This window comes from Treponema bryantii (assembly GCF_900111035.1).
GTDB lineage: Bacteria > Spirochaetota > Spirochaetia > Treponematales > Treponemataceae > Treponema_D > Treponema_D bryantii_C.
Genome location: NZ_FOFU01000007.1, coordinates 1 through 115,343 on the forward strand (window position 1 = coordinate 1; position 115,343 = coordinate 115,343).

A 115,343-nucleotide genomic window follows, 5' to 3' on the forward strand; every position below is an offset into this window, starting at 1 on the left:
TCATAATACGAAAATTTATGCATTAGAAAATAATGAAGTAATTTTTAATACTAAAGAAGATAAAATATTTGAAGTGTATTTGGAGAAATAGAAAAATGTTAAATTGGTCAAAAAGAAATTATATGTTTAATAGTGAAAAATACGGATGGCTTTTATATGCTGGTTTAAGCAATAGCTTTTTTCATTTGTCAGAAGAATTGAAAGAAAGAATAGATCTTTATCTTAAAAATGAAGCAGAATTAGATGATGATATATTACAAAAATTTCAAAAAACTGGTGTTCTGTCCCGTTATACTGATGATGAAATGGATAGAATGTCTCTGTTAAACTGGGGAAAGATGCAGGCTTATAATAAAGAATTAAGGCTGACACTTGCAACGACTTTAGCTTGTAATTTCAGATGTTCCTATTGTTATGAAAAAGAAAATTATAAAGACGTAATAATGACAGAGGAACTGGCAGATAAGATAATTGAATTTATTCTTATGAGTAAGAAAGAAAGTGTTTCCATTGAATGGTATGGAGGAGAACCTCTACTCAATATTAATATTATTAAATATATGAATAAAAAATTAAAAGAAAATAATATTAAAAATACTCAGACTATAGTAACAAATGGATATTTATTAACGAAAGAAAATATAGAAATGTTACATGAATACAATATTTCTGGCATTCAAATAACTCTTGATGGTGATAAAGATACACATAATAAACGGAGACCTCATGTAACAAATCCGGATTCTTTTAGTCGTATTTTTGATAATCTTGAGTTGCTTTATATGTATTCAAAAAGAACAGATTATAAACCTTATGTATCTATTAGAGTTAATATTGATAAAGACAATGAAAATGATTATTCAAAAGTTTTGAATTTAATAAAATCGAAATTTTATGATTTTTATGATGTCTACTTTGCCTTTGTTACAACTTCAAATTCTTGTTCTGATATTTCAGATGCTGTTTTTGGAAATAAGGAAGAAAAGGAATTTATTGACAGATTAAAAGAAAAATATTCAATTGATTATAAAGAATATTATCCAAAAAATCATGGGTGTTTTTTTTGTGCTGCTCAATTATTAGATAATTATGTAATAGATCCTGACGGATATATGTATAAATGCTGGGATGATGTTGGGGATATTAATAAAGCTGTTTATAGCTTAAAAGATAAAAAATTTAGCAATGTTAGCGTAGAAAGTGATTATATTATTAAGACATTAGCAATATTTAATGATAAATGCAAAAATTGTTTTATGCTTTATAGTTGTCAGGGTGGGTGTCCTTTCAAAGCATTAAATAAAAAAGAGCATTGTCCAGTTATAAAGGACAATATCAATGAATATCTTGAAAAACATTATGAGAACAGTAAAAAGAAAGACTTTGTTTATTAAAAAGTAAATATAATCTATAGATTATAAAATAAAAAAACTGATAAAAAACTGCGCAGTATTTATCAAAATGGAGAAAAACATGAAATACGAATTAATTGAAGAGCGGAATCTGTTCTCAACATTTGGGATTACAGATGGATTATCAGAAAACGAACTTGAGCAAGTAGGAGGTGATATTAATATTTGTTTCCGCACTACATGCTCTTGTAATGTACGAACGGACTGTACATGCAATGTTAAAACTAATAATACTGGTTACTAATACTTATTAGATAGTTTTAATGTATAAAAATAGCTGCAGTATATGTGATATTCCATGTATACTGTGGCTATTTAAAAAATTAGGGATATTATGAAATATAAAAAAATTGAGCTAATTTTAATTCTAGGTTTATTAGGATTAAATCTTTTTGCAATGGAAGACAGATCTGATCATATTGTTGGGTATCAATGGTATGAAGAACCTGAAAGAGTTGATTTAAAAAAGGATTTTACATTAAACGAATGTGTGGAAAATCTAAAAGATATTGTTTATTTGCTGGAATCCTCATATATTGGCTTCGATGAAATGGAAAAAAGAGGATTTGATAAAGAAGCTTTTATTAAAAACTCAGAATCTTTATTCTCAAATGAAAAAACTATAAAACTTGAAAAATTATCTGAGTATATATTCAACAGTCTAAAACCGTATATAAATGATGGCCATTTTTACATGAGAAGTGGAGATAATAGTTATAAGTTTTATGTTAAAAAAGTTATCTATTTATCTGATACCTATGTTATGAAATCATCATCTAGATATAAGGTTGTAGAATCAGGACAAATTTCTCCTGGAATAGAAATAGATATATCTGAAGAAAACCTGTTTAAAACTATTCATAACGGAAAAGAAGTTTTTAGATTAGGAGTTCTTGCATCAAATGGAGAACGTGATTATACAAAGTTTCTTCCAGTATCGGTAAATGGTGAAAAAATCAGATTAACATGTACTTATTTTCCTAAAACACTTAGTTCAAATGAGTTTACTGTTATTGAAACAAAAAATAGTGTGTATATAAACATACCGATTTTTGATACACATGAAGAACATTTTGAAGTTTTCAAGAAACTGGGTAAAAAATATTGGAATAAAAAAAATCTGATTATTGATTTAAGACAGAATCCCGGTGGGGAGAATTTATATTTTTATGATTTTTTATATGATTTGTATTCCGGTGAAGACGATGAATCAATTCGTACTATTTATAATGATTATTTAGGAAATAATATAAAAACAAAAAATATTAGTTCACCGCTTATAAAACAATTAATTAAGCCTTACTACGATTATTATATGAGCATTGGGGAAAAGTTATTTGCTGATGAACTTCTTAAAGTGTTGAATTCCTCTGGTATTACTTATAAAGAAAACTCTACTGTTAAAATCGAAAAGAAAACAAAATTCAAAGGTAATCTTATTTTTCTTACAAGTAAAAAATCCGCTTCCTGTTCAGAAGATATAATCATGGTTTCAAAAGAGTTATTTAATAAAGTTTATACAGTTGGAACAAATACATCTGGATCGCTTTTATTCGGAAATGTTTTCACATATGGACTAAAAAATAGCGGAATAATATTGAAAGTTTGTCAAACTCAATATTTTTATAATGATGTTTTTGAAGAAGGAAGAGGCATTATGCCAGATTATGTTGTCAGCGGAAGTTTTGAAGATACAATTAAATTTCTGACCAATGACAAAGAGATGGTAAAAAAACTAGCAATTTTGAATTAGTAAATAAGTTATGAAAGTAATTAAACAATTTGATGAATCCGATTGTGGTGCAGCTTGTATCGCAATGATTTTAAGTGAATACAAAAGTTATGTCTCTATTGAAAAAATTCGTGAACTTGCTGGAACTAATGTAAATGGCACAACCTTAGAAGGTATTGTATATGGATTCGATAAAGTTGGTTTTGCAGCAAAAGCAGTAAAAGGAGATGAAAGAGTTCTGGTAAAAGAATTTCCTGTTCCTTATATAGCTTTGATAAATTTAGACGAAGGTTATAAACATTTTGTAGTCGTAAAAAAAATAAAAGGAGATAAAATTCTTATTTATGATCCTGGATATGGAAAATATACAATATCTAAGGAAAAATTTCTAAAAAAATGGACTGGATATTTTATTATTGCAAATCCAACTCCAAACTTTGTTCAAACTAAGCATCGTAACAGTTTAAAAAAATTTATACCACTTTTTACACCTCATATAAATATAATAATGCAGATGATAGGTGTATCGCTATTGTTATCAATTATAGGAATTATAAGCGGTACATATTTTCAATTTTTTATTGATGATATTGTTGGAACTTCAGCTGAACTTAATCTTCATATTTTTAGTTTTGCATTGGTAGTTCTCACTTTGTTCACTTCCTTTTTAAATACTATTCGCTCTCAGTTTTTTAAAATATTTTTTTCAAAAACAAGTATAGCAATGAGTATGACTTATATAAAACATATTTTACATCTTCCGTTACGTTTTTTTGAAACAAGAAAAACTGGTGAAATTTTAAGTAGATTTGAAGATAGTGAAAAGGTTCGATCAACCTTAAGTGATATAGCTATAAATTCCATTTTAGATTTGTTTATTATGTTATTTGTGGGGATGTATCTTGCTCTTAAACAATTTAAACTTTTTTTAATAGTATTATGTACTGTTCCTTTAATATCAATAGTTGTTTATATAACTAATAAAGTTTTCAATAAAACCTATAGAGAACAGATGGAACAAGCTGCACAAAGAAACTCTTATCTTGTAGAAATTCTTAGTGGAATAAATGTTGTAAAAAGTATTAATGCTGAAGAATATGCAGTAGAAAAATTTGAAGAGAAATTTTGTAATGAATTAACATTAAAAAACAAGATCTGGAATATAGATAATATTAAAGATTTATTTATTGATGTGTTTTCAGGAGTTAGTGGAAATTTAATTTTTTGGATAGGTGGATATTTAATATTAAGAGATAAGTTATCTTTAGGACAACTTATTAGTTTTAATGCATTAGTTGTATATTTTACAGGACCAATAGGACGATTTTTTGGTTTACAAACCAAAATTCAAGAGGCTTTGGTTGCTGCATCCCGAATCGGAGAAATTCTTGATAAGAAAAGGGAAATACAAAAAAGTGATACTTGTGAGAATAAATTAGGGTTAATCAACGAACTTGAATTTCATAATGTAAATTTTAAGTATGGTGTTAGAAAATTACTATTTGAAGATTTGAATTTCACAATCGGTACACATAAAAAAATAGGAATAGCTGGAGCTTCAGGTTCTGGAAAATCAACTCTAATTAAATTACTGTTGAAATTTTACCCTATTGAGTCTGGAGAGATTCTGATAAATGGAAAAAATATAAATGAATATGAGTTATATGATATACGAAAAAACATAGGTTATGTCCCTCAAGAAGTATTTTTATTTTCAGGAACAATTTTTGAAAATATAGTAATGGGCAGAAACGAATATACTCTAGATGATGTAAAAAGAGCTTGTAAAATGGCCCAGGCAGATGAGTTTATCGAGGAATTACCAGGTCAATACTATAACATTATTTCAGAACGTGGAGCATCATTAAGCGGAGGAGAACGTCAACGAATAGCCTTGGCTAGAGCTTTGCTATCAACCCCTCAAGTCCTACTTTTAGATGAAGCAACAAGTGCTTTAGATACTATTTCAGAGGAAAAATTTCAGAAAGTAATTTCAGATATTAGTGAAGATATTATTACTATCACTATTGCTCATCGTCTAACTACAATTAAAGATAGTGAAATTATTTATGTAATGAATAAAGGTAAATTTATTGAACAGGGAAGTCATGAAAGTCTTTTGAAAGAAAAAGGACTTTATTATGATTTATGGTATAAGCATGGCTAAAGAGAATATTTATTATAGTGAATTAAAAGATTTTAAGAGAACCCGAATATTTTTGGAAATGACACTTCCAAATATAGTAAAATACAGTAATTGGACTATTATAACTATCTTCTTCTGTGCTTTTATATATTTATTTTTTGCCAAATATAATGTTGTTGTTAAATCTACTGGAGTTATTCGTCCTTCAGTTGATATTTCTAAAAGTATATCTCCAATGAATGGTTTTATTACTAAAAAGTGTTTTCAGGATGGTGATTATGTTCATAAAGGAGATATACTTTATATTTTTGAAAACAATACCTCTCAAACAGAATTCGATGTTTATTCACAAAAACTGGTAAATACTGAAAATGATTTAAAAGATTCTCAAAGTATTTTGGAATTTATTGAGAATGGTACTGAACCATTTATAACAACGAATTCAATAATGGTTGTAAAAAATACACTTCAAAAATTAAAATTACAATATGAACAAAATAAAAATAATTATGAAATCAGTAAAGCTCTTTCCCCCCTTTCTGTAAGTTCTGATGAATTAAAACAAAAAGAATTGGCTATGATTGAGGCCAAAATTGCTTATGAAAACTATTTAATCGAAAAAAAACTTGAAGTAACCGAAAGAATCGCTGCAGGAAAAACTTCTATTGATGAAATAAAAATGAATCTGAATAAAATTAATTCTTCATTAGACAATTGTTTTATAAAAAGTCCAGCAGATGGTTTTGTTTATCAAAGTAAAGTTATAACAGAAGGAGAATATATTACAGCAGGACAAGAAATCTTAAAAATTGTTCCTTATGAAAGTGATAAGCTTAAAATGATTATAAATATAAATCCAAGTGATATTGCAGAACTTAAAGAAAACATGAATGTGCGAATAAGTTTTCCAAAATATCCTTATTCTGAATATTCATCTGTGAATGGATACATCAGTTTTATACCAAAAGATACTATTACTTTAGAAGACGGTTCATCTTATTTTGCAGTTGAAACAACTCTTATTGATAACAACATTATTTCACGTCGTACGAAAAATGAAATTCCAATACTGCCGGGTATGATTACTAATGTAAAAATAATCACACGTACAGAGCCTTTATACTTATATTTCTACAATGAATTGTTTATGAAGCGTTAGATGAAAATTAAAAAAATAGAAAAGGATAGATGAATTATGAAAAATTTGGAAATTGAAATTAAACAAATTAATAGAATAGCAGGACGTAGAGAATCTTGTCTGTATGATGTATTAAAAACTATAGCTGCTTATTTAAATATTAGAGCAGATAATATATATATAAATGAATTTGGATTTTCATTTAATTATGAAGAATATAATAAAAGTGGATTAATAGGTAAATCAATTAAACAAAATCCTAATAGAGTTCTTGAAAACTTAAAATTACTTTATGGGTATGATTTACAGTATAGTTATTTTAAGAGTTTTGAAGAAGAACTTGTTTATATAAATAACTGTCTTGCAATAAATTTCCCGGCAATTGTACAATTTGATTCTTTTTATTTACCTTGGGATCCATTTAATAATCGGGTACATAATAATCATGTTGTTCTTATTACAGGAATCGATGAAAACAATGTAAATGTCGTAGATCCTTATTTTAATAAAAAAAATAAAATTATGAGTATTGAAAGTTTGAAGGAAGCTTCAACTTTTTATATGTATTTCAATGAGAAGAAAGCTGATTTTAGTGAAATAAATTTTAAACAATTGCTAATAGATAATTATGTTAATAAATATAAAACTCCATCTAGTAATTATTTAGATTTGGAATTTTTTAGTAGGGCTATACTAACGGATTTTTCAGTTGAAAAAGAATTTACAGAATCTGTATTTGATCAGAATGCAATTTTTAAGAATTTAAGCGATTGTGTTTTAAGAACCGGATTATTTTATGAAATTATAGATTATCATAATTCTATAGAAAAAAGTAAAACACTAATTTTAATTAAAGATGAATTAAAAAAAATAGTCAAAAATTGGAATGATATTATTACTTTAATTGCATCAAATAATTTTCAAACCAAAATTAAAAATACAAAACAAATTGCAGAGTTAATTTCTGATTTGGCAATTAAATATGAAGATATTCTTTTAAAAATCAAAACATATGTAAATGAATAAAAAAATAATTATATTTCTGGAATAACTAAAAAATAAAAAAAAAATAAAAAAAAAATAAAAAAAAAGGAGTTATTGCTTATGTCTAACGATATCGCAATTATTGGTATGTCAGTAAATCTGCCTGGAATTTCAAACTTGAAAGATTTATGGACTCTGTTGAAAAACAAAGAAACTTTAGTAAGAAAGTTTCCTGATGGACGTATTAAAGATTATGAATCTTATTTTAAGTATCTGAAACAAATTGGAATACATGAACCTGACTCTGATACTATTGAGTTTTATGATGGATGTTATTTTGACAATGTTAAAAAATTTGATTCTGATTTTTTCAGTTTCTCACCAAAAATTGCGTCTGTTACAGATCCTCAGCAAAGACTTCTGTTAAAAACTGTATATATGGCTCTAGAAGATAGTGGTTATGTAAATGATAAAATAGAAAATACTGATACTGGAGTTTTTATCGGATTTGCTGCTAACCCTGGTAATATGTACTCTGACTACTTATATCGAGTTGACTACAGTTTGTCTCAGGTTTCATTGACTGGTGTAATTCCATCAATGTTTGCAAACAGATTATCATATATTTTTAATTTACATGGTCCAAGTACAGTACTTGATTGTGCATGTTCTTCTAGTTTGGTTGCAGTTCATAATGCGAAAAATGCAATTCTTGCAGGAGAATGTTCTATGGCAATTGTGGCAGGTTCAAGAATTGTATATACTCCACTGAATTCACAAACTTCAAGTATTGGAATTGAATCTCCAGATGGATTTACAAGAACATTCGATGTAAATGCAAATGGTACAGGATATGGAGAAGGTTCTGGAGCAATTATTTTAAAACGATTGGATGAAGCTGTCAGAGATGGAGATAATATTTATGCTGTTATAAAAGGTAGTGCAGTAAATCACGATGGACATAAAGATAGTATTACTACTCCTGAATCAAAATCGCAGGCAATTCTTCTTAATCAAGCATGGAAAAATGCAGAAATAGATCCAAGAAGTGTTAAATATATTGAAGCTCATGGTACAGCAACAAGAATTGGAGATCCGATAGAAGTTGAAGGTTTAAGACAAGCATTTAAAGATTATGAAGATTATAAATGCTATGTTGGAACAATTAAAACAAATATTGGTCACTTATATGAAGGATCTGGTATTATGGCAATCATCAAATCTGCTTTGATCGCTAAGAATAGAATGATTCCTCCAATTGCGAATTTTGAACAACCAAATCCAATATTAAATATTCCAGACAGTCCTGTGATTATTCCTACAGAAAATATTCCTATACAAGAAGATAAGTTTCATCTTGGAATAAGTGCTTTTGGTTTAGGTGGTACAAACTGTCATATAGTATTGGAAAATTATGATTTTGAAGACACTAATACTAGCGATGATAGTAATTACTATTTTACAATAAGTTCTAAAACAGATACTTCATTAGTAAAATTAATACAAAGTTATAGAAACTTTATTTTGGATAACAAGGATTTGAATTTAAGAGATTTTTGTTATTCAACTAACTATTCAAGAGGATATTATGATATCAAATTTGGATTGAAAATTTCTTCTCTTTCTGAATTAGAAAGTATTCTTTCAGATATTTTAAATGAATCTTCTTATGAGAATGAATATACATATATAACAAATTCTAAATTAATAAAAAAATCTCTAAATGAATGTAATGATGCAATTCTCAATACATGGATAGAAAAAAATATCTTAAAATTGGATGATTTAAATTATTCAAAAAATGCAAGAAAGATAACATTACCAAATTATGAATTTGAAGAAAAAGAAAATTGGATTGAATTTCCAAAGGATTATCAAATTACTTGTTTAAAAAATACATATTCATTTACAAATTCAACATTAACTAATGAAATTGTTTTTGTTCCATGTGAATATTCAGATCCTAACTATTCAAAGAATAAAGCTGTAATCATAAAAGATTCAGAAAATGAATTATCATTTGCAAAAGATAAATTAAATAATATTTCAATTTATGATATTAATGTAAGTGATTTATTAAAAGATGAAGAGTCACAAATTGAAATAGTTAAGCAACTTGTAGAATTTGTAAAAGATAATTCTATTGAAAACATTATCTTTGCATTGGCTGATGAGAAAACAAAAGCAGTTTCTTATGATGAATTTAAAAAGCGTATCAGAAAGAACTTATATACACTTTTCTTATTATCTAAAGAAATTATTTTAACTGGATTAAATCTAAGTCTCTCAGTTTTAACTGAAAATTCAATAAAAGTTAAAGATTCAGATATTCCTGAGGTCCCAGAAAACGCTTCTCTTGCTGGTTTCCTGAAAGTTATTCAAAGAGAATATCCTTCCTTGAAAACAAAAATGATTGATCTTTCTGGTAGTTATAATTCTGATTCTGTTTTAGCTGAAATTTTCTCAGACAGAGAAGGGTTATATTGTATTAGAAATAATACTCTATATCATGAAGAATTTAAGGAATATACATTCAAAAATAATGCGAATGAAAGTAAAGAATATATCAAGAATAATGGTGTATATTTGATTACAGGTGGTACTGGAGGAATCGGTCTAGAAGTTTGTAAACATTTTGCTTCAATCAATAATAATATATCTCTTGTATTAGTTAATAGAACAAAACTTCCGGATATTTCAACTTGGCAGGATTATGTTAAAAACCCTGAAAATCCAAAAGTTGCTGTAAAAATACAACAACTCTTAGATTTAAAAAATACAGGAGTAAAATTATATCTATATAATTGTGATATTTCTGAAGAAGAACAAGTTAAAGCTATTATTAGTAAAGTAAATAACGAAGTTGGTAAAATCAATGGTGTTGTTCATGCTGCTGGTGTTCCTGGAAAAAGTATTATTCAGAATAAATCATTAAATGAATTTGATTCTGTCATTCGTCCAAAAATGTTAGGAAGTTATATATTGGAGAAACTTGTTCCACCTGCAGAAGTTGATTTCTATTTATATTTTTCTTCAGTAGCAACAACTTTCCCATCAGCTGGACAATCTGATTATGCAGCTGGTAATTATTATTTGGATACTATCGCAATTAATGATAGTGAGAAAAATTTGAGAAAAGTTACATGTGATTGGGTAGCTTGGAAAGAAGTTGGAATGGCTGTTGATTATAATACAAATTTTGATACTACATTCAAAGCTATTACTAATTCGGAAGGTATTCAGGTAATTGATGATATTTTAAGATCTAATAAGCCAAGAATTTTTGGCGGTAGAATATATTATGAAAGTGATATCATTCAATTTTTACGTGATTTCCAGATTAATCTGTCTGATAATATTGAAGAAAAGATTACAACTATGTTGCATACAAAAGAAGATGTGTCTGCCAAAAAATATTTAGAACACAAGAAAAAAATTGATGCTATTCAGGTTGATGTTACAAGTGGAAATGATGAATTTAAAGAATTAGTTATACTTGTAGCCAGATGTTGGTCTAATTGTCTTGGTTTTTCTGAATTCGATGCTAATGATGATTTTTTGGAGTGTGGAGGAGATTCTATTTCTGCACTTTCAATAGTATCAGATCTGTCAATTTATTTAGGTGAAGAAGTCAGCTTATCTTCATTTATGCTGCATTCTACTATTAATTCATTGGCAAAATATATTGGTGGATTAAAAAAATAAGGAAAATAGTAATGATAGATCTAACTAATAATAAAATTTTAAAATCTATTGTATTATTTACAATACCAATTTTTATTGGTGAGTTTTTACAACAATTGTACACTTTGGTTGATAGTATTTTTGTTGGACGATTCATTGATACTGCTGCACTCGCATCGATTGGTGCTGTTCAGCCAATATATGGATTAATAACTTCAATATTTCTTGGAGTTTCTATTGGATTTTCCATTTTATTGGCATATCAAAAGGGTGAAGGAAAATCAGAGGAATATTCCAAAACAATTTATACTTTATTCATTGTAACAATTGTGTTCTATTTAATATTATTTTTCCTAAAGAATATCATTACAGATGGTATTGTCTCATTTATGCATTTATCACCAGATATTTCTGAAAATGGAATTATATATTTAAATATATTGATGCAAGGGATGATTTTCTGTTTTGTTCAATTATCATTAGGTGCAATTTTACGAGCTTTTGGAGATACTAAGACACCATTGATTATGTCAATTTCAGGAAGTTTGATTAATATTGTATTAGATTATATTTTTGTAGGAAGACTGAAATGGGGTATAAAAGGAGCTGCTTATGCAACTTTGATTGCACAGTTAGCTTCTCTTGTATTGATTTTGCCAGCAGTATTTTATATCTATAAAATAAAATTTAAGCATATTATTAGCGTCAAATTCTCTTTAAGTTATTTAAAGCGTGCAGTCTTGTATGGAATCCCATTAGCTATACAGTATATATTCCTTTCAATTGGTGTAATTTTATTAGTTAAAATTATTCTTCCATTAGGGGTTACTGTTATGGGGGCCTTTACAATTATAGGAAGACTTGAACCATTTATTTCTATGCTATTTTTGAATCTTTCAAGTGGATTAACTACTTTTACTGCACAAAATTATGGTGCAGAAAAATATGATAGAATAAAAGAAGGATTAAAAAAGGTATTACTTACAGTATTTGTGCTTTCTATAATTGAGGGCGTGGGTGTCATTATTTGTTCTGGTTATATTTCAGGCATATTTACTACAGATATAAATACTAAGAAAATAGTGATTGATTACCTGGTAATAACAAGTCCATTTTTATTCTTGTATGGAATTATGGTAGTTTATCATGGTTTCTTAAATGGCTTAGGAAAAACAATTGTTCCACTTATCTGTACTATTATTTCCTTTTTGGTTGTTAGAATCCCATTATCATATTTCTTTAGAGATTGGTTTGGTTATAAAGGACTGATGTGGACTGTTGTAATAGGTTGGTTTGTTGGGTTGGTTTATACCTATATCAGCAAAGTTATAATATTCAAAAAAAAAGATTTTCAAAATAAATAAGCTGCTAGATTAAATAGAAATATAATCATAATTTCAGGTTATATTTCTATTTAATTATTTACTTAATTAAGAGAGGATGAAATGCAAAACTTATATTCAATTATTAAAGCTAATACTCCAAAATTTGGTGATAGAGTTCTTATAAAATATCGAAAAGATAATAAAGTTATAGAAAAAACATATTCTGATTTATTTAATGATTCAAATAAGTTGATTAACTATTTTACACAGGAAAATATTAAAAATAAAAAAATAGCTATTATTTCTGAAAATTCATATGAATTCTTTGTTTGCTTTATTGCAGGTATTTCTACAAATAATATTCTTATTCCATTGGATAACAGATTACCAGAAGATAAATTAGATTATCTAATTAAAACTTCAGAGACTTCTATTTTATTGTATTCGAATAATATTAAAGGTTTAGTTGATAAACTTAATACTCAAGTGCAGAAATATTGTATGCAGGATTTGTTATTAGTAGACGCATCTACAGAACTTCCAAATGTCGACTCAAATCCTGATGATGTATGTTTGATTATGTATACATCTGGATCTACCGGAGAAAGTAAAGGTGTAATGCTTTCTCAGAATAATTTTATTATCAATACAAAGGCTATTATTGAAACAGCAAACATGCCAGAGCGTTATTCAGAACTTAGTGTTCTTCCTATGTTTCACATATATGCACTTTCTTTAGATGTAATTTGGCCATTACTTTATGGAAATACAATTGTTCTTAGTAGCGGAATGAGTTCAATTTTGTCAGAATTAAAAGAATTTAACATTTATCATATTTGTGTAGTTCCAATGCTTGCTGAGTATATATGTAATGCACTTCTTCTCGAATTGAAAAAGAATCCGGCATGTTCTAGACAAGAAATAAAAAATAAAGTTGTTGGTGATGTTCTTAAACGATTTGCAATTGGTGGTGCATATATTAATACTGAATTAAGGAAAGAACTTCAGTCATTTGGAATTGATGCTTATGTAGGTTATGGAATGACAGAATGTGTTGTTGTTGCGACCGATGAAGGAGTCCGAATAAAAAAAGGGTCTGTAGGTCAAGTTTTGCCATGTAATACAATTAAAATAATTGATGACGAAATCTGTATAAAAGGTCAAAATGTGATGAAAGGATATTACAATAATCCTGAGGCAACAGCAGAAGTATTAATTGATGGTTATTTACATTCAGGAGATATTGGTTATTTAGATATTAATAACTATTTGTATATAATTGGCAAGAAAAAGAATTTGATTATTACTTCCAATGGTGAAAATGTATCTCCTGAAGAACTTGAAAAACAACTTTTGGAATTTGAAGGAATAAAGGAACTTATTGTTTATCAGAAGAACGATATAATTGCATTAGAAGTTTTTCCAGATATGAAATATTTTAATGGTAAAGATCAAAAAGAAATTCTAAAATATTTTTCTGAAAAAGTTCGATTATTAAATAATAAAAATCCTGGATATAAACATATTAAAGAAGTTTCACTCCGAGATACAGAATTTGAAAAAACATCGACTATGAAAATTAAAAGAGAAAACTATTATTATAAGTAATTATTTTTTTGTGTTTATTTATGCGATTGTCTTGCATAAATAAACACAAAAATAAAAAAATCTAGCGTTTCTTCATATCTCGTTGTAAAATATATGGTTAGATGAATTCATTTTTATTTAACCATATAAAATTTCAAATCGCATCGCTCTCAATCATGTTGATTCTTGAAGTCATCTATTTTTTACGTCCGAAAATCAAACTGCTTTCAAACAAAATCTTTTCTGTTTTGATGGTGAGTGCATTACTCTATCTGCTGTTTGATTTTGCTACAGTTTTTGCACTTGTTTATTTTGATTCATGTCCGATCTGGTTTGTTCGTTTTACGCACCAGGGCTTTATTATTTTTCTGTATATCGCTCTTTCATGTATCTATCTCTATATTGATATACTTAATCGCGATCAGAGACGTTATTCAAAGCCGGAGCTTTCGGTAATCATTGTTTCGTATGTTTTCGCTCTGGCTTCTGTTCTTTTTGCACCAATAGATTATTATATAGAAGAAGATGGAATTTATTCCTTTGGATTGATGGTAAATTGTGTTTATGCAGTTCTTATCATCTATTCTGCAATGACGGTTTTTCAGACCCTTCGACACTGGAAAAATAAGGCTCACCGTAAACAGAAAATCTGTGTACTTATGACTATGGCACTTTGGGTTGGATTCGGTGGCATTCAGATTATTGAGCCAAAGATTTTAATTTCCAGTGTTGGTATTTCTGCCATCATTCTTCTGATGTTCCTGTCGCTTGAAAATCCTTCTGAATATCTTGATAGTGAAACCCGAGCCTTTAATTACTATGCGCTTAAAACTGTTTTGCAGGAATTTATGAGCTGCAAAAAAAATTATGCGATAGTAAGCATGGAACTTGATGAAGCGTCAATCATTGAAAACTATGTAGGTACAAATGTAATTGCAGAAACTCTGGTTGAAATAAAACAATTTGTTGAAAAATCTTTTAAAACCCAGTGTTACCGCATGAACCGAATGACGCTTGCTTTTATTGTAGACAACAAGCATATTTCAAAAATCGATACCTGCCTTGAGATTCTTGCAGACAGATTCTCTCGTCCATGGGAGCTTAAAGACAGATCTGTTCGTCTGAATGCTCATGCCAATGTTCTTTTCTGTCCTGAAGATTTCCCTTTTGATGGACAGGTTGTTGAACTGCTTGACTTTGCTGAAGATACAGAAACCTACGGTCGTTCTATCGGCTTTATCAGACGAATTGATGATAAGGCCCGCGAAAAGCGAATCCGAAGCCGACAGATTCTTCATATTGTTTCTGAATCTATAAAGAATAATTCTATCGTAATGTATTATCAGCCGATTTATAGTCTTGCCGAAAAGAGATTTACAAATGCCGAGGCTCTTGTACGTCTTAAAGATGAAAATACTATCGGTTATGTTTCTCCTGAAGAGTTTATTCCGCTTGCTGAAAAGAAAGGCATGATTATGCCACTCAGTAATCTGATTTTTAATCATGTATTTGCATTCATGTCTGAAAACAATCTAAAAAAACAGCATATGAATCATATAGAGGTAAACCTCTCCGGACTGCAATCTGTAGATGCAAATCTTCCAAAACTCATGAAGTCACTTTTGATGAAGTATAATATTGCACCAGACTGTGTTAATCTTGAAATTACAGAATCTATTGCAGTAACTTCGGGCTACATGCTCAAAAAGAATATGGAAGAGCTTAAGAAGTTCGGCTGTTCATTCTCTATGGATGATTTTGGTACTGGTTATTCAAATCTTTCCAGAATAGCTAAAGCAGATTTTGAAATGATCAAAATTGATAAGAGCCTTTTATGGCCTTGTTTTAAAGAAGATGAGACTGAAGGAACTAAGAATGCAAAGATTCTTCTGGAAAATATGATTTCAATGCTCCTCAAGATGGGACGAAAGATTGTTGTTGAGGGAATTGAAACAAAAGAGCAGTTTGATTACCTTGCAAGTCTTGGCATCACTTATGCTCAGGGCTTCTATTTCAGTAAGCCGATTCCAGAAGAAGAGTTCGTTAAGTTTATTGCTGAGAAGAATTCGAAGCGTTCTTAGACGCCAGTCCTGCCATTTTATTAAATGTCTTTTCCAGATACTGTGCTTCACCCTCTGAAAGACTTGCCCGACTTAAAACACTTCTCCAGAAATTTTCCATATCTTCGCGGCCCGGCATTTTAAAGAACCCGATTTTCTGCATATCATCTGTAATTGTTTTTACGGTCTGATCTACGCGCTCCAGAGTAAGCGGTGTATAACCTCGGTATTCACCTTTTTTTTGTTTAAGGGAATAACGGAAAAGATGATAGCTCATAATCTGAACTGCATGGCTAAGATTTAAAGAGCCGAAACCATCTGAAGAAGGTATTGTAACTCCAAGATTACATTCATCAAGCTGTTCATCTGTAAGTCCGGTGCGTTCGTTTCCAAAGATAACGGCAACCTTTCCAGAATTGTTTGTGGTTGTGTCTGCCATCTCTGCAAATTCCTCTGGCAGAAGCAGTTTGCCACGTTTTTTACCCCGACGTCTTGTTGTGCCAGCGCAAATTGAACAATCGCTTGTTGCCTCTGTTATAGAATTGAAGAATCTGGCATTATCAAAAATTGCACCAGCATGAATTGCAAGTACGTGAATATGTTCAATGTCGTAGTCTGCTTTGTTGCCGACAATTCGTAAATCACTTATATCATTATTAGCCATGGCGCGGCATGCAGCACCAATATTTCTTGATTCATCCGGATGGTCTAATACAATTACAATATTTGAAAGGTTCATAAAAATCAGTATAAGAAAAAAAGCGGTTTATGGCAAATGAGTTAATTTTTGTAAAAAAAACACTTGCACAATTATTCAAATGACATTATTATTTGAATAGCTGCTCAATTGAATGTTTGTTCAAATGAACAGCAGGAGTCTCAATGAAAAAGAATGAAGAACTGTGCGAAGGCGAAGTAATTCACGAAGAGACCGTAAAAAAAGTTAGGGCAACATTTCCAGAAGATGAAATGATTTTTGACCTTGCTGATTTTTACAAGATTTTTGGTGATACAACGCGTGTAAAGATTCTTTATGCGCTTGATAAAAGTGACCTTTGCGTATGTGATATTTCGGCGCTGCTGGGAATGTCGGTTTCGGCTGTTTCTCATCAGTTGAGGACTTTACGTGAATCTGATCTGGTGCGTACAAACCGTGAGGGCAAGGTAATTTACTACAGCCTTGCAGACGATCACGTAAAGAGTATTTTAGAGTGTGGTATAGAACATATTAAGGAGAAAGAATAATGAGCGACGAACATAAACACGAACATGAACACTGCGAATGCGGACATGAACATGAACACGAACATGAACACGAACACTGCGAGTGCGGGCATGAACACGGACATCACCATGTCCATCACGAACACGATGGATGTTCATGCGGCTGCGGTCACGAACATGGACATCATCACCACGACCATGAACATGGACACGAGCATGGAGAAGAACATGAACTTACTGTAAAGCAGTTGATTTTTGCTGCAGTAATGTTTGTACTTGGACTTGTAATAGAGCATCTTCCTGTAGAAAACTGGTTTCCTGATGTAGCAAAAATTGATCTGATTCATGAAGCAGTTTGTATGGTACTGTATTTTATTGCCTTTATGATAACAGGAAAGGATATTGTAATTGGCGCTGTTTCTAACCTTATACATGGCGAACTGATGGATGAATCTTTCTTAATGTCTGTAGCAGCCATTGGTGCGATTCTTCTTGGTGAATATGAAGAAGCTGTTGCTATCATGATTCTGTATCAAGTTGGTGAAAAGTTTGAAGATTATGCAGTTGATAAATCTCGGGATTCTATCGAAGAGATTGCAAAACTTCGTCCGGATCATGCAACCGTAAAGGTTGGAGCAGAAACTCGCGAAGTAGATCCTGAAGAAGTTGAAACTGATTCTGTAATCATTGTAAAGCCTGGTGACCGTATTCCTATTGATGGTGTTGTTGTAGACGGCGACAGTTTTGTTGATACTTCAGCTCTTACTGGTGAAAGTATTCCTCAGCATGTATCTGTTGGAAGCGAAGTTCTTTCCGGCTCAATCAACAAACAGGGCGTACTTGAAATCAGAACAACACGACATGCCGGTGATTCGGCTCTTTCACGTATTCTTGAACTCGTTGAAAATGCAACAGAAAACAAGACAAAGTCTGAGCAGTTTGTAACACGCTTTGCACGTGTTTATACACCAATCGTTGTTTATTCTGCTCTGGCACTTGCAATTATTCCAAGTGTGATAATTGGCTTTAAGTCTGGCAACTGGGCATGGCAGGCAATCTGGAGTACCTGGGTATACCGTGCACTTATGTTCCTTGTAGTAAGCTGTCCTTGTGCGCTTGTTATTTCAATTCCACTTTCATTCTGTGGTGGTATTACAGCTGCTGCACGTCATGGAATCCTGATTAAAGGAAGTGTATACCTTGAAGCACTCGGCCGTACAAAAACTGCCGTATTCGACAAGACTGGAACCCTTACAAAAGGAAACTTTGTTGTTACACATATTCACGCAACAGATTCTTCTATTACAGAGACAGAACTGCTTGCTCTTGCAACACATACAGAAATGTTCTCTACACATCCGATTTCTGCTTCACTCAAAGCTGCTCATCACGACAAATGCTGCGACAATGTAAAACTTGAGAACGTAGAAGAAATTGCAGGTAAGGGTATAAAAGCTCTTGTAAACGGTAAGGAAGTTCTTGCCGGTAACACAAAGCTTATGGAACAGTTTGGTATTGATTACAGTGAATGTTCTGAACATCAGGACGGAACTGTAATTCACGTTGCAAGTGAAGGAAAGTACAGTGGCCACATTGTAATCAGCGATGAAATTAAAGATGATTCACAGGCAACTGTTGAAGGTCTTCATAAAATTGGTGTTGAAAATGTTGTAATGCTTACTGGAGATAACGAACGTGCCGCACATACAGTTGCTGCAAAGCTCGGTCTTAAAAAAGCTTTTGGTCAGCTGCTCAGTGCAGACAAACTTGCTAAGGTTGAAGAACTTCTTGCAGATCTTTCTAAGGGTGGAAAGAAACGCGGTACTCTGATTTTTGCCGGCGACGGTATAAACGACGCGCCTGTTCTTGCCCGTGCTGATGCTGGTATCGCAATGGGTAATATGGGAAGTGACGCTGCGATTGAAGCTGCAGACATCATTATTATGGAAGACAAGCCAAGTAAGATTGTAGACGGAATTAAAATAAGCCGCCGCACCCTGCGCATTGTTTATGAAAACCTCTATGGTGCTTTGGGAATTAAGGGAGCTATTTTGATTCTCAGTGCCCTCGGCATTTCGAATATGTGGATTGCGGTTTTTGGCGATGTCGGTGTAACAATCCTTGCGGTTCTTAACAGCCTACGTCTGCTGAAAACTAGTAAGAAATAAGATTACTTTTTGCCCAGGAGAGTAAAATCCTGGGCTTCATTACAGAAGATGATTCCGCTTCCAGCTTCTGCAAAACAAGGAAGGGCTGTGATAGCCTGGAGTATGGCATCCTTTTTATCAGACGGAACGAGAATCATCAGCATTTCTTTTTCCGGGACAATCTTCATTCCAAAGAAAGCTGCATCACCTTCTTTTGCAGTACCACGGGCACCGATAATTGTACCGCCACCGGCTCCTGCTTTACGGGCTGCAGCCATTGCATCTTCTGCATAGCCTTTGTTTACAATTACGTTTATCATCTGATATGTACTGGTTGCCATAGATTTGCCCCCTTTTATTTCTGATTTTTCGATTGAATCTGTATTACCTGCTTTTACAAAATTTCCTACTTCGATTGTAAAAAGCACTCCAAAATGTTTTTTTGTTTCTGATGCTGAAATTATTGCAGTACGAACAGCTTCACATTTTTCTTCTTCCAGAATGATGTAGACGATATCTTTTGAAGTATCGCCAAGTCCCAGAAGCTGTAGAACTCCGTTCGATGCAGTTCCGCGGCCCATTGCAATAGTACCACCGCCAGCTCCCGCTGATTTTGCTGCGTCCGATATTAGTTCCCCGCTGTCATGAGGAACAATACTCACAAGAAGCTTATAATTCATTTTTTGCCTCCTTGTTTGAGTTTATATATGATTCCCATAAGCTGAATTGCAAGCAGCGGCATCATGGCAACAAGAGCAATTACACCAAAAGAATCATTTCCGCCTTTTCCACTTGAGGCAGCACCAAGAGTAAATGAAAGTACAAAAGTTGAAGTGAGAGGTCCCGAAGCAACTCCGCCCGAATCAAAAGCAATTCCTGAAAAAAGAGAAGGGCAGAAAATCATAAGAGTCATAGCAATTATATAGCCTGGGATAATAACATATTTAAGATTAAAACCTGTAACAGCGCGAAGCATGGCAAGAGCAATGGCAATTGCAGTACCTACCGAAAGGAAAATAAGAAGGACCTTTCTTTTTATTGTACCGCCACTTACATTTTCTACCTGTTCACTTAAAACCCATACAGCAGGTTCTGCACAGACAATAATTGCGCCTAAAAGAAGTCCGGTGAAGATAAGGAGCACATACCAGGCACCACCATTTTCAACAGCAAGAGAGCCAAGCTTTTCTCCGAGTTCTGCGCCTGCCTGCGAAAAACCACCCTTTACTCCAATCAGAAAAATCGTAAGTCCTATAAAAGCATAAATAAAACCGATTATAATTCTGATTACCTGACGTTTCGTCATTTTCAAGAGTGAAATCTGGAAGATTATAAACAATGCAAAAAGTGGTGCAATAGAAATCAATGATTCGCGGAAGACGTGTGCAGCGATTTGGGCAAAGTTTTCTGATACTGCGTTAGATACTGCAGCACTTTCGGCTCCACTCAGTGGACCATCAACTATAGGCCCTTTCAATAATATCGCATAAATCAAAACTGCCATAACTGGTCCGATGGAACAAACTCCTGTAAGACCAAAACTGTTGTCATTATCATCGCGGACGCTGGAAACACCAATACCTAGCGCCATAATAAAAGGTACAGTCATAGGACCTGTTGTTGCTCCGCCAGAATCAAAGGCAATTCCAAAAAAGCTTTCAGGGGCAAAAATAGAAATTAAGAAAAGCACTGAGTATGCAATGAAGAAAGTCCATTTAAGTGAAAGATTCAAAACAGTGCGCAAGAGTCCCAGCATTATAAAAAGACCAACTCCGCCTGCAATTACAAAGGTGATAGCTGTTTTATTTACGACGGGAAAAATGCTCCGTACCTGGTCACCAAAAACCTGAATATCAGGTTCCGCAGCAGTTACAATAAATCCGATTATGAAAGCAACAAAAAGCAAAAGTAGAAGAGAACGTTTTTTTGTCAGTGCAGAACCAGTTCTTTCGCCCATCGGCTGAATACCAAGGTCTACACCAAGAAGAAAAATTGTAAGGCCAATAATAAGCAAAAGCCCGCCAACGACAAAGCGTGCGAGCAGATACTTATCAAGAGGAACAAAGGTTAATCCAAGAAACAGCACGATTGCCATAACCGGCAGAACCGAAACTGCTGTTTCTTTTAATTTGTTCAGAATGTTCATTTAATATTCTGTCAGTTTACCTTATGCGTCTGCAAAAACTTTTCCATCATCAAGCTTTACTTCAAGCTTTGTATATTCACAATGGAAATCATTCTTCAAACGGTCAAGATAGCGTTTGCTTTCCCACTTACACATAGGAAGATCATGGAGAAGATAATTTCCGCAGGCTTCAGGACGTGTCGCAGGAACTTCATTCTGAGTAAGAATCCATTCAAGACAGCGGATTGTAAGCTGACGCATATCTTCTACAGAGTATTTTCCAATCATGATGATATACATACCTGTGAGACAGCCCATAGGACCAACGTAAACTACGTCATCCTTTACTTCAGAATTTCTGAACCAGGTAGCCATAAGATGCTCAAGACTGTGGATTGCTCCAGGTCCCATTGCCGGTTCTTTATTAGGTTCTGTGATACGAAGATCATAAGTTGTAAAACCCTTGTCTTCGCGGGAAATATAGATACCAGGCTTCAAATGTGTATGATCAATAGTAAAACTCTGAACAACTTCCATAGCGGGGGTAACCTCCTTAAAAAAAACGATAAACGGACATGTCAAGGCTTTAAGCGAAGCGTGCCTTGACGTGGACGTATATTACTTTAATTTATATTTCTTTAATTACTTCCAGAAGGAAAGTGCTGCTAAGACGTGATGCTGTTTCTTCCGAATATGTTTCTTTTACAGTTTCGTCAGCAGTATCAGACATACATCTAATGATTACAAAAGGAACTTTGTTTGCATAGCATGCGTGTGCAATTGCACAACCTTCCATTTCAACACACTGAGGATGGAAGTTAGAAATGATAAAGTTTTTCTTTTCACCACCGGAAATAAACTGATCACCAGAAGCAATACGGCCTTTTGCTATTTTCAGCTTATTAGAAAAATCTGTATGTTCAAAAGCAGAAACTGCTGCATTTACAAGAGCTGGATCTGCAACAAAAACTTCCGGCATGCCTGGAACCTGTCCAAGTTTATAGCCAAAGAACACAGTATCAAAATCATGATAAACTGCTTCTGTTGAAACTACAAAATCATAAATATTAAGACCAGTACCAGTAGCTCCCGCAATACCAGTATTGATAATCTTTGAAACTTTAAAATTCAGTATTAAAAGCTGAGTACATAAAGCAGCGTTTACTTTTCCAATACCACATTTTACGATAACAACATCTTTGTTATATAATTTTCCTTTGTAGAAAATTAAATTGTTGATATTAACTTTTTCTTTTGCAGACATGCGGGCAAAAAGAGTTTCTACCTCGCTGTCCATTGCTCCAATAATTCCAATCATTTTTTTAATGCCTCTTTTTCTGCAGCGCGAGCGCGCTTTGAATAATGTCCAAGAACTTCATTTGAAAGTTTATCAGTAAGATTAAACTTTTCGATTACAAAGTTTGCACAAGTTTTATATATCATAAAGCCAAGGAAAAGACCACCGATAAAGCTAACGATAGTACTGAACTGGAAAACAGTGCGTGCAGTAGCTTCAGGAAGTGTAAAAACTTTGAAAATCAGGAAAGAGAAAAATACAAAAAGCAGCAGAATTACAGCGAGAGTTTCTACGATTTCAAAAATACTACCGAAAAACAGGAAAAGTCTTGAATTGCGTTTTTTAGCACGAAGTTCAAGTTCCTTTTTCTGACGTTCAAGTCTCTCCGCTTTTTCTTCATCAGTCATGTCCATGTGAATACCTCTTTTTTTATTTATTCTCAGATTCCTGAGATTTCTGTTCTTTAGATTCTTTTATATAAGTAATGATAAATGAAACAATCAGCATAATACCACAGACAACAACTGCTGCGTCTGCAACATTAAAGGTTGGCCATCGTTCAAGACCAAAAAGTCCATAGAATTTAACATCGATAAAGTCTACAACACCTTCGGCACGGAAAAAGCGGTCAATAAGATTTCCAAGACCTCCACCTACAATACCCATAATTGCCCAGCGCTGAACCTTAGTCCAGGTATTATTCTTAAAGTAAATTCCAACAACAATACCAATTACGATAAGAGGAATAAGAGAAAACAGTAAACGGCGCAAAGTATCAGACCAGGTTGCACCTACACTAAACGCAACTCCTGTATTTGCTACGTGAATGATTCTCAGAAAATCTCCAAAAAACTGTGCGCCTATTGTATAAAGCGGAATATTTTTCATTACAAGGATTTTTGTAATCTGATCAAGGATAACTACTAGAACTGCAAGTGAAATTGGCAGCAGTTTTGATTTTAATTCTTTATTCATATTAAAAATATACTTATAAATCTGTCGGCAGGTCAATAAATAACGTGCGAAGACCTAACTCCTTTTCTATTTTTTCTTTAAGCAGGGAAACTCCCATAGTTTCGGTGCCGTAATGGCCTCCGGCAATTACATTGATACCAAATTCTTCTGCAGGATGATATTGCTCATGAGCGAACTCACCGGTAATGTAACAGTCTAAACCGAGTTCAGCAGCCTGATCCACATCTTCACCGGCCCCTCCGGAAATAATTCCTACAGTTTTGATTTGTGATTTTCCGAACTGGAAGAGGCGGGCATTTGTTTTTGTGATTTTTGAAAGTGAAGAACAGAGGTCTTCTGGAGACACTGGTGTAGTGAATTCACCGCGAACTCCAATACTCATTCCACGCCAGAAACCGAACGGTTCAAGCTTTGAAAGCCCGAGGGCGGCCGCCAGTCCGTAGTTATTTCCATAAGGATTGTTTGCATCAAGAGGAATGTGGTAGCCGATTAAAGCAAGGTCGTTTTTAATAAAGGCGGCCGCACGCTTATAAAAATTACCGGTAAGTGTTTCGCAACCACCCCAGAAAAGTCCGTGGTGAACAACCAGAACATCTGCGCCAGCTTCAGCTGCAGCAAGAGCAGTTGCTTCGCATGCGTCCACCGCAAAAGCTACCGTCTTAATCTGTTTCTCCGCCGGGGCGGAATTCTGCACCTGAATACCATTCCGCGAAGGGTCTCCAGGAAAGTCTTCTTTTTTAAGGAACGCGTTCAGCCACTCGTCCAGTTCATTTAAGGTCATTAAGGGCCTCCACAGTTTTTTTAGCCAGGAGATTTGGAGTTGCAAGAGAAGAATCCCGCGAAAATCCAAGAACCATTGCTAAAAGAGGATCAGTCTGTTCAATACAGCCATATCCAGAAGTTTTATAGTTATCAATAGAAGAAAGTTTTAATATACCGGCAATTTCTTCCGGATTTTTCTTCATTAAGTCGTCAGCCGCAATATCAGCCATAAAATCAGCTATAAGGAAGAATTTCTTATTGGAACCACAATGTTCTCGAAGTAAAGGAAGCAGAACTGAATATTCCTGAGAAATGTTGAAAGAGTAGTATTCCTTTTGAGATGTAAACTTTTTCTCGTTCAGAACACTCTGAATAACCATAATCAGACGGCGGAGAATTTTTTTTTCGCCAATATTATGAAGCCACTGTCCGTCATCAGCATAAAAATCAGCAGAATAAACTGTAATTCCCTGGGATGCCAGCTGTTGAAGATAAGGCTTATAATGTTCTGTATCGCCTCGTTTGTCCGGCTCAAACAGCACTATAAGATTTTCATATTTCTGTGGGGTTGTCTCTGATATTTGATCTGGAGCAAACTCATAAAGTGTCAGAGATTTTTTTCCAACAGCACTGGCCTTTTCAAAACCGCTTCTAAAGCTTCCTTTATATAGAAACTGATTTTCCGAAACGTTGAGTTTTCTTGAATGCTGTTCTACTGGTGCAAAATAAATTGTAGCTGCAAGTGCGAGTGCAGAAAAGATGATTGTAAAAGCGGCCCAAACCCTCATTAACGGGCTGTAATGATCAATGTAAAGGCGTTCAAGATATCTGAAAATAGCATGGAAGTTTGAAAGAAGGACAAAGAGTGCAATTAAGAGTCCAAGAATTGTAAAAGCATCAATTTTCCATGCGAAAATCTGCAGAATCGCTACAATAAAGGTGAACGGAGCCAGTACAACAAGAGGATCTCGCCGCACATGATGTACAAAAAATACGCGCAGGTTGGTAATAAATAATAATGCAAAAACTAAGAGTTCACCGTAGAATTTCATAGAATAAATTATAATGGGATTTACGGAAATATGAAAGTCTAAAGGCCAAGAATGTGGGGCTGTACAGTGGAGGCATTATAAAGACGTAATGAAATTTTGGCGCGAGGAAGCAGATTTGTAGGGCAAAAAGACTTTGTTTGTGGCTGCCGCGGGAGCGGCAGTATAATAGTTTCTATACCACAAACAACGTCTAGCGCAATATTGCGCGTTTTTGTCCTGCAAATATGCGCCCGGAAGCCAATAGTACGATTAATTTGTTAATAAACAGGAACCTCTGCTACCCGCAATCTTGGCCTTTAGACTTTCCTTAACTGAAAATTCCCATTATAATTTACTATATGTCATACGAAGTAACAGCGACTCGAAGGAGACCGCAGCAGTTTGATGACCTTGTTGGTCAGGAATTTGTAGCGGAAACTCTTAAGAATTCAATAAAATCCGGAAAAATAGCTCATGCATACCTGTTTTCAGGTCCGCGTGGTTGTGGAAAAACTTCTACAGCGCGTATTCTTGCAAAAGCTTTGAACTGTCAGAACGGGCCTACAGATAATCCTTGTGGAACCTGTTCTACCTGTCAGGAAATCACAAAAGGTACTTCTCTCGACGTAATCGAAATCGATGGTGCGTCAAATACCAGTGTTGAGAATATCCGTCAGATTAAGGATGAAGTTCTTTTTCCACCAAGTAATGCAAAATACAAAATCTATATCATAGACGAAGTCCACATGCTTTCAACTTCGGCTTTCAATGCTCTTTTGAAGACTATTGAGGAGCCGCCTCCATATGTAATCTTTATTTTTGCGACAACAGAACTTCAGAAGGTTCCTGCAACAATCAAGTCTCGCTGCCAGCAGTTTAATTTCCGTCTGGTTGCAATTGATAAAGTAAAGCAGTGCCTTGCAGAAGCTGCCGCAGAATTAGGTATTCAGGCTGATGATGAAGCTCTCTTCTGGATTGCCCGCGAGTCTACAGGTTCTATGCGCGATGCTTACACTCTGTTCGATCAGGTTGTAGCTTTCAGTGACGGCCATATGACTTACGACAAAATCCGCGATAAGCTTGGTCTTGTTGGCATTGACCGCCTGAATACTGTTTTTGAAGCTTGTGCTCAGAACAATACAGAAGCAGTTATCAATCTGATTGATGAATTCCTGCAGGCTGGTGTTTCAATTGAACAGCTGATTTCCAACAGTGCAGATTATCTCCGCAGTCTTCTTCTTATTAAGAACGGTGTTAAAAAAGAGTCTCTTCTTGGAAATTCTCCGGAGCGTTACAGCAGTGTAGTTCTAGGAGCCTGGAATACAATCCAGATTGAACGGGCTCTTTCTATATACTTGCAGCTTTATCGTGATATCCGATATTCGCTTTCTCCTCGTTATGAACTTGAGCTTGCTTTCAGCCGCTTGTGCTGGATTGGCAATTTTGTTTCTAATGCTGAGGTTAAGAAGGCAATTGATGCGGCACAGAATCTGCTTGCAGGTGCTCCACAGCCTTCAGCAGCAGCTCCGCTCAATAATCAGGCTGCACCAGTAAATACTGCTCCAGTAAATGCTGCGCCACAGCCGGTTCTGCCAAAAACTGAGCAGGCTCTCGGTATCAATCCGATTCCAAACGGTCTTCCAAAACTTTCAATGCTTGATAAATTGATTGAGGAAGAAGCGAACGGAGGAGGCGGGGAGCCGCCGGATGCAGGTGGGGAGAATCCGAACCCTTTTCATGATGGCGGTCCACTGCCGCCTGAACAATCAGTGGCTGCCCCAGAGGCAGAGGTAAGTCATCCGGCAGAACTTGACGAGCGTCTTAAACTTCATATTTCTCAGGAAAATGTTACCGACGATGGTCAGGTTATGCCTGCAATGGACATTCCATTAAATGCAGACAGTTATTCAATGAATCCGGATGCAGAAGATGGAGATGACGGCTGGTCAAATATGGATGCTCCTCCAGATGATGAGTATTATCCGGATGAAGGAGAGCTTGCTGAACAGGCAGAAGAATCTTATGAAAATGCTTCAAGTCCTGCAGCAGTCAAAGCACCAGCTCAATTACAGGATACTTTTGTTACTGCCAGTGGACAGACAATTTCAATAGGTCAGCTCCGCGGCCAGGTAACTGCAGCACTTGCCATTACAGATGGATTTGCTGCTTCAAATGTAGAAAAAACTGGATTATGGGTTATAGAAGCCGACACAGTAAAGACTACTGTTGAAAGCGATTATGACTTAGGCCTTATAGAAAAGAAAAGAGATGTGATATCTGCAGAGATTTCAAATATCTGTGGACGTCAAATGCATTTCAATGTTACTTTAAAGGTACAGGAAGCACAGAAGCCTGCAGAAAAGGTAGAAATACCGCTTCAGGTTAAAATTCTTGTAAATGCTTTTAAGGGCACCATTGTTGCCGGGAGGATGTAATAATGAATCCATTTGAATTGCTTAAAAATACACAGGCAATTAAAGAACAGTCAGAAAAGCTTCAGAAGGAACTTGCAGATATCCGTGCAGAAGGCTCTTCTGGTGGCCGCATGGTAACTGTCACACTTAATGGTAAATTCGAGATGCTGGGAATCAAGCTTGATCCGATTTGTGTTGATAATCGTGATGTTCAGATGCTTGAAGATCTTATCGTTTCAGCTCATAAAAACGCTGTTGAAAATGTACAGGAACAGATTAAGGCAAAATCAAGTTCTATTCTTGGTGGACTTGACCTCAGTCAGTTTGGACTTTAGTCTATGAATGCATTTGATGAATTAGCTAATAACTTTTCCCGTCTCCCTGGAATCGGTAAAAAAAGTGCCATCCGCATGGTAAACTGGCTTTTAAAACAGGATTCTTCATATGTCCAGAAGTTTGCCCAGAATCTCGGACATCTTCAGGAACGTATAAAGCCCTGCTCAGTATGCGGTACCTGGACAGAATCAGATCCGTGTCCAATCTGTTCAAATCCGCTTCGTGATTCATCTCAGATTTGTGTTGTTGAACAGCCGCAGGACGTTTCTACAATTGAAGCCTATGGTGAATACAAGGGAAAGTACCATGTTCTTGGAGGATTGCTCCGTCCTCTCGAAGGTATCGGACCGGCACAGCTTTCAATTCAGCCACTGCTTAACCGCATAAAAGATGGCAGCGTTACAGAAATTATAATTGCTACAAATCCTACAGTAGAGGGAGATACAACTGCTCTCTATCTTAATAAGGTGATTATGGAACTTCAGCTTCCTGATTCACCAAAAGTTACCCGACTTGCAACAGGAATTCCTGTCGGCGGCGACCTTGAATACATTGATAAGCGCACTTTAGCTTTGAGTTTCCGTGGTCGCAGCGAGTTTTAACGGATTTTTTATTTTTCATATTTTAATAGACAATTCGAAATTCTTGTTTTATAATAATACATAAGGAGTAATTTAAATGGAATCAAATAATTCTATCGTTTCAGGCTTTGACAGTGACAAGGACGATTCTCTCAAGATCACTTTGCATAAGATTCCAGGAGTCCAGAACGGTTGTATGGTTGTCCTGGATGGGTATATCGACACTTACAATTCATCTTTCTTTCAGAAACAGCTTACTAAAGTAATCGGAGCAGGGTACTTTAATCTTCTGTTTAATTGTGGCGGTTTGTCATATGTGTCATCTACAGGTCTCGGTTCTTTTACAATCCTTCTTAAGATGGTAAAGGTAAAGGGCGGAGATATTATTCTTTCTGAAGTTCAGGAGAAGGTAGCTGAAGTATTCCAGATTCTTGGTTTCTCTCAGTTCTTCAATCTTAAGGATACTACAGAAGAAGCTTTGGAGTACCTTCGTCATGATGAAGGTTCTGCTCCAGGTCCAGTATTTCCTAAGATGCTTGTTTGTCCATCATGTGGAAAGAATATTCAGGCAGCACACGCAGGTCGTTTCCGCTGTACTAACTGTAAAGCAATAATTACAATCAGCGAGGCTGGAGCAATTACTCTCGGCTAATTTCTGATTTTTAATTCTTTTGTTAAATAAAAAAACCGATGCAGTTCGCATCGGTTTTTTTTATCCCGATCCTGAAACAAGTTCAGGATGACGGGATTTAGGTTAATTCTAGCGGAGCAAGCTGAGTACGTTCTGGCTAGACTGATTAGCCTGAGCGAGCATAGCTGTACCAGCCTGAGAGAGTACGTTAGAAGTTGTGAACTTAACCATCTCTTCAGCCATGTCTGTATCACGGATGCGTGATTCAGAAGCCTGGAGGTTTTCAGCACCAACATCAAGACCTGTAACAGTCTTCTCAAGGCGGTTCTGGTAAGCACCAAGGTCAGCACGCTGCTTGTTGATCTTCATCAAAGCCTCATCAAGAGTTCCGATTGCGCGGTTAGCTTCATCTGGAGTTGCAAGAGACATGATTGATTCATCACCAATGTTGCGGAGACCAAGAGCTGTAGCAGACATTGTTCCAATATATACCTGTGTTCTCTGATCCATGTTAGCACCAATATGGAACCACATAGAACCTGTAACAACATTTTCACCTGTAGGACGAGCAAAGCGACCTGTAAGCATGTTCATACCGTTGAACTGAGCACAAGAAGCGATGCGGTCAACCTCTGCGATCAAAGAAGAAACTTCTACCTGGATCTGCATGCGGTCTTCAGAAGAATAGATACCGTTTGAAGACTGAACAGCAAGTTCGCGGATACGCTGAACGATGTCTGTTGTTTCCTGGAGGTATCCTTCAGTTGTCTGAATGAAAGAAATACCATTCTGAGCGTTTGTTGAAGCCTGGTTCAAACCGCGGATCTGAGCACGCATTTTCTCAGAAACTGCAAGTCCAGAAGCGTCGTCACCGGCACGGTTAATTCTCATACCAGAAGAAAGTTTTTCCATGCTCTTCTGATTGTTAAGATCCTGAATTCCCTGGGAACGCTGAGCGAACATAGCACTCATATTGTGATTAATAACCATAATAATCTCCTTATAGTTAGGTTATAAGATAAAACACATTGGTGGGTTTAAAACCACAACGTGGTTTATCTCACGGGTTTCCACCACCCTTATACTTGATTTTCGGGTTGGTGAAAAAAAAGTTTAGGAAAAATTAAATATTTTTTTTATTTTTTTGTGTTATAATAATGCTATGGATTATTTATTAATGGGCCTTGCAGTTTGTGTAATAATCGCACTGATTGCCTGGTATATAAAATATTTTAATAGAAAAAATCAGAAAACATCCCGCCAGAAGGTGATGCAGCCGGTTAAATGTCCGCTATGTGACTCAAATTTGTACGTAGGAGAGAACATTATTTCAAAAGTTTATCGTCCTATGAATGTTCCAGATCAGCTTATGATTGTTATGGGCTGCCCTCACTGCTATCCCCGTTGTGAGCCAGGCGTAAAACGAATCTGTCCGGTGTGCCACAAGGAAGTTGCACAGGATCAAAGCCTTACAGCCCGTCTTTTCAATAAAGCTCTCGGAAAAAAGCATGTACATGTAGTTGGTTGTTCCAACTGTCATCGTCCTCGTGCTGATTAATTCTTGAATTATCCCAATTATCATTTATAATAAATTCAAATGTATAATTAACGGGAGAAGCTTTATGCAAAAAAAACTAACTGCGACTTTCTTTTCAATTCTATTTTATTCCATCCTAATTTGCGGAGCTCTGGGACTAGTTTCATGTAAATCTGATACCGCTCATGAAAGTCAGATATCTTTTTCGATTCCGAAAGAAGTTATTAGGAGAACTGCAATTCGAGCAGAGAAAGGAAAAGATGATTTAGGCGGAGATATAAAAGATTATTCAATATTTCTTTCTGTGAAACTGGTTAGTCCTGATGAAAAGATAATTCAATTTCTGGAAGAAGAAAAACTAAAATCTGAATGGGATGAATTCTTCAACAGGGAATCAGGTAATGATGGATATGAAGTTCGTTTTGAAAATGTTGTTATAGGAACAGAACTTTATGTTGATGTTGCTATATTAGAAGATTTTGCTGGTGAAAAGGATGAAACATATAGAGGAAAATCATCTCTGTTTATAATCAAAGAAGGAGAAAACTCTATTTCTGTTCAGTTGAAAGAAGTGAAATATGCTGCTGATGAAGAGGGAACAATTGATTCTGATTTAGAATATGCTCCACTTACTGTAGAAATAAATAAGGCAGAACTTTCTGTTTTTGGTGATACGATTGAACTCCAGACAAAAGATGAAGATGGCAATATTATTTCTGATGTAGATTATGAAGTTTCTCTTTTCTACAATGGAACAAAATTGGATTCTGATTACTTAAAAAGAACCGGTTCAGAAGTCAAAATTGAAGAACTTGAAGCTATTGGAAGATATAGAATTTATGTTGTTGCAATCTATATGAAAGAGGGTGTAGTTCCAGTTATTGGAACTCAGAGTTTTGATGTAGATGTAATACTTCCAACTGAGTTATATGTTAGTTCAGAAGGCAATGAGGCAAATTCTGGTTTATCTGCAGACAATACCGTTCCATCTTTAGAGTCTGCTTGTAAGCTTATTGGAAAGTACAGTTTTAAGAGTGAGGAATTAATTGATTGGACCATTAATGTGTCTGGAATATTAAATGAACATCAAATTCTTGATATGAAAAAAGCAAAAACTATTACTATACAAGGTGTTTCTAATGCGGAAATAAATGCTAATGCAAATGAAGACAATCAATATAGTACTATTGAAATTAAACCAGAATGTTGTCCTGTTATAATACGCAATATAACAATTACTGGTGGGTATTCTTATAATGGTGGGGGAATATATGCAGAATCTGATCTAACTATTGGAGATGGAGTTTTGATTACTGGAAATCATGCTACTAGTTGTGGTGGAGGTATTTATTCTAATTCAATTCTTAAAATTGCAGGTGGTGTAATTACAAATAATATCGCTGAATATGGTGGTGGAGGAGTTTATTCTGAAATAGAAATGTATATGTATGGAGATGCTGTTATTGGTGATAGAGAAGCTATAGCATCTGCTGTATACGATTTGGAATTACCAGAAAATAATTCATATGGAAATTTGTGTCTTAATTCAGAGAACAGTACATATTCTGGTGGCGGTGGAGTAAATTGTAAGCGCTTGCATTTAGGTTATTCTGGTAAAGATAATGAAGGTCATTTAATAGAAGCAGAGCTTTCTGGTGGTATATATCATAATTATGCAGTTTATAATGGTGGAGGAATATATATTAATTCATGGAATAATATGTCTATGAATAGTGGTAATATTGCATATAATTCTGCTGCTGAAAAAGGAAATGGAATTTGGTTGACATCAAGAGATGGTGCGTTAGGAGTAAGTGGTACTGCGGAAATTTCTGCAACTAATGATGTTTATTTAGATTATCAACAAAGTGGATCTGATACATATAGTGCATGTATTGTAATAGAAGGGGCTCTTTCTAAAGAATCTGTTGCAACTATAACACCAGGCACTTATACAAGTTTCCAGATTTTAAAAATTTCAGAAGAAGTGACTGATATTGAAATTAATGATGTGAAATCGAAGTTTACAATAAATGGTGATGGCGGATACTTTATTGATAATGATGGTTATTTGACTACGAATTAATGTATGGAGTGTTATCATGAAATATTTAAAAGCAATAAAATTTAGCGGACTACTTTTTAGCTTAATTTGTTTTTTTGGATGTTCAGGAATGTCTGAAAAAAAATCGGATGTACAAAATGACAATTTCATAATTCGAGGTTCAGTGTCTTTACAACAGGAATCTAAATCTGTTGGAAGGGCTGCATATCCTTCATTTGAAATTATAAATGAAATAAAATGGAGTGTAACTGCTGTTTGTGACGATGAAACTGTTGCTCCAATTGAGTCTGAATGTACGGATGAAGGTAATTTTAATATCCAGATACCACTCGAAGGTGTGTGGTCATTTTCTGCTGTTGGAAGAACTGGTGATACAATTGTAATGCAAAGTATTACACCTGTAGAAGTATATGTTGAGAAATTAGTTAGAGGTTTTGAATTAGAACCTATCTCTATTATTGTATATCCAGTATGCCTGGAAGATTATACTGGTTCAATTAAACTGCAATTTCATGATGAAACTGAAGAATTTGGACCTGTTTCAAAAATTAAGTTTTCATTTACTGATCAGGTTATAGAAAATGGAGAAATTTTATTCAATGAGAAAAAAGTTGCCAACTTCGAGATTGATGAAATTCCTGCAGGTCTTCATAATGTGATTTTTGATTTTTTCAATCAGGATAATATAAGGATTAGTTCTTATGTAGATACTATTGTTATATTTAGCGGTTTTGAAACTAATACATGGCAAAAAAGTGGTAATAATACATTTATACTGATGGATGAATTGTTTTATAACTTTGAAGAAACAGAGCTTCCTTCTGATTTCGAATATCCAATAGTTTTATGGAATAAAAAAGACAGTGCTGAAGGTGGAACAACAGGAACCTGGTCTTCTTCTGTTGGATATGCACTTTTCTCTCAGATTTCTGAAAATATAAAACTTGAAGATGGAGTTCTGTTTGGAAAGAATATCAATAATTTCTGGTTTGATGATAAAAATTTTAAAATTTACGCTTCTGAACCTGTAGGTAATGAAATTTATCTCTTTAGTTATCCAAGCTATGCAGGATATGAAGTTGGAAAATATATACCTGTAGATGTTTCTGCTTCTCCTGCTTGTATTTATGATGGAAATATCTGGTTTGTAACTGTAATTGATAATACATATAGAATTTCTAAACTAATAAATGGAAAATTGGAATCTTATTCAATCTGCAATTCAGATAATACAGAAATACAATTTTCATCTAACATTCCTGAGTCTCAGGATGTTAGAGCTTCTCTAAAACTGTGTGCTGATTCTGAATATATTTATGCTTTATATTCCTATCAGAATAAAGTTACATATAAGGATGAATGGAATAATGACTGTTCATATATTCAGGATTGTACGTTTGAACTTAAAAAATTTGCAATTTCAGATAATGATAAAAAACTGATAAAACTTGCGGAGTGTGAAGTTACGGCAGTTGAAGATTTTGAAATTACTGCAGAAGAACAAACTAGTATTTTTGATGGTGATTTTAAGATAAACGATTTTATGGTTATAAAAGAATCTGATAATGAAACGTCTCTTTATGCACTTCTTTGTGATGAGCCTGTTCGGGGAGGGATTGCAAAATTCAAAAGTACAATTACTGAAGGAAATCATACTTTAGAATTAGGAACTATTAATTCTCGTAAATTGTATGGCTGGTGGTATTCTGATACTGTTGCTGCTGATCTTGAAGAATTACGCGAAGCTGCACAGGCTGTTGATGAACTGGATAATACCCATCAATTACAATTTAGAACTCGATATAGCGTAAGTCAACTAAAGGGGCGAAATCCATTTGAACTTGCTTCATTAGGTGATGCTACCATAACTGATTATATAAGAGGGCAATGGGCTGAGAATGAACAATACTATGGACCTGTGGATGAAACGGCAATTTTAAATGCATTAGTTCCGGTTAACGAAATAATTGCAAGAATAAGAGAGACTGCATCAGCTCAAACAGTTATGTATGCGCCACAAAAGTTTATAGCTCGTAAACCTGATGAATTAATAATTGCAGAAGAAGATGGATATGGATACGATGATAATACAAATAGAGTTTATTCTTTGAACCTTAGAACATTATCTGTTACAAAAACAACCGTTAATGTTTCATTTAATGGTTACATGGAGTCTGGTTATCATAGTTTCTAGGATTCAGACGCTATTATGAAAAGAAACTCGACTCCGTTAATCTCCGTCTGCATTCCAGTGTACAATACGGAAGCATATCTTGCGCAGGGCCTTAGGTCGGTTATTGCGCAGGATTTTGCGGAGTTTGAAATTGTTGTGGTGAATGATGCCAGTTGCGGAACTGATGAACGCGGCTTTTCCTGCAAGAAAATCGTAAAGCTTGTTCAAAAAGAAAGTAATCGGATTCGAAAAAAAAAGGGGCTTTCTCCTGTTGAAATCACTTATATTGAAAATCAAACAAATTTACAGACTGTAGAAACCCGGCGAATTCTTGTAGAGGCTGCCAGGGGAAAATATATCACCATGCTGGATAGTGATGATGAATTGCTTCCTGGTGCACTTTCTGATTTATATTCTGCAGCAAAGGAATCTCAATCAGATATTGTACATGGTGCAATGAGTCTTAAAGCCTGTTCGGAGATTCCTCAAAAATCAATAGAAGAACTGCAGACAGGGGTAAATCTGCAGAGTCCTAAGCTATCTGAAAATCAGATTATCAATTGCTTTTTAAATCAGGAGCATTCCGGTTATCTTTGTGCGAAGCTTATAAATCGTGAGGTTTATCTGCGGGCTTTCAATCATATTCCATTTACAAAATGTGTTATGGCAGATGATTATCTGATTTATTTTTTTATTGCTTTGGAGGCAAAATCATATATCAGCATCAAAACGCCGGTTTATCTCTATAATATTGGGCTTGGAATTTCTTCAAATACTCAGATAACTTCTATGGCTCGGTGGGAACAGATTTGTTCTGCTGCAAATGTTTTTACGGTAATTTTTGATGAAATTGCTAATCTTCCACAGGGAGCTTTTACTGAAAATCAGCTGGATAAAATCCGTATAGCCTGCCGTCATTATATCAAAAATAATATTTCTCAGTTAGAAACTGCTGTTTCCCCAGAAATTCTTGCGCAGGCTTATGATTTACTCTGTGATTACTGGGGAGAAGACTTCGTACAAGAGTTTTCAGTCAATAAAATTTGACTTTCACCTATTATACTTTATACTTATAAGTAGGAGTGGAGTCGATAACAAACTGTTATTATTTTTTTTCTTTACATAGTGAGGCATTATTATGGAAGAGCAGATTTTAAAGACTGAAGGAAAATCCAAGAAAAAAAGGGAGAAAAAACAGAGAAAAGAATCACTCCTATTAAAATATGGTGTTATAGCTTTTTTGGAAATTCTCACATTTATTTCAGTTTTTCTTGTTTTTATTTCACGTAATATTAAGGCGCCAATTAAAAGTATTTATGATGAGTCAGTTGAATACTTTCTTGATTCTGCTATAGATAACGTAAAAACCTGGTTTGGAAATCAGGTAACGTTATTGGAGGTATTTCAGCGGGCCATTGTAGATCCTGTAGATAATCCTGAGCACATAAAGCAGAGAGTAAAAACAGTTCCTAAGCCTGATGGTTTTGAATATTGTATGGTTTTCTGGGATACAAACCATGATGCAAAGGATGGCGGACCAGAAACCTTCAATACAAAAGGTGGAACTTCTGTAGCCGGTATTTTACAGAAGGAATACTATGTAAATCATAAAAAAGACAATGTTTCTATATGGCTTGAATCTCCACGAATGGCAGCTGCTGGTGGTTATACAATGCCTCTTTTTGTAAAATCAGATTTTATTGATGAAAAAACTGGTGAAGAAATTACTGGTGGTTGTGTAGGCTTCCTTGAACTTGAACCTATTAATTCACTTGGAAAAACATTTTTTAAAACAGGACGAATTTCTGTTTATGATGATGCAAATGGGCTCCGAGCTGGAGAGGATATTCTTGGTGAATCTGATGTAGAACATCTTCAGGTATATACTAGAACCTTTGCCTTAAACAATAAGGTTTGGAAAATAATTGCTACTGTTGAAAAACGCGAATTGGAAGAGATTGCAAATTATATGCAGAATGTATCTTTGGCAGGAGGATTCTTGATTGCATTTGTCTTAATGATTCTGGAACTTCTTATTATCCGAACAATTATTGTTAAGTTCTCTTCAATCAAAAATAATATTGATGACCTTAATACAGGTGATAAAGACCTTACAAAACGTCTTACAATTTATCACAATAATGAAATCTCTCAGGTAAAGAAATCTGTTAATGTATTCTTAAATACAGTCCACGAAACTGTTACTGAAATTGGTAATGCAAACTATAACCTTAAAGAGACCTTCGGAAGTGTAAAAGTTCAGCTTGATGAAACTAAAAATCAGATGGACAACATTGCAAGTGAAATTCAGGCTGCAACAACTACTCTTGAGGCAGAGGATAAGAGCGTAACTGATACCAGTGAACTTGTTGCTCAGATTTCTTCTAACATCAGAACCCTTAATCAGATGATTGATTCTCAGGTAGAAGCTATTACTCAGGCTAGTGCTGGAATTGAGCAAATGATTGGAAATATTCAGTCTATTACTAGTTCGATTGATAAGATGGCTGGTGAGTTTACAGAGCTTAATGCTGCAACTGCTGAAGGTATTGAGAAGAACCGTATTGTAAACGAACTTCTTAATTCAGTTCTTGCACAGAGTAAGACTCTGCAGGATACAAACATGGTTATTGCCAGCATTTCTTCGCAGACAAACCTTCTTTCTATGAATGCCATGATTGAGTCTGCTCATGCGGGTGAAGCCGGTAAGGGATTCGCTGTCGTTGCTGAGGAAATCCGTAAGCTTGCTGATACTTCTGCTACCCAGTCTAAGAGTATTGGTGAAAACCTTAAACTGATTGCGGCAAATATTCAGAAGGTAGTAGAAAGTGCTGATTTGAGTAAGGCTAGTTTTGAAATTGTATCTGATAAGACAAATAATACTTCTGATCTGGTTTACTCAATTAAGAAAGCAACTGAAGAGCAGAGTGAAGGTTCTAAGAACCTGCTCGAAACCCTTACAAAGATGAATAATATTTCTGTGAGCGTTCAGCGTTCAAGTAAAAAAATTGAAGACAGAGCACTTTCTGTTCTTGATGCTATTGCAAGTCTTAAAGAGTCATCAAAGAATATGGCTCAGAACTTCAATAAGATTGTATCAACAACTGAGGTTACACAAAATACAACTCAGAACCTGCACAAGCTTACTGAAGACATGAAAAACGCTGTAGATGATATTTCAGAGCGTATTGACGAATTTAAAGTATAGTCGGATAAGAGGTGCGCTTCACAGAAACGCACCTCTTTTTTTTTATTGCAAAATCATGTAATATCTGTTTATGAATATTATCGTAGTTGGCAGTGGTGGTCGTGAGCACACTATCTGCTGGAAAATTGCTCAGAGTCCTGTTGTTGATAAAGTAGTTGTTGTTCCTGGAAACGGAGGCACTGCTTACGAGTCAAAATGTGTAAATGTAAATCCTAAAAATTGTGATTACATTAAAGAGGGTGAAAACCCTTATGTTGCAATTGCAAAACACGAAAACTGCCGTATGGCTGTAATTGGACCGGAAGATCCTCTTGCTGAAGGTCTTGCTGATGAGTTCTGGAAGGCTGACATTCCTTGTGTTGGTCCAAAGAAAGCTGCTGCTCAGCTTGAAGCAAGTAAAGACCTCTCTAAAAAATTCATGAAAGAATACGGTGTAGCTTGTCCTGCAAGTGAAACCTTCACAAATAAAGATGAAGCCTGTGAATATATTAAAAAGCACGGAGCCCCAATTGTTGTTAAGGCTGATGGCCTTGCAGCTGGTAAAGGTGTAGTTGTTGCCGCTACTGTAGAACAGGCTCTACAGGCTGTTGAAGATATGATGGGCAACGGTAAAGTAGGTGCTGCAGGTAAAAAGCTTGTAATTGAAGAGTATCTTGAAGGTGTTGAGATTTCTGTACTTGCTGCAGTATCTGTAACTCCTGAATATGCTGTAAGCGGAAATGCTACAATTGTTCCATTCCTTCCTGCACGTGACCACAAACGTCTTTTGGACGGTGCTAAAGGTCCTAATACTGGTGGAATGGGTGCTGTTTGTCCTCTTGAAGATGTAACAGATAAAACAATGAAGCAGTTTGATAAGGATATTCTTCAGCCAACATTGAAGGGACTTATTAAAGAAAAGTTTGATTACCGCGGATTTATTTTCTTTGGAGTTATGCTTACAAGCAAAGGTCCAAAGCTTCTTGAATATAATGTTCGTCTTGGAGACCCTGAAACACAGGCTGTTCTTCCACTTATGGACTTTGACTTTACTTCTATGTGTACTGCTATTTTGAATGGAACTCTTAAGGATTTCGAATTCAAATGGCTGCCAGGTTATCAGGTTGCACCAGTAATGGTTAGTGGTGGATATCCGGAAGCATACGAAAAGGGTAAGGAAATTACTTTCAACAAACCGCTCTTAAACGCAAGTACTGCAAAAGTATTTGTTGCCGGTGCTGTTGAAGGCCGTCGTGGAGATGGAGACATCCTCACAAGCGGTGGACGTGTTCTTGCCTGCAGTGCTTACGGCTCATCTTTCAAGGAAGCATGGGAAAAAGCATATCAGGGAATAAGCGCAATTAAGTTTGACGGTGCATTCTTCCGAAAGGATATTGGTCTTCCGGGAGCTGCAGAGAGCGGAAAGCTCTAATAGAGATGCTGAACCTTTCAGCATGATGTGTTACCCCGATTCTGAACTTGTTTCAAAATCGGGGTCTTTTTTTATAGATATTTGATAAGTTCTGAACGAACTGCATCAAGACGGCTGTCACTTAATCCAAAGTCCATCTGGCGATAACTCCAGGCGGCACGACCGATTCCGTGGTTGTTGAAAACTGTTGAAATCAGCTTATACCATTCAAGAGTGTCTTCTGGAGTTGCCTTTTCGATGGCTCCGTATTCACCGCAATAAAGCAGAACGTTTCTGTCTTCTGCAACCTTTACAGCTTCTGCAAAAATTGTTTCGAAGTAAGAAACATCAACAGTTGCATCAGGAGAAAAAGCTCCGAAAGCTGTTCCAATCTGACCAACCTTTTCTGAAGTCATTTTAATATAATCTGAAAATTTTGATTTAAGAGGGAATCTGAAATCAGGATTCATTTTCTGTCCAACCCAAGGTGCACCCTGATGTGTAAACAACAGCGGTTCATAGCAGTGGAAGTTATATACGATGTTTTCGTCGTATGGTTCGTCCAGGTCTTTTACAGATGCCAGAGAATTGTTCCAGTAGCTTCCTACCAGGATTTTTGTTGTTGGAGCAATCTTTCTGATTCGTTCAATACAAGTTTTTGCAATTGCATTCCACTTTTTGCAGTAAGCCTGATCAGTAACTTCATTCAAAAGTTCAAAACAGATTTCGTTATTTGATCCTGCAAAAATATCCTTAAAGCTTTCTGCAAGTGACTCCCAGAGTTTATAAAAACGTTCCTGGAGTTTTTCATCATCAAAAAAGCCTGATTCCTGATAACCGATATCAAAAGAAAATCCGCAGGTTTTATGAAGGTCCAGAATCATGTTGAGGTTATTTGTCTTACACCATTCAGCAGCTTTTCGGATTCTTTCATAGCCTTTTTCAAGTTTCTGTCCGTCAGCATTTTCTACAAGTTCATAATCAATCGGCAATCGGATATGATCAAGTCCCCAGTCAGCAATTGTCTTAAAATCTTCTTCCTTAATGAAAGTATCATAACGTTCTTCTGTATGATTACACTGAGAAAACCAGCCACCAAGATTTACGCCGTGCATAAAGCCTTTAAATTGTTTCATAAAATAAAAAACTCCTATGGAATTGATTATGTGCATAAAACACAGAATGTTTCCATAGGAGTTTAATAGGGTGATTTTCTTATTTTACTGAACGCTGTACAAAAGGTCTTCGTAGCTTGGGAATGGTTTGTATTCTTCGCCGAGGAGTGGTTCAATCTGGTCGGCGATGGCGCGAACATCTTCCATTGCTGGGATTACAACCTTTGCATAAGCGTGTGCACGCTGCATGAGGTCTGCAATTGCGCGGGTTTCTTCGTGTTTCTTTGCGAGAAGGTCTGCCTTGTTTGAAAGGTCGTTTACGAGGATATTTAATTCCTTCATAAGCTTAAGACCTGCATCGCAGAGGTTGAAAACGCGCTGCATCTTGAATTCTGTGTCTGCAAGTACATTCAGATATTTGAAAGCTGCAGGGATGATGTCTTTGTGAACCATCTCAAGCATTGTGTTTGATTCAATGTTCATTACCTGGCAGTATTTTTCGAGCTTGATATCGTAGTGGCTCTTCATTTCTTCTGGTGTATAAATACCAAGTCTTGTGAAGAGGTCGATGTTTTTCTGGTCTACGTAATGCTCGATAGCCTTAGGTGTTGTGCGGTAATTTTTAAGGCCGCGTTTTTCTGCTTCTTCAATCCATTCCTGTCCATAACCGTTTCCGTTGAAGAGGATACGCCAGTGTGCTGTAATTTCGCGCTTAATGAGTTTTTCGAGGTCTTCGTCGAAGTTCTTAGACTGTTCGAGTTCATCTGCAAAGGCGCGGAGTGTATCTGCAAGAATTGCGTTCAAAATTGTGTTTGGACCGCTGATAGAAAGTGCACTTCCTACTGAACGGAACTCAAAACGGTTTCCTGTAAAGGCAAATGGAGAAGTTCGGTTGCGGTCTGTTGAATCCTTTGGAATTGGAGGAAGTACATCTGCACCAATTGTCATTTTTCCGCCGGTCTTTCCGCTGTAGTCGGTACCGTCCTTAATTGCCTTAAGAATTGCATCGAGTTCGTCACCAACGTAAATTGACATGATTGCTGGGGGCGCTTCATTTGCTCCAAGGCGGTGATCGTTTCCGGCACTTGCAACTGAGTAGCGGAGAAGATCCTGATTATCATCTACAGCTTTAATAACAGCTGTGAGGAACAGGAGGAACTGTGCATTGTCGCGTGGAGTTTTTCCTGGTGCAAAAAGATTTTCACCGAGGTCTGTTGCAATAGACCAGTTGTTATGTTTACCGCTTCCGTTTACTCCTTTGAATGGCTTTTCGTGGAGAAGGCAGATAAGGCCGTGACGGCGTGCTACCTTTTTCATGATTTCCATTGTGAGCTGATTCTGGTCTGCGGCGAGGTTACTTGTAGTAAAAATTGGAGCCATTTCGTGCTGAGCTGGAGCGGCTTCGTTGTGTTCAGTTTTTGCGTAGATTCCAAGCTTCCAGAGTTCTTCGTTCAAATCTTCCATGTATTTGATTACACGAGGTTTGATTGCAGCGAAGTACTGGTCGTCCATTTCCTGACCTTTTACAGGGCGTGCACCAAAGAGTGTACGGCCGCACATCTTAAGGTCCTTACGTTTTTGATAGAGTTTTTCGTCTACAAGGAAGTATTCCTGTTCAGGTCCCATAGTTGTTGTAACGTGCTTTGCTTTATTTCCAAAAAGCTTAAGTACGCGAAGGCTCTGCTCGTTGATTGACTCCATTGAGCGGAGGAGTGGGGTCTTTTTATCGAGAGCCTCACCGTTATAAGAACAGAAGGCTGTCGGAATACAGAGAGTGTGATCTTTTACAAAAGGATAAGAAGTTGGGTCCCATACAGTATAACCGCGGGCTTCGAATGTAGAACGCTTTCCACCGTTAGGGAAGCTTGAAGCATCAGGTTCACCCTTAATCAGCTCTTTTCCGCTGAAACTCATTATGATTTTTCCTTCATCTGCAGGAGAGAGGAAGGAGTCGTGTTTTTCTGCAGTAATACCAGTAAGTGGCTGGAACCAGTGAGAGTAGTGTGTAGCGCCTTTAGAGATTGCCCAGTTTTTCATGGCTTCTGCAATCTGATTTGCGGCTTCAAGGTCGAGCGGAGTTCCCTCTTCCATTGTATGCTTAAGTGCCTTGTAAGTTTGTGAAGGCAGCATTTCTTTCATTACAGTCTGGTTAAATACAAGACATCCAAAAAGTTCAGGAACATTTGTGTTTGACATGAGGAACTCCAGGTCGCGCGTCGTTGCGCTTTTTAGTGGATCCTGAAACATAGGGAGCGACGGCTGAAAGCCGTCAAAATGCTCCACTGGAGCATTTTAAGCGAGTCTCCGAGCAGCTATGCTGCGAAGGGTTCAGGATTTTCTTTAATTTTACTGAATTACTGCAACAGTTTCAACTTTTTGGCTTTTAAATCCTGCTTACACTCATACATCTTTTTATCAGCATGTTCGAATAGGCGCATAAAGCCTTTTTCTTCTAAGGTTGAATAATCTGCAAAGCCGAAGGCAACAATAACACCGCCGTTTTTAAGATTATTATCAATAGTTTGATTAAATTCTATAAGAATTTTGTCACGGTTTTTATAATCATCTCCCGAAAGGAAGACAACGAATTCATCACCACCGATACGATAAACCGGGCTGTGTTTAAAACTGTTACAGATAAGTGAACAGCCTTCCTGAATGTATTTATCGCCGGCATCATGCCCAAGGGTATCGTTTGTTATTTTTAAATCATTCAAATCAAAAACAGCAAGCCCAAAATCCTGCAGGAAACCGTCTTCGATTTTCTGTTCAAAACTTCCTACATCTTCCAGATAGGCCATTTTATTTTTTACACCGGTAAGTGGATCTGAATAAGCCATCTTACGTGTTTTTCCGAGCTCAAGTTCCTGAATCTCTTCAACCTTGAGAATTGATTCCAACTGTTCACGACGTGCATCTTTTTCATCTTCAAGAACGAAAGTATGAAGCAGACAGGTTCCAAGCAGACAACCGATTGAATAGTACGGTACATATGGATCAATAGCCTGAAGAGTGATAAAGATAATCATATTCAGACAGAATATTCCGATAGCTTCATGTCTTCGTTTTATGATTCCTTCTGTTTTGATGATTACCCTAATAATATAGATTTCAAGAATTACACATAAAAATACCTGGGTTGCAAGATTTATGTTTCTGGCACAGGAAGTATGATAACTTCCGTCTTCTTCAAACCAGAATGCAATAGGAACAAACAGATTGATTATCAGAACAAGTAACTGGACTATCAGAAATATTCGACCCATCCAGAGAAAAATCTTTGAAAATAGATTGTTTTCTTTCAGATAAAGAATTACATATTGGATCCAGAATAAAACTGAGAATGCCATGATAACAAAATACAAAGTTGTTTCTATAAAGTTGATTACTTTAATATTCAGAATGTATAGAGGAGACCATAAAATATCTGCGATGTAGAAGGCTGCAACACTAATTAAAAAGCGTTTGTAAGCCCTGTGTGCGTCATCAAGTTTTTTGTATGAGGTTTTTACTAAGATTGAAAAATTGATAATAAAAAGTATCAGAATTGCAAGAATTCCGATGCTTGAATAATACATATCTGAAATCTCCCTCTTTAGATGATCGTACCTTCAATTATAAAACGTTTTACAGTTTTTTAACAGAAAAAAAAGAACTATATAGAAATAAATGAAATCAGTTTTTCAGGGGTTAAATCATAAGCCTGATCCCCGATTTTACGGGCTGCCAGCGCATGATGTTCAGCTGCGGTGATTGCTGCATCTTTTGCTGTGTATCCCTGTGCGAGAAGGGCTGTTGTAAGACCAGCAAGAATATCGCCGCTGCCACCTTTTGCAAGGCTCTGAGGACCGTCTGCGACTACAAAACACTCCTCTCCCGAAATAATAAACGTGTTCGCACTTTTAATAATCACCGTGGTTTCTGGAAAGCGTTTAATTATGATTTTTCCCAGTTCAATTTTCTTTTCCGGATTTTCAGCAAGAGAAGAAACGGAGATTTCCTCGCCGGTGAGGTTTTTAATCAGCGTTGAAAATTCTGCAAGGTGTGGTGTAAGTACGATTCTTGCTCCATGAATTTTGTTGAGTTCTTCGAGAAAGGCCGGGAACTCTGGAGCTGTTATAAATCCGGCATCGAAAACAGCTGCAGGAGATTTCTGAGTAGTGAACCACTCTTTAATCTGCTGAGCGGCATTTTCTGAGAACTCCGTAAATCCTGAACCGATTGCAATCGCAGACGCTTTCTTTGGAATTGAATCTGCAATCATCAGTGAAGGTGAAATCTTAAATTGTGAAAGATTTGAGTCTTTTACAGGAAGCAGTGAAGTTAGTCCGCTTCCAAAATTCATTGCTGTGGTTGCTGCTAAAATTGCGGCTCCTGCCTTTTCACCGCAGAAAACAACAGTATGTCCGTAAGTTCCTTTGTGGGCGGCACGGTTTTTGCGGAGTGGAAGGATGATATCAGATTCTTCGATGAGCTGACAGCAAGCTTCTGGTGTTTCGAGTTTTTCTCGGGCAATACCAATGTCTTGTACTATTATTTTTCCGCAGACTGCTTTTGCCTTGTCAGAATAAAGAGAAAGTTTTTGTTCTCCCATTGTGATTGTATAGTCAGCATTAAAATATAGACCTGAAGGAATGTCACAGGCTATTTTGACGGCATCTGCTTTGTTTGCTTCATCAAGAAGATTTTTTACAGTATCTTGGAGTTCACCGTGGAAGCCGGTGCCGTAAATACAGTCGAGGATGACTTGTGGTCGGTCACTCAACCACCGGTCGCTGTCGATTATTTCAATACCAAGACGTTTGCACATTTCATACTGGACTTTTGCTTCTTCGGCAGAAGGAGGTTCTATGCAGATAACCGAAATGTCACATTTATTTTGCAGAAGTCTTGCAGCAGCATAGCCGTCGCCACCGTTATTTCCTTTTCCACATAAAATAACAACCCGCTCAGGTGCAAAATCCAGAATAAACTCAGCAAGCGACCGTGCCGCATTTTCCATCATCAAAAACTGCGGTACGGCATATTTTTCTTTTGCGAGTTTTTCAAGCTGTGCGGGATTTGTGAATATGGGTTGCATAATCAGTCAAAGATTTCTTTGAAAGCATCTCCAATATCTTTTCCGGCTTTTTTAAGTTCTTTTCCAGCTTTCTTTGCGCCATCTTTAATTGCTTCCTTGTCTTTTTCAGCTTCTTTTTTAGCCTTAGACTTTTTCTTATCGAGCTTTTTCTTTGTACGGTCGATTTTTCTGTTAAGAGCAGCTTCGCTCATATCTGCATATTCGCCGGTACGTGTCTTCATTTTTGTAAGTTCGAGTTCAAGTGCTACGATTTCTTTTGTAAGAGCTCCATCAACTGCAAACATTGCAGGCTGAATAGTCATAAGGGCAGCAAGAACAACTGCGAGTCTTTTAGTTGATTTTTTCATAATTATTTTGTCTCCTGTTTTTTTGAAATTCTCCAGCTGATAATTGCATAAGTAACGGCAAATACCATCATCAAAATGCAAAGAATCTGACCGGTAGAAATATTTAAAAGTGATGTAGTTGTATAAATTGGGGCATTTGCATCTTTTGCAATTCTGTAGCCAAGGTCTGCATCTGGTTCACGGAAATATTCAATAAAGAAGCGGAATATTCCATAACCGCCTGAATAAATTGCTGCGAGCATACCGTCAAATTTTTTGTGTTTGCGGACAAACCAGATTATAATCCAGAGAACAATACCTTCAAAGAAAGCTTCATAAAGCTGACTTGGATGGCGCGGAAGATTTACAAGTCCACTTGCTGTAATATTCATTCCGATTTTAGCAGCAAAGTTCTGAACCCATGAAAGATTTGAAGAAAAACGTTCTGCATCAGGGAATACAATTCCCCATGGCATTGTTGTAATTCGGCCATAAAGCTCGCCGTTTAAGAAGTTGCCAAGACGTCCAAAGGTATAACCGAGCGGAATAGCGCAAACCATAGCGTCACAATATTTAAGTAAGGAACGTTTCTTGAATTTACACCAGACAACCATTCCCAAAAATCCACCGACAAAACCACCGTGGTAAGACATTCCCTGTAATCCTGTAAAGGAACCATTTGAATCAAATGGCCAGAAAATAAGCCATGGCTTATGGCGGTAGAGTCCGCTTGTATCATAAATCAGAGTCGAGAAAATGCGTGCCCCAATCAAAAGGAAAATAATTCCTGTGAAGATAAAGCTGAACAAATCATCTTCAGTAGTTTTGAATTTTGGAGTATCCAGGGCACCTTCTTTCCAGACTTTCTTCAAAAGAAAATATGCAGTTGCAAAGGCAACGGCATACATAAGCCCATACCAGCGCAAGAGTTCAAGAAATTTCACACCTGGGAAAATCTGAGGGTGAATCCATGATGGGTAATTGATGTATAAAAACATTTTTAAGTCCTTTTATAATTTAAAGCCCTGCTGAGTTGCCTTTATCAGTTTAGACTTAAGCAGATTATTTTCCTTTCGGAGTTGAGTGATTTCATATTGCTGAGTTTTAATCATTTCTGCAAGTTCACTGATGCTCAAAGAACCGCTGGAAACAATATCATCAATTCCAGAAAGACGGAAATTGAAGTCTTCATTTGCATCGTCTTCAACTTCCTGGAAATTGTCATTAAAACTATCCGGATTAAAGTCTGTGTCAAACTCGTGCGGAGGTGTAGAAATCACCTTATCAGCAATGCGGTATATTGCCTGACCCAAAAGCGACTGAGGTTTATAAACAACAACAGGCAGCTGAGAAGCAAGAGCCTTATCCTGAAGCATATCGCGGTACATAAGACCAAGATATTCAATTTCAAGACCAAGATACTGATTACATGAAGATTTGATTCTTGAAGCACGGTCTGCATCTTTAGGATCTTCAATCATATTCATTACAAGGCGAGGACGGAATTGCTGCATACGGTTAATGAATGTCTGAGTTGTCTGAGGATCATGCTGAGCGAGTCCCTGAATCAGTTGTGGAATATATAATTTCTGCATGGTTGCAGAATCTTTTTTCAGTTCATCAAGGTATGCACGTCCTGGAGTTCCTTTTTTGAAAGTTGTGTATAAAAGTCGGAATACAGCATTCTTCAGGAACAGATATCCGTTTAAAGTTGCAGTAACAGCAGGAGCTGAAACAATAATTCCCTGAGGAGAAAGAAGGAACATATCAAGAATAAACTGATGGGTTCCAGCACCGAGGTCCAGAATTACATAATCACAATCAATATTCTTAAGGTTCCGGATAAGTTTAACCTTCTGAAGATGCTTAAGAGAGGTGAGGTCTGGAATCTGGCTGTCACCGGCTATAAAACTGACATTCTGATAATCAGTCGGCTGAATTATTTCGCGAAAATCATTTTTATCTGTAAACCAGGAACCAAGGCTGGCTTTTCCAGGTCTCTGACCTATCACTAAATGAAGGTTAGACGCTCCGAGGTCCAGATCTGCTAAAACAACTTTTTTTCCCTGTTGTCCAAGGGCAATTGCTAAATTTGCAGAAAGAAGGCTTTTTCCAACACCGCCTTTTCCACTGGCTATTGGTATAATCTGTGACATACTGTGATTATAGCACAATTATCTATAAAAAGGTAGATTTTTTGGTTTTTGTGTCATAGAATAGATTATTATGAAGAAAATCATCAAGGTCTTAGCAGCAGCTATTCTGTTGTGTACATCTCAGTGTTTTGCAGAGTCGTCGGTTGAAAATGATTCAAAAATTACAAGTTTTCAGTATGTAAAGAAGCTTAATTCTGTTTTTGACTTTGTTCAGCAGAATTATGTTGATGAAATAGACCCGAAAATCCTTTATGAAGGTGCGCTTAAGGGAATGCTGGATGCCATCGGTGATCCATATACCCTGTATCTTGATGAAGCTTATATGCGCGATTTGAGTGATACAACTTCGGGAAGTTTCGGAGGCGTTGGTCTTTCAATTTCAAAAGCAGCGGAATCTACTCCGGCAAAGCCTGCTTATGTAGAAGTTGCTTCTCCGATTGAAGATACTCCGGGTGCAAAGGCTGGTATTCAGGCAGGAGATTTAATTTCTGCGATTGATGGAATGCCAACTCCAAGCATGACAATGAACGAAGTGCTTCAACATCTTCGCGGTGAAATCGGTACTCCAGTTACAGTTACAATTCTCCGCGGTACAAGCATGAAGTTTGATGTAACTCTGATTCGTGCCCTTATTGAAGTTCCAACAGTAAAATATGGAATGATTGAAGGAACAAAAATCGGTTATGCGCGTTTGATTCAGTTTACACCGGATACAGCACTGCGCCTTCAGGATGCTTTAGACAGCTTTGAAAAGAACGGCTATAACGGTCTGATTATTGACCTTCGTGATAATCCAGGCGGACTTATTACAAGTGCCGTTGATGTTGCAGATAAATTTATAGATGCCGGTCCGATTGTTTCTACAAAGAGCCGTCTTCTTTTTGAAAATTCTCAGTTCTCTGCAAATAAAGAAAAAACTACAATCAAAAAGAATATTCCTATAGTTGTTCTGATAAACAGAGGAGCAGCCAGCGCTTCAGAAATCGTTTCCGGAGCTCTTAAGGACTATCATCTTGCATATCTTGTTGGAGAAAGAACTTATGGAAAAGGTTCTGTTCAGCAGGTAATTCCGCTCAGTAATACAGACGGAATCAAAATCACAATGGCACGTTATTACACACCAAGTGATATGAATATTGATAAGATTGGTATTCCTCCTGATCAGGAAGTAAAAAATCTTTCTGAGTTTAGTGAAGAAGAAGAAAAACTTTATGTTGATATGATCAAGTCTGAAGTAATCAATAAAGCTGCAGAAAGCAAGCCGAATATGACTGAGGCTGATATTGCTCTTGCTGCAATTAAGATTGCTAAGGATTATCCGCTTGATGAAAGACTTATCCGCCGTCTTATCCGTATACAGGTGCAGAAAACTCAGCCTTCAGTGCTTTATGATTTAGATTATGATTTGCAGTTGAATGCAGCAATTAAGGCAGTACAGAATAAAGATTTTGCTGAAATGCTGAAGAATACAAAGACTCTGCGCCAGCTTCAGGAAGAGGTTGAAGAAGAAAAAGCAACCGAAGGCAGTGGTCTTACTGCAAGCCTCAGATAATAATGGTAGAAGCTTAAAATGCGTCAGCTTATCGTTGAAAAAGGGAAGGAAAAAAACGGACTCATTCAGCTGGATGGAAAGGACTACCGCTATTTAAGGCAGGTTCTTAGAGTCCATCCCGGTGATATGATCAGCGTACGACTTCCCGATGGCAGTTTAAACAATGCAACAGTAGCTCAGATTGATGAAAATGCGCGACGGGTTACACTTCAGATTTGTGCCGATACTTCGGGACATGGGGATGCTGCAAAGTCTATAACCCGCGGTGTTCAGGCAGAAGATATTGATGGTGCGGGACTTTCTGTAAACGGGGCTGAAGGCGTTGAATACTGGCTGTTTCAGTTTTTGCCGAGACCTCAGAAATTTGAACTTATTGTCCGGCAGGCTACAGAGTGTGGCGTTGCGGTGATTATTCCTGTGGTCGGTGAATATTCCGAAAAGAGCAGTGCACAGGCACTGATGGGCTCAAAACGTGAACGCCTTCAGAAAATTATCCGTGAGGCACGCCAGCAAAGCGGATCTCCGGTAGATACTAAGGTGCTTGAGCCGATGAGCCTTGAGAAGGCGATAGAGTTATGGACTTCGGATTCTTCTGTGGACGTCGCATTTGTGCTTTCGGAGCGCGGCGACTGCAGTGGAAACTTAAGGGCGGGAGTCGCTGACGCGGGCGGCTACGGAAAAATTAAGCGGGCGGCGATTGCCGTTGGCAGCGAGGGTGGCATAAGCCCGGATGAAGTGAGAACTCTGGAAGAAAAAGGACTGTTTCAGCCGATTCATTTTGCCGTAAATATATTAAGGTGTGAGACGGCGGCGCTCTATGGAATTGCCGCCGTACAGTCTGAAATAAATCAGTCGTAAAAAAGAAAATTAAAGGTGGGGTATTATATATGTCAATAAAACGTATTTCCTTAATCGGAGTTCCTGTTGATGTAATTCAGCCGGAAAATCTTGAAACAGAGATTCTGGAATTACTTGCAAAACCAGGTACAAAGCAGATTGTTTTTCTGTCTATCTGGAATCTCTTAAAGGCCCGTCACAAGGGAGTTTATTCTGAGTGTATAAAAAATGCAGACCTCATAATTCCTGTTTCAAAGAGTATTCTTAAAGGTGCGCGTTTCCTTAAAAAGGATGTGCCTGTCCGTTATAATCCCTTTGAGGCTGTAATCAGAATACTTTCAATTCTTGATGCTCATTACAAGACTCTTTATCTTTTTGGATCAAGCAAAAAAACTCTTAATAAAGCAGAAAAGAATATTAAAGATACCTTCCGTAATCTCCGTGTAATCGGACGTTACGGCGGATATTATCCAAAATCAGTTGAAGATGATATTGTTGAAGCAATCTTTAAGGCTCAGCCATCTCTGGTACTCTTAAGTGACGGAATTAAAGATAAAAACTGCTGGCCATATAAGCGCCGCAACCGTTTCTCTTCAAGCATTTTTCTTTATTACAAAGATGCCTTTGGAATTTTCTCTGAGCGCGTAAAACGTGTAAAGGAATCAACATTCAATAAAGGTCATGAAATCTTTGTTGAAGTGCTTCATAACCCGTTCAAAATCTTTTTGCTTTTGCCATACATGTGGTATATAATTGTGTTGGTTTGGTATAGGTTATTCAGAAAAAATTAAAAAATGAAGAAATGGAGGGATTGTGCCCGACGTTCCCGATTTTGTCAGATTGTCTTTAGTTACAAAACGACAGGATGTAATCAATTTCGTTGAAGCCATGTGCTCAGATGAAATGGAACTGACGATTGTTTCTGCTTTTTCTGAGCTGAATACTTCAAAAATCACACTTCTTCTTATTGATGCTTCTTTATTTAATGATTTCAATCCTGAAAGTCTGGAATATGGAAAAAAGTATTCCAGCTTTTCAATTTTTATTTTACCACCGGATCTTTCCACACATGTTCTGAATTATGTGGAAACCAACTTTAATTATTCACTTTCTTTTCCAATCAATACAGATTATTTCCGTGCTTATTGTTTTCATGTAATCAATTTAGTAGAGAGTTCTGAAAAAGATTATAATTTTGAAAAGCCCTTAAATCAGCCTGTGCCGGCTTCTTTTGACGGATTATTTGCCGGTAATTCAAATGTAATGCAGAAAATCAGAAGACAGATACTGGAAGCATCCTGTACTAAAGAACCTGTGCTGCTTCTTGGTGAAACTGGAACTGGAAAAACTACAGCAGCTGGTTTAATTCACGAATTATCTGACAGGGGCGGAAAAGAAAAAGTTGCTGTAAGTGTTTCAACAATTGTCGAATCTCTGGCAGAAAGTGCTTTCTTTGGTCATAAAAAAGGTGCTTTTACAAATGCTGATTATGATCATAAAGGGCATTTTGAAACGGCGGATAAAAACTCTTTATTTGTTGATGAACTTGGGCTTGCTTCCCTTTCTTTGCAGTCTATATTTCTGACTTTCCTGGATACGGGAAATTTTAAAAGGATTGGTGAAAATATAGAACGGCATGCAGATGTCAGAATGATTTTTGCGACAAATGCTAATCTGGGAAAAATGCTAAAAAACGGGACTTTCCTGGATGCTTTGTTTTACCGTATCTGCGATCATATAATACGTATTCCGCCCTTGCGTTCACATAAAGAAGATATACGAGAAATGGTTCGCGTATATCTGGGTGATGATATCAAAATAACAGATGAAGCAATGAATCGTCTGGAAGAATACGACTGGCCGGGAAATGTCCGTGAGCTGAATAAATGTCTGCGAGATGCTGTCAAAAACTGTAATGGCAGCCTGATAACGACAGATTCAATTGAGTTTTATGATATCAGCTTTCCTCAATAATCTGCAGTATTGAACGGCCAAACTCTTCTGCTTTCATGCGGCCAATTCCGTAAACATTCAAAAGGTCCTGTCGGTTTTTTGGTTTCTTTGCAGCAAGATCCAGAAGTGTTTTATCACCGAAAATTACGTATGGAGGAACATTCAAATCATCAGCCTTACGTTTGCGCCAGGCCTTAAGATTGTTAATGATTGCTTCAGCCTGAGTGTCATTGGCTGCAGGTTTTTCAGCGGCAACTTTTGAAACTGCTTTCTTTGTAACTCTCATTGCTTCCGGTTTCATAGGGAGCTTAAGTTCTGTTCGTGCGGCAATAAATTTTTTACCGAGTGGCGTTACTTCAAGAACATTGTACTCGCCAGTTTTCATTATATAGCCTTCATCAATAAGAAGGTCTGTCAGTTCAAGCCATTCAGATTTGTTATATTCAGTTCCGATTCCCCAGGTTGTGATTTTGTCATGTCCGTTATCAATTATTCTCTGATTATTTGAACCAAGCAGTACATCTGTAACATAACCGGCTCCAAAGCGTTCATTTGTTCTTATAATACAGCAAAGAAGTTTCTGGGCTGGAATTGTTACATCCTGTAAAGGAATATCACCGGCAGAACAGATATCACAGCAGCAGGTAGAATCTTTGACCGGCTCATAGGCTTCGCCAAAATACTGTAAAAGGGCTTTTCGTCTGCAGCCTCGCGTGGTTGCATATTTAATCATCCCCTGAAGCAGAAACTCATCCTTTTCTGGAGAAACAGATTCCTTAAAGAACCAGCGGATTTTGTGAATATCCTGTGCACTGTAAAGCAGCAGCGCACTTGAAGGAAGTCCGTCTCGACCGGCGCGGCCAATTTCCTGATAGTATTCTTCTATTGATTTTGGTAAATCATAATTGATTACATAACGTACGTTCGGCTTGTTGATTCCCATTCCAAAGGCAATTGTAGCTACGATAATCTGAACTTCATCTTTGATAAACAGTTCCTGATTTTTAGCGCGGACATCATCTGTCAGACCTGCATGGTAGGGGAGAACCGAATAACCTTTTTTATCAAGTGTAGCAGCAAGTTCATCTACCTGTTTTCGTGACGTACAATATATGATTCCACTTTCACCGGCATGCTTTCGGATGCAGTTGATTACCAGTTCTACAGCGTTGCGTTTTGGGAGTACTTCAAGATAAATATTTTCACGGTTAAAACTGGAAATAAAGATTTTAGGATTCTTCATGCCAAGATTCTGGCAGATATCCATACGAACATGTTCCGTTGCGGTTGCGGTAAGGGCCAGCATAACGGCTTTTGGAAACAACTGGCGGATAGTTTTGATTTCCAGATAATCCGGGCGGAAGTCATGACCCCATTGTGAAACGCAGTGTGCTTCATCAATTGTAATGCAGCTGATTTTGAGTGTGTCGCTTGAAAGCAGTTCCCGGATTCTTTGAGTTGCAAGTCCTTCCGGAGAAACATATACAATTTTTACTTCGCCGGATTTTATTTCGTCTGTAGCACGGCAGTAATCTTCCCAGCTGAGTGAGCTGTTAAGAAAGGCAGAATGAATTCCTGCTGTTTCGAGGGAGCTGACCTGATCCTGCATCAGTGAGATGAGTGGTGAAACAACTACAGTGAGTCCTTCTAGTATAAGGGCCGGCAGCTGATAGCACAGTGACTTTCCGCCGCCTGTCGGCATTACGGCGAGGGTGTCATGCCCCTTCAGTACATTTGTTATGATATCTTTCTGGAGCGGGCGGAAGCTGTCATAGCCGAAAACGGTTTTTAAGACTATGGCTGGATCGGCGTGCTCAAAGGCGGTTGCAACGATTTTCACATAATTATTATAGCACATTTGCACTTGATTTATCCTCATGTTTTTGATATATTTAGCAAATCACGCCGGAGTGGTGGAATGGTAGACACGACAGACTCAAAATCTGTTGCGAGCAATCGTGTAAGAGTTCAAGTCTCTTCTCCGGTATCCTCATAAGGTTCTCTGAGTTCAGAGAACCTTTTTTGTTTCCCATTCTAAATGAGCCATACGATGGTAGAACCTAAAATGGCCCGCTGTCGCAGCCCATTTTTTAACGGTTCTGCTATCGTAGGCTAGTTCAAGTCTCTTCTCCGGTATAAATCGCCGTGGAGTTGTGAGACTTCTAATCTTTTATGTCTTGCAGCAACCGTTACTCGTATTTACTCGTCGGTTACTGCGATTTCTGTATATTTTTAAGTCTCCACTCCGGTAACCGACGTCACAGTTCTGGCGGTAGGGTTGAGCATAGTTTATGGAAATCTATGGCTTCGTCCATGTGCTCTTTTGCGATGTCTTTTGCGCCGGCGATGTCGGCTATGGTTCGGGCGACTTTCAGGCAGGAGGCGATTGCTCTTGGGGAGAAGCCGTATCTTAGGGTGGCGTTGTCCAGAGATTTTCTGCCTTCGGTGTCCAGGGCGCAGAAGTCTAGGATTTCCTGCGGGGAGAGTTGGGCATTTTTTATGCCCTGACGTTTGCGCTGGGCTTTGATGGCGCGGGCTACTCCTGTTCTTATTTCTTCCGTTGTTGTGAGGCCCGGGCGTTCTTCCGGCTCGCAGTTTTCTTCAGCTTTATTTTCTACGAAAACACGAATGTCTACACGGTCCAGCAGCGGTGCAGAAAACTTTTTCCAGTACTGATCTATGGATTTCAGGCTGCACAGGCAGATTTTAGAGTGAGAACCGTAGTTTCCGCAGGGGCACGGGTTTACGGCCATTAAAAGCTGGAAGCGGGCTGGGTAAACTGTGGTACGGCCCGCACGGCTGAGAGAAATTGTACCGTTTTCAAGGGGGACGCGGAGCATCTGTAAAACAGACGAGCGGAACTCGGCGGCTTCATCGAGAAACAGCACTCCGTTATGTGCAAGCGATATTTCTCCGGGACGGCAGGTTGGGCCGCCGCCGCAGATACCTTCTATGGACGCTGTTTGATGCGGAATTCTGAAAGGTGGAATCCTGATCAGTGGTTCACTTGGTTTTATGAGGCCTGCAAGAGACCAGATTCTTGTTACTGATTGTGCTTCATCTGTTGTAAGCACAGGATTAATTGCCGGAAACTTCTGAATTGCCATTGTTTTACCACAGCCCGGTGCTCCCATAGCAATCAGATTATGTCCACCTGCTGCCGCAATCTGAAGGGCTCTTACAAGCTGCTTTTGACCTTTTAGTTCAGCAAACTCATAACCAGGTACAATTTCGGGAAAGAAAACACCGTCCTGATTTATACATCCCGGAGGAATCATATTTTCTCCATTTTCCATATTTCTTGCTACATAAAATGACGGGTCGCTCATTGCACGGAAAGCATTTTCCAGCGAATCTGCTCCATAAACCTGAACTCCTGCAATCTCTCGGGCTTCATCAGCATTCTGAACAGGAACTATACATCGCATAATGCCACTGGCCGCCGCCGTAGACACCGCGGCGTGTACACCCTTTACAGCCCGAATCCTTCCTGATAATTCCAGTTCACCCATTACAAGCAGTGGCTCATCAATAAAGCCACTAAAACCATCTTCCATTGCTTTAGCACCAAGAACTCCCAGTGCCACCGGCAAATCAAAACCTGCACCTTCTTTTTTCAAATCTGCAGGAGACAGGCTTATCAGCACCCGCTCTCCAGGATATTCAAAGCCCGAGTTTCTGATTGCTGCCTGCATTCTCTCCCGCGACTCCTTTACAGCTCCGTCCGCCAGACCTACAATATCTGTGGCTGGAATACCGCGCCGCAAATCAACTTCCACGGTAACCAGAGCCCCTTCGTAACCAAAGGGTGAAAATGAATAAATCTGCATTTATTTTTCCTCCATAATAAAATAGGAAAAGATAGAAGAATTCAGGAAATGAATTTGGCCAAAAGAAGAAAAAAGTTGTAAAAAATCTGAAAAAATGGATTTTTTTCAAAAAAACACCCTTTACCCCTTGAATATGAAGAAAAAATTTGTATAATTTTGCGAAATTTTTTATCAAATTTCAAAAAAGTGTGTTATATTATATGTAGCGGTTTTATCCACTAAATAAATTCAGACACCGCTAGCAACCGCAAAAAGTAGGAGTTCTTGTGAATAAGCATGATTTTCCAAAAATCCATTTTTACGATCAGGATTTTGTAGACATTTATAATAAGACTTGGTCTTGGGTTTCTTCATTATGGATTAACCCGGAAACCGGAGAGCAGGACTCAGAGGGCTTATTTATTTATCCAGAAAAGGATAAGTTAGTTATCAATCAGTTCGAATCTATTTTCTCAACTTTCTTTCTTGTATATTCTAATAGAAATTTTGATGCATGTAAGAACATTGATTATTTTTATGAACGTCAGGAAGCTTCTGGAGCAATCCGCTGGAAGTATGATGTAAAAACAAATGAGCCTGTTCTCGACAAAGATAATAAAGAAGGAGTTGGTCTCCCTCTCTTTGCTTTTGCTGAATATAATCTTTTCCATAAATCAGCTAACAAAAAGCGCATTAAGGATGTAATGCCGGCTCTTCAGAAATATATGTCATGGCTTGATGAAAAATTCAAGAAAGACAACGGCCTTTACTCAGTTCCTGTAAGCGCATCTTCAATGACTAACTCACCACGTGAGAAAGTTTACTATCCTGTAGATTTCAATGCATGTATGGCAATCAATGCCTCTTATATGTCGGCTCTTGGTGATATTCTTAATGATAAAGATATCAGTTTCCAGTACCGCAAGATGTACTTCTCAATCAAAACAAAAATCAATTCTTTGATGTGGGATAATGCATCTGGTTTCTACTACGATCTTGATAAGGATGAAAAGCAGGTTAAGGTAAAGACAATCGCTTCTTACTGGACAATGCTTGCTGAAATCCCTAATGCTGACAAAGCTGACCTTCTTGTTGAACACTTAAACAATCCTAAGACTTTTGGTACAGACCATCCGTTCCCAACACTCAGTGTTGATAACCCTAACTTCAGCGAAGACGGAAACGGTTACTGTGGTTCTGTAATGCCAGCCTTCAACTTTATGGTAATCAAAGGTCTTGAAAAATATGCTCAGTACGAGTTTGCCCGCGAGTGTGCAATCCGTCACCTTTACTACGTTCTCGAAGGTCTTATGCCTAATGAAAACAAGCAGCCTGGTGATCTCTTTGAAGCATATATGCCTAATAAAGAAGGCCGTGCAAAAATCAACAAAAAAGACTATGCACGTTCACGTTATCTTCTTACAGCAGGCCTTTCAACAATTGCTTTGATGATTGAAAACGTAATCGGACTTTCCATCAGCCTTCCTCGTAAGACTGTAGACTGGATTATTCCGAACCTTGAAATTATGGGTATAGAAAACCTTTCGCTTAAGCGCAACCTCATCACAATTCTGTCGAACAAGAGTTCGCGCGGCTGGGAAATCCAGATGGAAAGCGAAAAGCTCTACTACTTCACAATCAACATCCTCGATCAGAAGAAAAAGACTTTACCGATTCCAAGCGGTAAATGTTCAATGCTTATCGACAAGCTATAATAGGAGGTTTAGATGGCAGCCCCTGAATCAGTAATTGAAATAGGTTCGACAGGGGTTCGCCTCCTTGTAGCCGAATTTTTACCGGACGGAAAACAGAATATTCTGGACCGTTCGGAAAAGCCCCTCTCTCTTGGAAAAGACGTTTTTACCAGTGGCATAATCAGCCAGGAAACTCAGAATCAGCTTATTTCTATTCTCATCCGTTATCGTGAACAGCTTGCTAGCTGGGGCATTTCGCCTTCAGAATGTACCTGCATCGCTTTGAGCGCTTTCCGTGATGCAAAGAACAGTGACCCTATTATGGACCGTATTCTCGTTCAGGCCGGTTTCCATGTCCGCATTGTAGATGGCATTGAAGAAAACAAGCTGATGTATCTTGCTGTTTCTGAATGTATTAAAAACGAAACTCCTGCCTTTAAGGATTCTGATACTGTAATTCTGATGGTTGGCGGAAGTACAACTGAAATCATGCTGATGTCTAAAGGTAAGATGGCGGGTGTTCACAGTCTTCGTCTTGGAACTGTCCGTATCGATCAGCAGATGAAAAATCAGACAAGTTCTTACAATGATATTCAGCGTTATGTTTCGGAATCAATTTACAATACAAAGGGCTCTCTCGAAAGTGAATTAAACCTGAGCGAAGTAAAGCAGTTTATTGCGGTTGGCCCGGATATTACTCTTGCGGCTTTGAATGTTGGCCGTCCTATTTCAACCTTCCTTTGGGAAATTGATAAGGATGATTTTTCTGAATTTGCAAAAGAGATTCAGGGCTACAGTGTTGATGAATGTGTTGCACGCTTTAAGATTTCCTACAACGAAGCTGAAACCCTTCAGGTAAGTCTTTTGATTTACAATCTCTTTCTGCATCTTACTAAAGCAGAAAAACTTCTGGCTCCGGAAACTAATATCCGTAATGGTCTTCTTTTAAGCCAGCACTCAAGTGAGAACGAAGAACTTCAGAAAGAATTCAATATGCAGATTACGGCTTCAGCTCGAAACCTGCTTCGTAAATATCATGGTGATGAAAATCATGCGGAATGTGTTCGTATGATTGCGGTGAAATTTTACGACACTCTTAAAAATGATCTCGGTTTTAGTGAGCATGCACGAACGCTTCTGGAGACGGCGGCGATTCTTCATGATATCGGTGGTTTCATCCGTTACGACAATCACAACCTTCACAGCTCGTACATTATCCGTAATTCGGAGATTTTTGGACTTTCGCGTAAGGATAATACTATTGTTGCCGAGATTGCAAAATATCATAAAGGTAATTCTGTTCCTCAGGATGAAGACAGCTTCCTTATGCTTCCGCGAGCAGACCGCATGACTATCTTAAAACTAACGGCTATTCTTCGTATTGCAGATGCGCTGGATCGCGGACACATTCAGAAGTTCAGTGATTTTTCTATTAAGGTTCAGCAGAACTCGCTTGTAATTCATACAAAGGCTTCCAAAAATACCGTACTTGAAAAAATTGCGCTCAACGAAAAGTCGGGTATGTTTGAATCGGTTTTTGGTTATAAGGTGATTTTGCTGTAAGGAGAGCACTATGCAGGAAAGATATTTCAACCGTGAACTCAGCTGGCTTGAGTTTAATGCCCGTGTTTTATTTCAGGGGCTCAATAAGGAACTTCCTCTTTTAGAGCGTCTGCAGTTTCTCTCTATTGTAACTTCGAATTTCGATGAATTCTTTCAGGTTCGTGTTGCTTCAATTAAACGTCTGATAATGGAAAATTCTAATCAGACAGATGCTTCGGGACTTTCACCACATATGGTTTATACTTCAATTTCGGCCCGTGCTCATCAGATTATGCGAACACAGCAGGAATGTCTTATGTCAGACATTCTTCCTGCTCTTGCAGAAAAAGGGCTGATTTATGTAACTCCAATGCAGTACACGCAGCAGCAGATTGAATATTTGAGTGGTGTTTTTAATTCTGAAATTTTCCCTCTGCTTACTCCGCTTCGTACAGATGTTGAAGCTTTTCCTCATATCAAAAATCTGACAACCTATGCAGCCTTCCTGCTTGCTCCGATTAAGGGAATTAAGGTTGGTTCTGAAGCTTTGAAGGGTAGTGATGATTTACCACGAATTGCCTTTGTTGAGATTCCGGATGGCATTTCGAATATTTACTGGCTTCCTGGTGGCGATAGTAATAGCCGTCAGTTTGCTCTCTTGCAGGATATTGTTGCACAGTACGGTACAAAGCTTTTTCCTGGTTTTGATGTAGAAGAAACTCTGCTCTTTAAGGTAACCCGTGATGCTGATTTTGCTGTAGATGAAGATGCAGGAAAGAATTTTATTCATGCGATGGAAGATGTTCTGATTCAAAGAAAATCTTCGTTCCCTGTTCAAATGACCTGTAATTCTTCGAGTCAGAAAATTATCCGTTTTCTGATGGAAAAACTGGAACTTAAAGAAGATGATGTTTACCGTGTAAATCAGATTATAAATCCTGCAGATCTTATGGAACTTCGCGATGCAGATGAGGCTCCGGCTTTGAGTTTTGAAAGGTGGGAGCATTTTTATCCGGCAGGCCTTCCGGAAGAAGAACCTTACTGGGATTCGCTTAAGATGCATGACAGAATTCTTCATGTGCCGTATGAAAGCTATGACCCGGTTGTTAAGTTTCTTTCTGATGCAGCAGATGATGATGATGTCCTTGCAATTAAAATGACTTTGTATCGTACTGGCCGTGACTCTCCGATTATTGATGCTCTGGAACGCGCAGCTCAGCGTGGTAAGCAGGTTGTCGTACTTGTTGAACTTAAGGCACGTTTTGATGAAGAACGCAATATTGCCTGGGCAAATGAACTGGAACAGGCCGGTGTTACTGTAATTTACGGACTTGTAAATCTTAAAGTGCATGCAAAAATCCTGATGGTTATCCGCCGTGAAAGTGATACAATCCGCCGTTATGTTCACCTCGCTACAGGAAACTATAATACAAAGACTGCTAAACTTTATTCAGATATTTCTTTGTTTACAGCAAATCTGCAGATTGCAAATGATGCAACTCAGTTCTTTAATCTTGTAACCGGTTATTCAACATTGCAGAATATGAACTGTCTTTCTATGGCACCGGTAACAATGAAGTCTCGTATCATTGCGATGATAAATCGCGAAATTGAAAGAAGCACGGCTGAAAACCCTGGATTGATTATTGCTAAAATGAACAGCCTTACACATGAAGAAGTTATTTCTGCTTTGTATAAGGCGAGTCAGGCTGGTGTAAAGGTTCTTTTAAATATTCGTGGAATCTGTATGCTGGTACCTGGAGTTGAAGGTCTTAGTGAAAATATCCGCGTTGTTTCTATCGTAGACCGTTATCTTGAACATGCCCGTATTTTCTATTTCCAGAATGGCGGAACACCTGAGCTTTACTGTTCTTCTGCCGACTGGATGAACCGCAACCTTGACCGCCGAATTGAACTCATGTTCCCGATCTTAGATAAGGTTGCTTTTGAAGATATAAAATCAATCCTTGATACTTATTTTGCTGATAATACAACTGCAATGGAACTTCAGTCAAATGGAAGCTGGGAGCCGGTTGTTCGTGGCAAAAAAGATGAAGTAATCCGGGCACAGGAAGTTCTCTATAAAAAATACCGCCAGCTCGAGGAAAAAAAGCCTAAGAGCGAAGAAACCCGCTTTGAGGTCAGACGAAAATGAAAATTGCGGTATGCGATGATGAGAACAAAATTGTTGAAGAAATAACTTCCTTTATTAAAAAAGAATTTCCTTCAAGTGAGGTACTGCCGTATTCAGATGGGGAGACTCTGCTGTCATCTTCTGATGAGTGGCCGGAAGTTTTGCTGCTTGATATTGATATGCCTGGTATCAGCGGAATGGAAGTAGCAGCTGCTCTTACTCGGGAAAAAGCTGATACACTTATTGTTTTTGTTACGGCACATGATGAGCTTGTATACGACAGTTTTAAATATCATCCTTTTGCGTTTGTCAGAAAAAAGTTTCTGGAAAAAGAATTAAAGGCAGTCCTGTCAGATTGTGAAAAGCAGCTGGTTAGCCGTAACAAAAATTTTGTTTTTCAGAATGCCTCTAAACTTGTGACTTTAGCACAGAGTAATATTCTTTATTTTGAAGGTCAGGCAAATTATCTTGCTATACACACAATTGCAGATGAATACAAAATGCGATCAACAATGACGGCTGTGGAAAAGGAACTTGAAGACAGTGACTTTCTGCGAATCCACAAGGGCTTTCTTGTGAATCTGGAACACATAAGAGTTTTGAAAACTGAAGAACTTGAACTGGATAATGGAACTGTTCTTCCGATTGGAAAGTCTTATTCTGAAACTGCAAAGAAAAGTATTTTGCGTTACATGCGCCGATAAATCTGTGGCTGGAAAATAAAAATGTTTTGCAATAAGAAAAAAGAAATTGAAGAACTGACTCAGAAACTCCTCGAACTTGAAGCTCAGAATAAAGATTTGAAATACGAGCTTGATTCCTATAAATGGCAGATGGAAGAAATCAATAAGCAGGAAGAGGAAATCAGGCAGCTTCATCAGAATACAAGAAAGCTCAAGCACGATATGAGAAATCATCTTATGGTGATGACCTCGTACATAAACAGCGGCGATTACGAAAATGCCAGAAACTATATTTCTGAAATACTTGATAAATTGAATGCTGTACGAAGTTATGTTGAAACCGGAAATCCTTTGTTGAATCATATTCTGAATGATAAGCTTGAGATTTGTCGTCAGGAAGAAATAGACGTTAAGGCAGATATTGGAAAGGCTTCATTTGAAAAAATGAAGGGAATTGATTTCTCGGCGGTCTTTTCAAATGCAGTGGACAATGCGATTGAAGCAGAACGCAGGGAAGAGAGAAAAGAAATCAGCATTAGCGTTTATGAGAAAAAAGGCTACGATGTAATTTCTATAAAAAACCGTATTTCAAAATCTGTACTTGAGGAAAATCCTGACTTGAAGTCTACCAAGACTGACAGCGAAAAACACGGCTTTGGTGTTAATCAGATAAAAGAAATTGTAGAGTCTTATTCTGGTATGACAGACTTCTATGAAGAAGACGGCTTTTTCATTGTGAATATGTTTATCCCTAAATAAATACTGTTTATCCCAACCTACTTGTTCCATAGAGCTTCCCGGAGTATTGTAATTTCAGAGGATGACCTATGGTTATTTTTGATTATGTAAATAAGTTTGTATTACACGATATTGATATTCATATTCCCCGGGGCGTTACAGTTGGAATTATTGGTGCGTCTGGTGCAGGAAAAACAACCTTTCTTAAGCTGGTTTCAGGACTTTTAAAGCCAGAACTTGGAAGAGTTCATACCTTACGGCAAAATCCTGTTGATAATAAATCTAAAATCGCAAAACGAATTTCAGTACTGTTTTCTGATATTCCTGTCTATGAAGATAATCTTACTATTATGGACCATCTTGATGAAATCAGAATTATGTATGGAATGAATAAGGTTGAGTTTGAAACCTGTCTAATGAAGATTTCACACGAACTTAATTTTTCAGAACTTCTCCATTCAAAACCGAAGAGTCTGTCACTTGGACAAAAAAGACGTGCAGAACTTGGACTTACTTTATTGCGTGATGCAGATTTATATATTTTTGATGAACCTTGTATTGGTTTGGATCAGAATGGAAAAGCCGCTTTTTATAAATTGATTGATGACAAGAAAAAAAAGGGCAAAACAATTCTTGTAAGTTCTCATGACATGGAAGATATTTCCAGAATTGCAGATAGAGTTCTTCTGCTGGATAAGGGAGCTCTTGCATTCTATGGTTCAAAGGAAGAACTCTATAAAAGTATGGCCCCGATGGAAGAAAGTTACATCGAGTTTGAAGGAACTATTCCTGATATTTCGGATCTCGAGATAGAACGCTACATTCTGGAAAATGATAAATTAACAATCCAATATAATTCCAATCACGTTTCATCTAAGGAAGTGCTGGAACGAATCTGTTTACATTCCCGGGTAAAGTCTGTGATTGTTCGCAGAGCAAAACTGGGAGATACAATAAAACAATTGAACGGTGAGGTAAAAAAAAGTGAGCTTTATTGAAGTCCAGAATATCTCAAAAGATTTTAAGGTAAACAAAAGAAGCGCTGGTATTCCCGGAATGATTGCAAATATGTTTGTTCCGAAATATGAAATCAAGCATGCTGTAAAGGATTTAAGCTTTACGATTGAAAAGGGTGAGATGGTCGGTTTTATCGGGCCGAACGGTGCCGGTAAATCTTCTACTATCAAAATGCTTTCGGGAATCTTGTGTCCGGATTCTGGTTCAATCAGCGTAAACGGCTTTATTCCTTACAGACAGCGAAAATCCTATGTTGGAAAAATCGGCGTTGTATTTGGACAGAAGTCGCAGCTGCAGTGGGATCTTCCTGTAATCGACAGTTTCGAACTTCTTCGTGCCATTTACCGTATTCCGGAAGAGAAATACAAAGCAAACCTCGATCGCTTTACAGAAATGCTGGATATGAAGAGCTTTATAAATCAGCCGGTACGTCAGCTTTCACTTGGACAGAGAATGAGATCTGATATTGTAGCATCACTTTTACATTCACCGGAAATTGTATTTTTTGATGAGCCTACAATCGGCGTTGATATCATTGGTAAGGAGACAATCAGAAACTTTATCCGCGAGCTGAATGAGCAGGACAAAGTGACAATGATTTTTACAACACACGATATGCAGGACATCGAACAGACCTGTAAGAGAATCATAATTATTGATAAAGGTTCTCTGATGTTTGACGGTTCGATTCAGGATATCCGCGGCAAGTATGGAACAACACGCCGTCTTATTGCGGAGTTCAATGAAGAAGTTACAGTTGAACCAATCAGCAAGGTTGCCATCGAAAATCTTGGTGACAGAAAAATGAGCTTCACCTTCGATAACAATGTTGTAGATGTAAATAAACTGATGCACGAGATTCTTGGAAAATATAGTGTACATGATATAACCGTTGCAGAACCGGAAATCGAAAGTATTATTCAGAAGATGTATAACGGGGAGGTTTCTTAATGACAATTTCTCCTTATCTGGCCTTTGCAAAAAAGAGCTTTCTTCAAAAAAGTGCATACCGGCTGGATCACTGGATGGGTATTTTCAATACGCTTATCCGCCTTGTGATTTATGTTGAGATTTACAAGGCTCTGTACGGCGGGCGTGAGGCGGTTGATGGAATTACGCTGAGTATGGTAACGACAAACTTTGTTCTGTCGCTGGGACTGGAATCATTTTTTGTTGTAAATGATTATTACCTTTCTAGCAAACTTTATGATGGAAGTATTGCAACAGAGATGCTGCTGCCTGTGAGTTTTCACGGAAGAATGCTGGCAGATAATCTTGGAATTGCACTGTTCAAACTGATTTTCCACTTTATACCAGCGATGATAGTCGCTGTGATTTTTATCGGAATTGAGCGGCCGGCAAGTGCAGGTGCCTTTGGACTTTTTATTCTGAGTGCACTGCTTGGTTACGGAGTTCTCTGGAGCATCAGCTTTATGTTTCAGATGTTTTCGTTCTGGCTTATGAATGTGTGGGCAATCATGACAATCAAAAATGTTTTTATAAATGTTTTGTCCGGCTCAATGATTCCGCTTTGGTTTATGCCGGAGATTGTCAGAAAGATAATAGCCTTTACTCCTTTCGAAGGAATTTACTTTACGCCGGTTCAGATTTATCTTGGAAGCATAAATGGTAGCGAAGTTGTGGCAGGCTTTATCAAACAGTTTATCTGGATTGTCTGCCTTATGACCTGCGGATTTATTTTATGGAACAAGGGCAAAAAGAAACTTGTGGTTCAGGGAGGTTAATTATGAAATCTGATTTGTTTACTCTTTCAGCAGTGTACACGCGGATGATTTTCCGGTCCTGGTTTCAGTATAAGGTTGATGCGATTCTTCGTTCGCTTGCAGTTTTTCTGCGCGAGTCAACGGCAATCATCGTAATCTTTTTTACTCTTTTGAAGTTTGACACTTTGAACGGCTGGAATATTTATGAGGTTATTTTCTTGTCCAGTCTGCTTTATGTGACCTATGGTATTCTGATTATCTTTTTTACCGGACTTCGAGATTTCGGAAATACAGTAAGGAGCGGTGGCTTTGACAGATATATCTTAAGGCCACGTGGACTTTTGTATCAGTTGATTTTTGCAAATGCAGACTGGTTTGCGGCTGTCGGACAGGGCGGGCTTGGAATTGTTCTCTTTATTATTTCTGCTTCAAAGGTTGGAGTAGTGTGGACGCCTCTTAGAGTGTTCTATTATATTCTGACAATTACGGGAGGTGTTTTGATTCAGGGAGCAATTTTCTTATTTCTTGCAACACTGAATATTTATCTTTTGGAAACTAATGCGCTTAAGGAAGTTTTCTACTGGAACACACGAAGGTTCGCCTGCTATCCGATAAGTATTTTTCATAAGGCTATTCAGTTTTTGATGACCTTCGTTGTACCATTCGCTTTTGTAAATTATTTCCCGGCTCAGTACTTGCTGCGAAAAGAAGATATGGCTAGTTATCCGACAATCTTTATGTACATCACACCTTTTGTTGGACTTGTTATGTATCTGCTGGCATATGCCTTCTGGAGATTCAGTATTAAGTATTATAAGAGCTCAGGAAATTAAACTTTTGCGCCGGCGAAGATTAATCTACAATTCGCACTCCAAACATATCATCAATAATCACAACTTCGCCGCGGGCAACGCATTTTCCATCCTGAATAATTGCAATTGGTTTTCCTGGTAGACTGTCCAGTTGTAAAACGAATCCCTCATCAAGACGTGCGATATCTTCTTGAGAAAGATAAGTTGCACCAAGTCGTAGGGCAATATAGTGTTCTTCATCGTAACGGACAGGCTCTCCCTGCTTTACTTCGATTATTCTGACTCCAAAGTTTTCATCGACAATAACAGCCTCACCACCAAAGAGAACTTTGTTCTCAATAATAACATTCAAAGGAGTTCCGAATTTTTTATTGCTCATAAGAAGTGTGCCGGCTTCAAGTTTTACCGAATCAGAAATAAAACGGCCGAATTCTACAAGCACATTATTTTCACAAGGGCGTGCTTTTATATCAGTTAGATTTTCCAGCTGCGGATTATCTTTTCCAAAGAAACCTGCTTTACGGCAAAGACGTGATAAATAAGAATAATTCAACTGAATGTTAATCATTCCAGTGCAAACATCACTTGTAAGGGCAAGCGTAACAAGAACACACATCTCACTCAAATTCTGACCGGCAGACCACGGCAAAAGCGTATTTAAATCTTTTGTAAATGGCTTTTTAAAATCTTCCCATGGAATCGATTTATCGGTGTTTGAAAAAATCAGTTCCTGAAGCATCTGAGAGAACCTGTCTATGTAAGCAATCTTAAGGCAGTCACTGTCTGTCTGCGTTAGTTCGGGGTATTTCTTTAAATCATGCTTGAGCAGAACCTTTCCAATCTGAGGATCGATTTCAATTGCAAAACCGGAGTTGTTATAATCATAAGTATAGAAAAAAGTTCTCTGGGGAAGGCTTCGGATAAACTCCTCATTTGTAAGCTGATCCACAGCGCAAACTTTTATTCCAAGTAAATCATTTCTGTTACCTGCAAGTTCATTACGGAATTTTTCGCACAACATATCAAAGAAATTAAAGATTTTTCGAAGCTCGTACTTTCCAAATAGATCAGGACGCTTAAAATCATAGATACGAATTCGCGCTAAAGGATTTTTCAAAAGACTTGTATTATTATTCGGTTTTTCCAGAGTTCCGGCAGCTTCCATTTTTGCAATTTCAGCTTTGAGCTCTTCTTCAGTTAAAATTTTCCGTTCTTCAGCAACTTCTTTGAGTTCTCCCTTCAAAAGAGAATCTACATCTGTACCGAGAGCCTGTGCAAGGGCCGGTAAAGTTCCTACATCAGGGCACCCGTCGCCACGCTCCCATTTACTTACAGCCTTGTCACTTACATTTATAAGGTTCGCAAGCTCCTTCTGGGTTATCCCCTTTTTCGATCGCAAATAATTAATCAGTTTTCCAGTTCTCTGTGCATCCATTTTTTAATCTCCTGATGATAAGTATAGGTCAGGAATATAGCGTTGTCACTCGATTTATCGTAGGAATTAGTAGAAATCTTGATTTTTGAGTAGAATTCTACTACTACATAGTAGAGAACTTCCTGTTTTTGCGCTTTATGCGCTGTAATTATCGTGTAACTGTAGGCATTTACGGTAATTATGCAGTCATCAATTTTGACATACCAGTTTTTTCCATGGCGTGTAATTACAGAGCGGATATCCAGGATTTTTTGGCGACAGAACGCAATGACATCTTTTTCATCATTACCAAGTGAGAGATTACGACGGATACGTTCCACGCCCATTGGTGTTGTGTGGAGTTTTTCGATATTTTCTATCAAATCATTTTTCACTTTTATTTCTTAACAGGTGTATAAACTTCAATGTGATTTCCTTCTGAATCAACAAATTCTGCTACCCAGTTTTTGCTGATTTTTGTAAGGGGGAAACAAATCTCTTTGTCAGAAATCTTTCTTTTCATTTCTTCCAGAGATGCAAAACAAATGCTCGGTAAACAGTTACTTCCATAAGTGTGTGACTCACTAACCTTTTTATAAGCAAACAGATGAAATCTGAATCCATTAATATCAAAATAACCACCGAGCTCACTTTTATTGAGAATCTTCTGTTCAAAGAAATCTTCATAAAAAGCAATTGCTCTTTCCAAATCATCAACAATTATATACAAAGAATCAATATGGCAAGTCATAGCAGTACTCCTTAAATTTTATTTTCAAATTCGTCTAACAATTCATGTTTAAATACTTTTTCTCTTGTTGATTCGCGCACTATTTTCCAGAGCCTGGCAGTAGTTTTTAGTTTATTCGGAAACTGGTATGCTGCTGGATCTGCACAGAAATCCTGAACAAACTTATTCCACTGCAAAGAAACTTTGTCGTACTTTTTATAGGTCTTTTTGCCGTAGTAGATGTCTAGCAGATCACCAAGGGTAAAGGTTGTGTCATTTGTTTCTTTTACCTTACGTGCAGTTGCAACCATATCAACATTGAATCTAAAGTTTTTGATTCTAGTCTGTTCAGAAAAGAAATCTCGGAAGCGCTGGTTGAAGCAGAAACGACATTCTAACAGACTTGTTTGCAGTGTGAGGTGAGTGGTGACAACGGATTTAGTATAGTGTATTCCCCTTTCTGTAAGACGATGTGATTTTACAGATCTTACCAGATTTCCATTGAAGTATTCTTCAATAGAATGATTCAAATCTGCCTTAAAACCAGATGAATCAAGTCCAAGCTGTTTACAGATTTTTTGAAGCTCTTCACGATACCAGTAGAATTTAGAGAATTCTTCGTATGATTTTATTTCATTGAATTGAGGGCGGAGCATATAATTTCCTTATCATAACTATCAGTTTGATAAAGAAATTATACGTTATTAAATATGACAACACAGTGTCATATTTCTAGAATCCAAGTTTTCGAATTTCTTCTACGAGGTTTCGACCGTAAGTTTCTGTTCCAAGGCAGTTAGGATGCAGATTATCTAGAAAATATTCGCTTAAATGTGGAACCATCTTAAAGCCATCTATTACCTTTACGTTTTTATAACTTCCGGCAATCTTTTTTACATTTTTGCAGAAGCGTTCGAGTGTCGGAATTCCATCCATGTTGTCTCCACGCCACAAGGGAGAAATGCATAATACAGGAATATCATTACCATAAAGTGACATGAGAGTCTCGTAATACTCTTCTATATCTTTCATTGTTTCACAGCCATACTGATTTGTGCCGAGTGCAACAATGATTTTATCAGGACTATAACCTTCCATTTTTAGCAGAGATTTTTTATCGTAAACATAACCGCCGATTCCCTGATTTATAATTTCATAATTCAAAAGTCTGTTTGCAACACTAACATATGTTTGCGCAGAGCGAAGCGGTCCATAGCCTTGAGTGATAGAATCACCAAGCCATAATACTTTTTCATTTTTAGCAGGTCGTTCAGCAATTGAATCAATTGAGAAATTACGAATTAAAACAGTGGCATCTGCTGGAAGATAAATTACAATATTTTTCATACCAGAAGGAAGCGCCCATTCAAGTTTGCCTTCTTTTTTTAGATTCTTTACATATTCAATTTTTGTAATCAGTCCATCAATCATTAATTCAAAAGAATCGTCTGAGCCCTTCCAGAGAAATTTATAGTCAAAAGAAATAGCCTGTGCTTCAGTTTTCAACTCGATTGTTTTTGCATTGCTGGCCATACATCTGTCGTACCAGAAATCAAGTCCACTCTTAAAATATTCCATCTGCTCTTTTGTATATTGGAATGCCTGTAAATACCCTTCGTTAGTTTCTTCAAAACTATAAGCTCCAAAATAGAAGTTTTGTAATTCCTTGTTTGTTAAAATCATTTTAAGCCTCTGTGTTTTTTTTTGATTGATTATAACATGAGGCGGCATAGATTGAAAATTAAAACAAAGATATATTTTTATTTTTATTTTATTTTTGAGATACTAGTGTTATAATAATTTTGTGGATTTTAAATTTATCTACATTATACGGCTTGGAATTTGATCTTTCTGATTTATCAATTATGCCTGTGAGTCTTGCAAATGCTTAAGGGTGGAAATGAAAAATGTTTACAGAGGATTTTTATAGTATTATAGAGAAAGTTGAAGAATCATATAAAGGTTTTAATATCTTTAAGAATGGCTCTATTTTAGATAAAGCAATATACATTGTTTTCTGGGGGGGATATTTTTTAATCTCCTTTGTTCTATTCTATTTCAATGTACATAATGAATCTATTATTGGAAAAATTTGCTCTCTTGTTATCTTTCTTTTGTATTTTTTATTTTTTTATAACTATAGATTAAAAATTCAAAGAAGAGAAAACTTTTTTTATAAAAAAGGACAGAAGTATGAAGAAGAGTTTCTAAATCAATTTATACAAAATCTGGCAAGGAATAAAATAAAGGTTGAATCCTTTCCGCAAATAATTACTTATTTCAAAAATAAAAAGGAAAAAGAATCAAATAAGCAGGAGAATAATATTGAGAAATATTTGTCTATAGTACTATTGCCGGTTATTATATCTATCTTTTCAAAAAATGAACTTCTATCAAATTACCTTATTATTTTTTCATTTATAGGTATTTTTTTATTTCCATTATGTGTTCAGTTTTTTTCTATGAAAATTAACCGGAAGATAAATATGTATGAAAGTATTGCATATTATTTAAATCTATATCTTTTAATTTCTGAAAAACAATAAAATTGTTTGCAGAATTAAAGGGGTGTACAAATCTTATTTAATTTTTATATCAGAAAAATTATCTGCCGCAATTACGGTCGGAGATACAGAGTTTCCCTCCTGGAGATATTCGTTGAGTATTTTCAGTTTTTTCTTAAAGTGCTTGAATATCGGTTGGTTGCAATTATCAATTGATTCAAAAGTATTATTCAACGCTTCAATATCTTCTTTTTGAATCTTGCAAATGGAATTATCTCCCTGAAGCAAAGAAAAAATATTGAAGGTAGTTTGCGGCATAAAAAAAATAGCGGCTGATGTTTTTTTATTTTCAATTGCTTCTTTGAGATTTTTAAGAATTTCATTTACAGCAGTCTGTTGATTTTTATCAGTAATCAGCGGGCAAATGTTTTCTTCGATAAAGGATAATTCATCGTAAGAGTAGGCTTCGTCTTTTTGTATAATTGAGATTTTTCCGTTCATAGCTTTCTTATTTAAAATTATACTTCTACGCTGCCTTGACGCAACACTTTGACTTTACCATTTTCGAGCATGACGAGGGTAGATGGCAGGGCACCTTTTTTGTCGCCGTCATTGATAATCAGGTCAACCTCGTTCTTGAATTCACTGGAAATGGCGTCAGCTGTGTCCAGAACTGGCTGGCCGCTGCGGTTTACGCTGGTGCTGAATATTGGAGCCCCGCATTCGGTAATTATTTTTCTTAGCCATTCGTCACCAGGACAACGGAAGGCTACTGTGCCTGATTCAGGAATCGCTGTGGCAGCAAGTGGCGAGTCTTTTTTTATATGAACAATGATTGTGAGGGCGCCCGGCCATTTTGAAAGGAGTTCTGCTGGAAGGGCATCATCAGTATAAAGATGAATATCTTCTGGCTTTGCAATCAGTTGAATGAGCGGTTTTGTTTCTGCCCGCCCTTTGATAGTGCGGATTTTTGCATCGGTTTCGAAGTTTGAGGCTGCGTTTTTGAGATCAACGATTCCGCTGAAACCGTAAACTGTATCAGTTGGAATTATTACGATTCCACCGTTTTTGAGAGTGTTGGCGGTGGTCTTTATAGATTCTTGATCATTTTTATTTTTGATAAGGGTTTTCATGTACTTCATCCTCATGAGTCTTTGTCCACTTGTTGCCATCAAACTGATAAACAGCTTCTTCACAGTTTCCTTTCAAACCACTTCCCCAGAAATTATCAACACCGTGGCCTTCGAGATAACACATCATTCCTGCCAAAAGAGCTCCGTGAGCAACAATCATAATGCGTGAATCTGGCTGGCTGTTCTGAATCGGTTCGATAATAGTTTGAACAAATTTCTTTGTGCGGTCACAGACAGACTGGAAAGTTTCGCCGCCTTCTGGTGGAACATAGCTTCCCGGTTCTGTGAAAAAATATTTTCTTGGGTGGTCTGTGTTTATCCATTCATTATACGGAAGGCCTTCGAGTCCGCCAAAACTGATTTCTGTAAGAAGCTGATTTCTGATAATCGGATAAGTTTTGTGTCCACGGATAAGACATGCTGTTTCATAAGCGCGGATTAGCGGAGATGAATAAACGCAGTCAAAGTCTATACCAGAGTGGTCGAGGCGTTTTCCAAGTTCTGCTGCAAGTATGCGTCCGTTTTCGTTGAGTTCAATATCTTTTGCGCCCTGGAATTTTTTTTCTGCATTCCAGTCTGTTGTTCCGTGTCGTACTATATAGAGTTCCATATTAAATCCTAAAATCTTAATCTTCTTAAATGTGTAATTCTGCTTACCAAAAGGTTTTCAATGTCTTTTGTCGGTTCAATCTGAATACGCATAACTGCTTCGCCAGGTTGGCGGGAAATGCTGAGTGGTTTTCCGACAAGTGTGAAAAACTCTCCTTTTCCATCTGCAGCAGGAAGTCGGATTTCCATCATATCTTCTTCTTTTACTGCAGCTTCAATCAGATGTACTTTACCCGCAAAATCCATACCGTCAGCTTCTAAAATCTCCGTACGGATTGAAGCATTTTTAAGCTGTAATTCGGAAAGAATCAGTCTGCTTGAAATTCTGTGCTCGAGGCTTTCCTTCTGAGCTTTATCCATATCAAGTTTTTTAAGACTTGCCTTTAGTGCCTGAAGGATCTTTCCGGCTTCTGCAATTGAAGTTTTCTTTGATTCTGTTTTGCTGCGGGTTTCAAGAACCATTGGTTTCCGGCCCGGACGCAAAAGAGGGAAGCTTGTAAACTCTGATTTTGTTGTTGAAGTTTTTACATTGCCCATAAAATCAAGAGAACTTTCTTCAACAAATGTAGAAATGTCTGTACCGGCCGGAAGATTCAAAAGATAAATGCCGTCGGCCAGTTTTTCTTTTATGTATTTTCTGATGTTCGGATTATTTTCTGCAAATGAAATATTGTTGTCTGTCACTTTCAGAATATAACCGTAATAAAGTGTTGCAGAAGAATAGGAATTATACCATTCAGTTATATTTATTTTGAGGTTCTGAGGAATCTGATAATTAGAATAGCTTTCGAGACGTTCAAAAATACTGTCTGGTGAAAGTTCGTGATCAAAGCCTTCTGATACTGACTGTTTTGTTATTTCAAATTCAGTTACGACTCCACTTTTCTTTACGAGCATAAAATCTGTAAGAGGAAGCAACTGGCGGAGTGTAAGTCCCGGCATAAGAGTAACAGTGAAGGTTGAATCGATATTCAAAACTTTTGGTATAGAGTGATTGTTGAGCGGAGTTGAAACAACCTTTAATAATTCGTTCGAGCTTTTATAAAGTTCAACACCATCTCCAGTTTTTCCGATTTTCTGTAACAGTCCAAACTCCAGAGCGCAGTCAATCATCCGGTCTAAAAGTTCTGCATTCTGTTCTGGCTCTGCACCGGCTTCCTGTCGCGCAGCAGCAAGAATCTGACTGAATCTGCTTTTTCGTACAGATGTGGTTCCATCTTCAGTATAGGTACCGGCAAGGAATGCAAGACGTAGAATAGTTTCGAGAGTGCAGCCTGTTTCTGGTACAGAAGTAAGACAGTCAATCAATAACTGAGCTTCTTTTTTTAATCCATCTTTACTAAAGCGTGAAACAGCTGCGGCACATAAAAGTGCATACTGTTGAAGTTCCGGAAGCTCAGAAAATTTTTGAAGTCTGGAAATATCTATGACGTAGCAGGTTTCTTTTTCATCTTCATAAACCAGTGAAAGATTTACAAAGGCATTCATCAAAAGCTGAATGAGTTTTTCTTTTCCCGGGAAAATTTCAGAAAGTCGTTTCTGATCATTTTTTTTGATTGTTCCGTCTGATTTACATGAAATACCGCGGATACGGATATAAGTTATGAAAGCAGCAAGAAGATTTGGAGATAGGGTAAATACATCTTCAATTGAAGTAATTTCTGCTTTGTAATTCGGGAAAATCAAAGAAGCATCGAGATATGGAATAAGATTTTCACGAAGGAGTGGATTTATTTTTATATATTCTTTTTCTGAATATTGAGATTTTTCTTTATAGATTAAAAGACGTTCTGTAAGGTTTATGACTTCTGCATAGATTTCTGTAACTGAAGTTTCACCATGAAAAAAATCAGCAAGGCTTTCCTGTGAAGCGTTTGGAATCATTGAAATTGCAGTGAGCACTTTTATATCAAAAACATCAAGGAGAGTGAGAATACTTGTAAGATTTTCTTCTTTTCTTATAAAGCCGGCAAGCTGTTCTGTGAGTCGCTGTTTATTATATGGAGTTTTTATTTCTCCAAGATAGAGACGGACTGTATTAAAAAACTGTTTGTCTGGCAGGGAAGAAAAAGCTTCTTTCCAGCTGTTGATTTCATTTTCATTCATCTAAGTTAAGTTCTCCGTCGTATCTTACAATTTTATATTCATAGCCCTGTTCGGCAAGGAACTTCTGGCGGTTTGAACCGAATTCCTCTTCAACAGTGTTTCTGGTAATCAAAGTGAAAAAGCGCGACTTTCTTTCTTTTGGACGAAGAATACGACCGAGTCTCTGTGCTTCTTCCTGACGGCTTCCGAATGTTCCGCTTACCTGAATTGCAAGTGAAGCATCCGGCAAATCGATTGCAAAGTTTGCAACCTTAGACACAACAAGTACGCGGATTTTTCCTTCGCGGAAATCATTATATATGCGGTCACGTTCGGTGTTCGGTGTTTTTCCTGTGATTATAGGACAGCCCAGATCTTTTACAATTTCGTCCAGCTGCTGAAGGTACTGACCTATTACAAGAATTTTATCTTCAGGATGACTGTCAATAATTTTCCTAACTACCGGTAGTTTGTCAGGATTCATACTTGCGATTTTATGTTTTTCACGGACTCCTGCTACGGCATATTCAATTTCCTGAGTGGCAGGAAGGTCTATTCGAACTTCAATACATTCTGCACTTGCAATCCACTGGTCACGCTCAAGTTCTTTCCATGGAACATCATAACGTTTTGGTCCAACAAGACTGAATACATAACCTTCACAACCATCTTCACGAACAAGAGTTGCTGTAAGTCCAACACGGCGCACTGCCTGTAAATCTGCAACTACACGGAAAACCGGAGCCGGCAGCATGTGAACTTCGTCATAAATAATAAGCCCCCATGGACGTTCATGGAAAATAGAGAAGTGTGGGTAAGGACCTTCTTTGTCCGGTCTCCAGGTAAGAACCTGATAGGTTGCAACTGTTACCTGCTTAATTGTTTTTGATTCACCGGAGTATTCTGCAATCTGATCTGCAGTGAGATTTGTTTTATCAAGTAGCTCATCAATCCACTGATGAACTGCAGAAATATTAGTAGTAATTATCAGTGTTGATGTTTTGAGCATGTCCATAATTGTCATGCCTACGATAGTCTTACCGGCACCACAAGGAAGAACAATTGTTCCAAAACCTGTACCAGGGCCTTTATCTCCAACAAGGGCGTTTGCAGCTCCTTTCTGATATTCACGAATCTGAAGAGGACGACCTGCGCTTGTAGTTTCCCGTAAAGAAACATCAAGAGGCTCTCCATCAACTAATGCAACTTCATCTTTTACAGGCCAGCCAGCCTGAAGAAGCAGCTGTTTGATTGTACCGCGGTCTGTAAGTTTTAGCAGGAAGGAATGCTCAGGAGCTCCATTGTCTTCAAGTGTATTTGTGAGAAGTTTTTTTACAGAATGATTTGCACCAATCTCCTTAAAAACGGGAAGGCTGTCGGCAACAAGATATAAGAAGTGTTCAACTATTTTTTCAGCAGAACCTTCTTTTACAGGAACTTCAATATCAGGACCTGCAATAAGTTTAATCTTTCCAAAACGGCTTTCAGTTTCTTTAATCCAGGCAGTAACAGACTGAGGAACATCATAGCGTGCAAATTTCTGGAGAACTTCTACAGCGTCATCGGCAGAAAAACCCGCACTGGCAGCGTTCCAGAGAGAAAGGGGAGTAAGTCGGTATGTGTGAAGATGTTCCGGCGATTTTTCAAGCTCAGCAAATGGGATAAGTGCATTTCGGCATTCCTCAGCAAGAGGGGCATGTACATCCAGTAAAAGCGAGCGGTCGCCTTGAACAATCAACGGGTTTTCATAATTCATCGCAAACGAGAATTATATCAGAAATCGTTTTTTTATAGAATAAGAATGAAAAAAATAACTATTTCTTCACGTATTTTTCAACCAGTTTTGCCCATACTCGAACAGAGATAGAATTATTCAGATGTTTCTGAAGCCATGCAATGTAGCGTACAGAAAGCTTGTAGATTGAAACAGGCTTTCCCCGTCTTGCATCTTTGAGTGCTTTTGCGGCTACCTTGTCGGCAGTTGTGAGAAGCGGAAAGTGCACTTTTTTGCCGTTTAAGCTTTCGACAATAAGACCGGTTTTTATCCAGCCTGGGCAGACTGCAGTTACAATAATTCCTGAGTCTTTAAGTTCTTCACCGAGCGCTCGGGTATAACTGTAAACAAAAGCTTTAGTTGCAGCATAAAGGTTGATATATGGTAATGGGGAAAATGCTGATTGTGATGCAATATTTACAAGATGATTGCCTGCCTTCATATAAGGAATACAGATATTACAGATTGAAGCAATGGCAGTACAGTGACAGGTGATGCTGACATTCAGTTCTTCAGTTGAGAAATCTTTTGAAGGACCAAAACGTCCGGCACCGGCATTATTTATAAGCCAGCTGATTTCAATACCATCTGTTTCGTTTTCTGAATGCAGTTTTGAAGATAGAATATCAAAGGATTTTATGTCAGAAAGGTCCATCTGGAGCGGAATGATTTTTTCACCCTGTGAACCGTTTTCATTTTTCAGAGCTTCGAGTTTAGAAACATTGCGTCCAATAGCCCAAAGCTCATCAACCTCAGAAATAAGGCGGGAAACAAATTCTTTACCAAGACCGCCTGAAGCACCAGTAATAATTGCAATCTTTTTCATGCTTATATTGTTGCGCTTAACAGGCAGTCTGTAAAGATATTTATTAAAAGTTAGTTCAAAGCGAGATCGCCGTCTTTAATCCAGCCGATTTTGCGGAAAAGAAGTCCGAATGCCCAGCACAAAACTGCAGGAAGAACAAAGCAGATAAGTACAAGACCGAGCCAGTCAACGAAACCTGGCTGAATTGCAACTGCACCATGTCCAACAGCAACTTCACTTGGTTCGAACCAGCCTGTAATTACACCAATCTGGCCTACGAGACCACAGGTACCCATTCCAGAACTTACGGCAGCACCGTTCATTTCCATCTTAAAGAGACATGTAGCGATTGGACCTGTAATCATAGAAGTGAGGATTGGTGGAATCCATGTTTTTGGATTTTTGATGATATTAGGCATCTGGAGCATAGAAGTTCCAAGACCCTGACTCAAAATTCCACCCCAGCGGTTTTCGCGGAAGCTCAAAACTGCAAAACCAACCATCTGAGCACAGCAGCCTGCAACAGCAGCACCACCAGCAAGACCTGTGAGACCGAAAGCAGCACAAATAGCAGCAGAAGAGATTGGCAGAGTCAAAGCAATACCAACTACAGCTGATACAAGAATACCCATCCAGAACGGATGAAGTTTTGTAGTCCAAACGAGGAACTTACCAACTGAACTAGCTGCAGCACCAATGTACTTAGCAGTCAAAACTGTGAGCAAAGCACCAACAAGAATTGTAACAGCTGGAGTTACGATGATGTCCACCTTTGTCTTTTTGCTTACGAGACAGCCCATTTCTGCAGCTATGATTGCAATAAAGAGAACTGCGAGTGGGCCACCAGCACCACCAGTTACGTTAGCGGCACTTCCAACTGCTGCGAGAGAGAATAGAACGAGAGCTGGAACTCCCATTGCAAAACCAATACCGATTGCCATAGCGGCACCAACAACATGTGCGTCTGTTGCGAAGTTTCCAGCGTTTACGAGGAACTGGAAAACAGCATTCTGGTTCAGACGAAGAAGCTGCTGACCTAAAGTCTTAATAATTGTTCCAATCAACAGGGATGCAAAAAGTCCCTGAGCCATACCTGACATAGCGTCAATAAGATAACGCTTTGCGTACTTGTTCATAGCGGTTTTATCCTCCTGATAAAAACCGATAAACGGGCATGTCAAGGCTTTAAGCGTAGCGTGCCTTGACGTGACCGTATATCACGGTGATGTTAAAATAAATGAGAATTAGGTAATTGTGTGTAGTAAATTACTTGGTAGATGTGATACGCGGCGCGCCGTGGCGTCACCGGTAAAGCAGGACTCTATGGACTCTGACTATCCAGTCATCTCAAACGTAAAATCTTCGAATAAAATATCAGAAAAGTTGACGAGGTGCAATATGTGGTTTATACTAGATTTAGGCAACCGGTTGCCTAAAAACTATTTTTTCATATTTGCGGGTTCCTCCTGTATGTTGTCCTGCAGATTGAGATTTTTTGCCGACCTGGGAAAGCCGTATTCCTTTAGGTCGGCGTTTTTTTTGAGGGATTTATGGTCACTATATACGACATTGCTGAAGCTACTGGATATTCTGCACCTACTGTTTCAAAGGCCTTAAACGGGCTCGGCTCTCTAAGTGAGGAGACCAGACAGAGAATTATAAATAAGGCTAAAGAACTTGGTTATGAGCCGAATATTTCTGCCCGAACCCTTACAACCAAAAAATCCTATCTTATAGGCGTAGTTTATGATGATACAGGAATGAATAAAGGCTTTTCACATCCTTTGTTTTCTCCTGTTTTGAACCGGTTCCGAGAAAAAATAGAAGCTGCCGGTTATGATATTATATTCCTTTCACGTCATTTTAATATGACATATTTTTCACATGCAAATTTCCGTTGTATTGACGGTGTAATCATAATAAACCCTGCTACAAATAACGCTTCTGATTTTGATGATTTTATAAGAACAAATCTTCCAAGAGTTTCTACAAACACAATTTTTAAAGATATTTGTACGGTTATTACTGCAAACGAACAGGGTGGATACGCCGCTGCAGAGTATTTTATAAATCATGGACACAAAAAAATCGCATATATTTCAGCACCGGTGGATGGAATTTCTGCAGCTCCAACTGAGCGTTATGAAGGCTTTAAATCAGCTCTTAAAACCTATAATCTTTATGATGAAGAACTTTATGAATTAAGCGCAACCTGGGATAAAGAAAGTGCCTACGAAGCATTCGGCCGTCTCATAAAACGCCGAAAAGATATCACAGCCGTTTTTGTCACTAATGATCAGCTTGCTTTTGGTGTGTGTGATTATGCAAAAGATCATAATATAAAAATTCCGGAAGATATTTCAGTAATTGGTTTTGATGATGATTTTGCTGCAGAATACGCCGGCCTTACAACATTCAGACAGAGTGCAAATGAAATTGCAGAGATTTCTGCACAGATGATGCTGGATCAGATTGATGGAAAAACAGTCCCACCAATTATTCGCTGCCGTCCTGAGCTTATAGAACGTAATTCTGTAAAAACAATCAGAGGTTTCAGATTATTTTAATTGATTGATGGAGTAATTTAATTTGGCACAGAATTTGAAAATCAAAACCTTTGTGAATCAGAGAGCCTTTTCCTGTAATGTTTATGTCTGCTCAGCCGGGGAGTGCAGTTTTATTGTAGACCTCGGTTATTATGATTCTGAAATTGAAAATTACTTAAAGACAATTCCTCCTGTAAAATTTGTCCTGCAGACTCATGGACATTTTGATCACATAATGGGGGTAAATGCTTTTGCAGAAAAAAATCCTGGAGTTGAATATTACTGCTTTAATGATGAAATTGAGGTAATTACTAATTCAAGAAAGAATGGTTCAATTCTGGCTGGCACTTTCTATCAACCGAAGGTGAATTTTAAAACCCTTTCTGAAGGTAAAATAAATCTTTTTGGTTTTGATATTGATGTGATTCATACTCCAGGACATACAGCAGGAAGTTGTATGTTTTCACTTGAAAACGAAAAGGTTGTGTTTACCGGTGACACCTTAATTGAAACAAGCATAGGCCGTACCGACTTGCCAACCGGTAACGAAAATGATATTTATAATAGTCTTAAAAAAATAAAGGCGCTTACCTTTTCCGATGATACTGAATTTTATTTTGGTCATGGTGCCCCATTTAAATATGTTGAACTTATAAAATACAACAGTTTTCTCAGCTAGGAGGAGAAGCCAGTGCCATATAAACGACGTCGCGGAGACAGAAAAGACGGTAGATTGATTCGATCAATGGAGCCGATGTCCATATTTGCCTTGTATGTAATGGAAACCCGCAACGATGCAAATAATTATATTTCTGATGGTGTGGAACTGGATGCAATAGAATCCTATATTCATAAGAAACGTCAGGAAGGTTTTGACGGTTTTAATGTAATGTATGTTTTTGCTGCTGCATATGTACGAACTGTAAGTCAGAAACCAGGTATAAACCGCTTTGTTAATGGTTATCGTGTTTATGCAAGGAACAATATTGAAGTGAGCATGGCAGTAAAGAAAGCTCTTACAATGAATGCTCCTGAGACCATGATAAAGTTCTTCTTTAAGCCGGAAGATACAATCAATGATGTTTATAAACAGATGCATGATAAGATAACCGAATATCAGCAGCAGACAGATCCTGAAGATGCAAGCGACATGGATAAATTCCTTCGTTTGATTTTTAAGCTTCCACGCTGGATTTTGCGTTTAATGATGAAGTTTCTTTATCATCTTGATTATAATGGACATATTCCTCAGTCACTTCTGGATATGAGTCCTTTTCATGGTTCACTGGTAATGTCTTCTATGGGATCTCTGGGAATTCCTTCCGTATTTCATCATCTATATAATTTTGGAAATGTTCCAATGATAATTACATTCGCAACTAATCGGCATGAGAATGTAATTAAACGTGATGGAACAATTACCAAAAAGCATTTTCTGGATTATGTAATTACAACTGATGATAGAATTTGTGACGGACAGTATTATTCAGAAGCCCTGCACGAATTACACAAATATCTTAAAAATCCGGAATTACTTGAGCAGCCGCCTAAACAGGTTGTTGAGGATATTCCTTAATCCTTTGACTCCGCTAAGGAACCGTAGTCGGGCGGGTTCTCGGCGGCGGCAAGAGCCTGACTCGCGAGTGCCTGGCTTGCAAGATCAGCAATATAACTTGCCTCTGCTGCTTTTTCTTTTGTAGTGCCGGCGGCGCCGAGCGATAATCTCTGTAAATCTTTTTTCTCTTTGCGCTGGGCGTTGAGGTCACGGGCCTTAAGGAGAATGTCGGCAGCTTCAGCAGCCTTTACGTGCAGACACTGAGCAATAGCACTTTCTTCTGCTGCGGCCAGTGCTTCCAGAGTTATGAACTGGCGCTGTAGCTGCAATGCACGCTTTTCGCCAACACCCGGAAGTTCCAGGAAAATGGACTGAGTATTTTCTTTTGTTCGAAGTCTCTGGTTACGGCTTGTGGCAAAGCGGTGAGTCTCGTCTCGCACTCGCTGTAACAGGCGGAGTGCATCACTTCGTTTTGGAAGACAGATTGGCGTACTGTTTCCAGGAAGATAAATTTCTTCATCACGCTTAGCAAGACCTGCAACCGGAATATCCAGTCCAAGGGAATTTAAAATTTCTTCAACAGCATTTACCTGACCGATACCACCGTCTATAAGAATCAAATCAGGCAAATCTGTCTGTTCGTTTAAGAGTCTTGTGTAACGGCGTGAAACAGCCTCTTTCATGGAAGCAAAGTCATCTATTAAACCGTCTGTAGTCTTAAGACGGAAATAGCGGTAATTCTTTTTATCTGGATTTCCATTGTAAAAGCTTATCAGTGAAGCAACCGGCCACTTTCCGCCGATATGCGCAATATCAAAACCTTCAATACGGATTGGAAGAGTATCCAGTCCAAGTTTAAGTTTGAGTTCTTCCATTGCAGGAATATCGCCTCTGTCGCGAAGACGTCGGACAATATCTTCTTTCGCATTTTGTTTTGCCATCTGAAGGGCAGCAACATCACGTGGAAGATCATGAGAAGATACCATAATAACCTGTGAAGTAGCTTTTTTTTCTTCATGAAGCCAGCGGGCAATGTGATCAAACTCTTCGGTGGCAGGAATATAAATCTGCGGCGGAATGTTTACAGCATCATCATAGAAAACAGCCATAAACTCGGCAATTAAGTCATCATCATCGTTGAGAGATTCGGCGCGGTAGTTTTCACGACCGAGCAGTTTACCCTGGCGAATCTTAAGGACAGTAAAGCTTACAAGTTCGCCTTCACTGTGGTAAGCAATATAATCACGGTCATCCGCTTCAAAGCTTTCTACTATATTCTGATTCTGAAGAACCATGAGTGCTTTAATGCCATCACGTAAACGGGCAGCCTTTTCAAAGTCCAAAGCGGCGGCTGCAGCCTTCATTTCGGCATTCAGTGCGGCAACGGTTTCTTCACCTTTTCCCTCAAGTAGTCTTTTAATTTCACCGATGTATAAATTGTAGGACTCTTTAGAAATTTTACCACAACAGGGAGCGCGACATTGCTTCATGTGATAGTATAAACAAGGGGTATCCCGCTTACGGAGAGTTCTGCAATGACGAATCGGATACAGCTTGAAGATAGTTTCAAGAAAAGTTTCGAGAGCCGTTACATCAGGAAATGGTCCAAAATAGGTTGAGCCATCCTGGAGAATGCGGCGGGTCTTAAAAATCTTAGGATAATCCTCGTTGGTAATTCTGAGAACCGGGTACGATTTTCCGTCCTTCAGACAAATGTTGTAACGGGGATTGTATTTTTTAATAAGGTTGTTTTCCAGCAGCAGAGCTTCATACTCATTTGCTGTTGTGATGTATTCAATAGAGTTGGCGTGGGAGATTAAAAGCCTTGTTTTTACGCTCTGTTGTCCAGAAAAATAGGAAGACAGGCGGCTCTTAAGGCTCTTTGCTTTTCCCACATAAATTACGGTGTTTTCTGCGTTTCGCCACAGGTAAACACCACTAGATTGAGGAGCTTTCAGAGCTGTTTCGTGTAGAACCTCGCGGATTGTTGCGGGTTTTCCACCGGTAGTTTTGGCTGTCATGTTATGTTAGGAAATTGTATCAAAAAAAGACTTCTTATTATAGCGGTTTCGGCTGTGATGTGTGCCTGTGGCGTGGCTGAACTTTTTGCTAAGGAATATGTACTTGGTGGAAAAGGCGGCTGGCCTGTTTTTCAGCAGCAGGAAAATATTACTACTGGAAAAGGTCGTTATGGCTATGACTGTATTCAGCTCGCTTCTAACTCTTTTGTATTTGATGAATATACAGATTTACTTATAGATTTTGAAGATGCTCAGATGCCGATTTCTAACGGCGACTATACTATCAACAGAAATAATTTCCAGCTTACAAATCAGACAAAAAATGAAAAAGCTGCAGGTCTCAGTCGAAATATGGGTGGTCTCAGCATTTCCGGACAGCCGGGAAGTTTCTTTGGATCTGAAGGTTTGATGGGTTCATTCTCAATTGAATTCTGGCTTTGTCCTTCAATTGCAGAAAATGGTGAAATAGTTTTGAACTGGGAATCTTCTCGAAATGAAGACGGACGGCTTGCATTCCAGGTTATAAGCGGTACTTTTGATAAAGGTCATCTGCGCTGGGAATTGAACAATATTTTTGATTTATATGTGAATGAAGCTGGCCGTAATGAAGTTAAACTGAAAGGCTCTTCAAAAATCATACCTGATGTCTGGAGCTATCATGTACTGTCGTTTGATTGTGAGACGGGTATTCTTGAATATATAGTTAACGGAATTACAGAAGACCTTACATATATAACAACAACCCGTTCAGAAGGCGGAGATGTAAGTCTTGTTTATCTTGGAACTCCTTCTGAACTCGCAATCTGTTCGGAATATACAGGAAAGATAGATGATTTCAGAATCCTTCGTCGTCCTTATACTCCACCAGATTTCCAGTCAGCAGAAAATGCTGGAAGAGTTGGACATACACAGTATCTCCCAAGTGGCGGCCGTTTTGTAACTAAGCCTATTATGGTTTCTACAGGTTCTGTATTAAATAAGCTTGAAGCAGAAATGAATGTTCCTACTCAGACAGAAGTATGCTATTACGTGCGTTCTGGAGAAAACTTTTATGGCTGGAACGAAGAATATCCTGAATGGAAGCCTGTAGAAAGTGGAGAGGAACTTACAGGAATTACAGGCCTTTATTTCCAGGTTGCAGTTGAACTTATGCCTGATGGAAACGGTGAACAGACACCTGCAATTACAACTATTAAACTTGATTTTACAGAACTACCTGAGCCATTGCCTCCGTTTATTGTAAAGGCAGTTGCTGGTAACGGTAGTGTTACAGTTTCATGGAATTACTCTGTAGATGATACAGCCGGCGGTTATTATCTTTATTATGGAACCCGTCCCGGAGAATATCTTGGAAGAATTGCAATAGAAGGTGAATCACCAATCAATGTTGGAAATACAAGCTCGTTTACAGTTACAGGATTGGAAAACGGTAAAATATACTATTTTGCGGTGGCAGCCTGGTCAGCGCTGGATATGAGGGTAGTCGGAAATCTTTCTAAGGAAGTTTTCGCAAGACCATTGGCACGGTTAAAGTAGGGAAGGGAGAAGGTATATGGCAAACAGTTTAAATTTAGCAAAGGCACAGAATGCAATTACAGCTCATGACTGGACAACTGCAGCAAGGCTGTATAAGGAGATGCTGCGTGGAGATGAAGGAAATGTAGAATATCTTCAGCAGCTTGGAAGCATTTATGTGCGTGCCGGTCAGGATGAAAAAGCAATTCCTTATTATGAGCAGATAATTACCGTGAATCCAGAAAATACCGATGCTATGGTCAGCCTTGGAGGAATCTTCCGCCGTCTTAAGCGCTATGAGGATTCTGTAAACATTCTGCATAAAGCTCAGGAAAGTTCTGCTAATAATCCATCAGTAAATTACAGCATTGGATTTACTTACAAAGAGATGGGCGCTTATGATGATGCCATTGATGCCTTTGAATCTGTTATTTCCCGAAATCCTGATGATGTTCTTGCCCATAATCATCTTGGTGCCATTTATTTTGCCAAAAAAGATTATAATACCGCAATCGCAACATATAAGCGTGGACTTCAGGTAGATCAGAATCATCCTATTTTGAATTACAATCTTGCTCACGTTTATGAAGATATTAAAAACTTTCCTGAAGCAGTGCGCTGTTATGAAACGGCCCTTAAAACTCGTCCGGGCTGGCTCGAAGCAATCCGTGATTTTAGTGAACTTCTCATAAGATGTCAGGAAACAAAACAGGCTCAGGAACTTGTTGAGCAGTCAATTAAGCTGCATCCGGATGATGTAGATCTGCTATGTATTCTTGGACGAATCTATCTGAATCAGTTTGATTATGACAATGCAACTAAAACTTTTAAGCGTGCAGAAAGTTTAAAGAATAACGACATCAACATTCTGCTGGGACTTTCTAAATCTCTCGAAAAGGGAATGAAGATTGAACCTGCAATGGAAAAGATTGTAGATGCAGTTGGTATTGAGCCGGAAAATCTTGATGTTTGTAAGCAGTATTCTCATGTGCTGCTTTCTGCACAGCGCTATGACAAAGCTCTTGATGTAATTAAAAAGATTGATGAAAAGAGCGACGGAAAAGACCTTCAGATTCTCGATCTTTACGGTCAGTATTTTGTTTGTCGTGGAGATGAAGAAGCTGCTGAAACATATTTCAATAAAATCAGAAAAATCAATCACCACTATAAGGATTATATGATTAACGCTGCCGACCGTTATATTCAGACTGGCAATTATGAAAAGGCAGAAGAAATGGCTAATAAGTTTGTTGAAAGTCGTCCGAATATGCCGGAAGGTTATAATCTACTTGGAACTATCAGTACAGCCCGCGGTGAATTGAATAAAGCAAAAGCTGAATATGAAAAAGGCCTGTCTTTAAAGAATCCGAATATATATGCAGTTAAGCAGCTTGAAAAGATTCATTCAGAAATGGAAGCAAATAAAGAAATCTATAATGATGAAGAAATGCCAATCGCTGTAGATGCTGATACACTTCCAGAGGAAGAAGGCGGAAATCTTACAGAGAGTGGAAGTCTTATAGATAACGATGAAAATACTGCAGACCAGGTTGATGCACTTTTATCGAGCGGTAGTGATGAGGAAGATGAACTTCCTGATATCGGCAGCCTCGAAGCAACTCCTCCTATTGAACAGGCGCTTTCTGGCGAGGACGGAGAGTTCTGGGAAGATTTTGATGATGATCCTGATGCTGTAAACAAACCTCTTATTGATGAGGAAGATGAAGCATATGATGAAAATTCTGAAGATTCAGATCTGATGTCAATGATGACTCCTGATGCAGCAGAAACTGGAAACGACTTGAAGAGCGGACTTTCAGAAGATGCTGGAGATTTTGATTTTGGTGATTTTGAGGACGGCGGTATCGTTGATCAGGAAGAAGAAACTGCAGCAGAGCCGGAAGCTTCAGAAGTTTCAGAAGCTGAACCAGAAATCCCAGAATCAAAAGCAGAAACTTCTGTGCCTGTTGCAGGAAATCCTGTGGTAAGTCCTGAGGCTCCAGCAGCTGAATCTGAACAGCCGATGTTCGAACCTGACAGCAGTGTTGTTGAGCCTGAGTTTGCTGAGCATAGCGCTTCATCTCCGATCTCTATGCCTGAAGCACAGCAGATGATGCAGGATCTAAAAAATCAGCAGAAAGAACTTGAACTCCAGCAGAGAGAGCTTGCACTTCAGCAGAAAGAACTTGCTGATGAACTTAAGCAGGAAAATGAAAAGATGATACAACAGACTGTAGAAAAGGCCGTTGAAGAAGCTGTGGAAGAAAAACTTTCCGCTTATGATTTACAGCCGGAACCTGTAGCTGATGAGACAGTCGTAGAGGAACCTTTTGTTGAAGAGCCTGTTTTTGATGAAACCGTAACTGCAGAAGAGCCAGTTGTTGAAAATGAGCCGGTTGTTGAGGAAGATGCTGTTGTTGAGAACGAACCGGTTTTTGAAGAATCGGCGATTGATGATTCTGTAGAAGAACCTGTGTTTGAAGAAGAATCAGTTGACGAGGATCCAATTGTTGAAGAATCTGATGCTGAGAATGAACCAATTTTTGAAGATTCGATAATTGAAGAAGAAAGTGTTGACGAAACGCCTGTTGTAGACGAAACTATAGAGGACGATATGGATATACTTACCAGTGACCCATTTGTAACTGTAGATGAAATGTCTTCTCTTTTTGGTGATGATTTTTACCAGAGCCCTGCTCCGGTAATTGAAGAATCAAATGATGAACCATTAAGTGATGAAAATTTTGTTACAGCTGATGATATGATTGATAAAATTGGCCGCATCCTCAACGATGACGAGATGAAGAAATCTTGTTCTGCTGAGCTCGAACTGTTTAAAACTCTTCGTACCCTTGCCGGCTTCCTGCCGGAAAAGGAAAAGAACTCGTTCGACTGCTGCCGTATGCGAATGGTTATCGAGTACATCATTCAGAAGATGTCTGGAAAACCTGGACTTCTTATTACAGCAGAGTCACTTATTAAGTCCGGAGTTCTCGGCGAAGAATACAACCGCCAGCTCGAAGACTGCTGCGATGAAGAATTAAGTAACGATCTTATCCGTCATGTAATCACAGATATGAAAAAACTTGCACAGGGCCTTGAAGACAGGGAGCTGTGCAATGCGTTGTGCGTAAGTGCCGATGGTATACTTGAGCAGATAGCTCTTATAGACCAGAAGGTTGCTATATTTTAATCGATTCTGATAATTCTTGAATGAGTAATTACCTCATTGCCGTCTTCGGTGATGAGGACATCATTTTCGAGCCGGGTACCACCGATTTCAACATCGTAGAGGCCCGGTTCACATGTTAAAATCATACCAGGCTTAAAAAGCATTTCCGGTGTAGCGCGCAGATTTACGCGTGGCAGCTCATGAATTTCCAGACCAACTGCATGACCAAGGCCGTGAGGCATTTTACGTTTTGCCGCAGCGAATACAGCATCACATTTCTTAGCAGCGTCGATGATAGGGCGGCCAGGTTTATATAACTTGAGCGCTTCATCATAAGCCTTCTGTACAAGATCCAGCTGTTTTTCCTGTTCCTTTGTTAATGGACCTTTTGCAATAGTCAGAGTTGTGTCACTGGTGTAGCCGTTATATACAACACCAAAATCAAGAATAGAAAGTCCCTGTGCAGGCCATTCTGCGGCAGTGTATCCAGGGAATGCATGAATTGCAAAACTTCGTGAAGGGCCTGCAGCGAGAGTATCAAAACCAGTTCTCTGACAGCCGTGCTCACGGAGACGTCTTTCAATCAAAAGAGCAACATCAGTTTCTGTTTTGATTTTTCCCTTTATAACCTGCTTTTCAATTTCATCGATTATAAGGTCGCCGATACGGGCAGCTTCCTTTGTACATTCAATTTCGTATTCGTCTTTAATCATGCGGCAATCAACTACGAACTTGTGAATGCCGTCTTCCTTACAGCGGCAGTCATAGTTTTCAAGCGCATCAATAAATTTGAGATAATCAGGATAAGTAAGGTAAGGAGGAAGTTCAACCTTGCTGTTTTCTCCATGTGTATAGCAGGCATTAAGAATTGCCTTTACAGCATCTTTTGCTTCATTCTTATAGCGCATGAATGGAACGAGCTTGTCATAGAATGCATTCTGCTTTGCAAGATTTTCATCCCAGGCAATAAGAACGCTGTAGCCGTCGCTGAAAATTACGAGAACAGCATCGTTTGCATGATTTGTGTAGTAAGCAACTGCAGGATCGCGGTGTTCCTCGCTGTCTACAAAAACACAGGCTCCGGTTTCAGTTTCGCGGAGTTTTGCAGCAAGAACGTTGCGGCGTGCTTTGTAGATTTCTTTCAGTTCTTCTTTAGAATATTCTTTCATTTTTTCACCTTCTTCAAAATAACGCTGATAACTTCATCTCTTGTAATAATCAATTCGAGTACACCTATAGTCGCAAAAAGTAAAGCAGAAATAAGAACAGGTGCACCGTATGCAATGAGATTTCCGTGACCATCAAATATACCGCACAAAGCCTTGTGTGCAAAGTAGGTCGGCACAGAGGCAATCACAGAAAGTACGCACATCTTAAGCGCATAAAGCAGAGTGCCCCGTGAAAGTCTGCCAACTTCAATCGCTTCCATTTTTTTCATAAAGATAAAAAGGAAAACTGTGTTTAAAAGACTCGCAAGGCTGAGTGCCAATGCAATTCCGTTTCCACCCATTGGTTTTGAAAGTATAAAAACCAGCAGAATATTTGAGACGAAATTTATAAGTCCTGCAATAGTAGGAAGCTTTGGTTTTTTCTGTGCATAGAAGGCCGGTGCCATAATTCGGTTAAGTGCAATAAAAAGCAGTCCCAGAATATGAAAGCGGAAAATACCCAGCGTCATAATTACAGATTCATCATCAAACTGATTTCGTTTATATAGCAGTGAAATCAGTTCTCGGCCGGAAATCAGAGAGTAGGCTGTAATTGGAATGGAAATCAGAGTCATAATTTTGATTGCCTGAAGCAGCATTGAATTAAACTGAGTCCAGTCTTTTTTATTTGCAAAACCAGAAAGATCAGGAAGGATTACAGTTCCGATTGAAACTGCAAAAATTCCGAGAATCAGTTCCTGAAGACGGATGCTGTACTGAAGGCTCGAAGCAATTCCTGGGCCTACGCGTTTTGCGAGTGCTGTAGAAACTGTGTCATTAAGCTGATAGGCTGCAATACCGACAATTGTTGGTGCAAGCAGAGCCATAACCTTTCTTGTTCCCGGATTTGTAAAAGCCTTTTTCAGCGAAGCAAGTCCAACTTTCCAGCCTGTTTTGTATACAAAAGGCCACTGGAATACAGCCTGTACAGAACCTCCGATAATTGTACCGATTGCCATAGAACGGGCTGAATTCGAAGTATGAGGAGCGAGAATATAAGTTGAAAGAACTACAATTCCGTTGAACATAACCGGAGTAAAGCCGGAAGGTGCGAAAATTCCACAGGTATTTAAAACGCCCTGGAAGAAGGCTGCAACAGAAATCAAGAAAAGGTATGGGAACATTATTCTTGTGAGCACGGTAGTTTCATCGAACTCAAGAAGGTAATATTCCATTTTTGCAGCAAAATCAGCTACATCTGGATTTGGCGCCTTACAGAAAATCGGGATGATAAATGGAGCAAAAAGAATTCCAAGGCTAACAACACAGGCTGTCATAAAGGTTACAAGAGTCAGTGTAGCATTAAGAAATTCCTGGGTTGTCTTTTTATTTTCGAGGGTATCTTCCTGTGCAAGATAATCTTTAAAGGTTGGAATAAAGGCAACTGATATTGCGTTTTCAGCAAACAGCTTTCGGAACAGGTTAGGAAGCATAAATGCAACAGAAAAACTGTCTGCATAAAGTCCGGTACCGAGAAAAGACGCCTTTGTCATTTCGCGGATAAGTCCCATTATGCGGGAAGCAAAAGTCATGAGGGTAAGAAGCAGCCCGGATTTTACAATAGATTTAGATTTTTTTTCACTCATGGAACCATTTTAAAAAAATTGCGTTTTTTATTCAATTCATTTTATTTTGTAGTTGGAGAAGACAATAAAGGCAGCAGAACAGAGGTAAATTTTGAATCGGTGGTGCCAGGAACCCCTGTGAAAATTTTAAGCAAGTAATTGAGACTTTCTGCCGATAATAGAAGATATGGAAGAGGAAAAATTTAGGCAGGAGCTGCAAACGGCTCTTAGTCAGAAACAGGAATGGTATAACTCAGAGTGTTTACAGGAAATGCTAAGTCAGTATCGACTTCTGCATACCTGTGTTCATAATTTGTATGAGAACTTTGTAAAAAAGTCTTTGATTGTACCTGACCCGTATCGTCTTGATAAAAAGATTTCCAGTATCGTTGTACCAGACTCAACTCCTTTTGCAGAAAGCGATATCCCAAATATTTTCGGAGAACGCTTTTCAGATTATGAAACCATGCTGGATTACATCTGTACCTACTTTCGTTTTTCAACAGAATCTTTCACTCTCCAGAATGTAAAAAAACTGCTCGATTTTAATAAGGTCTTTGAATGGGATGACCTTTCTATGAACAACGCAAAAATGAATACAAGAGCGCTGGCTATTACTGTTAATGGTGCTAAAAACGGAGCTCCAAGTGTTGTTCAGAGTATGATTAACGACAGCGTTGCAAAAAGCGCGCAGGCATCAAAAACTATTGAAAAGATGCTTACAGAACTCGGTGTTTTCCAGCGGGAGCTTTATAAGGGTGGTCTTCGAAAAGATTTATTTGAGCATCCTGATTTTGATAAGGCAAAAGCTGCTGAGTCTGCAGAAGGTGAGCTTTCAGAAATTAAGAGACTCTATTCAAAAGTAACAGGAAAAAAGAATTTTTATAATGATCTTGTAAATGAAATTATAGAAGAAGATCATGGTCCTGATAAAGAAAGAAAACAGGCTGCCGTATTAGAGAAACTTGCAATTAAGAATGCAGCAAAAACAGCTGCTAAGAAAAAGACTGGTCCAGATACAAAAGAAATGCTTATGCAGACAGTACTTGCACTTGGAGCAACGGCACCTACTTTAATTCAATTGCATACAAAACTTACAGACAATTTTGATGTGCTTTATACACGTAAAGCAAACTTCTGGAATAAGTTTATGGCTTTGCTTAGAAAAGCCTTTAATCTTAAAGAAAAAGAAAGAATCTGCCAGCTTCCTGTAAAGGATTCAAAAACTGGTGTTGAACGAGTTCAAAAACTTAATGTCAGTGATTTCCTTTCAGATCTTGCAAAGAAAGAACGTATATATAATGGAATTGCTGCAAAGGGAAATGAATATCAGAAAATTGAATCCGTTCAGGAAGATATGATTTTAAGCTTTGTAAATAAACAGATTTCTGAGCTTCAGTCAAAATTTGTCATAATAAATTCTCTTGATGCATATTTCAAAAAGGAAGTTCAGAATGAATTAAAAGCCCATGTAAAGGGAATGCAGATTGAACTTTCTGCCTTGCGCAATTCCATAATAAATGCTAATAAGAAACGCAGTGATTATGTTTCTTATAAAGAAGAATCAGAACAAATGCAGAAATTAGGAATATCAAATAATGCTTAAAAAAATCAGAAAATGTGCTGCAGCGTTTTTATTTGCCGCACTTATTATATCTCCATGTTTTGCCCAGAATAATTCTGAAGAAAAATCTGAAGGACATGGAGAACTTACTCCAGAAGAACTGCTTGAACTTGAAAATGAAGAACAGCGTGCTGCTGAACAGAAGGAAAAATTACCACAGGAACTTCAGCAGAATTTTATAATCGTTGAGTCTGTTCGCGTTCATGAACTTAATCCACAGATTACAAATTACTCAAGTGATTCACAGCTTTTAAACGGCCTTTATGAAGGACTCTTTACAATCAGTCCTATTTCGCTTGAGCCTCAGTATGCAATCGCAAAAGAGTTTAAGATTTCCCGTGATAAAAAGCGCTGGACAATTACCCTGCGTGATGATGCCTGTTTCAGTAATGGCGAAAAGATTACCGCCGAAAGTGTTCGTGACAGCTGGCTTCGTATGCTTGCAAATCCTGCAGCTCCTTATTCTTCTCTGTTTGATATTGTACGCGGTGCCGAAGCTTTCCGTAACGGACAGGGAAATTATGATGAAGTAGGCATTTATGCAACTGCAGAAAATGTGCTTTCTATCTATCTGAATACACCTGCTAACTATCTTCCAAAAATTCTCTGTCATACCGCCTTTTCAATTACTCACAGTAACCCGGAAGTTTACAGCGGTGCCTACGAACTTGAGATTATAGCCGACCGTAAATATATCCTGAAGAAAAATCCTTATTACTGGGATCACGAAAAAGTTACTCTTGAACGCATTACTTTTGTTCAGTCAGAAAATGCAGATGATAATACTTACTATTTTAATACCGGCGCGGTAGATTGGGTTACTGCTCAGGTAAATCAGATGAAACTTCTTGATCTTTCTGCAATTCAGGTAAATGCTTCGTTTGGAACTGGATTCCTGTATTTTAAGATGAGTTCTAAAAAGCCTGCAGAAAGCAAGTGTTCTACGGTCTGGGATTATCCTGAATTCAGAAATGCTTTGCTCGAGGCTTTTCCGTGGAATCATATGCATAAAAAATATCTGATTCCTGCAACTACACTTGTTTATCCGCTTTCTGGTTATCCTCAGATAGATGGTTTTGATTATACTGATGCAATTGAAGCTTCTATGAGAATGAAGGATGCCCGTGCAAAATACGGTGTTTCACAGGAAGAAATAATTCCTCTTGTGATGCACGTTTTTGAAAACGAGTTTACAGAAGAAGATGAAAAGCTTTTGAGGGAATCTTTTGATCCTCTTGGAATTGAACTTGAAATCAGAAAAATACCTTCATATCAGTATTATGCATCTATAGGTTCTGCAGATGCAGATATTTTTGTTACTTCATGGATTGGAGATTTTGCTGACCCTCTGGCCTTCCTGGAACTTTTCCGTGGTGGTTCTACAATGAATGAATCTGGCTGGAAGAATGAACACTTTGATAAACTTCTGGAACAGGCTGCCACTGCAGATGAAACAGAGAGAATGAAACTCCTTGGTCAGGCAGAAACAATCCTTCTTGATGATGGAATGGTGATGCCGCTTTATCGCTCTGTTTCTTCGAATATTGTAGATGTAAAGGAAGTAGGCGGCTGGTACGTAAATGCCTTCGATATTCATCCGCTTAAGTATCTGTATAAAAAACAGCCTAAGTTCAATTCTGAAAATATTGTTATGAAATAATTGAAAATCGCTTTGAATTTTTTTATAATTACGATGGTGGTTTACCCTTCGACTCCGCTCAGGGACCGAAGAATAACCACCATATTTTTTTTGCATTCAATTTTTAGGAGATATCAATGGTAATTCTTACATTGAACTGCGGATCATCATCTGCAAAGTACCAGGTTTATGACTGGGACAACAAAGAAGTAATGGCTAACGGTGTTGTAGAACGCATCGGTATTGAAGGAAGCTGCATTACTCACAAGGCTAAGGGACAGAAAACAGAAATCGAAAGTCCTTGTCCAACTCACAAAGAAGCAATCGAACTTATTATTAAAGAAATCACAGATCCAGAAGTTGGTGTAATTAAATCTATGGACGAAATTGGAGCTGTAGGTCACCGCGTACTTCATGGTGGCGAAAAGTTCACAAAGTCTGTACTTATCACTCCAGAGGTTCTCGACGGATTCCGCGAGGTAGTAGACCTCGGACCTCTCCACATGCCAGCTAACATCATGGGTATTGAAGCTGCTCAGAAGGTAATGCCAAACGTTCCTCACTCAGCTATCATGGATACAGCATGGCACCAGACAATGCCGGAAGAAACTTTCCAGTACGCTATTCCACGCGAATGGTATGAGAAGTACGCTGCCCGCCGCTACGGTTTCCACGGAACTTCATTCCTTTACACAGCAAAACGCGCTGCAGTTCTCCTTGGAAAAGATCCAAAAGACTGCAACCTTATCATCTGCCACATTGGAAACGGTTCTTCTATGTGTGCTGTTAAGAACGGCGTTTGCTACGATACAACAATGGGTATTACTCCTCTTGAAGGTCTTGTAATGGGAACTCGTTCCGGAGACCTCGACCCAGCTCTTCCTTTCTACATCATGAGAAAAACTGGAATGTCTGCTGACGAAATGGACAAGGCACTCAACAAGAAGTGTGGTTGTCTTGGTATTACAGGAAAATATTCAGACCGCCGCGATATCGAAATCGACGCCGCAAAGGGCGACAAGCTCTGCCAGCTTTCTATCGAAATGGAAGCTCTCCGCATTAAGAAGTACATCGGTGCTTTCATGGCAGAACTCGGACACGTAGATGCTATCGTATGGACTGCAGGTGTTGGAGAACGCGGACCAATCACTCGTATGAAGGCTTGTTCAGGTCTTGAAAACTACGGTATCAAAATTGATGCACAGCGCAACGAATGGTCATTCACAGGTAACGCTGAAACATACATCCACGCTGATGATTCAAAGACAAAGATTTTCGTTATCCCAACAGACGAAGAGCTCGTAATGACAGAAGATGCTTACGCTCTTATGAAGGGAACTTACGATGTTCATACAAACTTCAAGTACAGCTTCCAGGATCCTAACTATGTAAACAAGGCTCGCGAGGAAGGCTTGAAGGGTGACCTCGTTAAGAGACCAAACATTGCTAAGATTCTTGCACGCGATTTGTTGAAGTAATTTATCTGCATTATTAGCAAAATCAATCCTTATATATGTGTCCCCGTAATCTTGTTTACGGGGATTTTTTTATTTAAAAAAATTTTTTACTTAATTCTTTCCCTGTTGTATAATTAAATGTATGAAAAACATTGCCGTACTAGTGTATGACCTGACAGTAGAGTACAACATTGTTGTTGTAGATGGCATTATTGATTATCTCAGGGACAAAAACGATGTACACGTAATTATTTCAACAATCAACGCGCCTCATAACGAAGCCTTTCAATATGATTATCAGTATTGGACAGCGCTCGAACTTATAAAATCAGAAAATGTAGATGCAGTAATAGTTGTTTCAAATTCTTTTTGTCATGACATGACGTGTGAGGAACTGGCAAAGGCTTTTGAGTGTCTTATGCCGAAGCCGGTAATTTCTATTTCAAATCCTCTTGATTTACCGACAAATCATTATACCTGTATTTCGTGCGAAGATGCCTATGACGAAATAGTCGGGCATCTTATAGAAAAGCACAACAGGAAAAAGATTGCTTTTATGTCTGCAGCACTTACACATTCCCCTGAATCAGAAGGCCGTGAAAATGCTTTTCGTGCTGCAATGAAAAAACACGGACTTGAGATAAATGAAGACTGGATTTTTGCCGGAAATTTTACACCCCGGTCTGCCTATGACTGTATCAAAGGAAAATATAAATCACGCGAAGAAGTGCCGTTTGATGCAATTCTTTGTGCCAATGATTATATGGCAGCAGGAGTTGAAAGTATTTTTGCAGAACTGGAAGTAAATGTTCCTGATGATGTCTGTGTTTTTGGTTTTGATGATGCGGAGGTTGCAGTTACCTGTATACCTAATCTTTCAACAATAAGTCAGAAGGTTGCTCAAACCGGTTATGATGCAGCCGAGCTCGCCTATAAACTTCTTTGTGGAGAAGATGTTCCTAAAGTTGTAAAAACTCAGGCTTATCCGCTTTACAGACAGTCGTGCGGCTGTATGGATCTTAAACTTAAATCTTACGGTTATTACGATAATGGCGGCGGCTATCACGATCGTGATACAATGGTAATGACAGAGCTGGATCTGTTTGGAAACGGCTTAAATGATATGGCTACCATTTATCACGTTCTGAATATGACGGACTCCGTTACCTCAATGAATGAATACTTTAAAACAGTTGTGACAAATCTTAAGGTAGTTCATATCCACATGCTTGCCATTTGTGTTTACGATGAGGCAATAGAACTTTCTCCTAGTGATGATTTTGTTATGCCGGACAAGGCAAAACTTCTCATGCTGATAGATGAAAATCGTGATCTTGCAGAAAACTATTATGGTGAAGGTGGAATAGAATTTAATCCTCATAAGAAAATTCTTCCTGATGGATTTGAAGATCTTTACAGAGGAAATTATTATCTGCTTCCAATTTTCTTACAGGGCACAAATTATGGATACCTTGTCTGCAGACTACCTACAAATAAATATCCGATTTATACAATCTTCCTTAAGATTCTTGTAAATTCCTTTGTCCATTCTTTTGTATATTCTGTGAAAGAAGCAGAACATGCAAAGTTAGCTGAAAAAAATCAGACCCTCAATTTTCAGTCAAAAACAGATGAACTTACGCAGCTTTTTAATCGCCGTGGTTTTATGGAATACGGTCAGCAGTTAATAGACATTGCTACAATTTCTGATGACAAAGGCTGTGTTTTCTTCTGCGACTTGGACGGCCTAAAAACAATGAACGATACCTGGGGACATGAAATAGGTGACCTTGCAATAAAAACAGAGGCAATGGTATTAAGGGCAGCCTTCCGTGATTCAGATATGGTCGGCCGTTTGAGTGGAGATGAGTTTGGAGTTGTTGCTCCACGTTTCCCGATGTACAAGGTTGATGATTTACGCAAGCGCCTGGCTATTCTTAATGAACAGTTTTCAAAAGATGCAAAGCTGCCGTTCACCTTATCAATAAGTATTGGTCCTGTAGAGTTTGATTCAAAAAACTCAGACCTTCATGAGCTGTTGAAAGAGGCAGATAAAAATCTCTATGAAGAAAAAAAGATTAAGCATGCCCAGCGTGATGGTCAAAAGAAATAAATAAGGTTCAAATTATATCTTGCATTTTTATTCAAAAAATATCATAATTCCTGCATATTTATACAAAGCGAGGCGATGCTATGGAAAAGAAAATTGTAAACAACTATGGCTCTTTTGACGTTATTTTTGAAAAATCAAAGGGTTCAACAATGTGGGCGGCAGACGGTAAAAAGTACATCGACTTTATTGCCGGTATTGGAGTTAACTGTCTTGGTCATAATTATAAACCGCTGGTAAAAGCAATTTCTCGCCAGGCACGTCGCCAGATTCATATTTCAAACTATTATTTCTCAGATGTAGGTCTTGATTTTGCAGAAAATCTTCTTAAAGTAACAGGCTTTGAGCGCGGTTATTTTGGAAATTCTGGTGCAGAAGCAAATGAAGCTGCTATTAAACTGGCTAGAAAATATGGTCAGCTCAATGGTGGAGATAAAAGAAAAACAATTGTAACTCTGGAATCATCATTCCACGGAAGAACACTTGCTACTCTTACTGCAACAGGTCAGGACCGTTTCCATCCGGATTGTTTTGCTCCTTATCCAGAGGGCTTTAAGACAATTAAGGCAAATGATTTTGAAGCAATCAAAACTGCTTTTGATGATACAACAGCTGCACTCTTTATTGAATGTATTCAGGGTGAGGGTGGTGTAAATCTGATAAATCCAGAATGGGCTAAGGCTGCTGCTGATGCTGCCCGCGCTGCCGGAGCAATTGTAATGGCAGATGAAGTTCAGACTGGTGTTGGTCGTACAGGTACTTACCTTGCAAGTGACTGGCTTGGCTTTAAGCCTGAGGTTGTTACTCTTGCAAAGGGAATTGCCGGTGGTGTTCCTATGGGAGCTTGTCTGTTCCGCGGAAAGGCTGCAGATGTATTTGTTGCCGGTGATCATCAGTCAACTTTTGCAGGAAATCCTCTTGCCTGTGCTGCTGGTCTTGTAGTTCTTGAAACTGTAAGCGATCCTGCTTTCCTTGACAGAGTAAATCATGCAGGTGATTATATTCGTGGAGCAATTGCAAGCTGGAACCTTCCAATCGTTAAGGATGTTCGTGGAAAAGGCCTTATGATTGGAACTCAGATTGATTCAAGCATTAAACCTTTTGATATTGAAGTTCGCTGTCTGGAAAAAGGACTGTGTACTACAACAGCAGGCAGTGATGTTGTTCGCTTCCTGCCTCCTCTCAATATTTCTGACAAAGAAATAGATGAAGGTCTTGCAATTTACAAGAGTGTACTTGAAGAATTCTGTAAATAAACTGGCAGGACTGTTTCTTCTGCTTTTATTCTGCGCGCAGCCTTTGTATTCTGCAAATGTACTTGGGCGTCCGCGCAGAATGTCTCTTATAAAAACAGAGTATTTTGATATTATTTATTCAAAAGAAAGTGAAGAGACAGCCCTCTTGCTTGTTCAAAACGTCGACAGACTTTATCAGAAAGCCGCAGATGCTCTAAACTCTCAGCACAAACTTCGTATGCCGGTAATAATTTCTCCGGACTCCGATGTTCTTTCGGTAGACTATACACCTTATCCTTATAACAGAATTATCATTTTTGATTCTACGGCAGATTATGATACCGCAGTTTTCAAAGATTCTATGCTCGGACTTTTTTACCGTGAGATTTATAAAGCTCTGTCTCAATCAATAAGAAGTCCTTTTAATCAGTTTGTTGCAAAATGGATTGCTGGTGATTCCTATCAGCCGGTTGCACTTTTTAATCTTCCTTATTCATTTATTGAAGGAAACGCATATCTTGCGGAAAGTTCTGAAGGGGAAGGGCTTTTAAATGATGGATATTTTCTGCAGCTGCTTTCACAGGCAAAACTTGAAGGAAAAATTCCTCAGTGGAGTCAGGTAATAACAGTTCGTGATACGTACCCGGGAGAAGAACTTGCACTTGCTGCAGGTACCGGCTTTTCTGCTTTTTTGATGAATACTTATGGTGCAGAAAAATATGCCGAGCTTTGGGAAGAAAGCGGAAAAATAAATCCGCTGCTTACACATGGAGTTTTCAAAAATACATATGGACTTACGCTTACAGAACTTTGGAATCAGTTTGAAGAATCTGTACCTCTTCCTGCCAGTCTGATGGCTCTTGAAAGTTATGAGAAAGAAGGAGAGCTTGTTTTTCCAAAAGATAAAGATGCAAATTATGAACATATTCTGATTACAGATTATGGAACTGTCTGGTATGACAGAATCCGTCATGAGGTTGATATTTTTGATGAGCACAGTCAGCTGAAAATGAGACAGATTCTGTTTCTTGCAGATAAAATTGAGCGCATGTCACTTTCGCCAGATGGACGTTTTATTGCAGTTACAAATATTCAGCCAAGATCGGTAGAAGGACTTTATTCGGTCTCTGCCAGCATTTATGATCTGAAGGAAAGAAAATTTCTGGATCAAAAATATCAGCTGCGGGATACTGCAATTGTATTAACAGAAACCGGAGATTATGCTGTTGCCGGTGTAAATATTAAGGACGTTACTCCTGCGCTTGAAATCCATACAATGCCGCTGGATGAAAAGAAGAAAGAAAAACCAACTCTGATTTTCAGACAGGATTTTGCCCGAAATACAATTCCTTTTTCTCCGGTTTATAGCGGAAATGGATTTGTTGCTTATATCCGCGCAGAAGGAACTGAGCGTTATTTATGCAGATTAAATTTTGGGAAGTCGCAGGATAATTCAAAAGAACAGAATCTTATTGAACAAAGCTGGCTTATAAAAGCCGACGGACAAAAAGATTCTGAACCTCCGCTCAAAATCCAGTACCTTTCCTGCCAGCGCCGCGGCGGCAGCCCGATTTACACATTCACGTACACACAGCCAGGTGACAGTACCTTTACCAGGGCCGGCTTTATTTTCCTCACAGATAAATTTGAACCAGCGGCAGTTAGACTAACTTCTACAGATGTTTCCGGCGGTATTCATTATCCTTTTGTTTCTTCAAGGAACGAGCTCTTTTATAGTGCAAAAAAATATTCACAGAATCAGTTGCGTAAGGTTGATTTATCTGCAGTTGAATTGGAAAACGGATATTTACAGAAGGCTGGAAAAGAAAATCTGGCGTCAGCAAATAAGGAGTCTGGCAATCACAGCCAGTCCTCTCTTTCTGATTATAATGTACGAAATTACAATCCTTTTAAGTACATGACAGACCTTTCCTTTACACCGTTCTTCCCGATTAAGATTCTGGATTTGAATGAAGGAAATCTCTACTGGCCGGGACTAGGCGTTTCAATTGAAAACCAGCCGGATCCATGTATGAATACACAGGCAGTTTTATCTCTCGGCTGGACTTATCTACCTCTGGATTTTTCATGGACAAAGAATATGCCTTCTTCATATCTGGCAAGAATCAGGTCGGAATCCTTAAATCTTAAAAAAGATAAATCAGCAGCGTTCTATATAGAAAATTCTTCAACACCGGTAAAAATACGGGCCGGAGCAATTTTCAATTTCAATCTTGATGGAGAATATAATTTCAAAATACTTGCCGGAACACAATGGAAGATTCCTCTGGGCCTGGCTTTAAGACAGCTTATTTTTGATATTCAGGGAAGCTATACAGTTTCTACAGATTATTACGATCAGACTAAAAGCGATATACGCCCTGGCCTTTCAGCCTGGCCTTCATTCAGGTCTGCTTATGAACTTTATGAAATCTCTGCAAAAGTTGAATATACGAATATCCATCAATATGGTTATTCTACATTTGAGCAGCGTGGTCTTTCTGTAGGTGTCAGGTCTTATCTGATGTGGGATATGTGTGAAGTCAGATTGCTGCAGGAAGCCCGTAAGAATCTCGCGCCGAATAATAGTAATCTTACAAATGCCGAAAAGAAAAATCTTCTGTCAGAAACTATTTCTGATATTACACAGTTTAATGTAGGTTTGTTTGCAACCATTGCAATTCCACGGCTACTTCCATTTTCTATGAAAGATAACTGGATTTTTAGTATGCCTGGAGTTATTAACGCTGAGTTTGTAAATAAACCTGGTACAGCGTTGGAATCAAGTTTTAAAGTTCTTTTAATTGGCCGTGAGATTCATAACAGTGTAATTCCATATGTTTTATATTCACGAAGGGCAGGGCTCTGGTTCGGGTATAATATGGCCCTTGTTTATGATACCTCAGAAGTTCGGCTTCCGGATATTCGTCATGCAGATTATCTTGCAGAGGTTTTCCAGGGTGTTTCATATACTCAGGCAATTTATCTGATTCTTAATCTCGATTTGAATATTACAACCGGTAAGCTTGCAACTGTTCCAATCAATACCACTCTTACCGGCACCTATTATCCGGAGAGTCACGGTTATGGAATCAGTCTGGATGTGCGTTTCCATCTGTAAAACGGCAATAAATCAGTAAAAAATCTGTGATTTTTCTTATTTAACTTTTTCCATTTTATTTGTTATATTTAATATAGACAAAAAAATTGGAGGACATCTAAAATGATAGAAGTTTCCCACGTTTCCCGTAATTTCGGGGATTTCCGTGCGGTAAATGACGTCAGCTTTTCTATTCCTACAGGTCAGATTGTAGGACTTCTTGGCCCAAACGGCGCTGGCAAAACCACAACAATGCGAATGATAACAGGCTTTCTTGCCCCAACTTCTGGTTCTGTGAAGATTGACGGCATTGATATTTGTGAAAATCCTGTTGAAGCAAAAAAGAAAATTGGCTATATGCCAGAATCAGCTCCACTTTATGGAGAAATGATAGTTGAAGATTATCTGACATATATTGCAAATATGTATGGTCAGAATCCGGTAGAAAAAGTTCCTGCTCTTTGCAAGGAATGCGGACTTAAGGAAGTAATGAGCAAGAATATCTCTGAACTTTCCCGCGGTAACCGCCAGCGTGTTGCTCTTGCACATGCCCTTATGAATGATCCGGAAATCCTTATTCTTGATGAACCGACTTCCGGTCTCGACCCTAACCAGGTAGAGGATGTTCGTGCAATTATCCGCGAAATCGGTAAAACCCGTACAGTAATTGTATCTACTCATATTTTGAGCGAGGTTGAAACAATCTGCAGCCGCGCAATTATTATTTCCGGCGGTAAGCTTGTTGCAGACAGTTCAATTGAAGAACTTAAGAACAGCATTGGAACTTCATCTACAGTTTATATTACTGTTGGTACTGAAAAGGCAGAAAGTGCTGCAGAACTTGCTAAATCAATTACTGGTGTAGCTGGTGTAACAGTTGGTGCTAAAGATGGTGAAACTGGTCTTTCACAGCTGGTAGTTTCTGTTAATGGAGAAGCTGAAATCAGACCTTCTCTTATCAGAAAACTTGTTGAAGGCGGAATTGATTTGTATGAAGCTGCTATCAACAAGAATTCTTTGGAAGATGTATTCCATACTTTGACGGAGGCTAAATAATGAGTGATAATAAATCAGCAAAAAAACAGTGCCCCGCAATCATTATTATGAAGCGCGAGCTTAAGGCATATTTTACTTCGCCGGTTGCTTATATTGTAACTGCGCTTTTTCTTATAGTTACAGGAATCCTGTTTTATTCAGTATTCTTCCTTTACAACAGAGCAGAACTCCGACAGTATTTTTCTTTACTGCCTGTTCTCCTTTCTCTTTTTATTCCAGCCCTCACAATGAGGATTTTTGCAGAAGAGCGTCGTGTGGGTTCTATCGAAACTCTGATGACTCTTCCTGTTACAGAACTTGATGTAGTTGCAGGAAAATATCTTGCATCGTTCTTAAGCACTTTGATTATGCTTGCTCCAACTCTGTTTTATATTCTTCCGACAGTGATTTTTGGTTCTCCTGATTTTGGTCCTATTGTCGGTGGATATATCGGTGCAATCTTCCTTTGTGCCTGCTTTACTGCAATCGGAGTTTTTTCAACCTCTGTAACAAAAAATCAGATTATTGCGTTCTTCACAGCTATGATAATCTGTATGGCTCTTACAATGATTGATACATTCCTGATTTTCCTGCCATCACAGATTGTAAGCTTCTTCAGTTATCTTTCTGCTAGCGGGCATTTTACTTCTATTTCGCGCGGAATTTTTGACACAAGGGATTTGATTTATTTTGTTTCCCTTACAGCACTGTTCTTTACTGCAACAGTAAAAGTTCAGCAGAACGCTAAAAACTAACGGAGTAAAAAAGATGAAAAAAATATTACAGTGGCTCAAAAGTCCAAAATCAGATTTTATTCTTTTTGTAATCTTCCTTGTGCTTTTGAATCTTGCAGGACACAAAGCATTCCTTCGTTTTGATTTAACTGCACCAAAATCATATTCACTTTCAAAGGCAAGTAAAACTGTCGTAAAGAATCTGGATGCGCCTCTTTCAATCCGTGTATTCTTCAGCGACAATCTTCCTTCAACTTACACAAGTGTTTCTCAGTATGTAAAAGATATTCTTGTTGAATACAAGGGTGCGGCAAATAAGAACTTCTCTGTTTCTTATATGGATATGTCTAAACCTGAGAATGAAGAACTTGCACGTGATCTTGGAATTCAGCAGGTTCAGATTCAGGAACTTAAAAATAATGAAGTCGGTCTTAAATCGGTTTACATGGGAATTGCTGTTGCGTACGGCGACAATATTGAAATCATGAATCCGGTTCAGACTTCAGATGGTTTTGAGTTTAATCTTACCTCAAAGATTTCTCAGATGATTTCTATGGCTGACTCACTGGCAGGTCTTGGAAAGGATGAAAAAATCAGCCTGACCCTTTACTTGAGTGAGCCTCTTAAATGGCTTGGAATCAGCGGGGCAGAGGATGCTGATCAGATTGTTCGTCAGGCTTTTGATTCAGTAAACAAACAGAATCTTGGTCGTCTTGAATATAAGCTTGTAAGTCCTGATTCAGCTGATGCTGCAGCTCTTTCTGCTAAATACGGTATTCAGACAATTACTTATCAGGATTCAGGTGTTCAGAAAAAGGCTGCTATTGGTCTTGTTCTCGAACATGGTGAAAAGATTTATGCACTTCCACTTGGTGTTCAGCGTTCTTTCTTTGGTTATGCTGTTGCTGGTCTTGAAGATGTTGAAAACACAATCAATGAAGGGCTTCAGAGCCTTTTCTCAAATACAAAGGCAATCGGTTATATTACAGGCCATGGCGAAGTAGATCATACTGCTGCTGATAAGGCTGCTAATTTTGAAAAGCTGATTTCTGGAATGTATGAGTTGAAAGATATCGATTTGAACTCTGAAGATATTCCAGCCGGAATGAATGCAATCATCATCAATGGTCCAAAAATGGATTTCACAGAAGAAGAACTTTACAAGGTAGATCAGTTCCTTCTTCGTGGTGGAAACGTAATGCTCATGCTTGACGGTGTTGTTGAAGCAGGAAAGGATCAGATGTATGGAATTACAAACTTTGCACAGAATGATTCAAATCTTGAACGCCTTCTTACAAAGTATGGTATTGAACGCAGTAAGAATATGATTATGGATAAGAACTGTTTTAAGAGTCTTAATAACCAGTACGGTGAACTCAACTATTACTGGGTTCCAGAAATCCATAAAAAATATCTTGCTAAGAAAAATGTAATTACAAACAATCTCGGTTCTCTTTATCTTCTTCAGAGCGGTTCTCTTAATGCAGCTGCTGCTAAAGAAAATAAGAATCTTAAGGTAACAGAGCTTGCAAAGACTTCAGAAGAAGCCTGGGCTGTTTCTGAAAGTATTATGCTTAATCCTTTGATGATGACAACTCCTTCAGATACTTCTGAATATGCACAGTACAATCTTGCAGTGCTCCTTGAAGGTAAGTTTGACAGTGCCTTTGATGAAGCTCCTGCAGGGGCAGCTTCAGAGGATTCTTCAGAAAGCGCCGGAGAACTCGAAACATCAAATTACATCAAAACAAGTGTAATGCCTGGTAAGCTTTTTGTTGCAGGTTCTTCTGAAATTACAACAAGTCAGGTAATTGATGAAAACGGTCAGAGCCCTGTTTCAATGTTCCTTATGAATGTTGTTGATTATATGAACGGAAATGAAGATCTTTGTACAATGCGTACCAAGAGCCTTTCTGTAAACAATCTTACAATTAAGACTCCGGTTGCAGTAAGCTTCTGGAAACTTTTGAATCAGTATGGACTTGCAGTTCTTGTTGCTCTCGTTGGTCTTCTTGTTTGGAGACTTCGTACAGCACGTCGTCGTGCAATCAATAAGAAATATAATCCAGACGATACAAGAACAATTAGTAAGTAATTAGAAGGTAGCGATATGAAGACAAGAAAATTAGTTTTGATTATTGCAGATGTTGTGCTGCTTGCTGTTTGTACAATCCAGCTTGCTCTTTCTGCGCGCGATACAACAAAATATTTTACACTCAAAGATAAGCCTGATTCTCTGGAATTTGTTACTCCAATGGAAAACTTCAGTGTTTATAAAGATGGCGAAGAATGGTTTGTAAGTGATAAAAAATATCCGGCTAGTCAGTCGATGGTAGATTCTTATATTGATGCAATTTCTAATGTCCGTGCCCTCGATAAGGTCGGAAATATTTCTTCTGGAAATAATGCAGAAAAATATGAACTTGCAGATGGTAAAACAATTACAGTAACAGCAAAGCTCGGCGACAAGGTTTTACGTACAATTACAATTGGTAAAACTGCAGTTTCTTCTTCTCAGTGTTATGCAACAATTGATGGTGGAAAGGATATTTATCTTGTTTCTGGTGGAATTAATGATACACTGGATACAAGTATTGCTGCTGCTCGTACTACAATTGTTTTGAATCTTGATTCACCTGATATTACTAACGTAGCAATTACAGATTACGCTTCTGGTAAAAACTGGGCTGTTTCTAGAATGGGAACAGGTGAAGATCTTGCATGGAATGTCAGCGGTGCAGAAGAGGGCTATGAGCTTGATACTGGTGCTGCTGCAAACTGGCTTAATTCCTTTGCTTCTCTTTCTACCCGCGACTGGTATGATGATAGTGAAGTTCTCGAAGGAACAAAAACAGTTACTGCAAAAATCACTTGTGCATATAAAGATATTACAGTTGAGTTCTTCGCAATTCCTAAAAACAATGAGAACGATCTTCAGCAGTATTATGGAACCTGCAGTGAAACTCCTTACCGATTTAAGGTAAACGAGAGTTCTGTAAAGCAGTATCTTAAATCTCTGGACGAGCTTTCAAAATGATTAAACTCGTAGCATTTTTAGGAAATTACGGCAAGGAATATGAAAAGACCCGCCACAATGTAAGCTGGTATTTTGAAGATTCCCTGCCATTTGCTAACCGCCTCTCATGGCAGAGTAAGTTCAAGGGTGAGATTGCGTCGTTTACACCGGCGGAACTCGCCCAGTGGGCCTGTGATACAAAAATCTGTTCAAAGAAAGACGGATCTCCGGTTCTTGTACCGGAAGAGGCACCGGCTCACATCTACTTCCTCAAGCCAATGACTTATATGAATCTGAGTGGCGACAGCATTATCGAAGTTGCAAACTTTTATAAAATCCAGCCATCTGAAATCATGGTAGTTCACGACGAACTCGAACTTGCTCCGGGCTTTGTAAGTCTTAAGTGGAGCGGCGGCCTCGGAGGTCACAACGGTCTCCGTTCAACTAAGGCCGTACTGAATACACCAGACTTCTTCCGCATGCGTTTTGGAATTGGCCGCCCGGACAACGAAAACATAGGTGTTGCCGACTGGGTATTAAGCCGCTTTACAGCCGAACAACAGGAAATCATGCAGAATGTATTCAGTCAGACAAATCTGCTGCTGGTAAAACTTCTTCTTTCTAAAGAACCCAAGGATTTAATACAAAACTGGGGTAAAAAAAATCTCATATAATAAACTGCCGTCATGCTGAACTTGTTTCAGCATCTTTTGGCTCCCGGTTGTGATTCATGAGGTAAAAACGCGCAATAATGCGCTAGACGTTGTTTGTGGCATAGAAACTATTATAATGCCGCTCTCGCGGCATCCACAAACAAAGTCTTTTTACCTCATGACTCACGCCCTCGCGCCAAATTTACTGGTAACACTTTATTCTTTCTCAATTGTTAAAATAATAATGAATCTATTGACACGTTTAATGTATCACTGTATTATTCAACTAATACACTAATACGGTATTAAATACAATATAAAGAAAGGAGTATATAAAATGGCAGTTGTTAGCTTAAAAGACGTGCACAAATTCTATCCTCTTGGAAAAGAAAGGATTGAAGCCGTTCGTGGAGTTTCCTTCGATATTGAGAAGGGAGAGTTCGCCGCAGTTTCAGGACCTTCAGGATCAGGAAAATCAACAATTTTGAATATGATAGGTCTTATTGATCTTCCTAGTAGTGGCTCAATCGTAATTGGTGACACAGATGTTTATAACGGTGTAGATCTTGCTGATGCAGAAACCATTAACACAAGATGGGCATCAGCTGGTCCAGATAAAAAAGACGGAAAGAAAAAGAAGGTCCGTGTTGCTATTCCTTCAAAACTCGACCGTAGAATTACTGCTCTCCGCCGTTCTCATCTTGGTTTTATTTTCCAGACTTTCAACCTTATTCCGGTATTAAATGTTTATGAAAATATTGAATTCCCTCTTCTTCTTGAATCAAAAGATAAAAATTCCAAGAGCCCTGTAGATGAATTTACAAAAGCTCAGAAAGAAGAATGGATCAATTACCTTATTGAAAAGGTTGGCCTTACAGACTGGAAGAATCACAAAGCAAATGAACTTTCTGGTGGTCAGCGTCAGCGTGTTGCTATTGCCCGTGCTCTCGTAACAAAGGCTCCTGTAATTCTTGCTGATGAGCCTACAGCCAACCTCGACTCAAAGAACTCAGAACAGATTCTCAAACTCATGAAATCTTTGAACAAGGATCCTGAACTTCAGACAACCTTCATCTTCTCTACACACGACTCTCGTATTGTAGATATGTGTGACCATGTTGTTCATATTCTTGACGGTCAGGTAATCAACGACGAGCACAAAGAAGGTTCGGACGTTTATAAAATCTAAACTTGCGGTTACAGGAGATCTAAATGAAAGACATAATTAAACTTGCCCTCCGCAACCTCAAGGAACATAAATCTAAAACCATTATCATTTCGATGTTTATCCTCTTTGGTGTAGCAATCGTTGTAATGGGAAACTCGTTCCTTGAATCTGTAAACCGCGGACTTGAAAACGACTTCAGGGCAAATGTAACCGGAGATCTTGCAATTTCGGTTATCCCTGAAAAAGGTACAACAATAGATTTATTTGGAGTGAACTCTACAAATATTACAACTGAAGTTCCTCAGATTCCAGCTCTTACAGATATTGATAAAATCGAAAAGATTCTTGCAGAAACAGATGGAATCAAAAAACAGTCAAAGCTTATTTCAGCTCAGGTAATTCTTTCAAAAGATGCTGAAATTGATTTCTCTGTTCTTCAGGATGATGATAAAGACCTTGGAATTATGGACCTCCCGATTTCAATGCTTTTTGCCGGTGAATCAGGAAGTTACTGGGAGCTCTTCCCGGATTTGAAAATGATTGAAGGTCATTATCCAACTCCAGGTTCAAACGAGATTATCGTAGATACTCGTGTAATAGAAGGTTTTTATAAGGCCTGGGATAAAACTCTTGAAGTTGGAGACGATGTTCTTCTTGCCAGCATGGGTGGTGTAATCCGTGAAGGTAAGGTTGTTGGAATCTTTAAGCCTGCTAATGAATATTCAGCTATGTTCCAGAGTGTTTATTGTGAGCCTGGACTCGCACGTTCTTTTGCAGAACTTACTTATGCAAATTCATTCAGTCAGGAATTGCCAGACACTGTAGACCTTTCAATTTCTGAAATGTCAGAAGACGATTTCTTTGGTGGTGATGATTTCTTTGATGATTTTGAAGAAGATACAAGCATTCTCGGAAGTACATCAGATTTCGACAGCATTCTTGGAGATACAAGCCTTCGTGATGAACTGAATAAAACTGATGATGGTGCATGGCAGTTTATTGTTGCTAAGCTTAATAATCCGCATGCAGACAAAAAACTTGTAGCACAGCTCAATAAACGCTTTAAGGATGAAGGTGTAAATGCTCTTGCAATGGACTGGAAAAAAGCTGCTTATTCTTATTCAGCTTCAGTTGATGGAATTGGCTTTATCTTCAACCTGCTTATCATAATTCTTGCGATTGTAGTATTCATCATCATCATGAATACAATGGTAGTTTCTGTAATTGAACGTACAAGTGAAATCGGTACAATGCGTGCTATTGGAGCAGAAAAGAAGTTTGTAAAGAAACTCTTCTATTCAGAAGCAATAATTCTTACAACTCTTTCATCAATAGCAGGTGTCATCTTTGCCTTTATCTGTATGATGATTTTCAACTCGTTCAACATCACAATTACAAACACAATTGCAAAAATGATTCTTGGTGGTGGTTTGCTTCACTTCAGCCCAACTCCAAAAATCATAATTATAACAATTGTAATTGCCCTTATCGGAAGTATTATCAGTAACAGATACCCTGTAAAATCTGCACTCAGAATTACACCGATTAAGGCTCTCAGCAAGGAATAGGAGGTACGTAAAATGAAAACAGTATCATTAGCACTTAGAAATCTTACAAGAAATAAAAGACGTAACGCCATTCTTGCAGTAGCAATTGCTTTCGGATTTTTTGTAGTAACTGCAATTGACGGTCTCACAACCGGAATGGTAGGAAACCTCGAAAATCAGATTACTCAGCTCATTGGTGGAAATGTAATTACACAGGGATTGGAATGGCTTAATCCGGAAACTCCTGGTGGAAAAGTTAAGCTTGTAAATATTGTACGTGACAGAGATTACGTAAAAAATATCGTTGATGAGCTTAACATCAAATATGATTATTATTCATGCTATACAATGTCGAGCGGAAACATAATCTTCAACGGAAAGAAATCTGTGCTTCAGCTTTATGGTCGTGACCTTGAAGAAAAGCAGCTTCGTGAGTCGTTCCAGTTTGTTAGTGGTGGAGTAGACCCAAATGTTGAAAACGGACTTATCATAAGCGAGAAGGTTGCAGAATCTCTGAACGTTCAGATTGGTGATGAGGTAATTTATTCAACATATACAGTTTATGGACAGAACACCTTTGCTGATATGGTAATCACTGGAATCTTAAAATCAAACAGCTTTATCAATACAATGCAGGCTTATGCAGATATTGAAGATGTAAACAAGATTATTGAAATGCCGGAAGGCGGTTATTCAATGTTCTCAATCTATCTTCGTGATAAAGATCAGCAGACTAAAGCTGCCATGATGATTGAAGACAGAATCAGAAAGGATCAAGAAAAAAATCCGGAGATAAACGTAACTGACCGCAGACTTGCTATGAAAACAAATCCAACAAATGTTGGAAAAGGTCTTGAAAAGCAGATTGATACAAGGAAGCCGGAAAACGAATGGAAGGGTGTAAAGTATGGAGTTGAAACTCTGTACGATGAAATTCCACAGATTAAGACTGTACTGAACATTGTACATATCATTACAACTGTAATTCTTATTGTTATTCTTCTGATTGTAATGGTTGGCGTTTCAAATACTTACCGTATGGTTTTGTATGAACGCATCCGTGAAATTGGTACAATGCGTGCACTTGGAATGACTGGTAAAGATACACGCCGTGTATTTACTAATGAAGCCGTTATTCTTTGTGTTATAGGTGCATTTGCAGGTTTGATTTTTGCAATAATTGCTATGGCAATTGTACATTGCATTCCAATCGCAAATGAGTCACTAGCGTTCTTCCTGCAGAAGGGACACTTCACATTTAAATTGTCTGCATTATCAATTATACTTCAGTATATAATTCTGATTGTGCTTACAACTTTTGCAGTAAGAGGCAGTGCAAAGCAGGCCGCTCGCATGAGCCCAGCCGAAGCACTTCGAACTGTAAAGTAACCAACAATCTAAAGAATGACTCAAGCGGCGAAACTATGAGAGCCGCAATAACCGGAGGTTAAAAAGATGAAAAAAATACTTTCAATAATCGTAGCAGCAGCAATTTTTACAGGTGCACTTGCTGCTCAGGTTTCTGCCGATGTAGCAGATAAGTGTTATAAAATTCTGGAGGAGAGTCAGGATATTCAGGCTTATCACGGTGATTATTCTGCAACAATTTCTCTTGTTGTTGAAAAGCCTGGTAGACCAAAAGAAAATATCCAGTTTAAGGTTTTTGATCGTACAGACAAGAAGCTTATGACAATTGTTCAGCTTTTCCCTGAGGCTGATAAAGGAAAAGGTTATCTTCGTAATGATGAAAACATATGGTCATATGATCCGATTTCCCGCAAGTTTACACATACTTCAATTAAGGAAGCACTCGGTGATTCAGACGTAAAACTTGATGATGTCGAAAAGAACAACAAATATTGGCGTGAGAATTACGAAATATTTTCTTATGAAGAAGGAACTCTTGGAAAATACCCTGTAGACATTATTGTTCTCCAGGCTAAAACAAAAGAGCCTTCTTATGCAAAAACAAAATTATATCTTCGTAAGGATATTCCTCTTCCTCTTAAGCAGGAAGATTATTCTGGTTCAGACCGCCTTATGCGTACAACTCTTGTTCCAAAGTGGTCAAAGGTTGAAGTACGCGGAAAAGTTGGCTATGTAGCAACACAGTTAATCGTGCGTGATGAATTGAACAAGGGTGAGCAGACACAGCAGGTAATTTCAGATCTTACTTTTGATACTCTCCCGGATAAGATTTTCACTAAAGCATATTTGGAAGGATTGAACTAATGAAAAAACTGATATTTTTATGCGGAGCGTTGCTGCTTGCAACTTCCGTTTTTGCACAGAGTGATGACGATCTCTTTGGTGGCAGTGATGATGATTTCTTTGCTGACGACAGCATTGTAGAAGTTGATGACGTTTCTGCTAAAACTGATTTGAGTAAGGGTGTTATTTTTGATTCCGGTACAGTAAAAGTAGGCGGAAGCCTTACTGCCAGTATAGGAACAAACACAATATTGTATTCACCAGATTCAACTGATTTTGGTGAGAATCTTAAGAATACAACTCTTAAGCCGGAATTAAGTGCTTTGCTTTCTGTAGATGCACGTCCATCTCAGAATCTTCGTATGTATACTAAGTTTGGTTTTGCTTATCCGTTTGCGAGCAGTGTAAGTGCATATTCTAAATACGGTGCAACACCAGAACTTCAGGGGTTTGATTCTGATTTGAACCCAATTATTGGTACAACAGTAAATACTTCTTTTTCTGACTGGTTTAAACTCAAAGAACTCTTTACAGATTTCTCTATCAAAGAAACAGCTTTCTTCCGCTTTGGTATTCATACAGTTACCTGGGGAACAGGATATTTCTTTAGTCCTGTATCAGATATGATTAACACAAGTTCAATTGATCCTGAAAATCCTGAATTTCAGGTTGATGGAGCTTTGAACCTTCGTACTCAGATTGTATTCCCTGACAGTCAGAACTGTTTGTGGTTATATGTAATTCCTTCTACAGATTTTGCTGGCCAGACTGCAGAAACCTATCTTCGTGATACAGCATTTGCTGCAAAAGCAGATGTTCTTCTCGGCAACTGTGAACTTGGAGTAGGTGCTTTCTATAAATATCAGAATGCACCAAAAGTAATGCTTACAGCTACAGGAAGCCTTAAGAAAGTGAGCTTCTTTGGAGAATTTGTATACAGCTATGGTTCTTCTACAGAATGGACAAAAAACACAGACTGGGATGATAAATCAAATATCTTCCAGGCAACTGTCGGTCTAAACTATTACTGGAAAGAGCCAATGATTTCTCTTGCTGCACAGTATTATTTCAATGGTAATACAAAAGATCTTGAAGGTTATGTAATCGGTGGTCATAATATTGCTGCAATGGTTGGTTTTGGAAAAGTTTTTGGAACAAAAGATTTTTCTGCAAGCCTTTTTGCAATGGCAAATTTCGGACGTGAAGAATTTACAGATGAAGCACTTGCAGGTATGAAAATGGCTGGTGCAGATGATGCAACTATCGCAGCTGTTTCAGGAACTTCACTTACAACAACTGCAATGCTGTTCTATTCACCAATCAATGAATTAAAGGTAGGTATGGGCCCATCTCTTACTTTTAAGAGCTTTGATAAGAATCCAACAATATCTCTAAAACTTTCAGCCACACTTGGCGGCGGAAACTTCTAGTTTTACCATTTTCCATTTATACAGGCTGCGGTTTTATGACGCACGCGGAACTGAACAAAACAGCCGCAGTCTGCACAGGTCATGCCTCCGATTAGTCGGGGGCATTTTTTACATATTGAAAGTCTTTTTTCAACAATTTCATCACCGACATAATCAGCAACCTCTTCCTGCTCGGCCATTTCCTGCACGAGCTCTGGAGTCATATCCATAGTGGAGAGGTGCTGCATGTTTTCACATACTGGACACGGTTCCACGATTATGCCTGGATCTGAACAGTAACAACGCTCATTGCAGGAACTGTAATGAACATTTCATTTGCTCCGGAAAGTTTAACTTCAAGAGCTTTTTCTTTGATTTCGTTTGGTTTATCAAAGCTGTTGCATACATGCATTTCTTTAGAAGTAAGGATTGTAGCAGATGCTTCCTTAATCTTACCTTTAAGACCTGCAAGAGTAATGTTGATTTCTTTCTTGCCTTTGAGTTCTGCGTTTGTAAGAGTTACTGTATAAACATTCTTCTTGTGAGAAGCAGAAGCAGATACAGAATCAATACGAGCATCCTTTGGACCAATCTGATTAGAAGCAACGCGGGTAGTAAGGCTTGTAGCATCCA

Annotated in this window: 92 protein-coding genes and 1 tRNA gene (1 of these 93 running past the window's edge); 57 read left to right on the forward strand and 36 right to left on the reverse strand. The window is 38.0% G+C overall.

Annotated elements, in window-relative coordinates; genetic code table 11:
• Nucleotides 1–95 precede the first annotated feature (95 nt).
• From BMY21_RS11320 to BMY21_RS11360, 9 genes are all read left to right on the forward strand, one after another.
• Nucleotides 96–1,394, forward strand: coding sequence for a radical SAM/SPASM domain-containing protein (locus BMY21_RS11320; RefSeq protein WP_074644273.1), 1,299 nt, complete (start codon nucleotides 96–98; stop codon nucleotides 1,392–1,394).
• A gap of 352 nt (nucleotides 1,395–1,746) precedes the next feature.
• On the forward strand, nucleotides 1,747–3,165 hold the full coding sequence (locus BMY21_RS11325) for a S41 family peptidase (RefSeq protein ID WP_074644275.1): 1,419 nt from the start codon (nucleotides 1,747–1,749) through the stop codon (nucleotides 3,163–3,165).
• A gap of 10 nt (nucleotides 3,166–3,175) precedes the next feature.
• The gene (locus BMY21_RS11330; protein ID WP_074644277.1) at nucleotides 3,176–5,311 is read left to right on the forward strand and encodes a peptidase domain-containing ABC transporter; all 2,136 of its coding nucleotides are present in this window, start codon (nucleotides 3,176–3,178) and stop codon (nucleotides 5,309–5,311) included.
• Nucleotides 5,304–6,449, forward strand: coding sequence for an HlyD family secretion protein (locus BMY21_RS11335; protein WP_177177754.1), 1,146 nt, complete (start codon nucleotides 5,304–5,306; stop codon nucleotides 6,447–6,449). The genes BMY21_RS11330 and BMY21_RS11335 overlap by 8 nt, the downstream gene beginning before the upstream one ends.
• A 36-nt stretch (nucleotides 6,450–6,485) precedes the next feature.
• Nucleotides 6,486–7,454: a BtrH N-terminal domain-containing protein gene (locus BMY21_RS11340; RefSeq protein WP_074644282.1), complete on the forward strand. Its 969-nt coding sequence runs from the start codon at nucleotides 6,486–6,488 to the stop codon at nucleotides 7,452–7,454.
• 78 nt (nucleotides 7,455–7,532) lie between these two features.
• Nucleotides 7,533–11,117 (forward strand): SDR family NAD(P)-dependent oxidoreductase, encoded by a 3,585-nt coding sequence (locus BMY21_RS11345; protein ID WP_074644285.1) that lies wholly within the window; start codon nucleotides 7,533–7,535, stop codon nucleotides 11,115–11,117.
• Nucleotides 11,118–11,128: 11 nt separating this feature from the next.
• On the forward strand, nucleotides 11,129–12,460 hold the full coding sequence (locus BMY21_RS11350; protein WP_074644287.1) for an MATE family efflux transporter: 1,332 nt from the start codon (nucleotides 11,129–11,131) through the stop codon (nucleotides 12,458–12,460).
• Between the two features lie 81 nt (nucleotides 12,461–12,541).
• Entirely contained in the window at nucleotides 12,542–14,029 is a 1,488-nt protein-coding gene (locus BMY21_RS11355) for an AMP-binding protein (RefSeq protein WP_074644289.1), read from the forward strand.
• A gap of 101 nt (nucleotides 14,030–14,130) precedes the next feature.
• Complete coding sequence (locus tag BMY21_RS11360) at nucleotides 14,131–16,089, forward strand: EAL domain-containing protein (protein ID WP_083379846.1); 1,959 nt, start codon at nucleotides 14,131–14,133, stop codon at nucleotides 16,087–16,089.
• Here the strand turns inward: BMY21_RS11360 and BMY21_RS11365 are convergent.
• Complete coding sequence (locus BMY21_RS11365; RefSeq protein ID WP_074644295.1) at nucleotides 16,058–16,807, reverse strand: RNA methyltransferase; 750 nt, start codon at nucleotides 16,805–16,807, stop codon at nucleotides 16,058–16,060. The genes BMY21_RS11360 and BMY21_RS11365 overlap by 32 nt on opposite strands.
• Nucleotides 16,808–16,950: 143 nt before the next feature.
• Between BMY21_RS11365 and BMY21_RS11370 the strand changes: the two genes are divergently transcribed.
• Both BMY21_RS11370 and BMY21_RS11375 read left to right on the forward strand, forming a co-directional pair.
• The gene (locus BMY21_RS11370) at nucleotides 16,951–17,313 is read left to right on the forward strand and encodes an ArsR/SmtB family transcription factor (protein WP_074644297.1); all 363 of its coding nucleotides are present in this window, start codon (nucleotides 16,951–16,953) and stop codon (nucleotides 17,311–17,313) included.
• A complete protein-coding gene (locus BMY21_RS11375) occupies nucleotides 17,313–19,460 on the forward strand; it encodes a heavy metal translocating P-type ATPase (protein WP_074644300.1) in 2,148 nt (715 codons plus the stop codon). The genes BMY21_RS11370 and BMY21_RS11375 overlap by 1 nt, the downstream gene beginning before the upstream one ends.
• 2 nt (nucleotides 19,461–19,462) lie before the next feature.
• Here BMY21_RS11375 and BMY21_RS11380 read toward each other — a convergent pair whose 3' ends face one another.
• The 8 genes from BMY21_RS11380 to BMY21_RS11415 all read right to left on the reverse strand — a co-directional run bounded on the left by BMY21_RS11380 (nucleotide 19,463) and on the right by BMY21_RS11415 (nucleotide 25,650).
• Nucleotides 19,463–20,119 (reverse strand): P-II family nitrogen regulator, encoded by a 657-nt coding sequence (locus BMY21_RS11380; protein WP_074644302.1) that lies wholly within the window; start codon nucleotides 20,117–20,119, stop codon nucleotides 19,463–19,465.
• A complete protein-coding gene (locus BMY21_RS11385) occupies nucleotides 20,116–21,585 on the reverse strand; it encodes a DUF1538 domain-containing protein (protein ID WP_074644305.1) in 1,470 nt (489 codons plus the stop codon). The genes BMY21_RS11380 and BMY21_RS11385 overlap by 4 nt, the downstream gene beginning before the upstream one ends.
• Before the next feature lie 21 nt (nucleotides 21,586–21,606).
• The gene (locus BMY21_RS11390; RefSeq protein ID WP_074644307.1) at nucleotides 21,607–22,101 is read right to left on the reverse strand and encodes an S-ribosylhomocysteine lyase; all 495 of its coding nucleotides are present in this window, start codon (nucleotides 22,099–22,101) and stop codon (nucleotides 21,607–21,609) included.
• Between the two features lie 91 nt (nucleotides 22,102–22,192).
• On the reverse strand, nucleotides 22,193–22,882 hold the full coding sequence (locus BMY21_RS11395; protein WP_074644309.1) for a 5'-methylthioadenosine/adenosylhomocysteine nucleosidase: 690 nt from the start codon (nucleotides 22,880–22,882) through the stop codon (nucleotides 22,193–22,195).
• Nucleotides 22,879–23,274: a hypothetical protein gene (locus BMY21_RS11400; RefSeq protein ID WP_074644311.1), complete on the reverse strand. Its 396-nt coding sequence runs from the start codon at nucleotides 23,272–23,274 to the stop codon at nucleotides 22,879–22,881. The genes BMY21_RS11395 and BMY21_RS11400 overlap by 4 nt, the downstream gene beginning before the upstream one ends.
• Nucleotides 23,275–23,290: 16 nt before the next feature.
• Nucleotides 23,291–23,836, reverse strand: a complete 546-nt coding sequence (gene lspA, locus BMY21_RS11405; RefSeq protein ID WP_074644558.1) for a signal peptidase II — start codon at nucleotides 23,834–23,836, stop codon at nucleotides 23,291–23,293.
• Between the two features lie 13 nt (nucleotides 23,837–23,849).
• Nucleotides 23,850–24,617, reverse strand: coding sequence for a Nif3-like dinuclear metal center hexameric protein (locus BMY21_RS11410; RefSeq protein ID WP_074644314.1), 768 nt, complete (start codon nucleotides 24,615–24,617; stop codon nucleotides 23,850–23,852).
• Nucleotides 24,604–25,650: a hypothetical protein gene (locus tag BMY21_RS11415; protein ID WP_074644315.1), complete on the reverse strand. Its 1,047-nt coding sequence runs from the start codon at nucleotides 25,648–25,650 to the stop codon at nucleotides 24,604–24,606. The genes BMY21_RS11410 and BMY21_RS11415 overlap by 14 nt, the downstream gene beginning before the upstream one ends.
• Before the next feature lie 338 nt (nucleotides 25,651–25,988).
• On the opposite strand from BMY21_RS11415, the gene dnaX reads away from it, so the two are divergent.
• From dnaX to BMY21_RS11435, 4 genes are all read left to right on the forward strand, one after another.
• Nucleotides 25,989–28,064, forward strand: a complete 2,076-nt coding sequence (gene dnaX / locus BMY21_RS11420) for a DNA polymerase III subunit gamma/tau (protein ID WP_074644318.1) — start codon at nucleotides 25,989–25,991, stop codon at nucleotides 28,062–28,064.
• A gap of 2 nt (nucleotides 28,065–28,066) precedes the next feature.
• Nucleotides 28,067–28,378, forward strand: a complete 312-nt coding sequence (locus BMY21_RS11425) for a YbaB/EbfC family nucleoid-associated protein (protein WP_074644321.1) — start codon at nucleotides 28,067–28,069, stop codon at nucleotides 28,376–28,378.
• 3 nt (nucleotides 28,379–28,381) lie between these two features.
• Entirely contained in the window at nucleotides 28,382–28,981 is a 600-nt protein-coding gene (recR, locus tag BMY21_RS11430; RefSeq protein WP_074644324.1) for a recombination mediator RecR, read from the forward strand.
• 76 nt (nucleotides 28,982–29,057) lie between these two features.
• Nucleotides 29,058–29,612, forward strand: a complete 555-nt coding sequence (locus BMY21_RS11435) for an STAS domain-containing protein (RefSeq protein ID WP_074644325.1) — start codon at nucleotides 29,058–29,060, stop codon at nucleotides 29,610–29,612.
• A gap of 108 nt (nucleotides 29,613–29,720) precedes the next feature.
• On the opposite strand, the gene BMY21_RS11440 is transcribed toward BMY21_RS11435, so the two are convergent.
• A complete protein-coding gene (locus BMY21_RS11440; RefSeq protein WP_074644328.1) occupies nucleotides 29,721–30,581 on the reverse strand; it encodes a flagellin N-terminal helical domain-containing protein in 861 nt (286 codons plus the stop codon).
• 172 nt (nucleotides 30,582–30,753) lie between these two features.
• Between BMY21_RS11440 and BMY21_RS11445 the strand changes: the two genes are divergently transcribed.
• The 6 genes from BMY21_RS11445 (at nucleotide 30,754) to purD (ending at nucleotide 39,985) form a co-directional block, all read left to right on the forward strand.
• On the forward strand, nucleotides 30,754–31,149 hold the full coding sequence (locus BMY21_RS11445) for a hypothetical protein (protein ID WP_143064221.1): 396 nt from the start codon (nucleotides 30,754–30,756) through the stop codon (nucleotides 31,147–31,149).
• Between the two features lie 64 nt (nucleotides 31,150–31,213).
• Nucleotides 31,214–33,214, forward strand: coding sequence for a hypothetical protein (locus BMY21_RS11450; protein ID WP_074644331.1), 2,001 nt, complete (start codon nucleotides 31,214–31,216; stop codon nucleotides 33,212–33,214).
• A 142-nt stretch (nucleotides 33,215–33,356) separates the two neighbouring features.
• A complete protein-coding gene (locus BMY21_RS11455; RefSeq protein ID WP_143064222.1) occupies nucleotides 33,357–35,387 on the forward strand; it encodes a hypothetical protein in 2,031 nt (676 codons plus the stop codon).
• Nucleotides 35,388–35,402: 15 nt separating this feature from the next.
• Nucleotides 35,403–36,413 (forward strand): glycosyltransferase family 2 protein, encoded by a 1,011-nt coding sequence (locus BMY21_RS11460; RefSeq protein ID WP_074644335.1) that lies wholly within the window; start codon nucleotides 35,403–35,405, stop codon nucleotides 36,411–36,413.
• Between the two features lie 91 nt (nucleotides 36,414–36,504).
• Complete coding sequence (locus BMY21_RS11465; RefSeq protein ID WP_074644337.1) at nucleotides 36,505–38,574, forward strand: methyl-accepting chemotaxis protein; 2,070 nt, start codon at nucleotides 36,505–36,507, stop codon at nucleotides 38,572–38,574.
• A 70-nt stretch (nucleotides 38,575–38,644) separates the two neighbouring features.
• Nucleotides 38,645–39,985, forward strand: coding sequence for a phosphoribosylamine--glycine ligase (purD, locus tag BMY21_RS11470; protein WP_074644339.1), 1,341 nt, complete (start codon nucleotides 38,645–38,647; stop codon nucleotides 39,983–39,985).
• A gap of 71 nt (nucleotides 39,986–40,056) precedes the next feature.
• Here purD and BMY21_RS11475 read toward each other — a convergent pair whose 3' ends face one another.
• From BMY21_RS11475 to BMY21_RS11505, 7 genes are all read right to left on the reverse strand, one after another.
• Nucleotides 40,057–41,100, reverse strand: a complete 1,044-nt coding sequence (locus BMY21_RS11475; protein WP_074644341.1) for a glycoside hydrolase family 5 protein — start codon at nucleotides 41,098–41,100, stop codon at nucleotides 40,057–40,059.
• A gap of 84 nt (nucleotides 41,101–41,184) precedes the next feature.
• Nucleotides 41,185–43,275 carry a glutamine synthetase III family protein gene (locus tag BMY21_RS11480; RefSeq protein ID WP_074644344.1) on the reverse strand — a complete coding sequence of 697 codons (2,091 nt, stop codon included), beginning with the start codon at nucleotides 43,273–43,275 and terminating at the stop codon, nucleotides 41,185–41,187.
• 158 nt (nucleotides 43,276–43,433) lie between these two features.
• Nucleotides 43,434–44,657 (reverse strand): GGDEF domain-containing protein, encoded by a 1,224-nt coding sequence (locus BMY21_RS11485; protein WP_074644347.1) that lies wholly within the window; start codon nucleotides 44,655–44,657, stop codon nucleotides 43,434–43,436.
• A gap of 77 nt (nucleotides 44,658–44,734) precedes the next feature.
• Nucleotides 44,735–46,159: a bifunctional ADP-dependent NAD(P)H-hydrate dehydratase/NAD(P)H-hydrate epimerase gene (locus BMY21_RS11490; protein ID WP_074644350.1), complete on the reverse strand. Its 1,425-nt coding sequence runs from the start codon at nucleotides 46,157–46,159 to the stop codon at nucleotides 44,735–44,737.
• Between the two features lie 2 nt (nucleotides 46,160–46,161).
• Nucleotides 46,162–46,506: a hypothetical protein gene (locus BMY21_RS11495; protein ID WP_074644353.1), complete on the reverse strand. Its 345-nt coding sequence runs from the start codon at nucleotides 46,504–46,506 to the stop codon at nucleotides 46,162–46,164.
• 2 nt (nucleotides 46,507–46,508) lie between these two features.
• Nucleotides 46,509–47,483: a prolipoprotein diacylglyceryl transferase gene (gene lgt / locus BMY21_RS11500; RefSeq protein ID WP_074644355.1), complete on the reverse strand. Its 975-nt coding sequence runs from the start codon at nucleotides 47,481–47,483 to the stop codon at nucleotides 46,509–46,511.
• A gap of 12 nt (nucleotides 47,484–47,495) precedes the next feature.
• On the reverse strand, nucleotides 47,496–48,641 hold the full coding sequence (locus BMY21_RS11505) for a nucleotide-binding protein (RefSeq protein ID WP_074644357.1): 1,146 nt from the start codon (nucleotides 48,639–48,641) through the stop codon (nucleotides 47,496–47,498).
• A gap of 70 nt (nucleotides 48,642–48,711) precedes the next feature.
• On the opposite strand from BMY21_RS11505, the gene BMY21_RS11510 reads away from it, so the two are divergent.
• The 4 genes from BMY21_RS11510 to BMY21_RS11525 are packed head-to-tail and all read left to right on the forward strand — an operon-like array spanning nucleotide 48,712 to nucleotide 53,004.
• Nucleotides 48,712–50,193 carry a S41 family peptidase gene (locus BMY21_RS11510; RefSeq protein ID WP_074644359.1) on the forward strand — a complete coding sequence of 494 codons (1,482 nt, stop codon included), beginning with the start codon at nucleotides 48,712–48,714 and terminating at the stop codon, nucleotides 50,191–50,193.
• Between the two features lie 18 nt (nucleotides 50,194–50,211).
• Nucleotides 50,212–51,051, forward strand: coding sequence for an RsmE family RNA methyltransferase (locus tag BMY21_RS11515; RefSeq protein ID WP_074644362.1), 840 nt, complete (start codon nucleotides 50,212–50,214; stop codon nucleotides 51,049–51,051).
• A gap of 29 nt (nucleotides 51,052–51,080) precedes the next feature.
• Complete coding sequence (locus BMY21_RS11520) at nucleotides 51,081–51,821, forward strand: WecB/TagA/CpsF family glycosyltransferase (protein ID WP_074644363.1); 741 nt, start codon at nucleotides 51,081–51,083, stop codon at nucleotides 51,819–51,821.
• Between the two features lie 22 nt (nucleotides 51,822–51,843).
• Entirely contained in the window at nucleotides 51,844–53,004 is a 1,161-nt protein-coding gene (locus BMY21_RS11525; protein WP_143064223.1) for a sigma-54-dependent transcriptional regulator, read from the forward strand.
• Here BMY21_RS11525 and recQ read toward each other — a convergent pair.
• Complete coding sequence (gene recQ / locus BMY21_RS11530; RefSeq protein WP_074644368.1) at nucleotides 52,988–54,841, reverse strand: DNA helicase RecQ; 1,854 nt, start codon at nucleotides 54,839–54,841, stop codon at nucleotides 52,988–52,990. The two genes, BMY21_RS11525 and recQ, sit on opposite strands and share 17 nt — an antisense overlap.
• Before the next feature lie 46 nt (nucleotides 54,842–54,887).
• Between recQ and BMY21_RS11535 the strand changes: the two genes are divergently transcribed.
• Nucleotides 54,888–54,970, forward strand: a tRNA-Leu gene (locus tag BMY21_RS11535).
• A gap of 271 nt (nucleotides 54,971–55,241) precedes the next feature.
• Here the strand turns inward: BMY21_RS11535 and BMY21_RS11540 are convergent.
• Complete coding sequence (locus BMY21_RS11540) at nucleotides 55,242–56,813, reverse strand: YifB family Mg chelatase-like AAA ATPase (RefSeq protein WP_074644370.1); 1,572 nt, start codon at nucleotides 56,811–56,813, stop codon at nucleotides 55,242–55,244.
• A 266-nt stretch (nucleotides 56,814–57,079) separates the two neighbouring features.
• On the opposite strand from BMY21_RS11540, the gene BMY21_RS11545 reads away from it, so the two are divergent.
• The 9 genes from BMY21_RS11545 to BMY21_RS11585 all read left to right on the forward strand — a co-directional run bounded on the left by BMY21_RS11545 (nucleotide 57,080) and on the right by BMY21_RS11585 (nucleotide 67,157).
• Nucleotides 57,080–58,507 (forward strand): MGH1-like glycoside hydrolase domain-containing protein, encoded by a 1,428-nt coding sequence (locus BMY21_RS11545; RefSeq protein ID WP_074644373.1) that lies wholly within the window; start codon nucleotides 57,080–57,082, stop codon nucleotides 58,505–58,507.
• A gap of 12 nt (nucleotides 58,508–58,519) precedes the next feature.
• Nucleotides 58,520–60,049 (forward strand): Ppx/GppA phosphatase family protein, encoded by a 1,530-nt coding sequence (locus BMY21_RS11550; RefSeq protein WP_074644375.1) that lies wholly within the window; start codon nucleotides 58,520–58,522, stop codon nucleotides 60,047–60,049.
• Between the two features lie 10 nt (nucleotides 60,050–60,059).
• Nucleotides 60,060–62,183, forward strand: coding sequence for a polyphosphate kinase 1 (gene ppk1 / locus BMY21_RS11555; protein ID WP_074644377.1), 2,124 nt, complete (start codon nucleotides 60,060–60,062; stop codon nucleotides 62,181–62,183).
• Entirely contained in the window at nucleotides 62,180–62,866 is a 687-nt protein-coding gene (locus BMY21_RS11560; protein WP_074644380.1) for a LytR/AlgR family response regulator transcription factor, read from the forward strand. The genes ppk1 and BMY21_RS11560 overlap by 4 nt, the downstream gene beginning before the upstream one ends.
• A 21-nt stretch (nucleotides 62,867–62,887) precedes the next feature.
• Complete coding sequence (locus tag BMY21_RS11565) at nucleotides 62,888–63,604, forward strand: GHKL domain-containing protein (RefSeq protein ID WP_074644383.1); 717 nt, start codon at nucleotides 62,888–62,890, stop codon at nucleotides 63,602–63,604.
• Nucleotides 63,605–63,672: 68 nt separating this feature from the next.
• Nucleotides 63,673–64,581: an ABC transporter ATP-binding protein gene (locus tag BMY21_RS11570; protein ID WP_074644384.1), complete on the forward strand. Its 909-nt coding sequence runs from the start codon at nucleotides 63,673–63,675 to the stop codon at nucleotides 64,579–64,581.
• Nucleotides 64,568–65,551 carry an ABC transporter ATP-binding protein gene (locus BMY21_RS11575; RefSeq protein ID WP_074644386.1) on the forward strand — a complete coding sequence of 328 codons (984 nt, stop codon included), beginning with the start codon at nucleotides 64,568–64,570 and terminating at the stop codon, nucleotides 65,549–65,551. Before BMY21_RS11570 ends, BMY21_RS11575 begins: the two co-directional genes overlap by 14 nt.
• On the forward strand, nucleotides 65,551–66,345 hold the full coding sequence (locus BMY21_RS11580) for an ABC transporter permease (RefSeq protein ID WP_074644388.1): 795 nt from the start codon (nucleotides 65,551–65,553) through the stop codon (nucleotides 66,343–66,345). Before BMY21_RS11575 ends, BMY21_RS11580 begins: the two co-directional genes overlap by 1 nt.
• 2 nt (nucleotides 66,346–66,347) lie before the next feature.
• Nucleotides 66,348–67,157 (forward strand): ABC transporter permease, encoded by an 810-nt coding sequence (locus BMY21_RS11585; protein WP_074644391.1) that lies wholly within the window; start codon nucleotides 66,348–66,350, stop codon nucleotides 67,155–67,157.
• 19 nt (nucleotides 67,158–67,176) lie between these two features.
• Here BMY21_RS11585 and BMY21_RS11590 read toward each other — a convergent pair whose 3' ends face one another.
• The 5 genes from BMY21_RS11590 to BMY21_RS11610 all read right to left on the reverse strand — a co-directional run bounded on the left by BMY21_RS11590 (nucleotide 67,177) and on the right by BMY21_RS11610 (nucleotide 70,963).
• Nucleotides 67,177–68,571, reverse strand: coding sequence for a FliM/FliN family flagellar motor switch protein (locus BMY21_RS11590; RefSeq protein WP_074644393.1), 1,395 nt, complete (start codon nucleotides 68,569–68,571; stop codon nucleotides 67,177–67,179).
• A complete protein-coding gene (locus BMY21_RS16195) occupies nucleotides 68,544–68,945 on the reverse strand; it encodes a DUF3781 domain-containing protein (protein ID WP_074644396.1) in 402 nt (133 codons plus the stop codon). Before BMY21_RS16195 ends, BMY21_RS11590 begins: the two co-directional genes overlap by 28 nt.
• Before the next feature lie 2 nt (nucleotides 68,946–68,947).
• The gene (locus tag BMY21_RS11600) at nucleotides 68,948–69,301 is read right to left on the reverse strand and encodes a VOC family protein (RefSeq protein ID WP_074644399.1); all 354 of its coding nucleotides are present in this window, start codon (nucleotides 69,299–69,301) and stop codon (nucleotides 68,948–68,950) included.
• Nucleotides 69,302–69,312: 11 nt separating this feature from the next.
• On the reverse strand, nucleotides 69,313–69,936 hold the full coding sequence (locus BMY21_RS11605; RefSeq protein WP_074644401.1) for an SAP domain-containing protein: 624 nt from the start codon (nucleotides 69,934–69,936) through the stop codon (nucleotides 69,313–69,315).
• 76 nt (nucleotides 69,937–70,012) lie between these two features.
• Nucleotides 70,013–70,963 (reverse strand): SGNH/GDSL hydrolase family protein, encoded by a 951-nt coding sequence (locus BMY21_RS11610; protein WP_074644404.1) that lies wholly within the window; start codon nucleotides 70,961–70,963, stop codon nucleotides 70,013–70,015.
• Nucleotides 70,964–71,187: 224 nt separating this feature from the next.
• Between BMY21_RS11610 and BMY21_RS11615 the strand changes: the two genes are divergently transcribed.
• Nucleotides 71,188–71,826, forward strand: a complete 639-nt coding sequence (locus BMY21_RS11615) for a hypothetical protein (RefSeq protein WP_074644406.1) — start codon at nucleotides 71,188–71,190, stop codon at nucleotides 71,824–71,826.
• A gap of 33 nt (nucleotides 71,827–71,859) precedes the next feature.
• Here BMY21_RS11615 and BMY21_RS11620 read toward each other — a convergent pair whose 3' ends face one another.
• From BMY21_RS11620 to BMY21_RS11650, 7 genes are read right to left on the reverse strand one after another with little or no spacing between them, the layout of a single operon-like run.
• A complete protein-coding gene (locus BMY21_RS11620) occupies nucleotides 71,860–72,285 on the reverse strand; it encodes a hypothetical protein (RefSeq protein ID WP_074644408.1) in 426 nt (141 codons plus the stop codon).
• A gap of 17 nt (nucleotides 72,286–72,302) precedes the next feature.
• Nucleotides 72,303–72,917, reverse strand: coding sequence for an L-threonylcarbamoyladenylate synthase (locus BMY21_RS11625; RefSeq protein ID WP_074644411.1), 615 nt, complete (start codon nucleotides 72,915–72,917; stop codon nucleotides 72,303–72,305).
• Nucleotides 72,895–73,527, reverse strand: coding sequence for a histidine phosphatase family protein (locus BMY21_RS11630; protein WP_074644414.1), 633 nt, complete (start codon nucleotides 73,525–73,527; stop codon nucleotides 72,895–72,897). Before BMY21_RS11630 ends, BMY21_RS11625 begins: the two co-directional genes overlap by 23 nt.
• 8 nt (nucleotides 73,528–73,535) lie before the next feature.
• The gene (locus BMY21_RS11635) at nucleotides 73,536–75,632 is read right to left on the reverse strand and encodes a helicase-associated domain-containing protein (RefSeq protein ID WP_074644416.1); all 2,097 of its coding nucleotides are present in this window, start codon (nucleotides 75,630–75,632) and stop codon (nucleotides 73,536–73,538) included.
• A complete protein-coding gene (locus tag BMY21_RS11640) occupies nucleotides 75,625–77,367 on the reverse strand; it encodes a DNA repair helicase XPB (protein WP_074644419.1) in 1,743 nt (580 codons plus the stop codon). The genes BMY21_RS11635 and BMY21_RS11640 overlap by 8 nt, the downstream gene beginning before the upstream one ends.
• Before the next feature lie 58 nt (nucleotides 77,368–77,425).
• On the reverse strand, nucleotides 77,426–78,211 hold the full coding sequence (locus BMY21_RS11645; RefSeq protein WP_083379849.1) for an SDR family NAD(P)-dependent oxidoreductase: 786 nt from the start codon (nucleotides 78,209–78,211) through the stop codon (nucleotides 77,426–77,428).
• A gap of 50 nt (nucleotides 78,212–78,261) precedes the next feature.
• Complete coding sequence (locus BMY21_RS11650; RefSeq protein ID WP_074644425.1) at nucleotides 78,262–79,326, reverse strand: PTS sugar transporter subunit IIC; 1,065 nt, start codon at nucleotides 79,324–79,326, stop codon at nucleotides 78,262–78,264.
• 414 nt (nucleotides 79,327–79,740) lie between these two features.
• Between BMY21_RS11650 and BMY21_RS11655 the strand changes: the two genes are divergently transcribed.
• From BMY21_RS11655 to BMY21_RS11665, 3 genes are read left to right on the forward strand one after another with little or no spacing between them, the layout of a single operon-like run.
• Entirely contained in the window at nucleotides 79,741–80,757 is a 1,017-nt protein-coding gene (locus BMY21_RS11655; protein ID WP_074644427.1) for a LacI family DNA-binding transcriptional regulator, read from the forward strand.
• Nucleotides 80,758–80,779: 22 nt separating this feature from the next.
• Nucleotides 80,780–81,415 carry an MBL fold metallo-hydrolase gene (locus tag BMY21_RS11660; protein WP_074644429.1) on the forward strand — a complete coding sequence of 212 codons (636 nt, stop codon included), beginning with the start codon at nucleotides 80,780–80,782 and terminating at the stop codon, nucleotides 81,413–81,415.
• A 12-nt stretch (nucleotides 81,416–81,427) separates the two neighbouring features.
• Nucleotides 81,428–82,312, forward strand: a complete 885-nt coding sequence (locus BMY21_RS11665) for a 2-oxo acid dehydrogenase subunit E2 (RefSeq protein WP_074644432.1) — start codon at nucleotides 81,428–81,430, stop codon at nucleotides 82,310–82,312.
• Here the strand turns inward: BMY21_RS11665 and uvrC are convergent.
• On the reverse strand, nucleotides 82,309–84,312 hold the full coding sequence (gene uvrC, locus BMY21_RS11670; RefSeq protein ID WP_074644434.1) for an excinuclease ABC subunit UvrC: 2,004 nt from the start codon (nucleotides 84,310–84,312) through the stop codon (nucleotides 82,309–82,311). The genes BMY21_RS11665 and uvrC overlap by 4 nt on opposite strands.
• Before the next feature lie 3 nt (nucleotides 84,313–84,315).
• Between uvrC and BMY21_RS11675 the strand changes: the two genes are divergently transcribed.
• Both BMY21_RS11675 and BMY21_RS11680 read left to right on the forward strand, forming a co-directional pair.
• Nucleotides 84,316–85,848, forward strand: a complete 1,533-nt coding sequence (locus tag BMY21_RS11675; RefSeq protein ID WP_074644437.1) for a LamG-like jellyroll fold domain-containing protein — start codon at nucleotides 84,316–84,318, stop codon at nucleotides 85,846–85,848.
• A 16-nt stretch (nucleotides 85,849–85,864) separates the two neighbouring features.
• Nucleotides 85,865–89,020 carry a tetratricopeptide repeat protein gene (locus tag BMY21_RS11680; protein ID WP_074644438.1) on the forward strand — a complete coding sequence of 1,052 codons (3,156 nt, stop codon included), beginning with the start codon at nucleotides 85,865–85,867 and terminating at the stop codon, nucleotides 89,018–89,020.
• Here BMY21_RS11680 and BMY21_RS11685 read toward each other — a convergent pair.
• Complete coding sequence (locus BMY21_RS11685; protein ID WP_074644441.1) at nucleotides 89,017–90,168, reverse strand: M24 family metallopeptidase; 1,152 nt, start codon at nucleotides 90,166–90,168, stop codon at nucleotides 89,017–89,019. The two genes, BMY21_RS11680 and BMY21_RS11685, sit on opposite strands and share 4 nt — an antisense overlap.
• Nucleotides 90,165–91,793: a murein biosynthesis integral membrane protein MurJ gene (murJ, locus tag BMY21_RS11690; RefSeq protein WP_074644443.1), complete on the reverse strand. Its 1,629-nt coding sequence runs from the start codon at nucleotides 91,791–91,793 to the stop codon at nucleotides 90,165–90,167. Before murJ ends, BMY21_RS11685 begins: the two co-directional genes overlap by 4 nt.
• A 166-nt stretch (nucleotides 91,794–91,959) precedes the next feature.
• Between murJ and BMY21_RS11695 the strand changes: the two genes are divergently transcribed.
• The 16 genes from BMY21_RS11695 (at nucleotide 91,960) to BMY21_RS11770 (ending at nucleotide 114,731) form a co-directional block, all read left to right on the forward strand.
• Entirely contained in the window at nucleotides 91,960–93,378 is a 1,419-nt protein-coding gene (locus tag BMY21_RS11695) for a TP0584 family protein (RefSeq protein WP_074644446.1), read from the forward strand.
• The gene (locus tag BMY21_RS11700) at nucleotides 93,371–95,056 is read left to right on the forward strand and encodes a peptide ABC transporter substrate-binding protein (protein ID WP_074644448.1); all 1,686 of its coding nucleotides are present in this window, start codon (nucleotides 93,371–93,373) and stop codon (nucleotides 95,054–95,056) included. The genes BMY21_RS11695 and BMY21_RS11700 overlap by 8 nt, the downstream gene beginning before the upstream one ends.
• Nucleotides 95,057–95,172: 116 nt before the next feature.
• Nucleotides 95,173–96,513 carry an acetate kinase gene (locus BMY21_RS11705; protein WP_074644450.1) on the forward strand — a complete coding sequence of 447 codons (1,341 nt, stop codon included), beginning with the start codon at nucleotides 95,173–95,175 and terminating at the stop codon, nucleotides 96,511–96,513.
• Nucleotides 96,514–96,634: 121 nt separating this feature from the next.
• Nucleotides 96,635–98,605 (forward strand): diguanylate cyclase domain-containing protein, encoded by a 1,971-nt coding sequence (locus tag BMY21_RS11710; RefSeq protein ID WP_074644452.1) that lies wholly within the window; start codon nucleotides 96,635–96,637, stop codon nucleotides 98,603–98,605.
• An 80-nt stretch (nucleotides 98,606–98,685) separates the two neighbouring features.
• On the forward strand, nucleotides 98,686–99,858 hold the full coding sequence (locus BMY21_RS11715) for an acetylornithine/succinylornithine family transaminase (protein WP_074644454.1): 1,173 nt from the start codon (nucleotides 98,686–98,688) through the stop codon (nucleotides 99,856–99,858).
• Complete coding sequence (locus tag BMY21_RS11720; RefSeq protein WP_074644456.1) at nucleotides 99,839–102,958, forward strand: hypothetical protein; 3,120 nt, start codon at nucleotides 99,839–99,841, stop codon at nucleotides 102,956–102,958. The genes BMY21_RS11715 and BMY21_RS11720 overlap by 20 nt, the downstream gene beginning before the upstream one ends.
• A gap of 102 nt (nucleotides 102,959–103,060) precedes the next feature.
• Complete coding sequence (locus BMY21_RS11725; protein WP_074644458.1) at nucleotides 103,061–103,993, forward strand: ABC transporter ATP-binding protein; 933 nt, start codon at nucleotides 103,061–103,063, stop codon at nucleotides 103,991–103,993.
• Nucleotides 103,993–104,727, forward strand: coding sequence for an ABC transporter permease subunit (locus BMY21_RS11730; RefSeq protein ID WP_083379851.1), 735 nt, complete (start codon nucleotides 103,993–103,995; stop codon nucleotides 104,725–104,727). Before BMY21_RS11725 ends, BMY21_RS11730 begins: the two co-directional genes overlap by 1 nt.
• Before the next feature lie 13 nt (nucleotides 104,728–104,740).
• Nucleotides 104,741–106,801: a GldG family protein gene (locus tag BMY21_RS11735; RefSeq protein WP_074644460.1), complete on the forward strand. Its 2,061-nt coding sequence runs from the start codon at nucleotides 104,741–104,743 to the stop codon at nucleotides 106,799–106,801.
• 15 nt (nucleotides 106,802–106,816) lie between these two features.
• Entirely contained in the window at nucleotides 106,817–107,743 is a 927-nt protein-coding gene (locus BMY21_RS11740) for a DUF4340 domain-containing protein (RefSeq protein ID WP_074644462.1), read from the forward strand.
• The gene (pth, locus tag BMY21_RS11745; protein ID WP_074644464.1) at nucleotides 107,740–108,396 is read left to right on the forward strand and encodes an aminoacyl-tRNA hydrolase; all 657 of its coding nucleotides are present in this window, start codon (nucleotides 107,740–107,742) and stop codon (nucleotides 108,394–108,396) included. The genes BMY21_RS11740 and pth overlap by 4 nt, the downstream gene beginning before the upstream one ends.
• 316 nt (nucleotides 108,397–108,712) lie before the next feature.
• Complete coding sequence (locus BMY21_RS11750) at nucleotides 108,713–109,564, forward strand: ABC transporter ATP-binding protein (protein ID WP_074644466.1); 852 nt, start codon at nucleotides 108,713–108,715, stop codon at nucleotides 109,562–109,564.
• A 23-nt stretch (nucleotides 109,565–109,587) separates the two neighbouring features.
• Complete coding sequence (locus BMY21_RS11755; RefSeq protein ID WP_074644468.1) at nucleotides 109,588–111,111, forward strand: ABC transporter permease; 1,524 nt, start codon at nucleotides 109,588–109,590, stop codon at nucleotides 111,109–111,111.
• Nucleotides 111,112–111,123: 12 nt separating this feature from the next.
• Complete coding sequence (locus BMY21_RS11760; protein ID WP_074644471.1) at nucleotides 111,124–112,479, forward strand: ABC transporter permease; 1,356 nt, start codon at nucleotides 111,124–111,126, stop codon at nucleotides 112,477–112,479.
• Between the two features lie 66 nt (nucleotides 112,480–112,545).
• A complete protein-coding gene (locus BMY21_RS11765) occupies nucleotides 112,546–113,322 on the forward strand; it encodes an outer membrane lipoprotein-sorting protein (protein ID WP_074644473.1) in 777 nt (258 codons plus the stop codon).
• Entirely contained in the window at nucleotides 113,322–114,731 is a 1,410-nt protein-coding gene (locus BMY21_RS11770) for a hypothetical protein (protein ID WP_074644476.1), read from the forward strand. Before BMY21_RS11765 ends, BMY21_RS11770 begins: the two co-directional genes overlap by 1 nt.
• 2 nt (nucleotides 114,732–114,733) lie before the next feature.
• On the opposite strand, the gene BMY21_RS11775 is transcribed toward BMY21_RS11770, so the two are convergent.
• Together BMY21_RS11775 and BMY21_RS11780 are read right to left on the reverse strand one after the other, a co-directional pair.
• Nucleotides 114,734–114,985, reverse strand: a complete 252-nt coding sequence (locus tag BMY21_RS11775) for a DUF6171 family protein (protein WP_083379852.1) — start codon at nucleotides 114,983–114,985, stop codon at nucleotides 114,734–114,736.
• Nucleotides 114,986–114,987: 2 nt separating this feature from the next.
• Nucleotides 114,988–115,343: the 3' end of an alpha-N-arabinofuranosidase gene (locus BMY21_RS11780; protein WP_074644478.1), read on the reverse strand. 1,126 nt of this gene lie beyond the right edge of the window; only the last 356 of its 1,482 coding nucleotides appear in the window; its start codon lies beyond the right edge, outside the window; the stop codon is at nucleotides 114,988–114,990.

What these genes read in the sequence shown, in the direction of transcription:
- BMY21_RS11320 (WP_074644273.1), top strand. Translation starts at nt 96, where the DNA reads ATGTTAAATTGGTCAAAAAGAAATTATATGTTTAATAGTGAAAAATAC.
- BMY21_RS11325 (WP_074644275.1), top strand. Translation starts at nt 1,747, where the DNA reads ATGAAATATAAAAAAATTGAGCTAATTTTAATTCTAGGTTTATTAGGA.
- BMY21_RS11330 (WP_074644277.1), top strand. Translation starts at nt 3,176, where the DNA reads ATGAAAGTAATTAAACAATTTGATGAATCCGATTGTGGTGCAGCTTGT.
- BMY21_RS11335 (WP_177177754.1), top strand. Translation starts at nt 5,304, where the DNA reads ATGGCTAAAGAGAATATTTATTATAGTGAATTAAAAGATTTTAAGAGA.
- BMY21_RS11340 (WP_074644282.1), top strand. Translation starts at nt 6,486, where the DNA reads ATGAAAAATTTGGAAATTGAAATTAAACAAATTAATAGAATAGCAGGA.
- BMY21_RS11345 (WP_074644285.1), top strand. Translation starts at nt 7,533, where the DNA reads ATGTCTAACGATATCGCAATTATTGGTATGTCAGTAAATCTGCCTGGA.
- BMY21_RS11350 (WP_074644287.1), top strand. Translation starts at nt 11,129, where the DNA reads ATGATAGATCTAACTAATAATAAAATTTTAAAATCTATTGTATTATTT.
- BMY21_RS11355 (WP_074644289.1), top strand. Translation starts at nt 12,542, where the DNA reads ATGCAAAACTTATATTCAATTATTAAAGCTAATACTCCAAAATTTGGT.
- BMY21_RS11360 (WP_083379846.1), top strand. Translation starts at nt 14,131, where the DNA reads ATGAATTCATTTTTATTTAACCATATAAAATTTCAAATCGCATCGCTC.
- BMY21_RS11365 (WP_074644295.1), bottom strand. Translation starts at nt 16,807, where the DNA reads ATGAACCTTTCAAATATTGTAATTGTATTAGACCATCCGGATGAATCA.
- BMY21_RS11370 (WP_074644297.1), top strand. Translation starts at nt 16,951, where the DNA reads ATGAAAAAGAATGAAGAACTGTGCGAAGGCGAAGTAATTCACGAAGAG.
- BMY21_RS11375 (WP_074644300.1), top strand. Translation starts at nt 17,313, where the DNA reads ATGAGCGACGAACATAAACACGAACATGAACACTGCGAATGCGGACAT.
- BMY21_RS11380 (WP_074644302.1), bottom strand. Translation starts at nt 20,119, where the DNA reads ATGAATTATAAGCTTCTTGTGAGTATTGTTCCTCATGACAGCGGGGAA.
- BMY21_RS11385 (WP_074644305.1), bottom strand. Translation starts at nt 21,585, where the DNA reads ATGAACATTCTGAACAAATTAAAAGAAACAGCAGTTTCGGTTCTGCCG.
- BMY21_RS11390 (WP_074644307.1), bottom strand. Translation starts at nt 22,101, where the DNA reads ATGGAAGTTGTTCAGAGTTTTACTATTGATCATACACATTTGAAGCCT.
- BMY21_RS11395 (WP_074644309.1), bottom strand. Translation starts at nt 22,882, where the DNA reads ATGATTGGAATTATTGGAGCAATGGACAGCGAGGTAGAAACTCTTTTT.
- BMY21_RS11400 (WP_074644311.1), bottom strand. Translation starts at nt 23,274, where the DNA reads ATGGACATGACTGATGAAGAAAAAGCGGAGAGACTTGAACGTCAGAAA.
- lspA (WP_074644558.1), bottom strand. Translation starts at nt 23,836, where the DNA reads ATGAATAAAGAATTAAAATCAAAACTGCTGCCAATTTCACTTGCAGTT.
- BMY21_RS11410 (WP_074644314.1), bottom strand. Translation starts at nt 24,617, where the DNA reads ATGACCTTAAATGAACTGGACGAGTGGCTGAACGCGTTCCTTAAAAAA.
- BMY21_RS11415 (WP_074644315.1), bottom strand. Translation starts at nt 25,650, where the DNA reads ATGAAATTCTACGGTGAACTCTTAGTTTTTGCATTATTATTTATTACC.
- dnaX (WP_074644318.1), top strand. Translation starts at nt 25,989, where the DNA reads ATGTCATACGAAGTAACAGCGACTCGAAGGAGACCGCAGCAGTTTGAT.
- BMY21_RS11425 (WP_074644321.1), top strand. Translation starts at nt 28,067, where the DNA reads ATGAATCCATTTGAATTGCTTAAAAATACACAGGCAATTAAAGAACAG.
- recR (WP_074644324.1), top strand. Translation starts at nt 28,382, where the DNA reads ATGAATGCATTTGATGAATTAGCTAATAACTTTTCCCGTCTCCCTGGA.
- BMY21_RS11435 (WP_074644325.1), top strand. Translation starts at nt 29,058, where the DNA reads ATGGAATCAAATAATTCTATCGTTTCAGGCTTTGACAGTGACAAGGAC.
- BMY21_RS11440 (WP_074644328.1), bottom strand. Translation starts at nt 30,581, where the DNA reads ATGGTTATTAATCACAATATGAGTGCTATGTTCGCTCAGCGTTCCCAG.
- BMY21_RS11445 (WP_143064221.1), top strand. Translation starts at nt 30,754, where the DNA reads ATGGATTATTTATTAATGGGCCTTGCAGTTTGTGTAATAATCGCACTG.
- BMY21_RS11450 (WP_074644331.1), top strand. Translation starts at nt 31,214, where the DNA reads ATGCAAAAAAAACTAACTGCGACTTTCTTTTCAATTCTATTTTATTCC.
- BMY21_RS11460 (WP_074644335.1), top strand. Translation starts at nt 35,403, where the DNA reads ATGAAAAGAAACTCGACTCCGTTAATCTCCGTCTGCATTCCAGTGTAC.
- BMY21_RS11465 (WP_074644337.1), top strand. Translation starts at nt 36,505, where the DNA reads ATGGAAGAGCAGATTTTAAAGACTGAAGGAAAATCCAAGAAAAAAAGG.
- purD (WP_074644339.1), top strand. Translation starts at nt 38,645, where the DNA reads ATGAATATTATCGTAGTTGGCAGTGGTGGTCGTGAGCACACTATCTGC.
- BMY21_RS11475 (WP_074644341.1), bottom strand. Translation starts at nt 41,100, where the DNA reads ATGAAACAATTTAAAGGCTTTATGCACGGCGTAAATCTTGGTGGCTGG.
- BMY21_RS11480 (WP_074644344.1), bottom strand. Translation starts at nt 43,275, where the DNA reads ATGTCAAACACAAATGTTCCTGAACTTTTTGGATGTCTTGTATTTAAC.
- BMY21_RS11485 (WP_074644347.1), bottom strand. Translation starts at nt 44,657, where the DNA reads ATGTATTATTCAAGCATCGGAATTCTTGCAATTCTGATACTTTTTATT.
- BMY21_RS11490 (WP_074644350.1), bottom strand. Translation starts at nt 46,159, where the DNA reads ATGCAACCCATATTCACAAATCCCGCACAGCTTGAAAAACTCGCAAAA.
- BMY21_RS11495 (WP_074644353.1), bottom strand. Translation starts at nt 46,506, where the DNA reads ATGAAAAAATCAACTAAAAGACTCGCAGTTGTTCTTGCTGCCCTTATG.
- lgt (WP_074644355.1), bottom strand. Translation starts at nt 47,483, where the DNA reads ATGTTTTTATACATCAATTACCCATCATGGATTCACCCTCAGATTTTC.
- BMY21_RS11505 (WP_074644357.1), bottom strand. Translation starts at nt 48,641, where the DNA reads ATGTCACAGATTATACCAATAGCCAGTGGAAAAGGCGGTGTTGGAAAA.
- BMY21_RS11510 (WP_074644359.1), top strand. Translation starts at nt 48,712, where the DNA reads ATGAAGAAAATCATCAAGGTCTTAGCAGCAGCTATTCTGTTGTGTACA.
- BMY21_RS11515 (WP_074644362.1), top strand. Translation starts at nt 50,212, where the DNA reads ATGCGTCAGCTTATCGTTGAAAAAGGGAAGGAAAAAAACGGACTCATT.
- BMY21_RS11520 (WP_074644363.1), top strand. Translation starts at nt 51,081, where the DNA reads ATGTCAATAAAACGTATTTCCTTAATCGGAGTTCCTGTTGATGTAATT.
- recQ (WP_074644368.1), bottom strand. Translation starts at nt 54,841, where the DNA reads ATGTGCTATAATAATTATGTGAAAATCGTTGCAACCGCCTTTGAGCAC.
- BMY21_RS11540 (WP_074644370.1), bottom strand. Translation starts at nt 56,813, where the DNA reads ATGCAGATTTATTCATTTTCACCCTTTGGTTACGAAGGGGCTCTGGTT.
- BMY21_RS11550 (WP_074644375.1), top strand. Translation starts at nt 58,520, where the DNA reads ATGGCAGCCCCTGAATCAGTAATTGAAATAGGTTCGACAGGGGTTCGC.
- ppk1 (WP_074644377.1), top strand. Translation starts at nt 60,060, where the DNA reads ATGCAGGAAAGATATTTCAACCGTGAACTCAGCTGGCTTGAGTTTAAT.
- BMY21_RS11560 (WP_074644380.1), top strand. Translation starts at nt 62,180, where the DNA reads ATGAAAATTGCGGTATGCGATGATGAGAACAAAATTGTTGAAGAAATA.
- BMY21_RS11565 (WP_074644383.1), top strand. Translation starts at nt 62,888, where the DNA reads ATGTTTTGCAATAAGAAAAAAGAAATTGAAGAACTGACTCAGAAACTC.
- BMY21_RS11570 (WP_074644384.1), top strand. Translation starts at nt 63,673, where the DNA reads ATGGTTATTTTTGATTATGTAAATAAGTTTGTATTACACGATATTGAT.
- BMY21_RS11580 (WP_074644388.1), top strand. Translation starts at nt 65,551, where the DNA reads ATGACAATTTCTCCTTATCTGGCCTTTGCAAAAAAGAGCTTTCTTCAA.
- BMY21_RS11585 (WP_074644391.1), top strand. Translation starts at nt 66,348, where the DNA reads ATGAAATCTGATTTGTTTACTCTTTCAGCAGTGTACACGCGGATGATT.
- BMY21_RS11590 (WP_074644393.1), bottom strand. Translation starts at nt 68,571, where the DNA reads ATGGATGCACAGAGAACTGGAAAACTGATTAATTATTTGCGATCGAAA.
- BMY21_RS11600 (WP_074644399.1), bottom strand. Translation starts at nt 69,301, where the DNA reads ATGACTTGCCATATTGATTCTTTGTATATAATTGTTGATGATTTGGAA.
- BMY21_RS11605 (WP_074644401.1), bottom strand. Translation starts at nt 69,936, where the DNA reads ATGCTCCGCCCTCAATTCAATGAAATAAAATCATACGAAGAATTCTCT.
- BMY21_RS11610 (WP_074644404.1), bottom strand. Translation starts at nt 70,963, where the DNA reads ATGATTTTAACAAACAAGGAATTACAAAACTTCTATTTTGGAGCTTAT.
- BMY21_RS11615 (WP_074644406.1), top strand. Translation starts at nt 71,188, where the DNA reads ATGTTTACAGAGGATTTTTATAGTATTATAGAGAAAGTTGAAGAATCA.
- BMY21_RS11620 (WP_074644408.1), bottom strand. Translation starts at nt 72,285, where the DNA reads ATGAACGGAAAAATCTCAATTATACAAAAAGACGAAGCCTACTCTTAC.
- BMY21_RS11625 (WP_074644411.1), bottom strand. Translation starts at nt 72,917, where the DNA reads ATGAAAACCCTTATCAAAAATAAAAATGATCAAGAATCTATAAAGACC.
- BMY21_RS11630 (WP_074644414.1), bottom strand. Translation starts at nt 73,527, where the DNA reads ATGGAACTCTATATAGTACGACACGGAACAACAGACTGGAATGCAGAA.
- BMY21_RS11635 (WP_074644416.1), bottom strand. Translation starts at nt 75,632, where the DNA reads ATGAATGAAAATGAAATCAACAGCTGGAAAGAAGCTTTTTCTTCCCTG.
- BMY21_RS11640 (WP_074644419.1), bottom strand. Translation starts at nt 77,367, where the DNA reads ATGAATTATGAAAACCCGTTGATTGTTCAAGGCGACCGCTCGCTTTTA.
- BMY21_RS11645 (WP_083379849.1), bottom strand. Translation starts at nt 78,211, where the DNA reads ATGAAAAAGATTGCAATTATTACTGGTGCTTCAGGCGGTCTTGGTAAA.
- BMY21_RS11650 (WP_074644425.1), bottom strand. Translation starts at nt 79,326, where the DNA reads ATGAACAAGTACGCAAAGCGTTATCTTATTGACGCTATGTCAGGTATG.
- BMY21_RS11655 (WP_074644427.1), top strand. Translation starts at nt 79,741, where the DNA reads ATGGTCACTATATACGACATTGCTGAAGCTACTGGATATTCTGCACCT.
- uvrC (WP_074644434.1), bottom strand. Translation starts at nt 84,312, where the DNA reads ATGACAGCCAAAACTACCGGTGGAAAACCCGCAACAATCCGCGAGGTT.
- BMY21_RS11675 (WP_074644437.1), top strand. Translation starts at nt 84,316, where the DNA reads ATGTTAGGAAATTGTATCAAAAAAAGACTTCTTATTATAGCGGTTTCG.
- BMY21_RS11680 (WP_074644438.1), top strand. Translation starts at nt 85,865, where the DNA reads ATGGCAAACAGTTTAAATTTAGCAAAGGCACAGAATGCAATTACAGCT.
- BMY21_RS11685 (WP_074644441.1), bottom strand. Translation starts at nt 90,168, where the DNA reads ATGAAAGAATATTCTAAAGAAGAACTGAAAGAAATCTACAAAGCACGC.
- murJ (WP_074644443.1), bottom strand. Translation starts at nt 91,793, where the DNA reads ATGAGTGAAAAAAAATCTAAATCTATTGTAAAATCCGGGCTGCTTCTT.
- BMY21_RS11695 (WP_074644446.1), top strand. Translation starts at nt 91,960, where the DNA reads ATGGAAGAGGAAAAATTTAGGCAGGAGCTGCAAACGGCTCTTAGTCAG.
- BMY21_RS11700 (WP_074644448.1), top strand. Translation starts at nt 93,371, where the DNA reads ATGCTTAAAAAAATCAGAAAATGTGCTGCAGCGTTTTTATTTGCCGCA.
- BMY21_RS11705 (WP_074644450.1), top strand. Translation starts at nt 95,173, where the DNA reads ATGGTAATTCTTACATTGAACTGCGGATCATCATCTGCAAAGTACCAG.
- BMY21_RS11710 (WP_074644452.1), top strand. Translation starts at nt 96,635, where the DNA reads ATGAAAAACATTGCCGTACTAGTGTATGACCTGACAGTAGAGTACAAC.
- BMY21_RS11715 (WP_074644454.1), top strand. Translation starts at nt 98,686, where the DNA reads ATGGAAAAGAAAATTGTAAACAACTATGGCTCTTTTGACGTTATTTTT.
- BMY21_RS11725 (WP_074644458.1), top strand. Translation starts at nt 103,061, where the DNA reads ATGATAGAAGTTTCCCACGTTTCCCGTAATTTCGGGGATTTCCGTGCG.
- BMY21_RS11730 (WP_083379851.1), top strand. Translation starts at nt 103,993, where the DNA reads ATGAGTGATAATAAATCAGCAAAAAAACAGTGCCCCGCAATCATTATT.
- BMY21_RS11735 (WP_074644460.1), top strand. Translation starts at nt 104,741, where the DNA reads ATGAAAAAAATATTACAGTGGCTCAAAAGTCCAAAATCAGATTTTATT.
- BMY21_RS11740 (WP_074644462.1), top strand. Translation starts at nt 106,817, where the DNA reads ATGAAGACAAGAAAATTAGTTTTGATTATTGCAGATGTTGTGCTGCTT.
- pth (WP_074644464.1), top strand. Translation starts at nt 107,740, where the DNA reads ATGATTAAACTCGTAGCATTTTTAGGAAATTACGGCAAGGAATATGAA.
- BMY21_RS11750 (WP_074644466.1), top strand. Translation starts at nt 108,713, where the DNA reads ATGGCAGTTGTTAGCTTAAAAGACGTGCACAAATTCTATCCTCTTGGA.
- BMY21_RS11755 (WP_074644468.1), top strand. Translation starts at nt 109,588, where the DNA reads ATGAAAGACATAATTAAACTTGCCCTCCGCAACCTCAAGGAACATAAA.
- BMY21_RS11760 (WP_074644471.1), top strand. Translation starts at nt 111,124, where the DNA reads ATGAAAACAGTATCATTAGCACTTAGAAATCTTACAAGAAATAAAAGA.
- BMY21_RS11765 (WP_074644473.1), top strand. Translation starts at nt 112,546, where the DNA reads ATGAAAAAAATACTTTCAATAATCGTAGCAGCAGCAATTTTTACAGGT.
- BMY21_RS11770 (WP_074644476.1), top strand. Translation starts at nt 113,322, where the DNA reads ATGAAAAAACTGATATTTTTATGCGGAGCGTTGCTGCTTGCAACTTCC.